The organism is Paraburkholderia sp. UCT31, from assembly GCF_014397655.1.
Taxonomy (GTDB): domain Bacteria; phylum Pseudomonadota; class Gammaproteobacteria; order Burkholderiales; family Burkholderiaceae; genus Paraburkholderia; species Paraburkholderia tuberum.
Map to the genome: position 1 here is coordinate 1 of NZ_VZQP01000035.1, position 86,222 is coordinate 86,222.

Annotated in this window: 77 protein-coding genes and 3 pseudogenes; 48 read left to right on the top strand and 32 right to left on the bottom strand. The window is 64.7% G+C overall.

The window, feature by feature from the left end; all coding sequences use genetic code 11:
• Together F6X40_RS26235 and F6X40_RS26240 are read right to left on the bottom strand one after the other, a co-directional pair.
• Window positions 1–801, bottom strand: an 801-nt coding sequence (locus tag F6X40_RS26235; protein WP_187629777.1) for a delta(1)-pyrroline-2-carboxylate reductase family protein, incomplete at its 3' end; no start/stop codon positions are given.
• 130 nt (window positions 802–931) lie between these two features.
• A pseudogene (locus tag F6X40_RS26240) lies at window positions 932–1,192 on the bottom strand (hypothetical protein); the annotation flags it as partial.
• 150 nt (window positions 1,193–1,342) lie between these two features.
• Between F6X40_RS26240 and F6X40_RS26245 the strand changes: the two are divergent.
• The 3 genes from F6X40_RS26245 to F6X40_RS26255 all read left to right on the top strand — a co-directional run bounded on the left by F6X40_RS26245 (window position 1,343) and on the right by F6X40_RS26255 (window position 4,201).
• A complete protein-coding gene (locus F6X40_RS26245) occupies window positions 1,343–1,597 on the top strand; it encodes a helix-turn-helix domain-containing protein (protein WP_187629778.1) in 255 nt (84 codons plus the stop codon).
• A 1-nt stretch (window position 1,598) separates the two neighbouring features.
• The gene (locus tag F6X40_RS26250) at window positions 1,599–2,939 is read left to right on the top strand and encodes a type II toxin-antitoxin system HipA family toxin (protein ID WP_187629779.1); all 1,341 of its coding nucleotides are present in this window, start codon (window positions 1,599–1,601) and stop codon (window positions 2,937–2,939) included.
• Window positions 2,940–3,346: 407 nt separating this feature from the next.
• The gene (locus F6X40_RS26255; protein ID WP_090806040.1) at window positions 3,347–4,201 is read left to right on the top strand and encodes a helix-turn-helix domain-containing protein; all 855 of its coding nucleotides are present in this window, start codon (window positions 3,347–3,349) and stop codon (window positions 4,199–4,201) included.
• Between the two features lie 51 nt (window positions 4,202–4,252).
• On the opposite strand, the gene F6X40_RS26260 is transcribed toward F6X40_RS26255, so the two are convergent.
• Both F6X40_RS26260 and F6X40_RS26265 read right to left on the bottom strand, forming a co-directional pair.
• Window positions 4,253–6,100, bottom strand: coding sequence for a hybrid sensor histidine kinase/response regulator (locus F6X40_RS26260; protein ID WP_187629780.1), 1,848 nt, complete (start codon window positions 6,098–6,100; stop codon window positions 4,253–4,255).
• Window positions 6,070–6,639 carry a molybdopterin-dependent oxidoreductase gene (locus F6X40_RS26265; protein WP_184069272.1) on the bottom strand — a complete coding sequence of 190 codons (570 nt, stop codon included), beginning with the start codon at window positions 6,637–6,639 and terminating at the stop codon, window positions 6,070–6,072. The genes F6X40_RS26260 and F6X40_RS26265 overlap by 31 nt, the downstream gene beginning before the upstream one ends.
• Before the next feature lie 270 nt (window positions 6,640–6,909).
• Here F6X40_RS26265 and F6X40_RS26270 point away from each other — a divergent pair, with 270 nt between their 5' ends.
• Window positions 6,910–7,857, top strand: coding sequence for a phosphoribosyltransferase (locus tag F6X40_RS26270; protein WP_187629781.1), 948 nt, complete (start codon window positions 6,910–6,912; stop codon window positions 7,855–7,857).
• A gap of 40 nt (window positions 7,858–7,897) precedes the next feature.
• Here F6X40_RS26270 and F6X40_RS26275 read toward each other — a convergent pair whose 3' ends face one another.
• Window positions 7,898–9,565, bottom strand: coding sequence for an ATP-dependent helicase (locus F6X40_RS26275; RefSeq protein WP_187629782.1), 1,668 nt, complete (start codon window positions 9,563–9,565; stop codon window positions 7,898–7,900).
• Window positions 9,566–9,747: 182 nt separating this feature from the next.
• Between F6X40_RS26275 and F6X40_RS26280 the strand changes: the two genes are divergently transcribed.
• On the top strand, window positions 9,748–10,374 hold the full coding sequence (locus tag F6X40_RS26280) for a glutathione S-transferase family protein (protein WP_187629783.1): 627 nt from the start codon (window positions 9,748–9,750) through the stop codon (window positions 10,372–10,374).
• 26 nt (window positions 10,375–10,400) lie between these two features.
• Here F6X40_RS26280 and F6X40_RS26285 read toward each other — a convergent pair whose 3' ends face one another.
• Window positions 10,401–11,093, bottom strand: coding sequence for a potassium channel family protein (locus F6X40_RS26285; RefSeq protein ID WP_187629784.1), 693 nt, complete (start codon window positions 11,091–11,093; stop codon window positions 10,401–10,403).
• On the bottom strand, window positions 11,086–12,327 hold the full coding sequence (locus F6X40_RS26290; RefSeq protein ID WP_262421553.1) for a TrkH family potassium uptake protein: 1,242 nt from the start codon (window positions 12,325–12,327) through the stop codon (window positions 11,086–11,088). The genes F6X40_RS26285 and F6X40_RS26290 overlap by 8 nt, the downstream gene beginning before the upstream one ends.
• A 260-nt stretch (window positions 12,328–12,587) precedes the next feature.
• On the opposite strand from F6X40_RS26290, the gene F6X40_RS26295 reads away from it, so the two are divergent.
• Window positions 12,588–13,187, top strand: coding sequence for a Fur family transcriptional regulator (locus F6X40_RS26295; protein ID WP_187629786.1), 600 nt, complete (start codon window positions 12,588–12,590; stop codon window positions 13,185–13,187).
• A 148-nt stretch (window positions 13,188–13,335) separates the two neighbouring features.
• Here F6X40_RS26295 and F6X40_RS26300 read toward each other — a convergent pair whose 3' ends face one another.
• Window positions 13,336–13,872 carry a response regulator gene (locus tag F6X40_RS26300; protein WP_187629787.1) on the bottom strand — a complete coding sequence of 179 codons (537 nt, stop codon included), beginning with the start codon at window positions 13,870–13,872 and terminating at the stop codon, window positions 13,336–13,338.
• A gap of 516 nt (window positions 13,873–14,388) precedes the next feature.
• Here F6X40_RS26300 and F6X40_RS26305 point away from each other — a divergent pair.
• On the top strand, window positions 14,389–15,120 hold the full coding sequence (locus tag F6X40_RS26305; RefSeq protein WP_187629788.1) for a ribonuclease activity regulator RraA: 732 nt from the start codon (window positions 14,389–14,391) through the stop codon (window positions 15,118–15,120).
• A 48-nt stretch (window positions 15,121–15,168) separates the two neighbouring features.
• Here the strand turns inward: F6X40_RS26305 and F6X40_RS26310 are convergent, their stop codons facing one another.
• A complete protein-coding gene (locus F6X40_RS26310) occupies window positions 15,169–15,981 on the bottom strand; it encodes a TetR/AcrR family transcriptional regulator (protein WP_184034162.1) in 813 nt (270 codons plus the stop codon).
• A 75-nt stretch (window positions 15,982–16,056) separates the two neighbouring features.
• Here F6X40_RS26310 and F6X40_RS26315 point away from each other — a divergent pair, with 75 nt between their 5' ends.
• The 3 genes from F6X40_RS26315 to F6X40_RS26325 all read left to right on the top strand — a co-directional run bounded on the left by F6X40_RS26315 (window position 16,057) and on the right by F6X40_RS26325 (window position 20,503).
• Complete coding sequence (locus tag F6X40_RS26315) at window positions 16,057–17,568, top strand: MDR family MFS transporter (RefSeq protein ID WP_184069253.1); 1,512 nt, start codon at window positions 16,057–16,059, stop codon at window positions 17,566–17,568.
• 432 nt (window positions 17,569–18,000) lie between these two features.
• On the top strand, window positions 18,001–19,173 hold the full coding sequence (locus F6X40_RS26320) for a hypothetical protein (RefSeq protein ID WP_187629789.1): 1,173 nt from the start codon (window positions 18,001–18,003) through the stop codon (window positions 19,171–19,173).
• 256 nt (window positions 19,174–19,429) lie between these two features.
• On the top strand, window positions 19,430–20,503 hold the full coding sequence (locus F6X40_RS26325; protein ID WP_187629790.1) for a TAXI family TRAP transporter solute-binding subunit: 1,074 nt from the start codon (window positions 19,430–19,432) through the stop codon (window positions 20,501–20,503).
• A 45-nt stretch (window positions 20,504–20,548) separates the two neighbouring features.
• Here the strand turns inward: F6X40_RS26325 and F6X40_RS26330 are convergent, their stop codons facing one another.
• On the bottom strand, window positions 20,549–21,988 hold the full coding sequence (locus tag F6X40_RS26330) for a PLP-dependent aminotransferase family protein (RefSeq protein ID WP_187629827.1): 1,440 nt from the start codon (window positions 21,986–21,988) through the stop codon (window positions 20,549–20,551).
• A gap of 111 nt (window positions 21,989–22,099) precedes the next feature.
• On the opposite strand from F6X40_RS26330, the gene F6X40_RS26335 reads away from it, so the two are divergent.
• The 3 genes from F6X40_RS26335 (at window position 22,100) to F6X40_RS26345 (ending at window position 24,678) form a co-directional block, all read left to right on the top strand.
• Complete coding sequence (locus tag F6X40_RS26335; protein ID WP_184069244.1) at window positions 22,100–22,987, top strand: DMT family transporter; 888 nt, start codon at window positions 22,100–22,102, stop codon at window positions 22,985–22,987.
• Between the two features lie 118 nt (window positions 22,988–23,105).
• Window positions 23,106–24,014 carry a sap1 transcriptional regulator SapR gene (sapR, locus tag F6X40_RS26340; protein WP_187629791.1) on the top strand — a complete coding sequence of 303 codons (909 nt, stop codon included), beginning with the start codon at window positions 23,106–23,108 and terminating at the stop codon, window positions 24,012–24,014.
• A 76-nt stretch (window positions 24,015–24,090) separates the two neighbouring features.
• Entirely contained in the window at window positions 24,091–24,678 is a 588-nt protein-coding gene (locus F6X40_RS26345) for a GNAT family N-acetyltransferase (protein ID WP_184069238.1), read from the top strand.
• On the opposite strand, the gene F6X40_RS26350 is transcribed toward F6X40_RS26345, so the two are convergent.
• The 8 genes from F6X40_RS26350 to garD all read right to left on the bottom strand — a co-directional run bounded on the left by F6X40_RS26350 (window position 24,675) and on the right by garD (window position 33,895).
• Window positions 24,675–25,229, bottom strand: coding sequence for a putative glycolipid-binding domain-containing protein (locus tag F6X40_RS26350; RefSeq protein ID WP_187629792.1), 555 nt, complete (start codon window positions 25,227–25,229; stop codon window positions 24,675–24,677). The two genes, F6X40_RS26345 and F6X40_RS26350, sit on opposite strands and share 4 nt — an antisense overlap.
• Window positions 25,230–25,477: 248 nt before the next feature.
• Entirely contained in the window at window positions 25,478–26,689 is a 1,212-nt protein-coding gene (locus F6X40_RS26355; RefSeq protein WP_187629793.1) for a porin, read from the bottom strand.
• A gap of 77 nt (window positions 26,690–26,766) precedes the next feature.
• Window positions 26,767–28,119, bottom strand: a complete 1,353-nt coding sequence (locus F6X40_RS26360) for a TRAP transporter large permease (RefSeq protein ID WP_187629794.1) — start codon at window positions 28,117–28,119, stop codon at window positions 26,767–26,769.
• A gap of 13 nt (window positions 28,120–28,132) precedes the next feature.
• Window positions 28,133–28,642 (bottom strand): TRAP transporter small permease, encoded by a 510-nt coding sequence (locus F6X40_RS26365; RefSeq protein WP_187629795.1) that lies wholly within the window; start codon window positions 28,640–28,642, stop codon window positions 28,133–28,135.
• Window positions 28,643–28,819: 177 nt separating this feature from the next.
• Window positions 28,820–29,812 carry a TRAP transporter substrate-binding protein gene (locus tag F6X40_RS26370; RefSeq protein WP_187629796.1) on the bottom strand — a complete coding sequence of 331 codons (993 nt, stop codon included), beginning with the start codon at window positions 29,810–29,812 and terminating at the stop codon, window positions 28,820–28,822.
• 612 nt (window positions 29,813–30,424) lie between these two features.
• Window positions 30,425–31,354: an SMP-30/gluconolactonase/LRE family protein gene (locus tag F6X40_RS26375; protein WP_187629797.1), complete on the bottom strand. Its 930-nt coding sequence runs from the start codon at window positions 31,352–31,354 to the stop codon at window positions 30,425–30,427.
• Entirely contained in the window at window positions 31,351–32,205 is an 855-nt protein-coding gene (locus F6X40_RS26380) for an NAD-dependent epimerase/dehydratase family protein (protein WP_187629798.1), read from the bottom strand. Before F6X40_RS26380 ends, F6X40_RS26375 begins: the two co-directional genes overlap by 4 nt.
• A 100-nt stretch (window positions 32,206–32,305) precedes the next feature.
• A complete protein-coding gene (gene garD, locus F6X40_RS26385; RefSeq protein ID WP_187629799.1) occupies window positions 32,306–33,895 on the bottom strand; it encodes a galactarate dehydratase in 1,590 nt (529 codons plus the stop codon).
• 255 nt (window positions 33,896–34,150) lie between these two features.
• On the opposite strand from garD, the gene kdgD reads away from it, so the two are divergent.
• The 3 genes from kdgD to F6X40_RS26400 all read left to right on the top strand — a co-directional run bounded on the left by kdgD (window position 34,151) and on the right by F6X40_RS26400 (window position 37,582).
• The gene (gene kdgD, locus F6X40_RS26390; protein ID WP_187629800.1) at window positions 34,151–35,068 is read left to right on the top strand and encodes a 5-dehydro-4-deoxyglucarate dehydratase; all 918 of its coding nucleotides are present in this window, start codon (window positions 34,151–34,153) and stop codon (window positions 35,066–35,068) included.
• Window positions 35,069–35,258: 190 nt separating this feature from the next.
• Complete coding sequence (locus F6X40_RS26395; RefSeq protein ID WP_187629801.1) at window positions 35,259–36,617, top strand: MFS transporter; 1,359 nt, start codon at window positions 35,259–35,261, stop codon at window positions 36,615–36,617.
• Window positions 36,618–36,838: 221 nt separating this feature from the next.
• The gene (locus F6X40_RS26400; RefSeq protein WP_184069206.1) at window positions 36,839–37,582 is read left to right on the top strand and encodes a FadR/GntR family transcriptional regulator; all 744 of its coding nucleotides are present in this window, start codon (window positions 36,839–36,841) and stop codon (window positions 37,580–37,582) included.
• Between the two features lie 141 nt (window positions 37,583–37,723).
• Here F6X40_RS26400 and F6X40_RS26405 read toward each other — a convergent pair whose 3' ends face one another.
• Window positions 37,724–39,307, bottom strand: a complete 1,584-nt coding sequence (locus tag F6X40_RS26405; protein WP_187629802.1) for an aldehyde dehydrogenase (NADP(+)) — start codon at window positions 39,305–39,307, stop codon at window positions 37,724–37,726.
• 232 nt (window positions 39,308–39,539) lie between these two features.
• Between F6X40_RS26405 and garL the strand changes: the two genes are divergently transcribed.
• Together garL and F6X40_RS26415 are read left to right on the top strand one after the other, a co-directional pair.
• On the top strand, window positions 39,540–40,340 hold the full coding sequence (garL, locus tag F6X40_RS26410) for a 2-dehydro-3-deoxyglucarate aldolase (RefSeq protein WP_187629803.1): 801 nt from the start codon (window positions 39,540–39,542) through the stop codon (window positions 40,338–40,340).
• A complete protein-coding gene (locus F6X40_RS26415) occupies window positions 40,337–41,266 on the top strand; it encodes a 2-hydroxy-3-oxopropionate reductase (protein ID WP_260336498.1) in 930 nt (309 codons plus the stop codon). Before garL ends, F6X40_RS26415 begins: the two co-directional genes overlap by 4 nt.
• A gap of 28 nt (window positions 41,267–41,294) precedes the next feature.
• Here F6X40_RS26415 and F6X40_RS42600 read toward each other — a convergent pair.
• Window positions 41,295–41,464, bottom strand: a pseudogene (locus F6X40_RS42600) (IS5/IS1182 family transposase); the annotation flags it as partial.
• A 290-nt stretch (window positions 41,465–41,754) separates the two neighbouring features.
• On the opposite strand from F6X40_RS42600, the gene F6X40_RS26420 reads away from it, so the two are divergent.
• Both F6X40_RS26420 and F6X40_RS26425 read left to right on the top strand, forming a co-directional pair.
• Complete coding sequence (locus F6X40_RS26420; protein ID WP_187629804.1) at window positions 41,755–42,588, top strand: RNase A-like domain-containing protein; 834 nt, start codon at window positions 41,755–41,757, stop codon at window positions 42,586–42,588.
• A complete protein-coding gene (locus F6X40_RS26425) occupies window positions 42,585–42,878 on the top strand; it encodes a contact-dependent growth inhibition system immunity protein (protein WP_184067044.1) in 294 nt (97 codons plus the stop codon). The genes F6X40_RS26420 and F6X40_RS26425 overlap by 4 nt, the downstream gene beginning before the upstream one ends.
• A 138-nt stretch (window positions 42,879–43,016) precedes the next feature.
• Here F6X40_RS26425 and F6X40_RS26430 read toward each other — a convergent pair whose 3' ends face one another.
• The 3 genes from F6X40_RS26430 to F6X40_RS26440 all read right to left on the bottom strand — a co-directional run bounded on the left by F6X40_RS26430 (window position 43,017) and on the right by F6X40_RS26440 (window position 46,332).
• Window positions 43,017–44,315 (bottom strand): MFS transporter, encoded by a 1,299-nt coding sequence (locus F6X40_RS26430; RefSeq protein ID WP_187629805.1) that lies wholly within the window; start codon window positions 44,313–44,315, stop codon window positions 43,017–43,019.
• A 43-nt stretch (window positions 44,316–44,358) separates the two neighbouring features.
• Window positions 44,359–45,153, bottom strand: coding sequence for an NAD-dependent epimerase/dehydratase family protein (locus tag F6X40_RS26435; protein ID WP_187629806.1), 795 nt, complete (start codon window positions 45,151–45,153; stop codon window positions 44,359–44,361).
• Between the two features lie 357 nt (window positions 45,154–45,510).
• Window positions 45,511–46,332 (bottom strand): alpha/beta fold hydrolase, encoded by an 822-nt coding sequence (locus F6X40_RS26440; RefSeq protein WP_018420811.1) that lies wholly within the window; start codon window positions 46,330–46,332, stop codon window positions 45,511–45,513.
• 623 nt (window positions 46,333–46,955) lie between these two features.
• On the opposite strand from F6X40_RS26440, the gene F6X40_RS26445 reads away from it, so the two are divergent.
• From F6X40_RS26445 to F6X40_RS26460, 4 genes are all read left to right on the top strand, one after another.
• A complete protein-coding gene (locus F6X40_RS26445) occupies window positions 46,956–48,380 on the top strand; it encodes a cytochrome ubiquinol oxidase subunit I (protein ID WP_187629807.1) in 1,425 nt (474 codons plus the stop codon).
• Between the two features lie 24 nt (window positions 48,381–48,404).
• Window positions 48,405–49,409, top strand: coding sequence for a cytochrome d ubiquinol oxidase subunit II (gene cydB, locus F6X40_RS26450; RefSeq protein ID WP_187629808.1), 1,005 nt, complete (start codon window positions 48,405–48,407; stop codon window positions 49,407–49,409).
• Entirely contained in the window at window positions 49,384–49,581 is a 198-nt protein-coding gene (locus F6X40_RS26455) for a hypothetical protein (RefSeq protein WP_184067254.1), read from the top strand. The genes cydB and F6X40_RS26455 overlap by 26 nt, the downstream gene beginning before the upstream one ends.
• 256 nt (window positions 49,582–49,837) lie before the next feature.
• Window positions 49,838–50,617 carry a response regulator transcription factor gene (locus F6X40_RS26460; RefSeq protein WP_184069179.1) on the top strand — a complete coding sequence of 260 codons (780 nt, stop codon included), beginning with the start codon at window positions 49,838–49,840 and terminating at the stop codon, window positions 50,615–50,617.
• A gap of 46 nt (window positions 50,618–50,663) precedes the next feature.
• On the opposite strand, the gene F6X40_RS26465 is transcribed toward F6X40_RS26460, so the two are convergent.
• Window positions 50,664–52,556, bottom strand: a complete 1,893-nt coding sequence (locus F6X40_RS26465; protein ID WP_187629809.1) for a hybrid sensor histidine kinase/response regulator — start codon at window positions 52,554–52,556, stop codon at window positions 50,664–50,666.
• Window positions 52,557–52,959: 403 nt separating this feature from the next.
• Between F6X40_RS26465 and F6X40_RS26470 the strand changes: the two genes are divergently transcribed.
• The 5 genes and pseudogenes from F6X40_RS26470 (at window position 52,960) to F6X40_RS26490 (ending at window position 58,556) form a co-directional block, all read left to right on the top strand.
• Entirely contained in the window at window positions 52,960–53,751 is a 792-nt protein-coding gene (locus tag F6X40_RS26470) for a hypothetical protein (RefSeq protein WP_187629810.1), read from the top strand.
• Between the two features lie 252 nt (window positions 53,752–54,003).
• The gene (locus F6X40_RS26475; protein ID WP_187629811.1) at window positions 54,004–57,420 is read left to right on the top strand and encodes an alpha/beta fold hydrolase; all 3,417 of its coding nucleotides are present in this window, start codon (window positions 54,004–54,006) and stop codon (window positions 57,418–57,420) included.
• A gap of 173 nt (window positions 57,421–57,593) precedes the next feature.
• A pseudogene (locus F6X40_RS26480) lies at window positions 57,594–57,788 on the top strand (type VI secretion system tube protein Hcp); the annotation flags it as partial.
• A gap of 2 nt (window positions 57,789–57,790) precedes the next feature.
• On the top strand, window positions 57,791–58,309 hold the full coding sequence (locus tag F6X40_RS26485) for a DUF2778 domain-containing protein (protein ID WP_187629828.1): 519 nt from the start codon (window positions 57,791–57,793) through the stop codon (window positions 58,307–58,309).
• A 73-nt stretch (window positions 58,310–58,382) separates the two neighbouring features.
• Window positions 58,383–58,556: a hypothetical protein gene (locus F6X40_RS26490; protein WP_260336497.1), complete on the top strand. Its 174-nt coding sequence runs from the start codon at window positions 58,383–58,385 to the stop codon at window positions 58,554–58,556.
• An 18-nt stretch (window positions 58,557–58,574) separates the two neighbouring features.
• Here F6X40_RS26490 and F6X40_RS26495 read toward each other — a convergent pair whose 3' ends face one another.
• Together F6X40_RS26495 and F6X40_RS26500 are read right to left on the bottom strand one after the other, a co-directional pair.
• Window positions 58,575–60,041 carry an FAD-binding oxidoreductase gene (locus F6X40_RS26495; protein WP_187629812.1) on the bottom strand — a complete coding sequence of 489 codons (1,467 nt, stop codon included), beginning with the start codon at window positions 60,039–60,041 and terminating at the stop codon, window positions 58,575–58,577.
• Between the two features lie 11 nt (window positions 60,042–60,052).
• A complete protein-coding gene (locus F6X40_RS26500; RefSeq protein ID WP_187629813.1) occupies window positions 60,053–61,027 on the bottom strand; it encodes an isopenicillin N synthase family dioxygenase in 975 nt (324 codons plus the stop codon).
• Between the two features lie 238 nt (window positions 61,028–61,265).
• Between F6X40_RS26500 and F6X40_RS26505 the strand changes: the two genes are divergently transcribed.
• The 5 genes from F6X40_RS26505 (at window position 61,266) to hutC (F6X40_RS26525) (ending at window position 65,233) form a co-directional block, all read left to right on the top strand.
• Window positions 61,266–62,093, top strand: coding sequence for a transporter substrate-binding domain-containing protein (locus F6X40_RS26505; protein ID WP_090806118.1), 828 nt, complete (start codon window positions 61,266–61,268; stop codon window positions 62,091–62,093).
• Between the two features lie 88 nt (window positions 62,094–62,181).
• Window positions 62,182–62,832 (top strand): amino acid ABC transporter permease, encoded by a 651-nt coding sequence (locus F6X40_RS26510; RefSeq protein ID WP_018420800.1) that lies wholly within the window; start codon window positions 62,182–62,184, stop codon window positions 62,830–62,832.
• Window positions 62,833–62,860: 28 nt separating this feature from the next.
• On the top strand, window positions 62,861–63,523 hold the full coding sequence (locus F6X40_RS26515) for an amino acid ABC transporter permease (RefSeq protein WP_187629814.1): 663 nt from the start codon (window positions 62,861–62,863) through the stop codon (window positions 63,521–63,523).
• 13 nt (window positions 63,524–63,536) lie between these two features.
• Window positions 63,537–64,424, top strand: coding sequence for an amino acid ABC transporter ATP-binding protein (locus F6X40_RS26520; RefSeq protein ID WP_311540065.1), 888 nt, complete (start codon window positions 63,537–63,539; stop codon window positions 64,422–64,424).
• Window positions 64,421–65,233, top strand: coding sequence for a histidine utilization repressor (gene hutC / locus F6X40_RS26525; protein WP_187629815.1), 813 nt, complete (start codon window positions 64,421–64,423; stop codon window positions 65,231–65,233). Before F6X40_RS26520 ends, hutC (F6X40_RS26525) begins: the two co-directional genes overlap by 4 nt.
• A gap of 20 nt (window positions 65,234–65,253) precedes the next feature.
• Here hutC (F6X40_RS26525) and hutC (F6X40_RS26530) read toward each other — a convergent pair whose 3' ends face one another.
• The 4 genes from hutC (F6X40_RS26530) to F6X40_RS26545 all read right to left on the bottom strand — a co-directional run bounded on the left by hutC (F6X40_RS26530) (window position 65,254) and on the right by F6X40_RS26545 (window position 68,460).
• The gene (gene hutC / locus F6X40_RS26530; RefSeq protein ID WP_090806124.1) at window positions 65,254–66,039 is read right to left on the bottom strand and encodes a histidine utilization repressor; all 786 of its coding nucleotides are present in this window, start codon (window positions 66,037–66,039) and stop codon (window positions 65,254–65,256) included.
• Window positions 66,040–66,150: 111 nt separating this feature from the next.
• Window positions 66,151–66,831 carry a methyltransferase family protein gene (locus F6X40_RS26535; protein ID WP_187629829.1) on the bottom strand — a complete coding sequence of 227 codons (681 nt, stop codon included), beginning with the start codon at window positions 66,829–66,831 and terminating at the stop codon, window positions 66,151–66,153.
• Window positions 66,832–66,854: 23 nt separating this feature from the next.
• A complete protein-coding gene (locus F6X40_RS26540) occupies window positions 66,855–67,691 on the bottom strand; it encodes an arylamine N-acetyltransferase family protein (RefSeq protein WP_184069145.1) in 837 nt (278 codons plus the stop codon).
• Between the two features lie 91 nt (window positions 67,692–67,782).
• Window positions 67,783–68,460: a hypothetical protein gene (locus F6X40_RS26545; protein ID WP_090806128.1), complete on the bottom strand. Its 678-nt coding sequence runs from the start codon at window positions 68,458–68,460 to the stop codon at window positions 67,783–67,785.
• Between the two features lie 328 nt (window positions 68,461–68,788).
• Between F6X40_RS26545 and F6X40_RS26550 the strand changes: the two genes are divergently transcribed.
• The 6 genes from F6X40_RS26550 (at window position 68,789) to F6X40_RS26575 (ending at window position 76,751) form a co-directional block, all read left to right on the top strand.
• Entirely contained in the window at window positions 68,789–70,312 is a 1,524-nt protein-coding gene (locus tag F6X40_RS26550) for a carbohydrate porin (RefSeq protein ID WP_187629816.1), read from the top strand.
• Window positions 70,313–70,493: 181 nt separating this feature from the next.
• Window positions 70,494–71,588: a hypothetical protein gene (locus F6X40_RS26555; protein ID WP_222946168.1), complete on the top strand. Its 1,095-nt coding sequence runs from the start codon at window positions 70,494–70,496 to the stop codon at window positions 71,586–71,588.
• 35 nt (window positions 71,589–71,623) lie between these two features.
• Window positions 71,624–72,937, top strand: coding sequence for an iron uptake transporter deferrochelatase/peroxidase subunit (gene efeB / locus F6X40_RS26560; protein WP_187629818.1), 1,314 nt, complete (start codon window positions 71,624–71,626; stop codon window positions 72,935–72,937).
• Between the two features lie 71 nt (window positions 72,938–73,008).
• Window positions 73,009–74,040 carry an iron ABC transporter substrate-binding protein gene (locus tag F6X40_RS26565; protein WP_187629819.1) on the top strand — a complete coding sequence of 344 codons (1,032 nt, stop codon included), beginning with the start codon at window positions 73,009–73,011 and terminating at the stop codon, window positions 74,038–74,040.
• Window positions 74,041–75,645, top strand: a complete 1,605-nt coding sequence (locus tag F6X40_RS26570) for an ABC transporter permease (protein ID WP_187629820.1) — start codon at window positions 74,041–74,043, stop codon at window positions 75,643–75,645. It begins immediately after the preceding gene.
• 50 nt (window positions 75,646–75,695) lie between these two features.
• Window positions 75,696–76,751 carry an ABC transporter ATP-binding protein gene (locus F6X40_RS26575; RefSeq protein WP_187629821.1) on the top strand — a complete coding sequence of 352 codons (1,056 nt, stop codon included), beginning with the start codon at window positions 75,696–75,698 and terminating at the stop codon, window positions 76,749–76,751.
• Between the two features lie 23 nt (window positions 76,752–76,774).
• Here the strand turns inward: F6X40_RS26575 and F6X40_RS26580 are convergent, their stop codons facing one another.
• Complete coding sequence (locus F6X40_RS26580; protein ID WP_090806141.1) at window positions 76,775–77,632, bottom strand: LysR family transcriptional regulator; 858 nt, start codon at window positions 77,630–77,632, stop codon at window positions 76,775–76,777.
• Window positions 77,633–77,734: 102 nt separating this feature from the next.
• Between F6X40_RS26580 and F6X40_RS26585 the strand changes: the two genes are divergently transcribed.
• Window positions 77,735–78,667 (top strand): DMT family transporter, encoded by a 933-nt coding sequence (locus F6X40_RS26585; protein ID WP_187629822.1) that lies wholly within the window; start codon window positions 77,735–77,737, stop codon window positions 78,665–78,667.
• Between the two features lie 21 nt (window positions 78,668–78,688).
• Here F6X40_RS26585 and F6X40_RS26590 read toward each other — a convergent pair whose 3' ends face one another.
• Window positions 78,689–79,987, bottom strand: a complete 1,299-nt coding sequence (locus F6X40_RS26590) for an MFS transporter (RefSeq protein WP_187629830.1) — start codon at window positions 79,985–79,987, stop codon at window positions 78,689–78,691.
• A 205-nt stretch (window positions 79,988–80,192) separates the two neighbouring features.
• Here F6X40_RS26590 and F6X40_RS26595 point away from each other — a divergent pair, with 205 nt between their 5' ends.
• The 7 genes from F6X40_RS26595 to F6X40_RS26625 form a co-directional block, all read left to right on the top strand.
• Window positions 80,193–80,963: a GntR family transcriptional regulator gene (locus F6X40_RS26595; protein WP_187629823.1), complete on the top strand. Its 771-nt coding sequence runs from the start codon at window positions 80,193–80,195 to the stop codon at window positions 80,961–80,963.
• Window positions 80,964–80,983: 20 nt separating this feature from the next.
• Window positions 80,984–82,654, top strand: coding sequence for a malonate decarboxylase subunit alpha (gene mdcA, locus F6X40_RS26600; RefSeq protein WP_187629831.1), 1,671 nt, complete (start codon window positions 80,984–80,986; stop codon window positions 82,652–82,654).
• 2 nt (window positions 82,655–82,656) lie between these two features.
• On the top strand, window positions 82,657–83,622 hold the full coding sequence (locus F6X40_RS26605) for a triphosphoribosyl-dephospho-CoA synthase (protein ID WP_187629824.1): 966 nt from the start codon (window positions 82,657–82,659) through the stop codon (window positions 83,620–83,622).
• A 5-nt stretch (window positions 83,623–83,627) separates the two neighbouring features.
• Complete coding sequence (locus tag F6X40_RS26610; protein WP_184038621.1) at window positions 83,628–83,951, top strand: malonate decarboxylase subunit delta; 324 nt, start codon at window positions 83,628–83,630, stop codon at window positions 83,949–83,951.
• Window positions 83,948–84,832, top strand: coding sequence for a biotin-independent malonate decarboxylase subunit beta (locus F6X40_RS26615; protein WP_187629825.1), 885 nt, complete (start codon window positions 83,948–83,950; stop codon window positions 84,830–84,832). Before F6X40_RS26610 ends, F6X40_RS26615 begins: the two co-directional genes overlap by 4 nt.
• The gene (mdcE, locus tag F6X40_RS26620) at window positions 84,829–85,650 is read left to right on the top strand and encodes a biotin-independent malonate decarboxylase subunit gamma (RefSeq protein WP_187629826.1); all 822 of its coding nucleotides are present in this window, start codon (window positions 84,829–84,831) and stop codon (window positions 85,648–85,650) included. The genes F6X40_RS26615 and mdcE overlap by 4 nt, the downstream gene beginning before the upstream one ends.
• Window positions 85,650–86,222, top strand: a 573-nt coding sequence (locus tag F6X40_RS26625) for a malonate decarboxylase holo-ACP synthase (protein WP_187629832.1), incomplete at its 3' end; no start/stop codon positions are given. The genes mdcE and F6X40_RS26625, both read left to right, overlap by 1 nt.

Sequence of the window (86,222 nt, forward strand, 5' to 3'; positions counted from 1 at the left end):
CACCCGCGCCCAATCGACACCGGCCTGGATGAAATCGCCGGCCTCGTGCATTGCGCCAGCCTGATCGTCGACGAACAGCGCGCTGCCCGCGATCGTAGTCGCGCCGATCTCGACCATCTGCGGCGTGAAAGCGCCGACGCCGATCACGAGCCGCTCGGCGCGCGCCGTCTCGTCGTAGACCGGCTGTTTGCTCGTGGTCAACGCGATCACGACGTCGACCGAAGCGGGAATCGTCGCGTCCGCATCCGCGAGCGGCCGCAGCTCACGCACCTTGCCGCGCTGCGCCGCGCAGAACGCTTCGGCGCGCGCGGGCGCGCTGCCCTTGACCCACACGCGCGCGTCGGCAAACAGTTCGCCGATCGCCTCCAGATGATTGAGCGCCTGCGTGCCGGTGCCGATCAGCAGGAATTCACGCGGCGCGCCCGCAGCAAACGTCGCGATGCCGAGCATCGACATCGCCGCGGTCCGGCGCCCCGTCACTGTCGGACCATCGAGGATGAACAGCGTCTCGCCGGTGTCGGCATCGAAGGCCATGACCTGACCGTGGATCGTCGGCAGATGGCGCGCGCCGTTGCTCGCGCACACATTGACGAGCTTGTGGATCGCGAGATCGGGCGCGGTGGCGGGCATCGACAGCATGACGCCGCCGGTGTTCAGCGGCACGACGAGCCGCTCGGGGCTCACGATGCGTCGTTGCGCGTAGTCGATGCTAGCGCGCCTCAACGCGTCGACAAGCGCTGCGTAAGGCATCAGCCGCGCGGTGGCGGCGGCGTCGAAGATCTGCGTGGTCGGGCGGGTCATGGGCGGAACGATCCAATGGGGGATGGAGTGGGCATGACGTCACCGTAACCGAGCGCGAAAAAATTGACCAGTCGTGTGGACGTCTACTGCCCGCCGAATCGCGAACTCCGCTTCATGCCCAGCGCGCCGGCTAGCTCGTGCCGCGGCTGAGCGTCATCCCCCGCCCTGCATGGAAACGCGACATCGTCGCGAACGGCAGGTACACGTCGGACTGATGCGGCGCGACGCCCGACGGGTTGTGAAACCACACGCCGTCGCGATCCCGCCCGTGCAGCAGGATCAGATGACCGCCCCGCCGCTGGTTCGTCCGCTCCGGATAGCGGATCTCCGGACTCACCGACACGATCGCGAGCGTATCGTCGTCGAGCCGCGCCGCGATCTCCTCGAGTGACGTCGGCACCGCGGCCGGTCGCAGCCGGCGCCTGCCGGAATACCCGATTATCCGTCACACGAATATTCGTCGATTATGCGTCACACAAATATTTGACAAATATTCGTCTCACGCATAAATTGCATTTATTCGTCTCGCAGATAATCCGCCATGCTCCATCTGATCGCCACGTCGGACCAGCTCGCGCAGTTGCTGGCGGCCAGCCGCCGCCAGGCCGGCCTCACGCAGACCGAGGCCGCCGCGCGCGTCGGGGTGAGCCAAAGCCGCATTTCCGCGCTCGAAACCGATGCGAGCGGGCTCACGCTCACCCAGCTGCTCGCGCTGTGCGGCGCCTACGGCCTGCAACTGCAGTTGCGCGACAAAAATCAGTCGAGCTCCGAGCCGGCACCGAACGTCGAGTGGTGAGATGGCCCGGCAAACCGCTTCGAAGGCATTGTCGGTGTGGGCCAACGGCGAGCGCGTCGGGCTCTGGCGGCTGCCCGCGCGCGGCCCGATGGAGTTCGCCTACGACGCCGCCTGGATCGCGTCGCCCGCGGGTCGTCCGCTGTCGCTGTCGCTGCCGTTCACGCCCGGCAACATGACGCACAAAGGGCCGCGGGTGCTCAACTACTTCGACAACCTGCTGCCCGACAGCGACGTCATCCGCAAACGCATCGCGCAGCGCTACCGGACCGAAACGCTCGACGCGTTCGACCTGCTGCAGGCCATCGGCCGCGACTGCGTCGGCGCGGTCCAGCTGCTCGCCGAAGACGACGCGCCGGCCGGGGTCCAGCGCATCGAAGGCACGCCGCTTTCGGACGGCGACATCGAGGCGCTGCTCGCGCAGACGGTCGGCAAACCGACGCTCGGCGCGCCCGACGAATTTGACGACTTCCGCATCTCGCTCGCCGGCGCGCAGGAGAAAACCGCGCTGCTGTGGCACGACGGCCAATGGCAACGGCCGCACGGCGCGACGCCGACCACGCATATCTTCAAGCTGCCGCTCGGGCTGGTCGGCAACCGGCTCGCCGATCTCAGCACGTCGGTCGAAAACGAGTGGCTGTGTCTGCGGATTCTGCGCGCGTTCGGCCTGCCGGTCGCGAACGCCGAGGTGCTCAGGTTCGGCAAGCAGCGCGTGCTCGCCGTCGAACGCTTCGACCGGCAGATGCATTCGAGCGGCCGCTGGCTGCTGCGTCTGCCGCAGGAAGATTTCTGCCAGGTGTACGGCGTGCCGTCGCATCGCAAGTACGAAAACGAGGGCGGCCCCGGCGTGCTCGACCTCGCGCGGATTCTGCAGCAATCGGTCGAGGCGCGGCAGGACATCGAGACCCTGCTCGCGAGCCAGATCCTGTTCTGGATGCTGGCCGCGCCGGACGGCCACGCGAAGAACTTCAGCATCCGCCTGCTCGCCGGTGGCCAGTACCGTCTGACGCCGCTTTACGACGTGATGTCGATCTGGCCGGTCGAGGGCAACGGCCCGAACCAGTGGTCGTGGTACAAGGCGCGGCTTGCGATGGGTCTATGGTCGCGCAGCAAGCACGATGCGTTTCGCGACGTGCAGCGGCGACACTTCAACGCGATGGCGTTGAAGTGCTCGTACGGCGCCGACGCCGAGCCGCTGCTCCAGCGTCTGATCGAGCAGACACCTGGCGTGATCGAGCGGGTGTCGGCGGGGTTGCCCGAGCGCTTTCCAGGCAAGGTCGCCGAGCGGATTTTCAAAGGACTTCAAAATTCGGCGGCCCGGCTCGACACGATGCCGGCAAGCTGAACGCGGACCGCGCGTGCCGGCGCAAACCCGATCCCTCCGGACACCCTTTTCATTGCGCCTCTCGCCTGGCTTTTCCGCAAGGGCGGACCTGCCGGGCTTTGCGGCAAGCGGCCGGATCCGTCGCCTTGCCCACTACTCATTCGTGGATTCCCTACGGTTTCGTCATCGTTTCACCGGTAGAATGCCTTTTGATGCTCAATGCATCAAAAGTCACCGGCACGGCCATGGCGTCGCTTGCATCAGCGGACTCGGCGGCCGGTCTGACAAAATCATAAATGGTGAATTTTTTTACGGTACATTTGCTGTCCCCGCGTGACCGATTCATGCGCATAGCATGCGCAGGGTCGGCTTGCGCCTGCCGACCGCGCTCCAGATGTACCTTTTAACCCGGCGGATTTTCACGCAGCATGGCCAACGAAACACACTCACCCGACTCCATCGCGGTTGCCGAGCGCGTGCGCGAGTTGATGAGCAGGCATGGAATCGGCAAGCGACAGCAAACCACGGAGCTATGCCGCATCCTCGATCTGAGTTTTTCTCAGGGGCACCGCAAACTGCGCGGCAATAGTCCGTGGACGCTGTCGCAGATCAAGAAAGTCGCCGAGGTATTCGACGAACCCGCGGCGCAGCTGTTCGGCGCGCAGTCGCTCGATCCGGGCGTCGTCGGCGCGATCGCCCAGGAGGCGGTGTTCTGCATCGGCGCGACCGAAATCGCCTGCACCGCGTGGGTCGGCGCGGCGCTCGAACCGGGTAGCCGCCCGGAATTCGTCGCCTATTCGCGGCTCGGTCAATGGCGCGTCTCGCGTCATGATGGCGCGCTGTATCAGAGCGCGTACGAAGTCCACAAGATCGAGATCTATCCGCGCCGCGCCGAGACCGACAAGCCGGCCATCGCGGTGGTCGACGACGATCGTGCAAGCGCCGATAACCTGCGCGATTATCTGGAGCGCAGCGGCTTCACGGCGGTCGCGATCTATGGGCTCGCGGCCTTCAGCGAGCAGTTGCAGACGCAGGTGTTCGACGGCGTGATCATCGACTGGCTGTTCGGCTCGCAGACCTCGGCGGCCGCGATTCGCGCGGTGCGCGCGTCGGAGAACCCGGACGCGCCGATCTTCGTGCTCACCGGCGAACTGCTGACCGGCAAGGCCAGCGAATCGGAGATCAGCGAGGTGATCCGCGATTACGACGTCGCGTGCTACGAGAAGCCCGCGCGCATGGCGATCCTCGTGGCCGATCTGTCGAAGCGGCTGAACCGCCCCTGAAGCGCGGGCGCCGATGCGCGCCCCGTTCGCGGCAGCGCCGCCTTCACGCGCTCACACCTGATGCCGCGCCGCCAGCGCCCGCTGCAGGGCGTGCTTCAGATCCTCGTAATGGACTGGCTTTAACAGCGCCTCGAACACCGACGGCACGCCAGTCGCGCCACTTTCGCCATTCCGCACGACCTCCGGCGCGTACGCGCTGACCACGATCACCGGCACGCCCGCCGACGGTCCGTCGCGCGTCGCGAAGTCTTCGAGAAACGTGTAGCCATCGCGCTCCGGCATGTGCAGATCGAGCAGCACCACTTCGCAGCGGTGGGTGTCGAGCCACGCGAGCGCGTCGTTGGCATTGCCGAGTGCGAGCGAGTCGTAGCCCATGTGCGCGACCATTTCGCAGAGCGACTCGCGGATCAGCCGGTTATCGTCGATGATCAGCACGCACGGCTGCGCGCCGTCCGGCTCGGCTTGCTCCGCGACCTCGGCCGGCTCGACGGTTGCGACCGGCACGACCGGGATCGTCACCGTGAAGCTGGTGCCCTCGCCGACCGTGCTCGCGACATCCACCGTGCCGCCGAACAGCTTCACGAGCCCTTGCACGATCGTGAGCCCCATCCCCGCGCCTTCGAAGCGGCGCGTGCGCGACGCGTCGAGCTGCGTGAACTCCTCGAAGATCAGCGGGATCTGTTCGGACGGCACGCCCGGCCCCGTATCGCTGACGACGAAAACCAGCAGCGCCGGCTCTTGCCGCAGTTCGACGCGCACCGTGCCGGTCTCGGTGTAGCGGATCGCGTTGGTGACGAGGTTGTTGACGATCTGCCGGATGCGGTGCGGGTCCGACTCGACGAGCCCGCTCGCGCCGCTCGCCTCGCTTTGGAGCTCGAGCCCGCGCGTCCTGGCGGACATCGTGTGTTCATCGACGATCGACGCCAGCAGCTCGCGCGGCTCGAAATGCTGGTGCCGCAGTTCGAGCTTGCCGGCGCCAAGGCGCGCGTAGTCGGTCAGGTCCTTCATCTGCGCCTCGAGATGGCGCGCCGCGGTTTCGAGCCGCTGGATCACCTTGCGGTCGGCCTCGGAGTGATAGTTGAAGCCGAGCAGTTCCACCGACGAGACGATCGCATGCAGCGGCGTGCGCAGCTCATGGCCGATCATGCCGAGAAACGCATCCTTCGCGAGGCTCGCCTCGCGCGCCGCGCGGCTCGCCTGATGCTCGGCTTCCAGTGCCGCGCGCTGCTGGCGCATCAGCCGCGTGCGGCGCCGGCCGTTGAGCACGAGCAGCAGCGTCGCCGCCGCCGACAGCAATAGCAGCACCAGACCGCCCGCGAACAGAATGCGGCGCTTGTCGATGAAATCGCGGTTCATCGCCTCGCGGTCGGCGACATCGGCGAAACGGCGCGACAGCGCGAGATCGTTGACCTCGCTCCAGTGCTGGCGCAGCTGCGCGTCGATCCGCGCGGCACGCGCACGGTCGCGCTGCAGTACCTCGATCTCGGGCTCGATGTCGTCGAGCACAGTCTCGAGCGTCTTGATTTCGTCGAGCTGCCGTTGCAACAGAGCGAGCTGCGCGGAGAGCCGATGCGTCGAGCCGGCCATCACGCGCAGCTTCGATTGCAGCAGCTGGAAGCGCAGCTGCAACTGCTGATAGTCGTCGTCGGCACCGGACTGATACAGCAGCAGTTGGTTCTCGAAGCGCGCGTACGCGATCTGCAGTTGCGCGGCGTCCCAGTAGAAACCGTCGTAGGTACCGGTCAGCTGCTCGGTCGCGCGCGGGTTCAACAGGTTCGCATAGAGCAGATAGCCGATCGCGCCGGCGGGCGCCGCGAGCGCCATCAGCCAGATCAGCACGTTCAACACGCGCCGCCACGGACGGCGCGCTATTTGACGATGAGGGCCTTGATCTGCCATACGAATTTCGAGTCGCCGACCGCGCCAGTCAGTTCATCTGGAAAAGCGTCGCGCGGATAGATCAGAAACAGCGGCCCGAAGTCGCTGAGTTTCAGGCGCTGGCCGTTCATGCTGTACGCGACGATCACGCCGTAGCGTTCGCAGTCCGACACCGGCACGGTGTAGGTGTAGTCGTCGAACGTGTGGAGTTCGATCTGGGTGCCGTGAGCGCCGACGGCCTTCAGGATGTCGGCGAGCCTGGGCCCGGTGAACGTCGAGCGCGGCGTCCAGGTGGTCGAGGTCGTGATCGTATGCACGGGCAGCGCGAGCAGTTGAGCCTCGTTGAAGTGATAGGTGCGATGCGCGGCGTCGTTGGTATTGGCGATCTTGCCCTGCACGTCGAGCGCCAGCGCCGGCGACTGCCGCGCGCCCGGCTGCGCATGCGCGCAACAGACGGAAAGCCCGACGATCAGTCCCGCCAGCCCCGTCAGCCAGCGCATCCGCCAGGGCACACCGGTTCCGCTGGCTGCGTTGCACAGCGTTGCAATCAGATTGGCCATTTGCTTTTTTTATCCGATTTCGTTGATTCGCCGGACCGCGGGCCGCGCCACGGTCAGCCGATCTCATGCCACGCGAAGTGTTGCGCCGTACCGTGCCGTCAAACGCGTGCCACCCCGACACGCGACCTTTGACCCGCATGCATAATATCGCCAAAATGCGCTGACTCAAAAACGGGGACCCGCGATGTCGCGCCAGTGCGTCAGCGCGCGCCGCGCGCCCATCCCCGCGGACCATTGCCTTCCATCGCGCCACGCGGCGCCTCGATAGTCATGAACAAGCCGGTCCTGCCTCTGACGTACGAACAGCTCGATCACTGGATCGAATCGCTGCAACCCGTGTTGCTCGCCGAGCATTTCTCGATGGCGCTGGGGATTCTGCGCGGCGGCGCGCCGCTCGCGCTGATGGTGTCGCACGCGGTCGGCGCGCCGGTCGGGTTCCTGCGCTACGACCGCCAGACGCGCGCGGTCGCATGGGATTCGACGCTGCCGATCCCGCCCGCCGGATCGAAAGTGCTGTTGTGCGAGGACATCGCGGGACGCGGTTTTACGCTCGTCGATTGCATCGCGTTTCTGCAGGCGCACGGGCTCGAAGTCAAAACCCTGACCGCCGCGGTCGATGATCTGAGCCGCGCACAGCCCGACTACGCGATCGATGTGCGCGGCTACTTCGCCCTCTTTCCATGGGAGCGCCAGGCGTACACCGAGCGCTACCGCGACGACTGGGCGCGCGTCGAAGCCGGCGCCGCGCCCGCGATGGCCAACGACCACGAGTACGCGGCCTACGCGATCGACCTCGACGGCATCCTGCTGCCCGACGTACCGCTCGCGCGCTACGACGAGGACCTCGCCGCCGCGCTCGCCGAGCGCGACGCGCTGCTGCCGTTCGAGGTGCTGCCCGGCATCGACCTGCAGCAGGTGCGCACGATCATCACGGGCCGCCCGGAGATGGATCGCGCGCGCACCGAAGCGTGGCTCGCGCGACACGGCTTCGCTCACATGCAGTTGGCGATGCGCACGTCCGGCCTGCACGACGACAGCCCCGCCGGCGCGGCCGCGCACAAGGCGAGCGCGGCGCTGCGCGCGGGTGTCACGCACTTCGTCGAAAGCGATCCGGTGCAGGCGCTGCTGATCGCGCAGCAAGCGCCGCTGCTGCGCGTGATCTGGTGGGATGCGCTGACGCGCACGGGGATTTTGGTGAGCGCAAGGGCGTGGAGTTGAGCGCAACGTTCCTTGTGGGCGCAGCGCCCGAACGCCGCCGCTACCTGTCCTTCACCTCGCGCAACTGCAAATGCCGCGCGGCCCGCTGCGACGCGACGACGATCAGCTTCATCGTCGCGCGCGTCGCGCCGACGAACAGCTTGCGCGCGCTGCGTTCGTCGAACGCGTCGAAGTCGATCTCGGTGAAGATCACGCACGGCGCCGCCTGCCCCTTGAAGCGGTAGATCGACTCGAACAGCACGTCGCCTTCACGATACTCCGGGTTGCCGAACAGATCGTATTTGCCGGTGAAACTGCGCAGCCGATGCGGACCGAGATGATCGAGCGCGCTCATCGCCGAGCCCTCGCGACCGCGAAACGACAGCACCGCGATGTCCTGCTTGCGAAAACCGAGCGATAGCGCCTGCGTGATGGCGCGCTTGGTTGCGTCGATACTGCTTTCGGTGCCCTGCGCTTCGTCGTAGACCGACACCGAAACCTCGGAGCCGTCGAACGGACTGCCCGACGTAAGTGCCGCGGCCAGCGGCACCGACGCGCCCAGCACGTCGCGCAGATAATCGAGGATGTCGCGAGGACTGCGGTAATTGGTGGTTTCTTTCAGCGTGGTCCAGCCGGGCAACGAGACCGGCTCACGCATGTACAGATTCTGCAGTGGGTCTTCGAGCCACCACCACGCGGCGCCCGGCCGCAGCAGCCGCTCGAGCGCGGCAACCCATGGCTGCTGGAAATCCTGCCCTTCGTCGACGATCAGTACGTCGAATTGCCAGCGCGGTTCGATCGGCGTGTCGGCGAATACGGCCTCCAGTTGATCGAACACCTGCGCCGACCGGAAATCGGGCGCACGGCCCGCGTCGCGCGCGATCCAGTCGCAAAGCTGGTGATAGTTCGCGACTTTCGCCTCCGGCGGCGCGACCCGCGCGATGTGATCGGCGAGCGGCCGGTTGAAGCACACGTACAACGGCCGCTCGCCGCGCGCGACCGCGTCCTTCATCACCTGCACCGCGAGTTGCGTCTTGCCGGAGCCCGCCGTGCCAATCACGCGCAAACGGAACGGCGCGAATTCGAGCCGCCGGGCCCATGTCGCAAGTCCGCCCGAAAGGCGCGTGACGAGCATGCCCGCCTGCCCGACGAGCGCGCTCGTGTCGGGCGTCAACGCGAGTTCGTCGGCGAGAAAGTGGTGGATTTTCGCCGCGCAGGGAAGCCGCGGTTCATCGGCCGGCAGCGCTTCGCGGACGATCGCCGCGAGACGCTCGCGCCGCGTAGCGTCGACGATGCGCGCGGGATTCACGCCGGCGATCGCCGCATCCTTGACGATGTGATCGGGACAGTACAGCAGTTCCTCGATGAAATAGGCGCCCGCGCCGAACGCCGCGGTAAAACGCCGGTGCAGACTCTCGATCGTATGCGCGAGCGCGATCGCGACGTTTCGCTCGGTCTGCAGATACACCTTGACGAGCCCCTTCGGCGTTTCGCGCAGAAAGCCGGTCTTCTGCTCGATGATCAGCAGGCGACCGGCGGGACTCACGATCACGAAATCGGCCTCGCCGAACACGGAGAAGTTCTGGTTCAGGCGCGTCCAATGCACGCCGTGGTAGACGGTGTAATCGCCGGGCAGTGCCTTTTCGAGCAGCGCGAGCGTTTCACGTTCGCGCGCCGCCGCGCCGGTCGCTTCGAGGCTCTTCCAGTCGTCGGGAACAATGCGGGCCATGCGATGCCTCAATGAGTTGGGATGCGTGTTTTCAGCGGGCAATCCGGAGTGCGGTCATTGTACGCAACGCAATGTCGGCCGGGCGGCCCGTCGCGCAAAGGCGCGCACATCGTGTATCGTTAGTGGCTGAACGCCGCGCACGCCGCGCGGCTTGCCAACCGTAAGAGAAAAGGATTTACCGGATGATTACGATCTGGGGACGCGCCAATTCGGTCAACGTCCAGAAGGTCTTGTGGTGCTGCGACGAACTCGTGCTGCCGTTCGACCGCATCGACGCGGGCCTGCAATTCGGCCGCAACAACGAACCCGACTATCTCGCGATGAACCCGACCGGCAAGATTCCGACGCTGGTCGACGACGACTTCGTGCTGTGGGAATCCAACTCGATCCTGCGCTATCTGGCGATGCAATACGGCGAATCGAGCCTGCTGTATCCGGGCGAGCCGAAACTGCGCGCGAGCATCGACCGCTGGCTGGACTGGTCGCTGTCGACGCTGCAGCCAGTGGAACGTCCCGTGTTCTGGACCCTCGTGCGCACGCCTGAGGCCGAGCGCGACGCCGCCAAACTCGCCGCCGACGCGAAGGCGGTCACCGTCCTGTGGCGCCTGCTCGACACGCATCTGCAGGGCCGCTTCTTTCTCGAAGGCGACAAGTTCACGCTCGCCGATATCGTGATCGGCGCGTACGCGAAGCGCTGGTTCGGCCTCGACGGTTTGCAGCGGCCGTCGCTGCCGAGTCTGGAGCGCTGGTATTCGCGTCTCACGACGCGTTCCGGGTTCAAGAAGTATGTGGATTTCCCGTTGACCTGAGCACGGCGCGGGTCGGCGGAAACGGTTCAGGTATTCGCGCGACCCGCAAACTCTTCGACCTTGCTCGCGGGGCCCGACACGATCAGCAAATCCCCCGGCATAACAACCGTGTCAGGCCCCGCGTGCTGGAACTCTTCGCCAGCGCGCCTGACGGCCATGACCATCACACCGAACGCCTCCAGAACGCCGCAATCTGCGAGCGGACGGTTGTGTGTCGGCGCCGGGGCATGAATCGCGGCGACGGCAAATCCTTCGCCGAATTCAATGTAGTCCACGATTCGGCCTGTGATCAGGTGAGCGATCCGTTCACCCATTTCCGCTTCCGGATAAACCACGTGATGCGCGCCGATGCGCTGGGCAATCTGGGCGTGTTCCGTGGTCACCGCCTTCAGCCAGATGTCCTTGATCTGAAGTTCCGTTAGGGCCATCAGGGTCATCAGGCTCGCCGAAAGGTCGCTTCCAATGCCCACGATCGCATGAGGGAAATCGGCAACGCCCAATTGACGCAGGGTATTCACGTTGGTCGAATCGGCCTGGACGGCATGCGTCAACCGGTCCGCCCATAACTGCACCTGCTGCTCGTCCCGGTCGATTCCCATCACGTCATGGCCAAGCCGAAGCAGCGACTGGGCCACGGCACAGCCGAACCGCCCCAAACCGATGACGACCACACTGTCGCCTTTCGAAAAAGTGAGCGAAATCTTGAACAGGTCAGCCAACAATTGGATGCTCCTCGGGGTAGCTATATTGCGCACGCCGCTCAATCAGTATTAACGACGTTGCAAAGGTAATGGTTCCAACCCGGCCGACGTACATCAGCGCGATGATCACGAACTGTGCCGGCGCAGGCAGATCACCCGTGATACCCGTGGACAGACCGACCGTACTGAACGCCGAAATAACTTCGAAGATGACCTGATCGGTAGGGAAATCGGTGATGTGCAGAATGATCAGTGTGCCGACCGTGATCATCACGGCGCCCAGCGCCACGACGGTAATCGCTTGCCGCTGCGCCGACGCGCTGACACGGCGCCCAAACGCTTCGATATCGCCAAGCCCGCGGATCTCTGCGATCACCAGCAAGGCCAGAATGGCGATGGTGCCGATCTTGACACCCCCTGCCGTTCCCGCGCTGCCCCCGCCAACGAACATCAGGAAGAAATGCAGGGCCCAGCTGTCATGACGCATTGCGCCGATGTCGAGCGAGTTGAAACCCGCCGTGCGCGCGGATACCGAGGCGAAAGCTGCCGAAAGGAGCTTCTCTCCGAACGGCATCGGACCCAGGGTTTTTGGATTGGTCCATTCGAACAGCAGCAACGCAAGAAATCCACCGAGTAGCAGCACCCCTGTGACCATTAAAGTGAGCCTGGTGTGCAATGAAAGCCGACGGGCACCCCGAAGTTTTTCCCGCAGATCGTACAGAACCGGAAACCCGATTCCGCCGACGACAATCGCGACCATCACCGGTACCAGCATCGACGCGTCGGCGGCATAGCGCATCAGACTGTCCGGGTGAATTGAAAAGCCCGCGTTGCTGAACGCGGAGGCCGCATGGAACCATCCACTCCATGCGGCCTCGCCCCATTGGAAGTTGTACCCGAGATGAAGCCTGACCGTCAGCCAGAGTGCCGTGGTCAGTTCAGTGACGAGCGTCACGACGAGCACGAGGCGCGCCACGCTGCCGATGTCCCCGAGACGGAGCGTGTGCGTCTCGACCTGGGTGATCAGCTTCGCTCGCAGCGGCAAGGACCGGTTGACCATGAGTCCCAGCAAGGTGGCTGCGGTCATCATGCCGAAACCGCCAATCTGAAACAGGCCGAGGATGACCCACTGTCCAAAGCTTGACCAGTAGGTGCCCGTATCGACAACGACGAGTCCAGTCACGCAGACCGCGGAGGTAGCGGTAAAAAAAGCGCTCAGCCACGGCGCTGCCTCACCTTTGGCCTGCGACAAGGGCAACCTCAAAAGGAGCGTCCCTGCGGCAATCGCAAAGAGAAAGGCTAAGGCTACTGCCCGCGATGGGTGAAGCAGTTGTCTCATCGAGATCCCATCAAACACATTCAGAGACTGACTGACAAAGAATAGGCATTTTTTGCCAGTAAAGACCCTATTTTTCGTTTGTTGTCAGTTGTAAGCCAAATCTGGGCACTCCCGATTCTCTCGACGCTTCGACCGGCGCGGCACTTGCATCCCCCTGCCTCTATAATCGACGCATGAAAACCGCCAAGCCCGCCGCGACCGGCCGTCTGGTCGCTCCCACACCTGCCGCCCCCGCCGCCGATGCACACGATCATCGAGCGCATCACGACGTGCACGAGTCGTCGAACGCACATGGCCCGTCGCAGGAAGCGGCTCTCGCACTCGCCGAGGAATATTGCCGCGAACGCGGCGAAAAACTCACCCCGATCCGGCGCAAGGTGCTCGAACTGCTGCTGAACTCGGGACGCGCGACCAAGGCCTATTCGCTGCTCGACGAAATGCGCCAGATCCACGCCGGCTCGGCGCCGCCGACCGTCTATCGCGCGTTGGATTTTTTACTGTCGGTGGGGCTCGTGCATCGGATCGAATCGATCAATGCGTTCACTGTCTGCCATGATCTGACGCAATGCCAGCACGGCATTCTCGTCGTATGCCAGCAATGTGGCAGCGTCACCGAATTGGATCAACCGAAGCTGCGTCAGGCGCTCGTCGCGCAGATCGAGGACGCGGGCTATCGGCTCGCGAGCGACGAAATCGAATTGAAGGGTTTGTGTGCGGCCTGTCAGGCGGCCAAAGCGGCCAGCGCGGCCGCGCCGGTGGCCGCGGCGAAATAGCGGCGCGCCACATTGGGTGCGCAACGCTGTGTGACGCGCTGCAAAGCGTCGATGGCCGTGCGCTGCTTCGAGAAACGACATCTCCCCGCCGCGCGCCGGCCTGCTCTGTCTAAAACCCGCTCCCACGAGAGCCGCTGCGAAGCGTCGATCAACCCGCCGCGCGGGCGTCGATCGCGTCGTGCAGCAGCGTCACGAGCGCTTCGGGTAACGCGGGTTTGGTCATGAAATGCTGGAAGCCTTCGCCGATGCTGCGCAGGCGGTATGCGTCGTCGGTATGGCCGGTGAGGGCCACCGCCACCGAAGGGGAATGACCGCCGCAAATCTCGTGGTCGCGCAGCCGCTGGATCAGATAGAAGCCATCCATGGCCGGCAAGTCGAGGTCGCAGACGACCGCGTCGGGAAGCAACCGCATCGCCGCCACGACGCCCTCTTCCGCATCGGCGACCGCGCAAACCTTCGCGCCTTCCGCCTCGAGTAACAAGGTCAACGATTCCCGGCTGTCCGGGTCGTCCTCCACCAGCACGATCGTGGCCTGATCGAGCCTCATTGCTGCGTTCATCGTATGTTGTTGCTCTGAAAAACCGGTTAGGCCGTCCGAGGGGGCGGAGGTTTCACTTTGTATTTCACTTTGTATTTCACTTTGCTGATTGCCGTTGATTCGCGCGGCCAGGGTGTTGCTGTCCATGATTCCGACTCGATTTCGCACGCCGAGTTGCAGACAGGTCCGCGCTTGTAAAACATTGCGCAACATCTTCCCGAGTACAACGCATACGCACGGTAACGCGCCCAAATTGCACGTCGATGAAAAAACGGCGCTCGACGCACACCGTGATTTAGCCGCTCAGTGTCCGCAGTTTTTCCGCGGCTCGCCGATCGCCGGCACCCGATGTTCCGGCGCGGTTCGTACGAACCCCGTTCGTACGGCCTTCCCCGCCCGGTATCGATTCTGCCCTTCGTATTGTTTGCACAACGCGGCGCTGCCGTTCGTTTTGCGCCGCTCGCATCCGACGACACTGCAAGCACGTCGCGTGCCTCGTTGCAGCGGTTCGCGTCACGTAAAGAAGGGCTCGGTCGGGGTTGCCGATATCGCGGCGATGAACGGCGCTGGTCTGCTAACCGGTGGTGTCGCGGCGCTATCATCGTGGGCGCGCACGCGCGCCTACCGATGCCCGCTCATCTCAACCCGAGGTCAACCGACACCATGTCCGCCACATCGCCCGCGCTTTCCGCCGCGACGCTCGACATCCTTCGTCATGTCAGCACCGCCACGCTGACCACGCAGCTATTCAAGCGCGGTCTGCGCAACACCTTCATGCAGGGCGTCGCGCCGCTCGGTTCGCGGCGCGGCGCGAATCTGGTCGGGCCGGCGTTCACGCTGCGCAACATCCCATCGCGCGAAGACATCGACGTACTGGAGCTATTCGCGGACCCTGAGTACGCGCAACGCAAATGCGTCGAGACCATTCCGCCGGGCCACGTGCTCGTGCAGGATTGCCGCGGCGAGCGCGGCAGCGCGTCGTTCGGTTCGATTCTGTCGCTTCGTTTGCAGGTGCGCGGTGTTGCCGGCATGGTGTCAGACGGCCCGGTGCGCGACAGCGCGACGATCGCCGCGCTCGACATGCCGGTGTTTTGCGCCGGCGCGAGCGCGCCGCCCAATCTGATCCGCCATCACGCGGTCGATATCAACGTGCCGATCGGCTGTGGTGGAGTCGCGGTGTTTCCGGACGACGTGATCGTCGGCGATGTGGATGGAGTCGTGGTAATTCCGCTGAAGATGGCCGACGCCGTCGCGCAAGCCGCCGCCGGACAGGAACAGCTCGAGGCGTTTCTCACCGAAAGGATTCGTGCCGGCGCCGCGCTGCCCGGCACCTATCCGCCGAACGACGAGACGAAGGCGGCGTTCGACGAATGGAAGAAAAATCGCAAAATCTAGGGCCCTTTCAAACGACGCGGCGACCGGTGCGCCACACCGGGCGCCAGTTCAATCGCCCTTGCCGGGCCCAATGCCCTGCAACAGCAACGCCACCGCGTGCCGCGCAATCTCCGCGCCGCCGATACTGCGGCGCAACGGATCGTTGCGCCACAGCTTCGAGGTGGCAAGCGGCAGAATCGTCATGCCGAGCAGCGTGACGAACACGAGCGCGGGTTCGAGCGATGCATTCAGGCGCCCCTCCTTCTGCCAGCGCGCGATCGCCAGCAGCGACGCCTTCTGATGCGCGAAACCAAAGCGCTCATGCATGCGCTGGCGCAGCAGCCCGCCGTCGCTGATCACTTCGCGCACCCACAGCGACGCGAACCACGGGTTGTCGCTCGCGATCTGCACGAGCCGCTCCGTGAGTTGCGTGATTGCCGCGACCGGATCGTCGGGATTCTCCTGAAACGGCAGCCCGAGGCTCGCGCGCAACGGTGCGAAACACTCGTCGATCAGCACGTCGAGCAGTTGATCGCGCGTCTTGAAGTAGTAGTGCACCATCGCGGGCGTGAAGCCGGCCTCGCGGGCGATCTCACCCAGCGATGTCTCGACGATGCCCTGCCTCGCGAACAGCGTCAGCGCGGCGTCGAGCAAGCGCGCACGCTGCGCGGGACCGCGCGCGGCGCCCGACGGCCGGCCGGGGCGGCGCGCGGCCGAACCAGCCGGCGCGCTGCTGCCGATATTCGCAGCATGAATATCCGTTGGCGCTGCCGTGAGTTTGGGCTTCGACGCGTCGCGCTCTTTCGCGGCAATTCGCGCGGGCGGCCCCGTATCTGCCACGGCATTGTGCGCCGCGGCGTCGTCAGGCGAGATCCTTGTCATTGCATTGAATTTGACGTTAGAGGCGATGTCACATATATTAATCGCTCAGTTAATTAATTTCAACGCGTTGCCGCCATGGAACAACCCGCTACGACCCTGTCAGTCAACCCCGCGCCCGCGGCCGACCATCCGCCGATCCGGCTGCTGTTTCCGGCGCTGCTGCTGGTCATGCTGCTCGCCGCCCTGGACCAGACGATCGTCTCGACCGCGCTCCCGACCATCGTCGGCGAACTGGGCGGGCTCAATAACCTGTCGTGGGTCGTGACCGCCTACCTGCTCAGTTCGACCATCGTCGTGCCGTTGTACGGCAAGTTCGGCGACCTGTTCGGCCGCAAGATCGTGTTGCAGACGGCGATCGTCATCTTTCTCGTCGGCTCGGCGCTGTGTGGCATCGCGCAGAACATGAGTCAGCTGATCGTGCTGCGCGCGCTGCAAGGGCTCGGCGGCGGCGGCCTGCTCGTCGTGACGATGGCGGCGATCGCGGACGTGATTCCGCCCGCGGAGCGTGGCCGCTACCAGGGCGTGTTCGGCGGCATCTTCGGTCTTGCCACCGTCATCGGTCCGCTGCTCGGCGGCTTTCTGGTCGAGCATCTGACGTGGCGCTGGATCTTCTACATCAACCTGCCGCTCGGCATCCTGTCGCTCATCGTGATCGGCGCGGTGTTCAAGCCGCACGCGCGCCACGTGAAGCACACGATCGATTACATGGGTGCCGCGTTTCTCGCCGGCGCGCTGACCTGCATCATCCTGTTCACGAGTCAGGGCGGCACGATCCTGCCGTGGTCGTCGCCGCAACTGTGGTTCACGCTCGGCATGGGTCTCGCAGCGATCTGGGGATTCATTCACGAAGAACGCAGCGCGGTCGAACCGATCATGCCGCTCGGACTGTTCAAACAGCGCACGTTTCTGATCAGCAGCCTCGTGAGCTTCATCATCGGCGTATCGCTGTTCGGCTCCGTGACGTTCATTCCGCTCTATCTGCAGGTCGTGAAGGGCTCCACGCCGTCGCACGCCGGCATGCAGATGCTGCCGATGATGGGCGGCCTGTTCATCCTGTCGATGGTGACGGGCCGCGTGATCAGCAAGATCGGCAAGTACCGGCTGTTCCCGATCATGGGCACGTTCCTCGTCTCCGTGGCGATGCTGCTGCTCGCGCGCCTGCAGATCGATACGCCGATTCATGTGATGTATCTGTACATGGGTCTGCTCGGCTGCGGCCTCGGCATGGTGATGCAGGTGCTGGTCCTCGCGGTCCAGAACACCGTAGAGTTCAAGCATATGGGTGTGGCGACGTCGGGCGTCACGCTGTTTCGCTCGATCGGCGGCTCGATCGGCGTGGCCGGTTTCGGCGCGGTGTTCTCGAACGGCCTCGCCGGGCGCCTTGAAAAGCTGATCCCGCCCGACACCGAACTTCCGCAGGCATTGGGTCCCGCAGCGATTCATCAGCTGCCCGAAGCATTGCGCAACGACTATCTGGATGCGTTCGCGGGTGCGTTGCACACCGTGTATCTGTCGGCCGCCTGCGTCGTGGTGCTCGCCTTCGTGCTCGCATGGCTGCTGAAGGATCATCCGTTGCGCAAGCACTGAGCGTACTTCGACGCCTGATCGGCAAGCTGATGCAAACGCGTACCGGCAAGCGCCAGAAAGCAGGTTGATCACGAGGCCGCACGCACGACGCGTCGGCCTCGTTGTTTTTTTGGCGCGCTCGCTTCATGCAGCGCGATGCTTCCGGTTACCTTCCATTTGTCGTGAAACAACAGACACATACACTCGTTTTCGAATGTATGGCCAGGGTTTCTTCATACCTCCCAATGAGCGGTAGCGCACACAATCCAGGGGCCAACCGCGTTGACGTCCCCCGTGAAACGCCACATATTGGAACCCGTGGAAACGCAGCCGCTGCCTCCGTCTCCACGACTTCCGGCGCATGTGGATCGTGATTCCGCGGACAAGGCTCCTGCCTCAACACGATCCGAAGCATGCCTTTACGGCATCGTTTTCCAAAGGTGGGTCCACGGCATGTCCACCCAGACAGCATCCGGCCAAAGTTTCCCCACGCCCTGCAAACGCTGCGGTGGCGCACTGTACCGACAAGTCGACGCCTGCCCCTACTGTGGCGCTGCGCATCCGTTCGACCAGGACGATCCGCACATCCGCACCGGTATTCCAGGCAGCCGTGCGAGCGCCACGCACAAGCCCCTGCCCCGTTTCGACGACGAGCCGGCCATCGCCGCTGCCGCGATGGCGTCCGAACCCCTGTTGCAGACCGAGCCGGTCATGCACACGGCGCTCGTGTCGACCGACACCACTATCCCACCTTACGAAGATCCGATGTATGCGCCGCCCAACACTGCGCAGACGATCTGGCGCGTGCTGTACGTGATCGGCGCGGTTGTCGCAATCGGCCTGGCGTATGTCGCTTACACGCTATTCAGCGACGGCGGCGAATCGGAAGATACAGGCGTGGAGCAGATTACGCCGGATGCCAGAACAACGACCGGCATGATCGCGCCGCTTGTGTCCGCCCCGGTGATTGCTCAAGCACAGACCATGCACGCGCCGGCCGCGGCCAAGCCTGCGCCACCGCCCGTGACCGCACTGGCGGCGAAGCCCGCGCCCGTCGTGCCCGCGGCTCCCGTCATTCCAGCGACACCAGCCGCACCGCCTGCCGCGCCGCCGATGGCCGCGACGCCCATGCGGCCCGCGCCGCAATTCCACGACGCCGGACAAGCATTGCAGGTCGCGAGGACAGCGTTCCGGGCGAACGATCTGTCCGCCGCGCAAGCCGCTCTCGCCGCCGCGCAAACGTTACAACCCGGAAACAGCGACGCGCAGGGTCTGGCCGATCAGATGCGGCCGCTCGTCCAGCGTCGCGATACTGCGCTACAGGCCGCGCAGGCCTGCGTCGCGCAGCAGTCGTGGCCGTGCGCGCGTCAGCACGCGAACGAGGCGCTCGCGATCGACAGCGGCAACGACGCGGCGAAAGTGATCCTCGAGCGCGTCATTCGCGAGACCGGCTGGGCGCCGCTGACTCCGCCGCATGCGGCGACGACGGATGCCGCGCCGGGCGCGCCGCTCGCGCAAGCGCAAGCGCAGGCACCACTGCCCGTCGGCATGCAAGCGCACGGCGAACTGGTCGTGACTGCAACGAAAGTCGGCGTCGTGAGAACCGCGACGCCGCGGAGCAACTAGCGCTCACGCGCGACGCGACGGTCCGAACCGGGTCCCGGAGACGCAAACTGCTGCGCCGTCGCGCAAAAACATTGCTTCGCATACCAGATCAAATGGCCGCCGTCTGTGCCGATTCGCACATTATCGTGCGTCCTCTGAGCGGAAACAGACGGAGCGACCCTGGCAGCAGTTTGAACATGACAGGGCAACCGGATCACTGGTGCTTCCACGCGCCACGCGTGAAGCGGGATCAACCTGACCGATAGGTAGAAAGATCATGCTGAAGAGACTCCTCGCGGGCTGGCTTGGCCTGGTGGTACTGGTCGTATGTTCGCTGGCCGGCGCGGAACCGGCGCACTACAAGATCGTCACCGGGCCGGAGCGCGGCACATATATCCAGATCGGCAATGACCTGTCGAAATGGGTGGCCCAGCCGGTTGGCATCGACCTCGAAGTGGTGGCGTCGAAAGGCTCGGCCGAAAACGTGCAGCGCATGCGTTTCGAGCCCGGCGTGAAGCTCGCGCTCGTGCAGTCCGACGTGTATCAGGCGTTCATCGACATGGCCAACTCGGGCAACCCCGATGCGGGCACGACGATCCGGCCGCTGCGACTGATCATGCCGCTCTACGACGAGGAAATTAACGTCGTCGTACGGGCGGATTCGCCGCTGAAAACGCTCGCCGACATCAAGGACAAGACCATCAGCGTCGGCCTGCTAGGCAGCGGCACCGCGCAGTCGGCGACGACGCTCTACCGCCTGATGTTCGGCCAGCCGATTCCGGAGCAGAACGTCGTGCATCTGAGCAACGAGGACGCGCTCGCCGCGCTGATCGTGAAGAAGATCGACGTCGCGATCATCGTGGTCGGGCAGCCGGCAAAGCTGTTCAACGACATGAAACCCGACCTGCTGTCACAGTTGCGTCTGTTGCCCGTCGATCCCAACGCGCCGGAGACGAACCGCGCGAAGCAGACCTACTTTCCGACTACGATCCACCAAAGCAGCTACCCAGGCTGGTTGAAGGAAGACGTGCCGGGTCTGACCGTCAAAGCGTTTCTGGTCACCTACGATTACGGCTTGCGCGACACAGTCAGCAATCTGAATCATTTCGCCGACTCGTTGTGCGCGAACTTCGACAATCTGCAGGAGCATGGCCATCCGAAATGGAAACAGGTGAAGCTCGAATTGCCGACGCTCGTTCGTGGGTGGAAGTACTACGGTCCGGTCGAGAAGCATCTGCGCGCGTGTCTCGCGAACCGCAGCGCGGCGATGAGCGCGGCGGCCGCGCAACCCGCGCCGAAACCGCACACGCCTTGCTCGGAAGAAGAACGGATGCTTCTGCTGTGCAAATAACGCTGTAGCGGGGGGCCGCGAACGCCTGCTTCGCCTGAGTTCGTCTCAGACCCGCTCGCGCCCCGCGCCGGCCGACTCCGTGCACGCTTGCATCGCCCGTTGCAATGCCTCGTACACCTTCGGGCGATTGCATTGCGACACGTTGAAACGCAGAAAGCCCGCCGCCGCTTGCGACGCGCTGAACACGTTGCCCGGCGCGAACACGACGCCCGCCGTCAGCGCATGACGGGCGATGTCGGCGGCATCGAGCGCCCCGGGCAAGCGCGCCCATACGAACAGGCCCGCGCGCGGCCGTGTCCAGATATCGAGGCCCGCATAGCCGAGACGCCTGATGGTCTCTCCCATCGCATCGGCCAGCTTCGCGCGCATCGCCTCCAGATGACGCCGATAGGTACCGTCGACGAGCATCCGATGCACGACGCTCGCCGCGAGCTGACCATTGCCGAACGATGTCGCGAGCTTCAGATCGATCAACGGCTCGATCCATTCGGCGCGTGCCGCAATATAGCCGCAGCGCACCGCCGCCGACAGCGTTTTCGAAAAGCTGCCGATCGACACGACGCGCGCGAGGCCGTCGAATGCGGCAAGGCGCGGCGCGGCTTCGTCTTCGAAGTCCGCGAAGATGTCGTCCTCGACGATCAGCAGATCGTGCTCGCCGGCGAGCTTCAGCAGCCGGTGCGCGACGGCCGGCGCGAGCGTCGCGCCGGTCGGATTGTGGATCGCCGAGTTCGTCACGTAGAGCCGCGGACGCTGCTCGACCAGAACGCGCTCGAACGCCGCGAGATCCGGTCCCTGCGGCGTGTACGGCACGCTCGCGATCCGCACGCGATGCGCGCGCAACAACGCCTGAAAATTGAAATAGCAAGGATCGTCGATCAGCACCGTGTCGCCGGGTTCGAGCAGGAAGCGGCACACGAGATCGAGCGCATGGGTGCCGCCGTCGGTCAGCAGGATCTGCTCGGCCGGCGCGTCGACCCCGTGCGCGGAAAGCCGCCACGCAAGCTGCTGACGCAGCGCGGGCAAGCCCGCCGGGCTCGCGTAGTCCGCGAGCAGCGATTGCGGATCACGAGCAACCGCGCGCAGCGCGCGCCGCACGCCATCTTCCGGCAACCACGAAGCCGGCATCCAGCCGCAGCCGGGCTTCAGCGCTTTCGAGCCGGTCTCCAGCGACTGCCGCGTGAGCCACAGCGGATCGACCTCGCGATCGAGCCGCGGCCCGAGATCGGCGAGCGCGAGCGGCGGCGCATGGCCCGACACGAAGAAGCCCGAGCCGCGCCGCGCGATGATCACCCCTTCCGCAACGAGACGATCGTAGCCTTCCACCACGGTCGACTTGGACACGCCGAGCGTGTCGGTCATCGCGCGGATCGACGGCACGCGGGCGCCCGGCATCAGCGAGCGGCTCGCGATACGCTCCCGCAGATTGTTCATCACGAGGCCGACACGCGTGCCCGGCGCCGTCTCGTTGTTCTCGCTTTCCGCCATCTGTACTGCTCCCATGTTAGGTACAGTTTGTACGAACTGTACTGATCTGTAGCTTAACGTTGACGGCCGCGGCGCGCATCATGAGACTCTTTCAGCGCAGGGATGTTTGCCATGGACAAAACCACCAACGGCTGGCTCAGCGGTTTCGCGGGCGTGCTGATTTTCAGCGGCTCGCTGCCGGCCACGCGGCTTGCCGTGCAGGGCCTCGAGCCGGTGTTTCTGACCGTGGCGCGCGCGACGATCGCGGGCATCCTTGGTCTGCTGCTGTTGCTGGTGTTCCGCGAGACCCGCCCGGAGCGGCGCGATCTGCTGCCGCTCGTCGTGGTCGCGCTCGGCGTCGTGGTCGGCTTTCCTTTGCTGACCGCGCTCGCGCTGCGTCATGTGAGCGCCGCGCATGCGGTCGTGTTCATCGGCCTGCTGCCGCTCGCCACCGCGATCTTCGGCGTGTTGCGCGGCGGCGAGCGGCCGCAGCCGGCGTTCTGGCTGTTCTCGGCGCTCGGCAGCGCGGCGGTGGCCGCGTTCGCGCTGCGTCACGGCATCGACGCCTCGCCGCTCGGCGACGCGCTGATGCTCGCGGCGATCGTCGTGTGCGGGCTGGGCTACGCGGAAGGCGCGCGGTTGTCGCGTCATCTCGGCGGCTGGCAGGTGATTTCGTGGGCGCTCGTGCTGTCGTTGCCGTTGATGCTGCCGCTCGCATGGTGGACGCGGCCCGTGTCGTTCGACGGTGTCGGCGCCGCCGCGCTGTGGGGACTCGCGTACGTGTCGCTGTTCAGCATGCTGATCGGCTTCGTGTTCTGGTATCGCGGGCTCGCGCTCGGCGGCATCGCGGCGGTCGGCCAACTGCAGTTGCTGCAGCCGTTTTTCGGGCTGCTGCTCGCCGGCGTGCTGCTGCACGAGCAGGTACCGCCATCGATGATCATCGTCACCGTGATCGTGGTCGCCTGCGTGGCTGGCGCACGGCATTTTTCGCGCGCCGCGCCGGTGCGGCGGCCGGTCTGACGCGGCTCGACCGTCGCACGGCGAGCAGACTTTTTCAGGATCGAATTGCGCGAGCCGTGGATCGATCTGTCATCATTTCGCAGATTGGCACAACCAGCGGCCCGCGCCGCGACTGACGATGACGACCGCTTTTGCCCAAACCGTCGAAGCCCGTTTTGCCGAACTCACGCCGACGTCGAAACGCGTCGCCAGCTACATGCTCGCGAATCTCGACCGGCTCGGCCTCGAGACCGCCGATCAGATCGCGCAGCAAGCCGGCACCAGCGGTATTTCGGTCGGCCGCTTTCTGCGCAGCGTCGGCTATCGCAATCTCGACGATCTGAAACGCGAGCTGCGCGGCACGCAGCAGCGGCCCTGGCTGATCACGGACCGGCTCGACGCGTTCCGCCGTGGCCCGAGCGACTGCGCGCAAACCGGTGAGCTTCATGAACCGAGCGTCGCTGACGGCTCCTCGCCGCGCGACGCCGCGCTCGCCCAATCGCTCGAACTCGAGATCGGCGCGATCCGGCACGTGTATGAACTCGCGCGCTCGCCGGCCTTCGCGCGCGTCGCCGAGCGCATTGCGAACGCCGATGCGGTCTACATCCTCGGCATCCAATCGACGCGCGGCATCAGCAACGCGTTCTACAGCTATCTCGAATACATCCGCCCGCGCGTGTTCTATTCGGACGGCATGTCGGGTTCCTACGTCGATTCGCTGAACTCGGAATTCAGCACGCCCTATCTGATCGTCACCGACACGCGCGCCTATTCGACGATCGCGCGACGCTATTGCCAGGCGGCCTCGCGCCGCGGCCTGCCGTTCGCGCTCGTCACCGATATCTACTGTCCGTGGGCGCGCGATTTCGACGGCGATCTGCTGCAGGTGACGACCGACGTCGGTCAGTTCTGGGATTCGCTCGCGCCGCTGACGTGCCTGTTCAATCTGCTGATCTCGGCGGTCGTCGAACGGCGTGGACCGGCTATCGACGAACGCGTGGCGCGTAATCGCGAGTTGCAGAGCGAGTTCGATCAATTCGATCTTTGACCCGCTTCAAATCCGCCCCGGCGACAGGCATAGTAAAGACTTCCGCCAAACTGCGCCCGCCACGACAGGACCCCGCATGAGTTCACCCCGCCCTCCGCTCGACGCCCCGCTGATCCGCGACGCCAGCGAAGCCGACCTCCCCGCGATCCAGGCGATCTACGCGCATCACGTGCTGACCGGTGTCGCGTCGTTCGAAGAAACCCCGCCGTCCGTCGACGATCTGCGCGCGCGGCTCGCAAGCGTGCGCAGCCACGGACTGCCATATATGGTCGCGGAGATCGACGGCGACGTGGCCGGCTATTGCTATGCGACGCCGTATCGCCCGCGCGCCGCCTATCGCAACACGATCGAAGACTCGATCTACGTCAACGACGCGTATCGCGGACGCGGCATCGGACGCGTGCTGCTGCAGGCGCTGATCGAACGTTGCGAGACCGGACCGTGGCGTCAGATGATCGCAGTGATCGCCGATGGCGGCAGCGGCGGCTCACTGTCGTTGCACGCGCAACTCGGCTTCGAGCTGACCGGCACGTTGAAGGCTGTCGGCTACAAGCACGGCCGCTGGCTCGACACGACGCTGATGCAACGCCCGCTCGGCCGCGGCGCATCGACTGGGCCCGACGACGACTCAAACGCAGCGGGCGACGCCGAACGCACAACCTAACGCGCGCGCGGCAAACGCGTGAACAAGGTCGGATAGTCGATCACGAGACCATCGCTATCCACGCGCAAATTGGTGGTGAATTCGCGAAAAATGCCTTCGTAGCGGTACTCGCCATTCAACTCGATGCAGGTGTAGGCCTGCTCGGCGCGCGTGACCTGCAAGTCCGGCGTCGAGATATACGCGACTTCGATCGGCTGACGTTCGCCTTGCGCGAGTTGCAACCGACGGATCGGCAGCGTATTGGTGTACGGCGTCGCCGCGATATCGATGTCGATACAGCCTTCGATCGCGCTGAGCGCGAGGCCGTGCCCGTCGTGCCAGTGGCCGTCGCCATCGCCATGCAGCTCCAGCTCGCCACCGCCGACGATCTTCAGCCGCGCGTAGCGCGTGCGCCAGCGCGCGTCGCAGCGCACCGCGTAATGCAGCCCGTACGCCTTGCCATAGCGCTGCCCGACCACGACGCTTTCAACGGCGAAGCCATCGTCGCGCGCATCGAATACCAGATGTTCGATGCCGTCGCCCTCTTCCGAAGCCCATCGTAATTCACGCATCGGCGTCTCCTCGCGAAACGGCGCAGGGAAGCGCGCCGGGCTCTCATCGTAACGCGAAAGCCCGCGCGCGAGGCAATCCCAACCCAGATCTGGCACAGCTGGGGAGACCAGCGCCTGCGATGCATCAAAATGAAGCATCGAAAAAAAAGCTGCGCACGTAATGTGCGCAGCTTTGCGAGACTGACGACGCGAAAAAAACGCGTCGATGTGGCGGCAAAACAACGCGCCGCCACGTATTCAGTAACTGTTTAGAACTTGTGGATGATACCCACGCCAACCGCGGTCTGGCTGCGCGACGAGGACGGCGAACCGTTCTGGCCGTCACCGATGCTTGCCACTGCGTTGATGATGGACTTGCCGTTGCCCGACAGCGTCTGGCCGCTAGCGCGCTGATACGCTTCGAGTGCGTACAGACCGGTGCGCTTGGACAGCGAGTAGTACTGCGACAGGTTGAACTGGCTGTAGCTAGCCGTGCTCTGAATGCCGTTCGACGACGTTGCACGGGTGTAGCTATAGCCAGCGGCCAGGTCCAGCACCGAGATCGGCTTCCAGTGCAGCACTGCGCCACCGGTATTCCAGATCTGCGTGTCGTGGAACAGCGAAGCCTGGCCCGCAGCGTATTGAACGTTCGAGTATGCGAACGAAACGTCCCACTGCGAGTTGAACGCGTAACCACCCGTCACCGCAATGCGCTGCTGCTTCGCTGCGGTCTGGAAGCCGTTGTTGATTGCCGAGACGGACGGCTGAGCGCCGTTGTTCGACGCCGTGGAATTCCACGCGGGGGTGCCAACGGTCGCCGCGTTGTCAATGCGCTGGATACCTGCCGCGAGACCGATCGGGCCGTTCAGGTACTGTGCCGCAACGCTCCAGGTTTGGCCGGCTGCGAAGCTGCCCGCGTTGCCGCCCAGTGCGTACGAACCGCTAACCGTCAGACCGGCAAAGCTCGGCGACGTATAAACCAGTTGGTTGTTCACCCGGAACGTCGTATCCAGCGAGTCGATATCGCCCGGATGCGCACCGTATGCACCGGTCAGCCACGTGGTCGGGCTATACGGCGAGAGCAGCGTGTAGTACGAGGTGTACCCGCGGCCTGCCGTCACCGTACCGAATTGAGCGTTCGTCAGACCGACCCATGCCTGGCGGTTGAACGCCAGACCCGACACACTTTGCGCGCCAGTTGCGCTGTTAAAGCCTTCTTCCAACTGGAAAATCGTCTTCGTGCCGCCACCCAGATCTTCCGAGCCCTTCAAACCGAAACGGCTGCCTGCCCATATGCCGTTGATCATCTTGACTTGCGAGTTGCCAGGGACGGTCTGCGGTTTCGCCGCCGTGGTCAGCGACGCCGAGCTGTTCTGCCAACCCAGGCCCGTATCGACAATACCGTAAAGCGTCACGCTGCTTTGCGCATGTGCGCTTAGGGCGACCAACCCCAAGGCCGAAGCTAAGAGAGTCTTTTTCATTTTTACTCCTCTGTTAAAAACTTTCTAATGCGGCCTATGCGAGCGCCGCTGAGTGTGGGTAAGACGTTTTATTTGGATCAGAACACCGGGTGACCGTTGATGATGCTCGGCAACCAGGTCGAGAACCACGGGACATAGGTGACAATATTGATGGCCGAGAAGATAGCGAGGTAATACGGCCAAGCCACCTTAGTAGTTTCCCCTATCGACACATTGCCAATTGCGCAACCAATGAACTGCACCGAGCCAATCGGCGGATGCACGAGACCCAACGCGCAGTTCAGCAGAATCATGATGCCGAACTGAACCGGGCCCACCCCGTTGTGCATGGCCATCGGCAGGAACAGCGGGGTCGTGATCAGGATGTGCGCCGCCATGTCGACGAACGTACCGAGGAACACCTGAATCACGTTGATGTACAACAACATCAGCCACGGCAGCGAGGTCGCGCCGTCGAGCATGCGTTCGATCGCCTCCGGGATCTCCAGATAGGCCATCTGGAAGCGCAGCATGTTCGACACACCGATCAGCAGCAGCACCACGCCGGTCGTTTTCGCGGCCTTGCCGAGCGCATGGCCGAGTTTCTTCATCGACAGCGAGCGATACACGACGATGGTCAATATCAGCGAATAACCCACGGCGATCGCGGCCGCCTCCGTCGCGGTGGCGATACCGCGCGCCACGCAGAACAGAATGATCGCGATGACCATCAGACCCGGCACCGCGCCGACGAACGTGCGCAGCACCGCCATCCAGCCCGGGAAACGCTGCAGTTCGGTCGAACCGTCGGGACGGCGCGGATAGCCGAACTTGACGGCCTGCCAGTAAGCGGCGATCAGCACGAGACCCATCACCCACAGCACCGGCAACAGACCCGAGAACAGCAGATCGCCGATCGACACGCCGCTCATCTGCTTGCCGTTCAGCACGCCGCTCACGCCTTGCGCGGCGAACGCGTAGATGATCATGTTGGTCGACGTCGGCATCAGCGCGCCGGCGAGCGACGAGTGCGTGGTCACGTTGACCGCGTATGCGGCGCTATAACCTTCGCGCTTCATCAGCGGGATCACGACGCCGCCCATGGCCGACGTATCCGCGGTCGGCGAACCCGACACGCCGCCGAACAGCGTACAGGCGACCACGTTGGCCATGCCGAGGCCACCACGGAAATGGCCGACCGTGGCCTGCGCGAAACGCAGGATGCGGTCAGCGATGCCGCCGTGGAGCATCAGCTCGCCGGAGAAGATGAAGAACGGGACCGCGAGGAACGAGAAACCGTTCATGCCCGAGATCATCGACTGCATCGCGGTCGCGGTCGGCAAGCCTTCGAACAGGTACGTCAGAACGCAGGACAGGCCCAACGCGAATGAAACCGGAACCCCGAGGAAGAGGAAGATTAGAAAACTGGCGGCAAGAAGGACAAGTTCCATGATGGTTCTACTTTTATTCCGTGGCGGAGAGTTCGAGCGCCGGCTCTTCCCGTTTCCCCGCGAAGAGCTCGAGCAGATGCTCGATCGAGAACAACGCGATGCACACACTCGCGAAGATCGGGATGCAGTAGCGCACGCCTTCCGGCACGCCGATGATCGGAATGCGGTCGCCCATCGTGGTTTCCGCCATCTCGAGGCAACCGACGAAGACCGCCGCCGCGAAAGCGACCAGACACAGGTGCTGAATCCCTTTCGCGATCACCTGGCCTTTCTCGGGCAATTTCTTGACGAGCGAGTCGAGTCCGATGTGACCGCCCTCGCGAACCTTCAGCGCGGCGCCGAACATCGCGATCAGGATCACCAGCAGCAATGCGATGGGCTCGACGAAATCGGGCGCGTCGCTAAACACGTAGCGCATCACCACGCTATAAATCACGAGCAGGCAAAGCACGGCGAGGCTAAGCGACGCCACGACCAGCAGCACGCGAAAAAGAAAATCATTTGGGCGTTTCAGGAAACTCATGACCCTGTCCTTGCTTACGACCGACCTGTGCTTGAGATTCAGCCGTCCCGATGCGACACGATCCGCACGCGCGCGCGAAATCGCGCGGCGGAAGGTCTCGCGAGTTTCCTCGCGGGACCATTCACGCCGCTGTTGCGACAAGCGTTGCTATTGCTGATTGCGTCCGGGACGCGTGACTTACTTGATTGCTTCGATCTCGTCGACGATCTGCTTCATTTGCGGGGTCTTTTCGTACTTCCCCCACACAGGCTGCATCACCTTCACGAAAGCCGCGCGGTCGATCTGCGAAGCCGCGATGACCGTTGCGCCACCCTTCGTGACGGCCTTCTGTGCGTCGGCTTCGCGCGCGGTCCACAGCTTCTGGTAGTACGGCACCGAGTCAGCCGCGGCCTTCTTGATGATCTGCTGCTCTTGCGGCGACAGCGTGTCCCACACCTTCTTCGAGAACACCAGCACTTCCGGCGTCATCGAATGCTGGGTTTCCGAGTAGATCTGAGCGACTTCGAAGTGCTTGGTTTCTTCGTACGACGGCAGGTTGTTTTCGGCGCCGTCGACGAGGCCGGTCTTCAGGCCCGTATAGACTTCCGAGAACGGCATCGGGGTCGGCGTGCCGCCCATTGCCTTGATTTCGTCGACCATCAGGTCGGACGGCTGCACGCGGACCTTCAGCCCCTTCATGTCAGCCGGCGATTTGATCGCCTTCTTCGCGTACATCGAGCGTGCGCCGCTCTCGTAGAACGTCAGTGCGATCATGCCCTTCGCGGTGAAGGCGTCGAGGATCTTCTGGCCTTCCGGACCGTACATGACCTTGCGGAAATGGTCGACGTCGCGGAACAGGAACGGCAGCGACGGGATCATCGATTCCGGCACGATTTCGTTGAACGCAGCACCGTTGGCACGGGCCATGTCGAGCGCGCCGATACGGACCTGGTCGATCGTGTCGTTTTCCGAACCGAGCGCGCTGTTGCCGAACACCTTCACGGAGTCCTTGCCGCCGGTCGCCTTGCTGATCTCCTCGCCCATGTACTTCACGGCCATGTTGGTCGGGAAGGTGTCGCCGTGCACATCGGCGACGCGGAACACGCGCGCTTCAGCCGACATCGTGCTGAACGCCAACGCCGCGGCCGCGACGATCATCGAAACATGGGAAGAGGCAAACTTCTTGTTCATCGTGACATTCCTTGAAAAATAGGCCATCCCGGCAACAGCGGATGTGACATGGTTTTGACGCGTCTCCGGCTTCACGCTCACTGCCTTCGCAGGTGCGGGCGTTGGCCGTACTGGCTGTGCGACTTCCCCGGCACAGTTGACCCAGCACTCCAGTCGACAACTCGACTACTTACTTCAATCACGCCGGCCGGCTTCGGACATGCATGCCGCATCGACCGCGGCGGCACGAATGCCTTGAAAACCCACCGAATTGCACTGTCACACCAACACAGAAAGCCATTTGTTTGGGCTTATATGTTGTACGACAACATACGAAGTCTATAAAAGGGGTTTTATCTTGTACAGACGGTATTTACCCGCATCAAGAAAAGCGCCGGTACGAATGACCGGCTTGGCATGCCACAAGGTCCCGCGCCGTCTGGCATTGGATGAGGACGGAATCGGTACGGTCTGCGGAGCTGTGGTATTTTTGCTGAAGAAATACGAGGCGTCGTGGCCTTCACGCAACATGTTGTACGACAAGTGATGAATAAAGGGCCACACGAATGGTCCTGAAAAATCAAAACGCCGGGAGAAAAACTTCGTCCCGGCGCATGCTTCATGCAAGCAACGTTACAGTTGCCCTGCGAATTCGGGCTCAGGCAGCCCGCTCACGCCGGGCCGCAGCGCGAACACGTGGCCGTCGTGCTCGCTCGCGCCGTTGGCGGGACGAATCGAGGTGACGAACAGCGTATCGAGATCGCGGCCGCCGAACGCGCACATGGCAGGCTTGATGGCCGGCACCGGAACCCGCCGGTCAAGCTTGCCCTGCGGCGTAAAACGCAGCAGCAGACCGGCGTCGTTCGCGCAGATCCAGTAGCAGCCGTCGGCATCGACCGCCGCGCCGTCCGGACGGCCCGAATAGTGATGCAGGTCGGCGAACACGCGGCGGTTGCGCGGCTCACCGGTGTCGACGTCGTAGTCGAACGCCCAGATCAGCCGGCGCAGCGGATGCGAGTCGGACAGATACATCGTCGTGCCGTCCGGCGACCAGCCCAGGCCGTTTTGCGTGATCAGCGAATCGACGACCGGCGCTGACAGCACGCCCTTCTCGTCGAAGCGGTACAGCGCGCCGCCCGGGATCGCCGCGGCCATATCCATCACCATCGTGCCGGCCCAGAAACGCCCTTGCCGGTCGCAGCGGCCGTCGTTGAAACGCATTCCGCCGTGCGGGAATTCAGGCGCCGCGAGCTTGCGCAGCGACGCTGTCAGCGGCTCGCCGCTCGCCGCTTTCGACGCGTCCGCGAGCGAGACCGCGAACAACCCGGTCTCGCAGCCGGCGAGCACGGTGCCGGCGTGATCGAACGCGATGCAGGCAACCTGCTCCGGCAGCAGCCATTCGGTGCGCTTGCCTGTCTCGAGCGAACCGCGCACGATCTTTTTCGCCGGAATGTCGACCCAGTACAGCGCCTGCTCGGCCGCGCGCCAGACCGGGCTTTCACCGGTGGCCGCGGGCAACGGACCGGCCGCTTCGAAGCGCTCCACTTGCGGATTCGCGCTCATTGTTCAGGCTCCCGCTTCGGCTCCATCGGACCGGCTAGCACGAACGGGCCGCCCTGGTACAGCTGGGTCGGGTCGTCGAAGCGCGTGTCGGGAGCGCTCGGTGGGAACAGGTGTTCGAACTGCGCCGAGCTGTCTTGCGGACGGTAGCCGAGAAACGCGGCGTTCGTGTTGTCGACCCACGAGATGCGGTTGTTCGACACGCCGTAGACGATCGCGTGACCGACGCGGTTCGTGAACAGCGAGCAGCGCACGAGCTCGATGAAATCGCGGTAGCTCAGATACGTGACGAGCATGCGTGCGGTCTTCGGCTGCTCGAACGACGAGCCGATCCGCAAACACACGGTCTCGAGACCGAAGCGGTCGAAGTAGTAGCGCGACAGCGATTCGCCGAAACACTTCGTCACGCCGTACATGCCGTCCGGGCGCAGCGGCACTTCGGTATCGAGAACCGACGTCACCGGATGGAAACCCACCGCGTGATTCGAGCTCGCGTAGATGATGCGCTTCGCGCCATGCTTTTGCGCCGACGAGTACACGTTGTAGAGGCCGCGGATGTTCGCTTCGAGCAGGTCTTCGAACGGCGCTTCGACGGAGATGCCGCCGAGATGCACCACCGCGTCCACGCCTTCGAGCAGCGCGTGCACGGCTGCTTCATCGGCGAGATTGACGACGGCCGCTTCCTCGTGCGCGGCGACTTCGCCGAGCGCAGCGATATCGGACACGCGCACGATGTCGGCCCATTGCGCGAGCGCGGGACGCAGTTGCTTGCCGAGGTTGCCCGCGGCGCCGGTGAGCAGCAGACGGCGGAAGGGTTTCTTTGCCGCGGAGCGGTCAACGTTCAAATCGGTCATGTCTCTTTGCTGTTGTGATTGCGATCGGGTCTTCTGAACGGAAAAGCGAGCGCCGGCTGGACCGGCGCTCGCCTGAGTATTGACGGGGCACGGTGCCTGCTCAGGTCACCGGCGCCGGGTTGAACAGCGTCAACGCATTGTGCAGTCCGAGCTTCTCCGCGCAGGTTTCCTTGCGGCCGCTCGCGACTTCGAGCATCAGGCGGAACAGTTCCCAGCCCACCTCCTCGATGCTGGACTGGCCGGTCGCGATCGTGCCGGCGTTGATGTCCATCAGATCGTGCCAGCGACGCGCGAGGTCCGAACGCGTCGCGACCTTGATGACCGGTACTTCGGCGAGGCTGTACGGCGTGCCGCGGCCGGTCGTGAACACGTGCAGCGTGATGCCGGAGGCGACCTGCAGCGTGCCGCAGATGAAGTCGCTGGCCGGCGTCGCCGCGTAGATCAGGCCCTTCTGATTGACCTTCTCACCCGGCGACAGCACGCCGGAGATCGCCGAGTTGCCCGACTTGATGATCGAGCCCATCGCCTTTTCGACGATGTTCGACAGGCCGCCCTTTTTGTTGCCGGGCGTCGTGTTCGCGCTGCGGTCCGCGCCGCCGCGCTTCAGGTAATCGTCGTACCACTGCATCTCGCGGATGATCGCCTGTGCGACGTCCGCATTGGCCGCGCGCGCGGTCAGCTGATCGACGCCGTCGCGCACTTCGGTGACTTCCGAGAACATCACGGTCGCGCCGGCGCGCACCAGCAGGTCCGTTGCGAATCCGACGGCCGGGTTCGCGGTCAGGCCCGAGAACGCGTCGCTACCGCCGCACTGCACGCCGATCACCAGATCCGACGCCGGACAGGTTTCGCGACGGCGGTTGTTCAGGCGCTTCAGATGCCCTTCGGCCATCCTCATGATCGACGTGATCATCGACTGGAAGCCGACGTGCGATTCGTCCTGCAGCACCACGACGTCGCCGTTCTGGTCTAGCGCGACGTCACCGATGTCCGCGACGTCGTCGACGACCGCTGCCGCCGCGATCGGAATCGTTCCCGGCGGCATCAGACGCTCGGGCTGCAGCTTCTCGCAGCCGAGGCTCACCATCATCACTTCGCCGCCGAAGTTCGGGTTCAGCGCGATGTTGCGCACGGTGCGGATCGGCACCATCGCGTCGGGCGCGTCGATCGCGACGCCGCAGCCGTAGGTGTGACCGAGGCTGACGACATCGTCGACATTCGGATATTTCGGCAGCAGCTCGGCCTTGATGCGCGTGACCGAGTGTTGCACGACGTCGGCGACGCACTGCACGGTGGTCGTGATCGCGAGGATGTTGCGCGTACCCACCGAGCCGTCCGAGTTACGGTAGCCCTCGAACGTATAGCCTTCGAGCGGCGGCATGTCCGGCGCTTTGATGGTGGCGATCGGCAGGTCTTCGAGTCCCGGCGGGCTCGGCATGCGGATCACGTGTTCGTTGATCCAGCTGCCCTTCGGCAACGGCTTCAGCGCATAACCGATCACGACGTTATAGCGGATGACCTCGTCGCCCTCGGCGAGATCGGCCACCGCGACCTTGTGGCCCTGCGGCACACGCTCGCGCAGCCTGAGGCCATCGGCGAATACCGCGCCCTCGCCCAGACCGCCGTCGTTGACGACGATCGCGACATTGTCATTGGGATGAACGCGGATGTAGAGCGGAGTTTGTTCCATTGATCGATCCTTGAGGCGTGATAGACCTGCTTCGCCAGAAATCATACGTCATCCTACAACGTGAAGTTTCGCCCGGATGTTCCGTATTTACCCTATAGCGTGAATTATGCCGTGAAAACCCCGTTGAGTTACCGGATTTGTTGTTGTACGATGACGTATAAGAAATCTGATTTCCAAAGATTTTCTACTAGTACGACGTCCGTTGTACTGGTTGGAACCAACAACGACCCAATCCGACGCCTGGATACTTTGATCATGACGACACCGCAGGAACTCAAGCAGATCGTTTCGGAAGGCCTCCTGTCCTTCCCCGTCACCGACTTCGACGCTAAAGGCGACTTCCGCGCCGACACCTACGCAGAGCGTCTCGAATGGCTCGCGCCGTACGGCGCATCGGCGCTGTTCGTCGCCGGCGGCACGGGCGAATTCTTCTCGCTGACGCAAGACGACTACACGCAAGTAGTCAAGACCGCGGTCGAGGTCTGCAAGGGCAAGGTACCGATCCTCGCCGGCGCCGGCGGCCCGACCCGCGTGGCGATCGCCTACGCGAAGGAAGCCGAGCGCCTCGGCGCGCACGGCATCCTGCTGATGCCGCACTACCTGACCGAAGCAAGCCAGGACGGTATCGCCGCGCACGCCGAAGAGGTCTGCAAGGCTGTTCCGGGCATGGGCGTGATCATCTACAACCGCGCGAACTCGAAGCTCAACGCCGACATGCTCGAGCGTCTGGCAGACCGTTGCCCGAACCTGATCGGCTTCAAGGACGGCGTGGGCGAGATCGAAAACATGGTGACGATCCGCCGCCGCCTCGGCGAGCGCTTCTCGTACCTCGGCGGCCTGCCGACCGCGGAAGTCTACGCTGCCGCCTACAAGGCGCTGGGCGTGCCGGTGTACTCGTCGGCGGTGTTCAACTTCATCCCGAAGACCGCGATGGACTTCTACCGCGCGATCGCCGCTGACGACCACGCGACCGTCGGCAAGCTGATCGACGAATTCTTCCTGCCGTACCTGAAGATCCGCAACCGCCGCGCCGGCTACGCGGTCAGCATCGTCAAGGCTGGCGCGAAGCTGGTCGGCCACGACGCAGGTCCGGTGCGCGCACCGCTGACCGATCTGACGCCGGAAGAAATGGAGCAGCTCGACGCGCTGATCAAGAAGCTCGGACCGCAGTAAGGCACCGGCGTCAGGGCTTCTAGCGAAGTAGCTCGCGAGCCTCATCGATGAGGGCCGCCTGGACGGCCGCGTGGCGAACGCCCGGCACAGCAACGTCGCCGGGCGTTCGTGTGTTTGCCCGACAGGCAGGTGGTCTGCGGGCCGCCCGGTGTGCAGACTACACCTCGCCCGACAATACAGGAGATGACCCATGGACTTGAGCCGCTCGGCCAGTTCCACCGACGCCGCTTCTAGCGCGGCACGCACCAAGGTCCGCTACGGGATCCTGCTGCTGATCTTTGTGATCACCACCCTCAACTACGCCGACCGCGCGACGCTGTCCGTCACCGGTTCCGCAATGCGCACCGCGTTCAGCCTCGACGCGATCCGCATGGGCTATATCTTTTCCGCATTCAGCTGGGCTTACGTGCTGTCGCAACTGCCGGCCGGCTGGCTGCTCGACCGTTTCGGCGCACGCCGCGTGTACGCGGCGAGCATCTTCTCGTGGTCGCTGTTCACGCTGCTGCAGAGCTCGGTCGGCCTGCTCGGCAGCGCCGGTGCGGCGATTACCGGCCTGTTCGCGCTGCGCTTCGTGATGGGCGCGGCCGAGTCGCCGGCGTTCCCGGCGAACGCGAAGGTCGTCGCGAGCTGGTTCCCGACCAACGAGCGCGGCACCGCGTCGGCGATCTTCAACGCCGCGCAATACTTCGCCGCGGTCGTGTTCACGCCGCTGATGGCGTGGCTCACGCACGCGTTCGGGTGGGAAATGGTCTACGTCGTAATGGGCGTGGCCGGGCTGCTGCTCGCGCTGACGTGGCTGAAGGTCATGAAGAATCCCGTCGACCATCCGCGCGTGTCGCGCGCCGAGCTCGAGTACATCGAGCAAGGTGGCGGGCTCGTCAGCGGTGCGCGCAAGACGCGCCCGGACGATGTTTCGAAGGCCGGCGGCTGGACGCTCGTGCGTCAGTTGCTCAGCAACCGCATGCTGCTCGGCGTCTATCTCGCGCAGTACTGCATCAACGTGCTGACCTACTTCTTCCTGACATGGTTTCCGATCTACCTCGTGCAGGCGCGCGGCATGACGATCCTGCACGCGGGCCTCGTGGCCTCGCTGCCGGCGATCTGCGGCTTTCTCGGCGGGGTGCTCGGCGGCGTGCTGTCGGACGGAATGATCCGCCGCGGCTGTTCGCTGACCGTCGCGCGCAAGGTGCCGATCGTCGGCGGCATGCTGCTGTCGACCTGCATCATCGGCTGCAACTACGTGTCGACCGACTGGGTCGTCGTCGCGCTGATGTCGCTCGCGTTCTTCGGCAAGGGCATCGGCGCGCTCGGCTGGGCGGTCGTCGCCGATACCTCGCCGAAGGAAGCACTCGGCTTGTCCGGCGCGATCTTCAACATGTTCGGCAACATCGCCGGCATCGTGACACCGATCGTGATCGGCTATCTCGTCGCCCGCACGGGCTCGTTCAATGGCGCGCTGGTGTTCGTCGGCGCGAGCGCGCTGCTGACCGTGATCAGCTATCTGGTGATCGTCAAGGATATCCGGCGGGTCGAGTTGCGCCCGGCGTGAGCCCGTTATAGGCTTGGTTATCGTCGCGGTTATCGTACTTCCGGCCGACCGGCCCGGCGCCTCGCGCGATTTATCCGCGCCGAGGCGCCAAACTTCGGGCCTGCGCCGATATACGTGACGTTTGCGCCGGAAACGATCCGGCCTTATATAATCAGTCGTCAGACGACGATATAATAAAAATGCACGATTCCCAGCGATCTTTCAAACAAGGAGCGTTTTCGATGGCTACACCACTAGCATCCGCGGCACCGCCACGACGCGCTCGCAATCTTGCCGAGTTCGTCGTCAACTACGTCACCGAGCAGATCACGGCCAACTTGCTGAAGCCGGGCGACAAACTCCCCACCGAATCGCAGCTGATGAGCACACTCAGCGTGAGCCGCACGGTGATTCGCGAGGCGATCTCGCGCCTGCAGGCAGGCAAGGTCATCGAGACGCGGCACGGCATCGGCAGCTTCGTGCTCGAGCCGCAACGCGAAAAGCTCGGCATCGACATGGTGCCCGCCACCACGCTGCGCGACGTGCTGTGCATTCTGGAGCTGCGTATCAGCCTCGAAACCGAATGCGCCGGTCTCGCCGCGCAACGCGCGAAGCCGGACGACCTCGCGCGCATGCGCACCGCGCTCGACGCGATCGAGGCCACGCGCCACAACGGGCTCGACAGCGTGCAGGCCGACCTGCAGTTCCACATCTCGGTCGCACGCGCAACCGGCAACCGCTATTTCGTCGACATCCTGTCGCAAATGGGCAGCGCGCTGATTCCGCGCAACCGGCTCGACTCGGCCGGCATCGCGCGCGCCGATCCTGATGCGTATCTGTCGCTCGTGAACCTCGAGCATGAAAGCATCCTCGAGGCGATCAGCCGGCACGACGCCGAAGGCGCACGCGCCGCGATGCGCATGCATCTGTCGAATAGCCGCGAGCGGCTGCGTCGCGCGAATGAAGTGAGCGAAGCGAACAGCTGATTCTCACCAAGCTCGCGGGAGAAAAAAATGGCCGGGAGATCCCGGCCATTTTTTTACCTTGCGATTGCGTCCGCCCTTCCCTTCGATCCGCGCCCGGCCGACCGGCCCGGGCGCGCATCCGTTCAGGACGGCGTCACGCGATTAACCGCGCGTGAGTTCGCCATCGCGACGACGCCACAGTTCCAGCGAATTGCTGTCAGCCAGCGTTTCCGGCAGCAGCTCGGCCGGGAAGTCCTGGTAACAGACCGGGCGCAGGAAGCGGTCGATCGACGTGGTGCCGACCGAGGTCGCCCGGCTATCCGACGTTGCCGGGAACGGGCCGCCGTGGACCATCGCGTGGCACACTTCGACGCCGGTCGGAAAGCCGTTGACCAGAATCCGGCCGGCCTTGCGCTCGAGAATCGGCACCAGCTTCTTCGCAGCGGCCACGTCGGCGCTGTCCATCTGCAGCGTCGCGGTCAGCTGGCCCGCGAAGTGTTCGGCGACCTTCAGCATTTCCTGCTCGTCCTTGCAGCGGATGATCGTCGACACCGGGCCGAACACTTCGTCTTCGAGTGCCGGGTTCGCGAGGAACGTCTGCGCGTCGGTCACGAACAGCGCCGCGCAAGCCTGGGTCGGGCCGGTCGCGGCGACGCCGCGTGCCACGACTTCGACGCCCTTCGTTGCGGCCAGCTTGCCTGCGCCGTCCTCATACGCGGCGTGAATGCCCGAGGTCAGCATGGTCTGCGCCGGCTTCGCCGCGAGCGCTTCCGATGCCGTCGCGACGAAGCCCTTCAGCGCGTCGCTGTCGATCGCGATGGCGAGGCCCGGGTTGGTGCAGAACTGGCCCGCGCCGAGCACGAGCGAGTCGACGAAACCGCGCGCGATGCCGTCGCCGCGTGCCGCAAGAGCGTTGGGCAGCAGGAACAGCGGGTTGATGCTGCTCATTTCCGCGTACACCGGGATCGGCTCCGGACGCGCCGCCGCGACGCGCATCAGCGAAGTGCCGCCCGCGCGCGAACCGGTGAAGCCGACCGCCTTGATGGCCGGGTGCGCAACCAGCGCCTCGCCGACCGAGTTACCCGCGCCGACGATCATCGAGAACACGCCTTCGGGCAGATCCATTTCCTGCGCGACGCGCTGGATCACGCGACCGACCAGCTCCGACGTGCCGAGGTGAGCGCGATGCGCCTTCACGACGACCGGGCAGCCAGCAGCCAGCGCCGCGGCGGTGTCGCCACCCGCTACCGAGAACGCGAGCGGGAAGTTGCTCGCGCCGAACACCGCGACCGGACCGAGCGCGATCTTCTGCATGCGCAGATCCGAGCGCGGCAGCGGCTTGCGCTCCGGCAGCGGCGAATCGAGCGTAGCGTTGAGCCACTGGCCCGCGCGCACGGTCTGCGCGAACAGCTTCAACTGGCCGGTGGTGCGGCCGCGCTCGCCTTCCAGACGCGCCTTCGGCAGTCCCGATTCAGCCTGCGCGCGCTCGATCAGCTCGTCGCCGAGCGCGGTGATGCCGTCGGCGATACGGTCCAGGAACTCGGCGCGCACTGCGAGCGGCAGTTGACGGTAGGCGTCGAACGCCTGTTGCGCGAGCGCGCAGGCGTGCTCGACGTTCTCGACGGTGCCGCTGCCGAACACCGGCTCGGCAATCTCGGAACCCGTGGCAGGATTGAACGCGCGCAGCGGTCTTTCTTCGCCGCGCACGGCTTTGCGACCGATCAGCATTTCGCCGGTAATAGGCATTTTTGACTTTCCTTTAATGAAGGCTAAAGATATAGGTCATCCTACAACATCGCGGGGGCCCTATGCAACCCGAAACGCTTGTCTGACAGGGGCATACGGGTATACTCGCCCATTACAACCGGGCCGTACGGTGCTAGTCTGCAGCTTGTCATACGACGACTTATAACTCGCATTTCGCGGTTTAGCATTGTCGCAGCTTTTCCCGATCCATCGCAGTTCGAGGAGACACCGCATGCCCGCCGTCACGCCTTACGAATCCCTGCCCAACCGCTTCCGGCGCGCGGTGCGCGAGGGAAAAACCCAGATCGGCTGCTGGGCGTCGCTCGCCAGCCCGATCGCCACTGAACTGCTGGGCACGGTCGGCTTCGACTGGATCCTGCTGGACGCCGAACACGCGCCCAACGACGTGCTCACGCTGATCCCGCAGTTGATGGCGCTCAAGGACAGCGGCAGCGCACCGGTCGTCCGACCACCGGCCAACGACAGCGTCGTGATCAAACGTTTTCTCGACAGTGGCTGCTCGAACTTCCTCGTGCCCTTCGTCGACAGCGCCGACGACGCCGCCCGCGCGGTCGCGTCGACACGCTATCCGCCGCAGGGCGTTCGCGGCGTGTCGGTCGGCCATCGCGGCAATCGCTACGGCACCGTGTCCGACTACTTCGCGATCGCCAACGACAACGTCTGCGTAATCCCGCAGATCGAAAGCCGCAAGGCGGTCGAGAATATCGACAGCATCCTCGCGGTGGACGGCATCGACGCGGTCTTCATCGGTCCGTCCGACCTCGCAGCGTCGTATGGCCACCTCGGCAATGCGAGCCATCCGGACGTGCAGCAGACGATCGCGCATGTGTTCGCGCGCGCGCAGGCGGCCGGCAAGTCGAGCGGCATTCTCGCGCCGCTGCAGGCCGACGCGGAACGGTATCTGTCGATGGGCGCGCGCGTCGTCGCGGTCTGCGCGGATCTCGGGTTGCTCAAGGGCGCCGCGCAGGCGGCACAGAAACACTTCATGCAGAAACCGGCGGGCGAGGCTTGAACGCGGCCGCCACGACATCTTCGGAGCATTCCATGCAAAAAGCAGGCTTTATCGGACTCGGCATCATGGGCAAGCCCATGGCCGCCAACCTTCTGAAAAACGGCGTGTCGCTCGCCGCCTTTACGCGTAGCGGCGTGCCCGCCGAGCTCACGCAGGCCGGCGCCCTCGCATGCGACAACCCCGCCGCGGTCGCCGCCAACGCGGACGTGATCTTCATCATGGTGCCTGACACGCCGGACGTCGAACGCGTGCTGTTCGGCGAGAACGGCCTCGCGAGCGCGCTGCGCGCCGGCCAGACGGTCGTCGACATGAGCTCGATCTCGCCGATGGCGACCCGCGATTTCGCGGCGCGCGTGCGCGAATCCGGTGCCGATTATCTCGACGCGCCGGTGTCCGGTGGCGAAGTCGGCGCGAAGGCCGGCTCGCTGACCATCATGGTCGGGGGCGAACAGGCCACGTTCGACAGCGTGAAGCCCCTGTTCGACATGATGGGCAAGAACGTCACGCTGATCGGCGCGGTCGGCGCGGGCCAGGTGTGCAAGGTCGCCAACCAGGTGATCGTCGCGGCGACCATCGAGGCGGTCGGGGAAGCGCTGCTGCTCGCGTCGAAGGCGGGTGTCGATGCGGCGCGCGTGCGTGAGGCGCTGATGGGCGGCTTCGCATCGTCGCGCATTCTCGAAGTGCATGGCGAGCGCATGACCAGGCGCACGTTCGATCCGGGCTTCCGCATCGAACTGCACCAGAAGGACCTGAACCTCGCGCTATCGACCGCGCAGGCGCTCGGCGTGTCGCTGCCGAACACCGCCACCTGCCAGGCGCTGTTCAACGCGTGCGTCGCGCACGGCGGCAAGGCGTGGGACCACTCGGCGATGGTGCGCGCGCTCGAAGTGCTCGCGAATCACGAGATCGGTCAGAAGAGCGCGTAAGCGCGCTGTTGCGCGGCGCCACTTCACAGTCGCGATCGGGTTTTCCGTCTGTCCGCATGTGACCGATGGCCGGCTCGATCGCAATTCGTCGTCTGATCGGGAGCGATGCTCTTCTCGCGGTCGACCATTACGGCTTCCGCCGCGGCATCGCTCTGAATTGCCGCCTGATCCAGCGCTTCTAACCAGCGTATGACCATCAACGCGTGAGCATAGCTCGCGACCTTTCGTCTCCTCATTAACGGCCGATGCTTTCGCAATTTTATTGCGAGCTACGCGCCCCTCTTGCGGCTGTCAAAGCGTACGGCGTGGGTAGTGGCCGGGCTGCCATGGCATTCGCCCCATGCCCTTGCGCCATCCAATCCAACTAACGTCCGATCGAGCGAACCATCGGGACGCACGGGCTGGCACAAGAATCATCCTTCGCCCATTCCCTCGCTCTGCACCCGGCTGTTAGCTTGATAGCCCCAACAACGACAGAGGAGTCCGGAGTGTCATATAACCAGGATTCGGATGGCGTGCGCGTCGTACTCAGTGGGCCACAACTGGCGGCGGTGCTAACGCGCCAATCGATCAGCCAGAGCGAAATGCTTTCCAACCGGCTATGGGGCGGATTGCAACTTGTCGGCGGTCTGCTGGAAATGGTCGGGGCCGGCGCGCTGTGTGTGATGCCGGAGCCGACCATGGCAAGCAAGGCCGGATGCGTTGTGTTCGGCGTACACGGCTCGGACACAGCGGCCGCTGGCTTGCGTCAGATCTGGACGGCGCGAGATACGGCGACGCTGACCCAGCAGGGCACGACGAAACTTGCCGAGGCGATGAAGGCCAGTCCCGATATGGCGAACAATATCGGTCTGTGGCTCGATATGGTCGTGCCGTTTGGCTTCGCTAGTTCGGTCAAGGCTATACGGACTTCGCGGATCGTGATGGGCCGGATCAGACTGATGGAGCACGAAGCAAAGGACGGTAGCCGGATCGGCGGGCATACAATCGAAAAGCATGTCGGGCGGACTGAGGCGCAATTGCGCGAGCGGCTGCGCCTGGAACCAAAAAGAGAAGTAGTATCGTCGTTTCGGGATTTACCGACGGCGGAATGGGCGATCTCCAATGCCATGGAATCCAACACACTGAAAATCAGGAATTGGGCTCAATCAAATCCGAGACATGTTTTAACTCTATTCCATAACGTTGGAAAAACTGTAGGCTATGGAATTATCCGAGAAACCGGGCAAGTAAAGGGTATGAGTACGGTTCAGGCTGTCTTGAAATATGAGAAATACAATGGAATGCCATATTACATTTTGACGTCTTATCTACTGAAATGATGAACGAAGAATCATATCCCCAGTTCTATGTCCTGTTCGGGGGATATCTCAACCAAGATAGCGATCTCTGGGGTGACACTCTGGAGCAGGTTGTATCATGCTTCAAGGGAGACAGTTCTACAGAAGAAATTGCAGAGACGCTACGCGAAATAGATAAATATAAAAAAGAAGCAGGCGAAAATCTTGACCAAAAGTTTTACGAAGATTATGGATTTAATTTCCATCCGAAATTGTGGGGATACACTACCGCATCCTTCTTTGACGAATTAAAACGTCTGCTGGGCGACTAATCTGCTTGCCGGCTGCAACGCTCACGGCGCAACAGCGCCATCCTGCAAACGGCCGCAAAACCGACAAAAAAACGGCGCCCACTCATGGGCGCCGCTTCTTTCACAACATTGGCCCACTAAAGCCGACCGCACTTCGCCTTACTTCGCCGTCGCCGCACCGGCCGACGCCCACTTCGGCTCCGGCATCTTTTCCGAACTCCTGGCCATCAGGCAGACCACGACCGCGGCGATCAGATCGAACACCGCCAGCACGACGAACAGCGGGCTATAGCCGATCTGCGTGACGAGCACACCGAACAGCGCGGTGAACGCCGCGGCGCCCAGATATCCAGCCATGCCGCCCATGCCCGTCGCGGTCGCGACCTCGTGCTTGCCGAACATGTCCGAGGTGATCGCGTACAGTGCGCCCGACAACGTCTGGTGCGCGAAGCCGCCGACGCACAGCAGCGCCACCGCCATGTACGGGCTCTCGACGAGACCGACGCACGCCGGCCCGATCATGAACAGCGCACCGACCACGAACACCATCTTGCGCGACGTGAACAGCGACACCTTCGCGTACTTGTGGAACAGCGGGCTCAGATAACCGCCGAGCACGCAGCCGATGTCGGCGGCGAGGAACGGCATCCACGCGAACATCGCGACTTCCTTCAGGTTCATGTGACGCTCGGTCATCATGTACAACGGAATCCACGCGTTGAACGTTTGCCAGGCCGGCTCGGACAGAATTCGCGGAATACCGATCGCCCAGAAATCGCGGCTCGCCAGCATCGCGCGCCAGTTGCGCTTCGGCGTGTTGATGTCATCGTGATGCTTCGCTTCCTGGCCGCTCAGAATGTAGTCGCGCTCCGCGTTGCCCAGCAGCTTCTGGTTGCGCGGATGCTTGTAGATGATCATCCACAGCACGCTCCATACGATACCCGCCGCGCCGACGATCACGAACGCGAGTTGCCAGCGGCCGTGAAACAGTGCCCACACGACGAGCGGCGGCGCAAGCAGCGCGCCAATCGACGAGCCAATGTTGAACCAGCCGATCGCAACCGACCGCTCTTTCGCCGGGAACCACTCGCTGGTCGCCTTCACGCCAGCCGGAATCCCGGCCGATTCGGCGAGACCCAGGATACCGCGGAACACGGCGAGGCTACGCCATCCCGTCGCCCATGCCGCCGCCGCGCACGCCACCGACCACGCCAGCGCGAACACCGCGAAGCCGACCTTGGTGCCGATCGTGTCGAGCACGAAACCGGCGACCGGCTGCATGAACGCATAGCAGAGCTGCCACGCCACGACCACGTGCGAATACTGCTCGGTCGTGATGTTCAGCTCCTTCATCATCGTCGGAGCCGCAACCGACAACGTGTTACGCGCCAGGTAATTGATGATCAGGCCGGCCGCGACCAGCGCGACCATCCCCCAGCGAATACCCTTGATCTTCATTGCTGCCACTCCTCGATGCAATGCCCGTCAAACCGAACGGGACTTAAGCCTTGCGCGAATAGTCGATGCCGACGAAGCTACCGCCCTGGTAGCGCTGGCACAGCTCATCGAGCGGATTCGGGCGCGACAGGATGTCTTGCGCGTAGTCCTCGGCGTTCTGCTTCGGCTCGTAGCCAAGGCGCGCGGCGCCGCTGTTGTCCCACCAGCTGCGCGTATTGGCCGACACGCCCCAGATGGTCAGGAAGCCGACGTGTTCCGCTTCGATGCAGCGCTCGAGGAAATGCATCAGGTCCTTGTGGCCGAACCAGGTGCTCAGATGGCGCTGCTCGGTCGGACGCTCGAGGCAGCTGCCGATCCGCACGCACACGCTTTCGATGCCGTGCTTGTCCCAGTACATGCGCGCGAGCGCTTCGCCCCACACCTTCGACAGGCCGTAGAAGCCGTCCGGGCGCAGTTCACAGTCGAGGCTCAGATGCTCGGTGACCGGGTACATGCCGATCGCGTGGTTCGAGCTCGCGAACACGATGCGCTCCACGCCGTTGCGGCGCGCGCCTTCGTAGACTTCGACGAGGCCGCGCAGGTTGTTCTCGATGATCTCGGGCAGCGGGCGCTCGACGCTCGTGCCGGCGAAATGGATGAGCACGTCCACGCCGTTCAGCAGACGGTCGACCACCGCCGGATCGCGCAGGTCGCCGTTCATCACGTCTTCGCCGTCGACGAGCGGCGTCAGTACTTTGGAGCCCGCGGCCGAGCGCAACGGCACGCCACGCGCGACGAATTCAGCACGTACCACGGAGCCGAGCTGGCCGCCGGCGCCACTCAGGGCAATCTTCTTCATAGGGGTTCCTTTTACTGCGCCGCGCGCGAGGTCTTCAGAGAACAGACAGAGGATCTGAGCGGCCGGCGAATCGCGCTGCGCGCGTCGCATAACACACTCAAGTTGTACGATAACGTACTATCGACGATGGACAAGCGGATTTCAACTCCGCATTTACCCTTAAAATACTGCGCGGCGGTTTCGTACCTCTTTAAAAAACAAAGGCATAGGAACGTCGCGTTCGTGCGACATCGTATAACTTGAAGTGGATTTTGGTCCAGGAGTGGATTTACCCGACGCCAGCGGGCGCGTGGCGTCCGACGCGAGCGGCGTCCGTATGCCGCCCGCGCCCTCAACAGATCACATCGTTACGTTCGCTCAGGCGCCGATGAATTCGAGCAGATCGGCATTGACCTTGTCGGCCTCCACCGTGCACATGCCGTGCTGGCCGCCCGGATAAACCTTCAGCGTTGCGTTCTTGACGATCTCCGCGGTGCGTCGGCCGGCTGCGTCGATCGGCACGATCTGGTCGTCGTCGCCGTGCAGCACCAGGGTCGGCACGTCGATCTTCTTCAGATCTTCGGTGTAGTCGACTTCGGAGAACTGCTCGATGCAGTCATAGAGCCCCTTGATCGAACCGGCCATGCCCTGGCGCCAGAATGAATCGATCACGCCCTGCGACACCTTCGCGCCCTCCCGGTTGTAGCCGTAGAACGGCACGGCCAGATCCTTGAAGAACTGCGAGCGATCGTCCGCGACGCCCTTGCGGATGCCGTCGAACACGTCGATCGGCAGGCCGAGCGGATTATCGGCGGTCTTCAGCATCAGCGGCGGCACCGCGCCGATCAGCACAGCCTTCGCGACGCGTCCCGTGCCATGCCGGCCGATGTAATGCGCAACTTCGCCACCGCCTGTCGAATGGCCGACCAGCGTCGCGTCCTGCAGATCGAGATGTTCGATCAGCGCGGCGAGATCGTCGGCGTAGGTGTCCATCTCGTTGCCGTCCCACGGCTGCTCCGAGCGGCCGTGACCGCGCCGGTCGTGCGCGATCACGCGAAAGCCCTTGCTGCCGAGAAACAGCATCTGCGCATCCCACGCATCGGCGGTCAGCGGCCAGCCGTGCGAAAACACGACCGGGCGGCCATGGCCCCAGTCCTTGTAGAAAATCGAGGTACCGTCTTTCGTTCTGATCGTGCTCATCTGCTGACTCCTTGTCGATGAAGTCTGCCGTCGCCGGCAGGTGGATGAAGCGGACGCTGCTCACGAAGTATGCGCGCGACGCATGACAGAACGCCGTGCGAATGCGGCAATGAGTCATGACCTATTGAGAAATTCCGCCGCGAAATAACATCAACACCAAACGAATGGCGAACGGATAATGCGCAACGAATACTGAAGAGAAATCGCTGAAACGGCCACGCGGCAGCGTGCATCGTAGAAGTAAAAAAATCGCCTGACCAGCACGCCCACCGACGAAGTCGGTTTGGATGGATCGATTGTCGGCTGGCGACAGACACCGCCCGCGACCTTGCCGCGCAAGGCTGCGCGAAACGCATTGCTGCAGCGCGGTCGATTGACGCAGCTCACGCGACGAGGCACACACGGCCACGTATCAGCCGCCAAAAGAAACTTGATATTCAACAACGGCTTGCCTCATCGATAAGCGTATTTCGCATAAAACAAGGCGGTTTTTTGACGCACATCGCATCGCAGCACATTTTGTTTCGATCCCCTACTCTTGCGCCATCTGCCCAGCGCAGAGCGCACCGACATCGGTCGACGCGCGTAAGTCCGCTCACGCGGCCATCACGCACAACAGGATCATGAACTCCGCACTATCGGCATTCGATCTCGCGCGCATTCAATTCGCGTTCACCGTTTCTTTTCACATCGTTTTCCCCGCGCTCAGCATCGGTCTCGCCAGTTTCATCGCCGTTCTCGAATGGCGTTGGCTGAAAACCGGCAAGGCCTACTACAAAGATCTTTGTCTGTTCTGGTCGAAGATCTTCGCGGTGGCCTTCGGCATGGGCGTCGTCTCCGGCGTCGTGATGAGCTATCAGTTCGGCACCAACTGGTCGGGCTTCTCGAGTTTCGCCGGGCCGATCACCGGTCCGCTGCTGATGTACGAGGTGATGACCGCATTCTTTCTCGAAGCGGGCTTCCTCGGCATCATGCTGTTCGGCTGGCAGCGCGTGAGTCCGCGGGCGCACTTCGGCGCAACGCTGATGGTCGCGATCGGCACGCTGATCTCGACCTTCTGGATTCTCGCGTCCAATAGCTGGATGCAGACCCCGCAGGGCTTCGAGGTCGTCGACGGCCATGTCGTGCCGCTCGACTGGTTCAAGATCATCTTCAATCCGTCGTTCCCCTACCGGCTCGCGCATATGGCGCTCGCGGCGTTCATCGTCGCGGGGCTGGTGGTCGCGGCGGTCGGCGCGTGGCATCTGCTGCGCGGCCGGCGCGATCCCGCCGTCAAGAAGATGTTCTCGATGGCGCTGTGGCTGCTGTTGATCCTTACGCCTATCCAGGCATTCGTCGGCGATCAGCACGGCCTCAATACGCGCAAGTATCAGCCGGCGAAGATCGCGGCGATCGAAGGCTTGTGGGATACCGAAAAAGGCGGCACCGCGCTGAACCTGTTCGGCATCCCCGACATGAAGGCGGAGACCACGCGCTACGCGGTATCGGTGCCGCACCTCGGCAGCCTGATCCTCACGCATAGCTGGGACGGCGAAATCCGCGGTCTGAAGGAATTTCCGCCTCAGGACCGGCCGGATTCGACCGTCGTGTTCTGGAGCTTCCGCATCATGGCCGGCCTCGGCGTGCTGATGATCGCGATGTCGATCGCGGCCTGGGTGCTGCGCCGGCGCGGGCGCCTGTTCGAAGCGAAGTGGTTCCAGCGGCTGTGCGTCGCGATGGGGCCGAGCGGCTTCATCACGCTGCTGGCCGGCTGGGTCACCACCGAAGCGGGCCGTCAACCGTGGGTCGTGTACGGCGTGATGCGCACGTCGCAGGCGGTGTCGCCGCTGACCACGCAGCAGGTTGGTTTGTCGCTGATGACGTTCGTGGCCGTCTACTTCCTCGTGTTCGGCACTGGCATCTACTACATGCTGAAGCTGATGCGCTCCGGTCCTGCGCTGCCTGGCGCCAAGTCGCACGACGTGCCTCACGGCCCGCCGCAGCCGACGCCCGCGCAGACCGCGCGCCGCCCGCTGTCCGCCGCCGATCAGATGATCGACGCCGTCTAACCTACGCTTCGAGAGAAAGAAAAAATGGACGTAACCGTCGTATGGGCCGCGATCATCGCGCTGGGCCTTTTCATGTACGTAGTGCTGGACGGCTTCGACCTCGGCATCGGCATCGTCTTTCCGTTCTTCCCCGACGAAAAGGAACGCGACCTGATGATGAACACGGTCGCGCCAGTGTGGGACGGCAACGAAACCTGGCTCGTGCTCGGCGGCGCCGCGCTGTTCGCGGTGTTTCCGGTCGTCTACTCGACCGTGCTGTCGGCGCTCTATCTGCCGCTCGTGTTCATGCTCGTGTGCCTGATCTTTCGCGGCGTGTCGTTCGAGATCCGCGCGAAGTCGCGGCGCACGAAGCATCTGTGGGACCTCGCATTCATCGGCGGCTCGGCGGGCGCAGCGTTCTTCCAGGGCATCGTGCTCGGCGCGTTCCTGCAAGGCATTCCGGTCGCCGATGGCGCCTATGCCGGCAACGCGTTCGGCTGGCTCACGCCGTTCAGCCTGCTGACGGGCCTCGGACTCGTCGTGACCTACGCGCTGCTCGGCTGCTGCTGGCTCATCGCGAAGACCGAGGGCGATCTGCAGCGACGGCTGCATCGCGTGGTCTGGCCGCTGACGCTGGTGCTGCTCGGCTTCATCGCGCTTGTGAGCCTGTGGACACCGCTGATGGATGCGGGCATCGCGCAACGCTGGTTCCATGACGGGATCTTCTACCGTCTGCTGCCGGTGCCGTTCCTCGTCGCGATCTGCGCGTTTTTCATGCATCGCGCGGTGCGCGCGCGCCATCACAACACGCCGTTCGCGCTCGCGCTGGCGCTCGTGCTGCTCGGCTATCTCGGGCTGCTCGTGAGTCTGTGGCCGTATGCGATTCCGTCGAGCATCACGCTATGGGAAGCCGCCGCGCCACGCTCGAGCCAGACGTTCACGCTGGCCGGCGCGGCGGTGATCCTGCCGATCATCGTCGCCTATACGACGATGGGTTACTGGGTCTTTCGAGGCAAGGTGCGTCATGGCGACCAACATCACTATCACTGAAACGCGGGGTGCCAGTGCGTCGGCTCCCACCGCCACTGCCGCAACGCCCAGCCGCAAACTGCCGGGCTGGCTCTGGTTCATCGCGCTATGGTGCTTCGGCGTGACCGCGGCGATGTCGCTCGGCTTCGCCTTCAAGCTTCTGATGAATGCGACGCTGTTCGCGGTCAGATAGCGGCGCGCGAACCCGTGTCGATCCGGCGGGCATAACCTTCCGGATCGTGCGCGTCAGCGCTTCAAAAACGGGGCGCGCGGCTCGTCTACGTAGCAAGCCGGAACCTATGCGCGGGAGACCTGCCTTAACATCACGAAGCGCATCGAACGATTCCGGCAGCCGGCCACGCGCGTCGCAGCGCAACTGCGCAGCCTGCAACTGCGGCATGCGCAACGGCGGCAGCCCTCAACGGACAGGCTCGACTCGCGGAGACATTATGAAGTTTCTTGTAGCCGACGACCATGAACTGATCCGGCAAGGCGTCAAAGGCATGCTGCGCGGCTTCGATCCCGACGCCCAGTTCGACGAAGCCGACAGTTGGGAAACCCTTGCGACCGCCGCGCGCCCCGACGCGAATCACGATCTGGCGATCGTCGATCTGCATATGCCGGGCATGAGCGGCGCGACGTCGCTCGAAACGCTGCTGAAGGCGAATCCGGCGCTGCCGGTGGTGGTGCTGTCCGCCGAGGAATCGCCCGACGAGATGCGCGCGGTGCTCGCGGCCGGCGCGCTCGGCTTCGTCCCCAAGCGCCAGCCCGCCAGCGTGATGCTGAAGGCGATCGAACTGGTGCTGTCCGGCGGTGCCTATGTGCCGATGGAGGCGCTGAGTCTGCTCGGCTCGCGCGAGACGCGGGCGGCCGGCTGCGCGGGCACCGATGCGGATGGATCGGCACGTGTGCCGGCCCCGGGCGCCGCCGCGCAAGCCGTCCGCGGGCCGGGCCCCGGCACCGTCCCGCAGCTCGAACCGGTCACGCAGGTACCGTCGCTGCAGCCGCATCAGCAGCATCTGCTGGAGAACCTGTCACCACGTCAGCAGGACATCATGCGGCTCGTGCATCGCGGCTGGACCAACAAGATGATCGCGCGCGATCTCGGCGTCGCCGAAGGCACGGTGAAGGTGCATCTGTCGGTGATCTTTCGGGCGCTTGGTGTGCATAACCGGTCGACGGCGATCGCCGTAATCAATGGATGGCTGGAGGCCGGGAAGACGTTGTAGCGCTTTGTGCTGCGCCGCAAGCCCAACCCGTCTTGGTTTCCAGCCTCTAAGGCTGCGTTTCGCTTTGCGCCCCTGAGCCCGCTTCGGCTTGCGGCGAGCCGGCCGCGGCGGGCGACGGCGGTGGGTCGTCCGGCGCTCCGCCCCCCAACACCACTGCACCCGCCGGCCGCCCCTGATCGAGCTCCGCCTGCTGCCACAGCATTTCCAGCGTGCGCCGCAACCGCGCCGGCGTCACCGGCTTGTGCAGCACCGGAATCCCCTGCAACGCGAGCGCCGTCAGCTCCGCCGACGCCATATCGCCGGTGATCAGCAGCGTCACCACATTGCCGTGCCCCTCCCGCGCAAGCACGCCCCGTATCGCGCTGAGCGCCTGCGCGCCGGTGCGGTGATTGGCGAGCTGGTAGTCGCACAGCACCGCGTCGGGCACGAAGCCGTCCGCGAGCGCGGCGAGCGCGCCGGCTTCGTCGCGCGCGCCGCGCACGTCGCAGCCCCAGCGCTCGAGCAGACTCGCGAGGCCTTCGAGTATCGACGGCTCGTCGTCGATGCACAGCACGCGCCGCCCCTGCGCGGCCGGGCCGCCCGCGACCGAATCGTTCAGACTCGCGACGATGCCGCTCGCGTCACCCGCCTGCACCGCAAAGCGGAACACCGAGCCGCGCCCCGGCGCCGAGCGCAGCTGCAACTCGCCGCCGAGCAGGCCGACGAGCCGCCTGACGGTCGGCAGCCCGAGCCCATGCCCCTGACGCGCGTCGCGCTGCGGATTCTCGACCTGGTAAAACTCCTCGAAAATCCGCTCGTGCTCTTGCGGCGCCATGCCGACGCCCGAATCGCGCACCTCGATATAGCCGCCCTTCTGTCGCCCCGCGCGCCGCAAGCCGAGCCAGATCGCGCCTTGCTCCGTATAACGCACCGCGTTCGACAGCAGATTGCTCAACACGCGTTCGAGCAGCACCGGATCGTCGTAGACGACCATCGTCGTAGGCGCGATGCGCAGCGCGAGCCCCTTCGCCGCGGCCTGCGGACGATACTGGCTACCGACCCGTTCGAACAGCTCGGAGAGCCGGAAGTGCAACCGGATCACCTGGGTCACGCCGCTTTCGAGCCGCGCGAGATCGAGCACCTGGTTGAACAGCTGATTGAGCGCCTCGACGTTATAGACGATGTGCCCGGCCGTCTTCGCGTGCTGCGCGGACGTCGCCGCCGGATCGTTCAGAGATGCCGCAAGCAGGCCGATCGCATGCAGCGGCTGACGCAGATCGTGGCTTGCCGCCGCGAAAAAGCGCGTCTTCGCGAGGCTCGCTTCTTCGGCGACGCGCTTTTGCGCGGCCAGCGATTCCGCGAGGTATTGCTGATCGACACGCGCCTGCACGACCTGGCGAAACAGCTTGCGATAGCTCATCGCGTAGACGTTGATCGCGCAGAAGAAGAACGCCAGCACGATCGCGAGAATCGTGCGATCGAACGTATGCGAGCCGAAATGCAGCACGATCGACGGCAGCAGCAGAAATGGAATCGAGGTCGAAAAATTGAGGAGATCGAATCCATTCGACATGAACACGCCGGCCGCGAGCGTCACCAGCATCACGGTATGCAATAACGGCAGATCGGTTTGCGGACTCTGGAACGCGAACCACACCGCGAAGCCCGGCCCGCTATAGAGGAGCACACCGCGCAGCGCGTGCAGATAGATCCAGTCGCGCGGCGAGACGAGCTGCGGATAGCGGCGGTTGCAAATCCACAGCGCCAGGCCCGCGCAATTGGCGAGCGCATAAAAAACGAAGCACGCGATAAACAGCGGCGGGGCCGGCACATGCGGCCAGTAGATCGCCACCAGCACCGCGATCGAAAACCAGTGCGAAAAGAACGCGATCGGATCCTGCGCGTAGAGCACGCGCACGAGGTCTTCGTCGATGGCACGCTGGATCGGGTCGGCCCGCATGGGGCGGTCTCCTCTGTCGATCGGCGTGAGCGCTTTAGCGCTTACGCCGATCCCACGCAGCTTCATCGCGCGGGCATGGCAACTTCGTTGAGACGAAATACTGACGAAGCGGCGGCGCTCCGGCGCTTCGTGGCAACCGCGGGTCGAATCGGGCGACCGAACGCGCCGCCCGCGCGGTCTATTCTACGGCGAATGCCCGCTCTTCAGACGAATCGTCAGGAATCCACCAGAAGGTTTACCCGGCAGTTTACCCATCGGCTAACACTTAATCCATATAGGCGAAGGCCTTGCCGCGAACCATACTGCATTCACGTTTCAGCGCGGCATTTCAGCCACCTTCCCTCGACTCGCGGCCCACGCGCCGCGGCTCGCCGCGCTCCCTGCCAACCGACGGAGGTTTTCCATGGGCGCAGTCCCGAGCTACGAGTTCGCCCGCCAACTCGACGACGCGATCCTCCCCGATCTGTGGCGCAGGCGCACCCGGCTCTCAGCGGACGAAATGGTGTCGATGGTCGAACTGGTCAAGCGCGCGTTGCGGACCTACCACCCGCTCGAATTGCAGGCGCTCGGCGAGGACAAGGAAGAACTGGTCGCTCAGTTCATCTACGCGAAGGTGTTGCGCCTTGCGCCCGGCCACACCGAAACGAACGCGCGCGCCGACAGCGCACCGTCCAACAGCTACGCGGTATGCGCGTATTTCCGCCGCTATCTGATCGACTGCCTGCGCAGCGCGTGCCATCAGCGCAATCTGTCGATGGAGACCGAGGGCGTCGCGCAGGAAATCGATCTGCACGCGCACGCGCTCGAAGACCCGGTGGAAAGCGTGCTGCTGCAATACGGCCTCGACGAACAGCGCGTGCGGCGCGCGGCGCGCGAGTTCATCGAAGGGCTCGACGAACCCGAGCGGATCGTGCTGGCCGGCAGCCTCGGCTGGTGCTCCGAAGGCAAAGGCGGGCTTTCGGCGGTCGCGGCTCGGCATCGGGTGCCCTCTTATCACTATCGCGCCGTCAAACTCGGCGTCACCATGAAAAAGACGGCCGGCGCCGAGGAATTTTCCAACACCAAGATCGGCCGCTGGCTCACCGACGCGCTCGGCATCGAGATCGACGTCGACAATCGCGCGGCGATTCTGGTTGCGCTGAATCTGCTCGCGGCGGAATCGAGCGATAGCGAATTCAATGAAGTGGCCGCGTAATAGTTCGGATAACCAACAGGCCACATAAGAAGCGCGATAAGTGCGCATGCCCGTACGGCCGGGTACACCCGGCAACGGCCGGCCGGGCGTGCCGCACTGAACGTCGCACGCTACGACTTCGGCGCGCCCTCCACGGCGCGCTTTTTTTGCGCCGATATTCCGCCTACGATAAAAAAGCTCCCGCAGCACGCCGTCTTTGTTCCGAAGTCGAGCTTCCGTTCCCCGCATCCGATTCCAGACGAGGTGGTCCTGATGAACCGCTTATCGAGCGCGCCGACGGCGCTGCAACGGCATTACGAGGTGGTCGTGATCGGCTCGGGCTACGGCGGCGCGATCGCCGCGAGCCGTATGGCGCGCGCGGGCCGTCGCGTGTGCGTGCTCGAGCGCGGCCGCGAATTCATGGCCGGCGAGTATCCGCGTACGCCCGTGCAGGGCGCCGAGCAGATCCAGTACAACACGGCCGAGGCGCAGATCGGTTCGCCGCTCGCGCTGCTCGAAGTGCACGTAAATGAAGACGTCAACGCGGTGGTGGGCTGTGGGCTCGGCGGGACGTCTCTGATCAATGCGAACGTCGCGCTCAAGGCCGATCCGCGCCTGTGGGACGACCCGCGCTGGCCGGCCGCGCTGCGCGCCGACCAGGCCGGACGCGACGACGGCTATGCACTCGCCTGGAAAATGCTGTCACCGTCGCCGGTGCCCGACGACTTCCCGCCGCTGCCGAAGCTGCAGGCGCTCGAAAAATCGGCGCAGGCGCTCGGCATGGCCGACCGCTTCAGTCGTCCGCCGATCACGGTCACGTTCAAGGACGGTCCGAACGCGGCGGGCGTCGAGCAGCAGCGCTGCGTCGGTTGCGGCGATTGCAACTCCGGTTGCAACTACGACGCGAAGAATTCGACCCACATGAACTATCTGCCCGACGCGGTCGCCCACGGCGCGCAGATTTTCACCGGCACGGCCGTGCATTCGGTACTGCGCGATCCCGACACGCAGCAATGGAAGGTCAACTTCCAGCTCGTGAAGCTCGGCCGCGAAAGCTACGACGCCCCCGATCTGTTCGTACTGGCCGATGTCGTCATCGTCGCGGCGGGCACGATCGGCTCGACCGCGCTGCTGCTGCGCTCGCGCGACGCGGGCTTGAGCATGTCGGAGATGCTCGGCCAGCATTTCACCGGCAACGGCGACGTGCTCGCCTTCGCGTACAACACCGGGGACACGATCAACGGCGTCGGCTGGGGCGAGCACAGGCCGGGGCAGATTCCGCCGGTCGGGCCGACCATCACCGGCCTGATCGACAATCGCGCCGACGGGAAAAACGTCAGGGATGGCTATGTGATCGAGGAAGGCTCGCTGGCCGGTGCGGTCGGCGAGGCGCTCGTCGGCATGCTCGGCGCGGTCGCGCCGCTCGAAGGCGTGGATGCGGCTGGAGCCCCGTCGCTGCTCGAGCGCATGAGTTATGACGCGCGTGCGCTCGAAAGCCTGATCCGCGGCCCGTACCACGGTGCGATGAATCACACGCAAAGCTACCTCGTGATGGCGCACGACGACGAAAGCGGCCGCATCACGGTCGGCGACAAAGGCCGTGCGCGCATCGAATGGAAAAACGCGGGACGCCAGCCGATCTTCCAGAGCATCGAGAACGTGCTGATCGAGGCGACCAAACCGCTCGGCGGCAAATATCTGCGCAACCCGATTTCGACGAAGATCGCCGGCCGGCACACCGTCACCGTGCATCCGCTCGGCGGCTGCGGCATGGGCGAGGACGCCGCGCATGGCGTGGTCGATCATCTGGGCCGCGTGTTCAGCAGCACGGCCGGCGTCGCGGTGCACGACGGCCTCTACGTGATGGACGGCGCGGTGATGCCGATGTCGCTCGGCGTCAATCCGCTCCTGACCATCTCCGCGCTCGCCGAGCGCAATTGCGCGCTACTGGCCAAAGCGCACGACTGGTCGATCGACTACATGTCGAAGGGCACCGCCGCCGCGCCGCCCGCACAGAAGATCGGCCTGCGCTTCACCGAGACGATGGTCGGCACCTACACGCCCAGCGTGGCGGGCGAAGCCGCGAAGAGCGCGATCGAATTCACGCTGACGGTCGAGTCCGACGATCTCGCCGACATGCTGAGCAACCCGAATCACCTCGCGCGCACCGCCGGCACCCTGACCTGCCCCGCCCTGTCCGCCCAACCGCTGACGATCAGCGACGGCACCTTCAACCTGTTCGTCGTCGACGAATCCGACGTCGACGAACGCAACATGAACTACCGGATGACGCTCGACGCGGTCGAAGGCAACACCTGGTATCTGACCGGCAAGAAGATCATCACGCGCACGTCGCCGATCAACCTGTGGGAGCAGACCAACACGCTGTATGCGGAGATTCGCGCCGCGGCGCAGGACGATGCGCCCGTCGTCGGCACCGCGACGCTGATCATCACGCCCGAAAACTTCCTGAAGCAGCAGCGCACGCTCGAAGTCACACACGCGCCCGACCTGAAGACGCGCCTCGAATGGACGCTGAAGTTCGGCAAGTTCTTCGCGGGCGTGCTGTTCACCGAATACGGCGGCGTGGCCGCGCCGCTGCAGTTCTACGATCCATACATACCGCCGCGCGCGAAACGCACGCTGCGCGCGCCGGCGCCGCAGGTCACGTACTTCGACACACCCGACCGCACGCGGCTCAAGCTCACGCGCTACTGCGATCCGCCCGCGGGCAAAGCCGCGAAGCCGATCCTGCTGATCCACGGCTCGGGCGTATCGAGCCGCATCTTCTCGACCGATCTGATACCGACCAACCTCGTCGAATATCTGTACGCGTCGGGCTACGACGTGTGGCTCGTCGATCTGCGCGTCAGCATCGAACTGCCGAGCGTGCTCGTGCCGACCAACGTCGACAAAGTCGCGCGCGAGGACATTCCCGCCGCCGTCGCGAAGATTCGCGAAGTGACCGGCGCGCCGAACATTCAGGTACTCGGCCACTGCCTGGGCGGCCTCGCGCTCAGCATGTCGCTTCTCCATGGACTCGACGGCGTGCGCTCGGCGGTGATTTCGCAGGTGTCCGCGCATCCGGTGCCGGGCACGTTGCAACGGATCAAGGCCGGCTTGCATATTCCCGACCTGATGCAGCATCTGCGCATACGCGAGCTCACCGCCTATACGCAGGAAGATTCGTGGCCCGCGAACCTGTTCGACGAAGCGCTGCGTCTCTATCCGCTCGATCACGGCGAGGGCTGCGGCAATCCGATCTGTCATCGCGCGACGTTCCTGTATGGCCTGCTCTACGAGCACGACAAGCTGAACGAGGCGCTGCATGCGAACCTGCAGGAACTGTTCGGCATTCACGACATGGCCGTGTTCCAGCATCTGGCCACGATGGTGCGCGCGGGCCAGGTCGTCGATGCGCGCGGCGACGACGTGTATCTGACCGGCGCGGACGGCATGAAAGGACTCGAGGGCATGCGTTTGCCGATCGGCTTCATTCACGGCGAGAAGAACGAAACCTATCTGCCGGTCAGCACCGCGCGCACTTACGACCTGCTGCGCGAGCGCTTTTCCGAGCAGCCGTACGAGCGGCATCTGATCCCGGGGTATGGGCATATCGACTGCATCTTCGGCAAGAACGCGGCGGTCGATGTTTATCCGTTGATCGTCGGCTATCTGAATGCGCATTGACACGGCTGCATTGCCGATGCGCCACGCATTCGGACAATAAAGCCAGGCATAAAACAAGAGATTTTGATAGAAGCCGGCGTGTCGCAATATTGCGTGGATTTGTTCGACCATTATCTCAAAATCACGAGGCGCGATTAATACGTTAGTATCGACCCTCTCGTAAAGGCGAGGCGCAAAGAGTCTATTTTGTCATGTTGCTGGAGGGTGTGAAGGTGGTCGGCATCAATCTTGGAATGGCGAACGCCAAAATCGCTGCAATGTCTCAACTTAACCATGTCGAATCGGTCGGGTTATCGTATGAGCGCATCACTTGGCACTATATCGACGGCAACATCCAGTTCACGAACAGTTGGACGGAGCGATCCTGATCATGCCTCTACAAGGGAAATTTGTAGTCGATAACGCGCCGACCTTGACGCTAGTAGTGCCCGGTGTAGGGGCGTTCCCGGCTTTCTCTGGTGACGGCATTTACCGCAATCGCGGGGGATGTACAGCGGCCGTGAGCAAGGGGCCTCTACCAGCCGGGAAGTATTGGATAGTGGCGCGGCCGACCGGCGGAATCGCATCGCGATTACAGGCGTTGATCAAGGATGCATACAATGCTGCCCGTGGAAATCCGTCTCATCATGACGAATGGTTCGCCCTCTATCGGAACGACGGAACAATCGATGACTGGACCTGGGTGAACGGCGTCAAGCGCGGTAACTTCCGATTGCATCCGGTTGGCGGCGACGGTGTTTCATTCGGATGTATCACGCTGAAAAGCGTCGCGGACTTTAGCAGGCTTCGACATGCGCTCCTGCATACGCCGACTGTTCTGGCCGGTAGTTCAGGGCTACACGCTTACGGATGGATCGAGGTAACGACAATTGGCGACACTTGCCCGTAGACTTTGCCAGCTGTTTCTTTTTTTGGCTTTGTTTTTGTTATCGGTGCGATATGTCCACACGTACCCATCACCCATGACGCTGGAGCAGCAGCAAATATTGATCGAAATCTCCGATAAGCTCGGAGTGGCCGATTATGAACTGCTTTACATCGCCGCAATGACGGCCATAGATCTGATTGTGGCGATCGTTCTTTATGTGCTGATCGTGAAAATATGGCGGACTTGCACGCGAGGGAGAAGTCGTTGATTTGCTTCTCATCGAAACTCAGAACAGCTTGCCCGGATTCAAAATGCCGTGCGGATCGAGCGCACGCTTGATCGCGACCATCGCGGCAAGCTCGGCCGGCGAGCGCGAAATCGGCAGGAACTCGCGCTTCAGCGAACCGATGCCATGCTCCGCCGACACCGACCCGCGCAACGGCCTCAGCATCTCGTAGACGAACGCATAGACCGCGTGATGTTCGACGCCCGGAATCGAATGACCATCCACGGTCAGATGCAGATTCGAATCGCCGATATGCCCGAAAAAATACGATCGGTTGCCGGGCCAGCGCTGATCGAGCGCCGCGCGGCAACGGTCGACGAACGTGCCGATCTCGCCGATCGGCAGACTCACGTCGAAGTTGATCGGATCGAGCTTGATCGGAAACTCCGCGGTGCATTCGCGAATCGCCCATAGCGCGCGCGCATCGGCGACCGATTGCGCGATCACCGCGTCGCACAGCGCGCCCGCTTGCAGCGCATCGGTCAGCGCCTGGGCGAAACGTTCGCCTGCGTCGTCGGCATCGAAGCCCGCGTGTTCGATCAGCGCATAGAGCGGATGCGCGGCGTCGAACGGCGAGCGCGCGCCGGTCAGCTTCACGCCGAAATCGTAGAAGTCCGGCCACATAATCTCGAACGCGCCGATGTCGTTGCCGAAGCGAGTCGCGAGACGGCGCAACAGGCTCACCGCGGCATCGTAATCGTCGAGCGCGACGAGCGCCGTATGGCGCGCCGCACGTCGCGGATGCAGCCGCAGCACCGCGCGCGTGATCACGCCGAGCGTGCCCTCCGAACCGATGAACCAGTGCTTCAGGTCATAGCCGGTGTTGTTCTTGACCATCTTGCCGAGCGAACTGAGCACGTCGCCATTGGCGAGTACCACTTCGAGCCCGAGCACCTGGTCGCGCGCGGTGCCGGACTGGATCACGCGATTGCCGCCCGCGTTGGTCGCGAGATTGCCGCCTATCTGGCATGAGCCGCGCGCGCCGAGATCGAGCGCGAGTTCGAAGCCCGCGGCTTCGGCGGCTTCCTGCGCGGCCTGTAACGTGGTGCCGGCACGTACGGTCAGTGTGGCCGACGCGGTGTCGAGTTCTTCGACGCCGGCCAGACGTTCGAGCGACAACGCGATATCGTCGGCGCGCGCGATCGCGCCGCCCGCGAGTCCGGTCATACCGCCTTGCGGTACCACCGGCTGATGCGCGGCGTGGCAGATCGCGAGCGCACGCGATACTTCGTCGGTCGTGCGCGGCATCAGCAGCGCCGCCGGACGCGTCGGCTCGTGGCGCGTCCAGTCCGTGAGCGCGCGTTCGCCGATCTGCTCGCCGACGCGCACCGCGTCGACGCCGAGCGCGGCGCGCAAGGCCTCGAGTGTCGTCGCGAGCGGTGCGGTTGCGGTTGCGGTTGCGGTTGCGGTTGCGGTCTGGGTTGCGGTCTGGGTCGTCTTGTCGTCGGTGATGCTCGGTTCTGTCATGCAGGTGGTCCTTACTGTGCGGTAGCGGCGAGTTTCTTGCGGTAGCCCATCGAATCGTTGATGCGGCCGAGGATATAGTCGCCCGCGGCGACCGGCTGATATTTGCTTTGCGCGTCGCTCGCGCCGAGCTCACGCGGATCGACGAGCGCGCCGTAGGTCGGATCGTAGAACGTCGCGATCGAATAGCGCTCGCGCCCCGATGCATTGATCACGCGATGCAGCGTCGAGCGGAAGCGGTCGTTGGTCCAGCGCGCGAGCAGATCGCCGACGTTCACGACGAAGCTGCCTTCGACGGGCGGCGCCTCGACCCACGTATCGTTGGCGATTTCGCGCACCTGCAGCCCGCCGACCTGATCCTGCCACAGCAATGTGATGCAGCCGTAGTCGGTGTGCGGCGCGACGCCGAACTGATCTTCGTCCGACTGCTGCGGCTGCGGCGGGTAGTAGACCATTTGCGTGCGCTGCATGCGCTTCGTGTAGCGCGGCGCGAAGAAATTTTCTTCAATGCCGAGACTCACCGCGACCGCGCGCAGCAGATCGGACCCGCACGCGCCGACCGCCTCGTAATAGTCATACAGCACCGGCCGCAACCCGGGCATGAAGTCCGGCCAATTGTTCGGCCCGCGTAGTGCCTGGCCCGCCAGCACGTCGGGATCGTCTTCCGGCAGTTCGAGGCCGATGCTGAAGAACTCCTTGTGATCGGGCCGCTTCGCCTGATACATCGTCGCGTCGCCAAGCGCATTGAAGCCGCGATGCCGATGATTGACCGCCGCGCGTCGTTTCGTGTCGACCGGAAACGTGAAGAAAGTGCGCGCGGCCTGCGCGGCGGCATCGATCTTCGCTTGCGGCACGCCGTGATTGACGATGTAGAAAAAACCGATCGTCGTACAGGCTTCATGAATTTCCTTCGCGACGCGTCGGAGCGCCTGCTGATCGCCCGCGCGCACGCCGGCGATATCGATGATCGGAATGCGGGTCACAACCATCGCGCGGCTCCTTCGAGGATCGGTATTGCAGTGGTATATACCGCCAAAAGCAGCGCCGCAAGTTGCTTCGCACGCCTCGAGATCAGGGCTTTTCTCTACTCAAGCGAGCATTTATTTTTCGCCGGAAACGCGGTATATACTGCCCAGCGAGGCCCGCATCGCGCCGCCGGCGCGGCGGGTCCTAACGAAGACTTCGACACGCCGGCGACCCAACACCAATTCGCCCCCGGAGAACCCCATGCGTATCCTTGCAGGCTGGAAATGTCGTCTGGTCATGCTGGCGCTGTGCGCGGCAAGCGTCGCCGCGCACGCCGAAGACCAACTCGCCAAAGTGAAGAAAGCCGGCGAACTGGTGGTCGGCACCGAAATGCAGTTCGCGCCATTCGACTTTCTCGAGAACGGTCAGCAAGCCGGCTTCAACAAGGAGCTGTTCGCGCAGATCGGCAAGGAAATCGGCGTCAAGGTGCGCTTCATCGATCTGCCGTGGCCGAGCGTGCTGCCCGGTCTCGAAGCGGGCAAGTTCGATATGGTCGGTGGCCCGCTGACGGTCACGAAGGCGCGCATGGAACGCTACACGTACACGCTGCCCGTCGCCGATGCGACCGACGCGCTGCTCAAGCGCGCGAACGATGCGTCGATCAAGCAATCGTCGGATATCGCGGGCAAGACGGTCGGCGCGGGCAAAGGCACCGCGCAGCTGGACCAGCTGAAGAGCTACGCGGCCACGCTGCCGAAGCAGCCTGAAATCCGCGAGTACGTCGACAACAATCAGGCTTACGCGGACCTCGCGGCGGGCCGCATCGCCGCGGCAGCGAACTCGATGACCAACATCGCGTATGTCGCGAAGCAGCGCCCCGAGATGTTCGCGGTCGTGCAGCCGCCGTTCGGCGCGAAGGTGTACTTCGCGTATGCATTGCGTAAGGACGCCGACAGCAAACCGCTCGCCGACGCGTTCAACGCAGCGCTCGTGAAGATGCAGAAGGATGGCCGCCTCGCCGCGTTGCAGAAAAAGTGGTTCGGTGTCGCGATGGAGATGCCGTCCACGATGCCCACGCCGAACTACTGAGCGTCTTCAACGTGGGCGTCCCGCATCGTGCAATAGTTTCGCCGTCGCGCGGCGCGCGTCGCCCTTCCCCTTCCATCGGCCGCGACCCATGTTCAACACGACCGTCTTCGTTCAGGGCCTGCCGCTGCTGCTGCATGCGGCGCTCGCCACCGTCGGCATTTCGCTGACGGGGCTCGTGATCGGATTCTTCGTCGGCATCGGCGTGTGCACCGCGCGGCTGTCGCAGCATCGCGCCGCGCGCCTTGCGGGCGGCGCCTACGTGTTCTTCTTTCGCGGCGTGCCGATGCTCGTGCAGCTGCTGCTCGTGTACTACCTGCTGCCGTTCGCCGGCATCAACGTGTCGCCGATCGTCGCCGCGATCAGCACGGTGTCGTTGTGCTCGGCCTCGTACATCGCGGAGATTCTGCGCGGCGGTTTTCTGAGCATTCCGCCCGGACATCTCGAAGCCGCGCGCATGCTTGGGCTTTCCCCGCTCGATACGCTGCGGCGCATTCTGGTGCCGCAAGCATTCCGTTTGACGCTGCCGTCGCTCGTCAACGAAATGGTGCTGCTGATCAAGGCTTCTTCGCTGATCTCGGTGGTCGGCGTCGCCGAGTTGACGCGCACCGCGCAGAACATCGCCGCGAGCACTTACCGGCCGCTCGAAGCGTATGTCGCGGCCGGGCTCATCTACTTCGTGATCTGCGGTTCGCTCGCGCTGGTCGCGCATGCGGCCGAACACCGTTTGCAGCACGCCTGAATCGACTCACGTTTAAGCGAACCTCGCCATGCAAACGTTCGACCCGACCGTCATCACGCACAACCTGCAGCCGATCGCCGCCGGCCTCGCGACGACGCTCGCCAGCTGGGCCGCGGGCGTCGCAATCGGTCTCGCGATCGGCTTTCTGATCGCGGTGCTGCAACTGTTCTGCGGACGCTGGCTGCGCGCCGTGTTGCGTGTCTACATCGAGTTGCTGCGCGGCACACCGTTTCTCGTGCAGCTGTTTCTGCTGTACTACGCTGGCCCGTCCATCGGCCTCACGCTCGAACCGATGACGGCCGGCATCGTCGGCCTCGGTCTCTATGGCAGCGCGTATTTCGCCGAGGCGTTCCGCTCCGGCTTCCAGTCGGTGCCCAAAGGCCATCTCGAAGCGGCGGCGTGTCTCGGACTCACGCGCTGGCAGGCGATCCTGCGCATCCAGGCGCCGCAGATGCTGGTGCTGATCGTGCCCGCGCTGACCAATCTGATCATCGTGTTGAGCAAGGAAACGGCAGTGCTGTCGATCGTCACAGTGCCCGAACTGACGTTCGTGCTGACCGGCATCGGCTCGGCCACCTTCGCTTTCGTCGAAACCCTGCTGGTACTGTGCGTGTGCTATCTCGCTCTAGTCGAGCTGACCTCGCGCGCGGGCATGTGGGCCGAAGCCCGCCTCGCACGCTTCATGGCATGATTCCGGAACACTTATGAACGCCATCGCCGACATGTCCTCCCCCGCGCAATCTTCCGCGCCGTCCGCCAGCGCAGCGGCGAACGCATCGAATGCCGCGCCGCTGATCGAGGTGCGCGATCTGCGCAAACGCTTCGGCGATGTCGAGGTGCTGCGCGGCGTCGATCTCGAGATTGCGCGCTCGGAAGTGGTCTGCATCATCGGGCCGTCGGGCTCGGGCAAGAGCACGCTGCTGCGCTGCCTCGCCGCGCTCGAAACCTACGATCACGGCGACGTGCGCATCGAAGGCGAGCTGCTCGGCTATGCCGAGCGCAACGGCAAACGCGTGCGCGCCTCGCAGGGCGAGATCAACCGCGTGCGCCGCAACGTCGGCATGGTGTTCCAGCAGTTCAACCTGTGGCCACACATGACCGCGCTCGGCAACGTGATGGAGGCGCTGCTGCGCGTGCGGCGCCTTTCGCACGACGAAGCGCGCCGCCGCGCGAGCGCGATGCTGGAGACGGTCGGCCTCTCGCACAAGGGCGATGCGTATCCGGCGAAACTGTCGGGCGGTCAACAGCAACGCGTCGCGATTGCGCGCGCACTCGCGATGGAGCCGCACATCATGCTGTTCGACGAACCGACCTCGGCGCTCGATCCGGAGCTGGTCGGCGAGGTGCTGCAGGTGATGAAGCAGCTCGCGCGCGACGGCATGACGATGGCCGTGGTCACGCACGAAATGGGTTTTGCCGCGCAGGTCGCCGACAAGGTCGTGTTCATCGATCAAGGCCGCATCGCCGTGCAGGGCAAACCGCGCGACGTGTTTCACGATGCCGCGCAGCCGCGTCTGCGGCAGTTTCTGCAAAACTACTTCGACCGCAATGCGTTCTGGACGCGCGGCCCCGACGACACCCCGCCCCTATGAGCGCCGCCGTTCGCAACAAGCCTCATGGCAAATCGTCCGCCAGCGCGGCCAGCGCCGCGGCCAAAATCGCGCGCGGCAGCGACGAAGCGCCGGCCGCGCGCTACGAGCAGGTCAAACAGCACATTCGCCAGATCATCGGCTCGGGCGAACGCCAGGCGGGCGACCGTCTGCCTTCGGAGCTCGACCTCGTCGCGACGCTCGGCGTCTCGCGCATGACGGTCAACCGCGCGCTGCGCGAACTCGCCGACGCGGGGCTCGTCACGCGCCTATCGGGCGTCGGTACTTTCGTCGCGCCGAACAAGCCGCAGTCCACGCTATTGATGATCGCCCATATCGGCGACGAGATCCGCTCGCGCGGCCACGCTTATCGCTGCGATATGGTGCTGTTGCAGCGCGAGACCGCGTCGGTCACGGTGTCGAACGCCTTGGGGCTGGCGCCGGGCGCTTCGGTGTTTCATGTGATCTGCGTGCATCGCGAGAACGGTCTGCCGGTGCAGCTCGAAGATCGCTATGTGAATCCGGCCGTCGCGCCGGATTTTCTGCAGCACGATTTCTCGGCGCTGAAGCCGTCCGAGTATCTGCTGACGGTCGTGCCGATGCACGATCTCGAACACGTGGTCGACGCGGCGCTGCCGACGCCTGCCGAAGCAGAGCTGCTCGAAATTCACGCCGAAGAACCGTGCCTGACGCTGACGCGCCGCACGTGGACGGGCGGCGTCGCCGTGACGTTCGCGCGTTTCGTGCATCCGGGTTCGCGCTACCGGCTCGGCTGCCGTTTTTCGCCGAACACCTCGCAGCGCCAGGGATAAAGCGCGCTTCAGCAACCGTACTAGACGGTCCCCGCCAGATGAAAACGCGACGCCGGATGCCATAGCCGCACCGACGTCGCGACGTTCTCGCCGACCCACGTGCGCCGCCACAGCAGCAGACACGGCTCGCCGATATCCATCATCAGATGACGCCGCACATGGGCGTCGGGCTTTTGCGCGTAGATGCGAAACTCGGCGCGCTGCACGGGCGCGAGCCGCACCATGTAGTGATTCGGCGTTTCGACCGAGAAGTCCTGCTGCAGATATTCAGGAAACACCTTCGGATTGACGAAGCGGTCCTCGTACTGGATCGGCTCGCCCTCCTCGCTGTGCACGATGCACGAATGAAACGCGGGACCGTTCGCGAGACCGAGCGCTTCGAGCGCGTCGGCGTCGTCGCTCGGTTCGAGCGTCAGCACGCGCGCCGAGTGACGATGACCGCGCGCGGCAATTTCATCGGCGATATTGCGGATCTCCAGCACCGTCGATTCATACCGCTGCGGCGCGACGAAGGTGCCCGAGCCTTGCACGCGCGTGAGCACGCGCTCGGCGGTCAGCTCGCGCAGCGCGCGCGACACCGTCATGCGCGCGACGCCGAACTCCTTGACCAGTTCCGTTTCGGAAGGGATCAGCCCGCCCGGCTTCCATGCGCCTTCGCTGATGCGCTGAAGCACGTAGCGTTTGATCTGCTCGTAGGCGGGCATCGCCTTGACCGGCGTGTCGCGATCGCGATCGCGTTCGGCGGAATGCTGTTTCTGCTCCGCTTGTGCGGCGGGCGCTATACGCGCCTGTGTCGTTGTTTTCACTCCAAACCTCATCGGTGGTTCGCCGGTGGTACATGAGGTACACCGTGGCCGGTTCTCCGACGGCCGGGCCCAATCTTACCCGGTTCGACGCTGGGAGACGGCTGGAACGCGCTACCAGATAAACGGCACAAAACGGTAACGCACACGAGCCATGTATTGGGTGTAGCCGTCGAGCTGCCCGGCGAGCAGCCGCTCCTCGCGCACCGCGCGCCAGCCCATCCCGTACGCCATCACGGGCAGCGCCACGAGCCCCCACCACGAGCCGAGCATCAGCGGCGTGCCGACGAAGAACACCAGCGCGGCCGCGTACATCGGATGACGGACGTACGCGTAGGGCCCGGTGTCGGCGACCTTGTGCCCGCGGCTCGACTGAATCTTGACCACCGGTGCGGCATAGCTGTTCGCGCGAAACACGAACCGGCACATGAAGATGCACAGGAACACGCACAACGCGCCGAGGCCCATGAGCCACGACGGCAGCGGCGCGGACCAGCGAAACCGCATCGCGTCGAAACCCATCAGGACCAGCCAGCCGCACCACGCGGCCCCGATCGCGGCCATGAACACACGATCCCAGCGGCTCTGCTGCGCCTGCACGAACGGCGCGAGCCGCTCCGCGAGCAGCGCGGGATCATGACGCGCGAGCCACAAGCCGAGCCACAGGCTCAATACCGCCAGCTCGAACAGATACCACCACGCGGCCGGCCACGCGAGCGTGCCGGCCGCGCCGAACAGCAGCACGCCCATGAAAACCAGCCACGCCAGCGATTGCAGGATCAGACGTGCGACCATCGCGGCTCCCTCGAGCGGTCGGCTCATGCGGCCTCATCGCGCGTGCGCACGCGCTCGAACACGTCGGCGATATCGATGTCCTCCAGATTCAAGCCGAAACGCTCACGCAGACAATCGGCGAGTTCGGCGGCGCTCGCGAGGCGCCGTTCGTTGACGATCTGCCCTCGTGCGTCGCGCTCGTTGAACTGATCGTTGAATAGCGCCAGGCGCAGTTCGGGCAACACGCGGCACGCCAGCAGGTTATGAACGAACTTCGAATCCGGTGACGTCGAGGTGTACCAGTTCGAGGTTTCGTAGTCGATCCACTCGACTGCGCGCAGATCGACGTGATAAACGCGGGTCCAGCTCTCGTCCGGCGCCAGCACCTCGAGATAGACGGTGTCGCGCCCCGCGTCGGCGAGACGGAACGTGCCGAGCGGAATCGGCTGCGCGAGGCCGGCGGTCAGCCGCAGCGGCGCGGTCAGCGTCACGGCGCCGAAGCCGACGTCGGCGATCCATGCGTCGCCGTCGATATCGACGCGCAGCACCATATGCGTGCGCGGCGAGATCGTGCCGGGCTCGCGGCCCCACACGACGCGCGCAAGCATCGGCGTGACCCTGAAGCCGAGTTGCATCAGCACGTTCGCGAACAGAATGTTCTGCTCGAAGCAGTAGCCACCGCGCTTTTCGGTCACGAGCTTGCGTTCGACGGCTTCGAGCTCGAGCCTGACGGGCCGGCGCGTCAACGGGTTCAGGTTCTCGAACGGGATCGCGGCGGGATGGAGCCGGTGAATCGCCCGCAGCACGTCGAGCGTGGCGGCGCGCGGGCCCTGATAGCCGATCCGGGCGAAGTAGTTTTCCAGATTGATGGTGTGGGACATCGGCGGAATTCCGGTTGGACTGCGGGTTCGACGCGGTCATAGCGGCTTTCGGCGCTGAATCGACCGCGCGCGGGACGAAGCGAAAACGCGCCTACAAGCCCTTCAACGCCGACGTCGCGATCGACGGCACCGTAATGCCGTGGCTCGATGCGAACTGCACGGCCGAGCTCAGCGTCGACATCAGCGACTGCAACTGCCCCGGCGCCGATTGCGCGATATACGAAGCGCTTTGCGCGGTCTGCGGATTGAGGCCCGATTGCAGCAGCGACGACGGACTCATCTGACCGAGGCTGCCGAGCCCCGACTGCAAGCTCGAATACTGGCTCACACCCTTGCCGAGCGACGACAGACCTTGCGTGAACGCTTCCTTGTTGACCGGCGTCGCAGACGCGCCGCCACTTGCATGATTCGCGAACGCATCGGTCAGCTTCTGCGACAGCGACTGCTGGGTGCTGCCGACCTGCGTCAACTGACTGACCGACGGCGTGCCGCCGCTGAGCAGCCCCGCCGCCTGCTGCGCCTGGCCGGCGGCACTCGTCATGCCCATCGCCGACGCGAGGCTCGACTGTCCGCTCAGCACCTGCTGGTTCGCGCCCACGTAACTCTGCAGCAACTGCGACACGCCGCCCGACGACGCCCCGGCACCCGCCGCGCTATCGCCGCCCCCGCCGATGCCGAACTGCTTCAGATTCAACTGCGCGTGCGCTGCGCCGCCCAGCAACAGACCACCACTCACCAGCAACGAAACCAGAAGAATGCGCTTGCCCATTTCTACCTCCTTACTTTGACTTTCGGGTGACTCGTGCGCTTCGACACCTCGCCGTTTCGCACGTTCGGCCTGACTACATCAATACATTTTCATTACGCGCCAATGAATATCTGTTTACGTCCTCATAAAGTTTAGGCGCAGTCCGTAAATCCGGGAATTACATGCCAGTAATATTGTTGCGAATCGTTCTCATTTGTGTTGACTGCCGCAATACGCCTGCGTACGATCACGCCATCAGCCGCTTTGGCAGCCTGGGACAACACGCGATGTCGCGCCAGGCAGTCGCAGATTGATCACATCGATCGAAACAACACTCATAAGGATTTCGATGAAGTTCGCCCAACTCAACGGATCGCGTGCCAATGCGCGTCCGGTTTGCGACGCTTGCGCAGGTCCCGGCGCAACTCATCGTACGCGTTTGCCTTCGATGCGGCGCGTCGCACTGTGCACGGCCTTCGCGTGTGCCTCGTTGACCGGCCACGCGGCGCTGGCCGAAGCCAATCCCGATGCGAACCCGGAAGCGCCCGAGGCCGACCTGAACATTCAGGCGACGCAAACCGACCAGTGGACGGGCCTCTGGAACCGCCAGCAATTGCTCGGCGACATGGGCGGCCTGCGTCCGTGGCTCGGCAAGTACGGCATGACCTTCACGCTGACCGAAACCAGCGAAGTGCTGGCCAATCTGCGCGGCGGTCTCGCGCGCGGCGTCGACTACGACGGCCTGACCACCGCTACCTTGCAGATGGATACGCAAAAGGCGTTCGGCCTGCCGGGCGGCCTCTTCAACGTCAGCGCACTGCAAATTCACGGCGCGAACCTGAGCGCGAACAAGCTCGGCACGTTGAATACCGCGAGCGGCATCGAGGCCGACGACGCGACGCGTCTGTGGGAGCTCTGGTATCAGCAGTCGTTCCTGAACAAACGCGTGGACGTGAAGATCGGTCAGCAGAGTCTCGACCAGGAATTCATCACGAGCACGTATGCGGCCCTGTTCCTCAACACGATGTTCGGCTGGCCCGCGCTGCCCTCGTACGACATGCCGTCGGGCGGTCCCGCCTATCCGCTCGCGGGTCTCGGCGTGCGCGTGCGCGGCCAGATCACCCCTTCGTTGACCGCGCTTGCCGGCGTGTATTCGGGCGACCCGCTCGGCAACGACCCGGACAACATGAGCGGCACGAACTTCAACCTGCATAACGGCGCGTTGTGGATCGGCGAGTTGCAGTACTCGATCAACCAGCCGGCCGAAGGCGAAATGGTCGGCACGGGCGGCGGCGGTCTGCCGGGCACCTACAAGCTCGGCGTCTGGTACAACACCAACAAGTTCGCCGATCAGCGCTACGACAACATGGGGCTGTCGCTCGCGAATCCGGCGTCGACCGGCATTCCGGTGAATCACAGCGGCAATTACAGCTTCTATGCGGTCGCCGATCAGATGGTGTGGCGCCCCGACTCCGACGAACCACGCAGTCTCGGCGTGTTCGCGCGCGTGATGGGCGCGCCGGGCGACCGCAACCTCGTGCAAGTCGCGGCCAACCTCGGCGTCGTGCTGAAGGCGCCGTTCAAGGGCCGTGACAACGACAGCGCCGGTCTCGCGCTGACCTACATCAAGGTCGGCAGTCACGTGAACGGACTCGACAAGGACTTCCTGGCATTCAACGGCAGCCCCTACGGCGTGCGCACCAGCGAAACCACGCTCGAGGCGACCTACCAGTATCAGGTCAATCCGTGGTGGCAGTTGCAGGCCGACGCGCAATACACGTTCAACGCCGGTGCGGGCCAGAACCCGAACGACCCGACGCAGCCGCTGCGCAACACCTTCGTCGTCGGCATGCGGACCAATATCAACTTCTGACGCCGCCCGCCGCGCGCTTTCATCCTCGCAAGCACATGCCACCCCACGCAACCGAACCAGCACTTCCCATGCTTTCTATCGTCGCCGCCACGCCCGCTTTGTGCATCCGTACGGAGGCCCAATCGTGAATCAACTCACGCGCAAGCTTGCGGCGCGCGCCGCGCGAGCCCTGCTCGCCGCGATGGCCGGCGCCGCCGCTCTCACGACGGCCGCCAGCGCGCAGGCCGAGCCGCAAGGCTTCCTTGAAACGATCAAGCATCACACGACGCTGATCAACACCGTGCCGGATAACGGCGACCAGAATCCGTACGCGCTCGTGGTCGCGCCGGTCAGCGCGGGCACCGTGAAGAAAGGCGACGTGCTGGTCGGCAACTTCAACAACTCGACAAACCTGCAGGGCACCGGCAGCACGATCATCAACTATCACCCGGACACCAGACAGATGACGGTGTTCGCGACCGTGCCGCGCGATCTGAAGGAATGCCCGGGCGGCATCGGCCTGTCGACCGCGATGACGATGCTGAAGTCCGGCTGGGTGATCGTCGGCAGCACGCCGAGCAACGACGGCACGACCGGCACCAAGGGCGCTGGCTGCCTGATCGTGATCGACCCGCAAGGCAAGATCGCGTCGACGATCTCGACGCCGAACATCAACGATCCGTGGGGCAACATGGCGGTCGTCGACAACGGCACGAGCGCAACGCTGTTCGTCAGCAACGCGGGCTTCGGCGTCGGCGACGCGCAAGGCAATCCGCCCGTGTTCAAGCAGGCCACCGTGCTGCGCCTCGACCTCGACGTGCCGGCAGGCAAGCCGCCCGTCGTGAAGCAGGAAACCGTGATCGGCAGCGGCTTCGGCGCGCAGGCCGACAAGGGCGTGTTCCTCGTCGGGCCGACCGGCCTCGCGCTGTCGGCCGATCAGAAACTGCTGTACGTGTCCGACGCGATCGGCAACCGCATCACCGAGATCGACGATCCGCTCACGCGCGACAGCAGCGCGGGCGTCGGCCGCCAGTTGACCGCCGACGGCCTGCTGCATCGTCCGCTCGCGATGGTCACCGCGCCCAATGGCCACCTGCTGGTGACCAACGCGTTGAACGGCCAGGTCGTCGAGATCGATCCGGCGACCGGCAAGCAGCTGTACGCACGCTGGATCGATACCGACAAGGCGCAATCGCCCCCCGGCAACGGCGACCTGTTCGGTATCGCGATGACGCCGGAAGGCGACGGCTTCTACTACGTCGAAGACGACGTGAACACACTGGTGCTCGCGAAGTAGGCGGCACCCACGCAGTTTCAAGAAGGTGAATGACCATGACAAACGATCACCCCCCACGGCCGTCACGACGCGGCTTCCTGAAGGCGGGGGGCGCGGCGGTCGCCGCCGGCGCGAGTCTCGGCGCAGGCCTCGCGACCTCGCCGCCCGCGCTCGCGAAGGCGCCCGCGCATAGCGCCCAGAACGCCGATCCGCAGTTCGCGGCCGAGCCGTTCTACGGTCCGCATCAAGGCGGCATCGTCACGCCGCAGCAGAGCCACACCTACGTCGCCGCGCTCGATCTGACCACCGACAAGCGCGACGACGTGATCGCCCTGCTGCGCACGTGGACCGAAGCAGCCGCGCGCCTGACGCAAGGCGGCACGGCCTTCGCGCTGCCCGCCGGCGACGGCGGCGGCGACCAAGCCGCCCCCGATTCCGGCGACGTGCTGGGCCTCGGCCCGAACGGTCTGACCATCACGTTCGGCTTCGGCCCCGGCCTCTTCACGAAGGACGGCAAGGACCGCTACGGGCTCGCGTCGCGCCGCCCCGCCGCGCTCGTCGATTTGCCGCGCTTCAACGGCGATCAGCTGATCAAGGAGAAGACCGGCGGCGACCTGTTCATCCAGGCGTGCGCGAACGACGCGCAGGTTGCGTTTCACGCGGTACGCCAACTGACGCGCCGTGCCTACGGCGTCGCCGCGATGCGCTGGGGCCAGGCCGGTTTTCTGTCCGGTCCGCGCGCTCAGACGCCGCGCAACCTGATGGGCTTCAAGGACGGCACCAACAATCCGGCGACCGCGAAGCCTGAGCTGATGAACCAGTTCGTGTGGGCTCGCGCCACCGACGACGCGCCGTGGATGGAAGGCGGCACCTACACGGTCGTGCGCCGCATCCGCGTCACGCTCGAACACTGGGACAACACCGAGCTTGGTTTCCAGGAACAGGTGTTCGGCCGCCACAAGTACAGCGGCGCGCCGATCGGCAGCAAGCATGAATTCGACGCGGTGAATCTGAAGGCCGAGGACAAGGACGGTAACCCGGTGATCCCCGAGAACTCGCACGTGCGTCTGTCGAATCCGGCGAGCAACAACGGCGCGCAGATTCTGCGCCGCTCGTATTCGTACAACGAAGGCACGAACTTCTATATCGAGCGCTGGCCGCCGTGGCGCCAGGAAACCGAGTACGACGCGGGGCTGATTTTCATCGCGCACCAAAGCGACCCGCGCACCGGCTTCATCCCGATCAACGACCGGCTCGCGAAGTTCGACATGATGAACCAGTTCACGACTCACGTCGGCAGCGCGATTTTCGTCGTGCCGCCGGGCGCGAAGCCGGGTTCGTATGTCGGCGCGGGGCTGTTCGAGACGTGATGCAGCAAATGAAGCACGCCGGGCGTGCAGCGCCTGGCTCACTCAACACAATCAAAACGGACTTCTGCAACATGGCTCATTCCTGGTTTGCCACCCGTCTGCGCGCGCTCGGCAGCATGGCCGCGCTGTCGCTCACCGCGCTCGCGACGATGCCGTCGGCGGCTCACTCGGCGTCGATCACGCTGTACAACGCGCAGCACGAGCAGGTCGTCAATCTGCTCGCGAAGGACTTCGAAAAGCAGTCGGGCATCTCGGTAAAAATCCGCAGCGGCGAAGGCCCGGCGCTCGCCGCGCAGATCGTCGCGGAAGGCGCGGCGTCGCCCGCCGACGTGTACTTCACGGAGAACTCGCCGGAGCTGATGCTGCTCGAGGAAAAGGGTCTGCTCGCGAAGGTCGACGAAGCGACGCTCCGCGCGGTGCCGGCACGTTTCAATTCGCCGAGCGGTGTATGGGTCGCCGTGACCGCGCGCGAGAGCGTGCTCGCATACAACACGACGAAGCTGCAGCCGTCCCAACTGCCGCAATCGGTGTTCGACCTTGCGAAGCCTGAATGGAAAGGCAAGGTCGGCATCGCGCCGAGCGACGCCGACTTCCTGCCACTCGTGAGCGCGGTGCTGGCCCTGAAGGGTGAAGAGCAGACGCTCGCGTGGCTGAAGGGTCTCAAAGCCAACGCGCAGATCTTCGACGATGACGAAGGCGTGGTCGCCGCGGTCAATCGCGGCGGGGTCGCGGCCGGTCTGATCAACAACTACTACTGGTCGCGTCTGCATGCGGAAATCGGCGATGCGAAAACCCGCAGCGCGATCTATCACTTCGGCCACGGCGACGCCGGCGCGCTCGTCAACGTATCGGGCGCGGGCGTGCTGAAGTCCGCGCACAACGCGGACGGCGCGCAGAAGTTTCTCGCCTATCTGGTCAGCGAACGCGCACAGCAGCTGATGGCCAACAGCCACGTGATGTTCGAATATCCGCTGCACGCGGGTGTCGCGCCGGACCCGATCCTCAAGCCGTTTGCCGAACTGACTCCGCCCACGCTGACGATCCAGCAGCTCGGCGACGATAGCCAGGCCGGCAAGCTGCTACGTCAGGCAGGCCTGCTGTAAATGAGCGAAGCACTGTCAGCCGGTCCGCCGGCTGTCCCCCCAGCCCCGGCGCGCGGGCGGACGCGCGCGCCGCGCGGCCTTTTTGCGGCGGCAGCACTCAGCGCTTTGCTGGTGCTGCTGCCGATTGCGTTTACGTTCTGGCGCGCGGCGAGCTTCGGGATCGGCGACGCGCTCGATCTGATCTGGCGGCCCCTCGTCGGCGAGCTGCTCGTCAATACGGCGTTGATCACCGTCACGACGACCCTCGTTTGCGCGGTGATCGGCACGGCCGCCGCGTGGTTCGTCGAGCGCACGCATCTTCCCGGACGGCGCGCGTGGGCCGTGCTGTGCGCCGCGCCGCTCGCGATGCCGGCCTTCATTTCGAGCTATGCGTGGGTGTCCTTGAGCGAGGACTTGCAGGACTTCAACGGCGCGTTGCTGGTCTTGACCTGCGCGTATTTTCCGCTCGTCTATCTGCCGGTCGCCGCTGCGCTGCGCGGCATGGACCCGGCACTCGAAGAAAGCGCGCGCGCACTCGGCTGCAACCGCTGGACGAGTTTCGCGCGCGTCGTGCTGCCGCAACTGCGGCCGGCGCTGCTCGGCGGCATGCTGCTCGTCGCGCTCGGCGTGCTATCGGAATTCGGCGCGTTCACGCTGCTGCGCTTTCATACGTTCACCACGCAGATCTACGCGGAATATCGCACCAGCTTCGACGGCGGCGGTGCATCGCTGCTCGCGTGTCTGCTGATCGTGATCTGCCTCGTCGTGCTTGCGTTCGAGTTTCGCGTGCGCGGTGCAGCGCGCTATGAGCGCGTCGATCGCGGCACGCGCCGCGCGGTGTTGCGCTACGAGCTCGGTGGGTGGCGCTGGCTCGTCGTCGCGGGCTTTGCGCTGCTGACGCTTGCGACGCTCGGCGTACCGCTCGGCATGATCGGCTTCTGGCTCACGCAGCCGGGCGCGGCCGCCGTGACGCCGGCCGACGTATCGCCCGAACTGCTGTGGAACGCGACGTGTTCGTCGCTGGGTTTCGGCCTCGCGGCCGCCGCGCTGACCACGTTGCTTGTGGTGCCGCTCGCGTTTCTGCTGGTGCGTTATCCGACGCGTTTCGCGACGCTGTTCGAGCGCACCGTGTTTCTCGCGCAGGGCGTGCCGGGGCTCGTGATTGCGCTCGCGATCGTCTCGCTCGCCGTGCATGCGCTGCAGCCGCTCTATCAAAGTGCGACGCTGCTGATCGTCGCCTACGCGATCCTGTTCATGCCGGTCGCGCTCGTCAGCGTGCGCGCGGCATTCATGCAGGCGCAGCCGCGCCTCGAGGAAACCGCGCGCGCGCTCGGCCTTGACTGGACGCAGACGCTCGTGCGCGTCGTGCTGCCGCTCGCGGGCCCCGGGCTCGGCGCTGCCGCGGCGATGGTGTTCATCTCGGTCGTCACCGAACTGAACGCGACGCTGCTGCTGTCGCCGCTCGACACGCAAACGCTGGCGACCCAGGTGTGGGCCGACACGTCGACGATGGCGTTCGCCGCTGCCGCGCCCTATGCGGCGCTGCTGACCGGCATCTCGCTGTGCGCGTCGGGGCTGCTGTTCGCGCTGCTCGGCCGCTCGGCGCTGCTCGGCGAGCGCGGCTGACACGCGCCGGCTTTTTCATCGCTGCTTTTGTTCGACTACTTCGGATTTTCATGAGCGAACTTCGTATCCGCGGACTGCAGAAATCGTTCGACGGTCACCCGGTGCTGCACGGCCTCGATCTCTCGGTCGAGCGCGGCACGCTGCTCGCGCTGCTGGGGCCCTCGGGCAGCGGCAAGACCACGCTGCTGCGGCTGTTGTGCGGCTTCGAGCGCGCGGACGGCGGCAGCGTCGAGATCGATGGCCGGCGCGTCGTCGGCGACAACCTGCACGTACCGTCGGAGCAACGCCGCATCGGCTACGTGCCGCAGGAAGGCGCGCTGTTTCCGCATCTGTCGGTCGCGGACAACATCGTGTTCGGTCTGCCACGCACGCAGCGCCGCGCGCGCCATCGCGTCGCTGAGTTGCTGGAGTTGGTCGGCCTGCCCGCGCATTTTGGCGAGCGCGCGCCGCAGCAACTGTCGGGCGGTCAACAGCAACGTGTCGCGCTCGCCCGTGCGCTCGCACCCACGCCGACGCTGATCATGCTCGACGAGCCGTTCTCCTCGCTCGACGCCGCGCTGCGCGTCGAAACGCGCCAGGCGGTCGCAAGTGCGCTGGCCGCGGCCGGCGCGACTGCCGTGCTGGTCACACACGATCAGTCCGAGGCGTTGTCGCTCGGGCATGAGGTCGCGGTGCTGTGGAATGGGAGGCTGATCCAGACCGCGACGCCCGAAGTGCTATACCGCCGGCCGGTGACGCGCGAGCTTGCGTCGTTCATTGGCGAGGCGGTGTTGTTGCCGGGCATCGCGCAACACGATCGCGCGAGTTGCGAGCTCGGCGAACTCGCACTGGTCGCGCCCGTCGGTCACGGTGCGGTCGACGTAATGGTGCGTCCCGAGCAGATCCGCCTGCTGCGCGCCGATGAAACCGCGCGCACAGGCGCCGCACACGACGCGCTCGTCACTGACGTGATCTTCCAGGGGCAGGACGCAAGCGTCGCGCTGCAATTGCAGTCCGCGACGCGGGCGATGGTGCGCGCGCGCGTGCCCGGTTATCTGTGCCCGCGTCCGGGTGAGCGCGTGCGGCTCGCGGTCGAGGGTGAAGTGACCGCCTATTCGCGCACCTGAACGGCTAAGGCTGGCACGCTTGGCTACCGCAGCGACAGATCCTGCACCATCTGCTGCGCCAGATAATCGCAGGTCGGCCGATCCGATTTCGCGCTGCGCGCGACCACGATTTCGAGCGGCGCGATTCTCGGCAGGCCTTGCGCGTCGCCGAGTATCGCGAGCCGCGGCGGCACGCTGCACCGCGTCAGCGCAATCACCGACAAACCGGCATCCACGGTCGCGACGAGCCCCATCAGGCTCGCGCTGCTGAACGCCGCGCGATAACGGATGCGCGCACCATCCAGCGCAGCCAGCGTGTGCTGGCGCGCGACGCAGCCCGGCTCGTACAAACCCACCGGCAACGGCGAGGCCTTCAGCACCGGCGTATCGACCGACGCCCCCACCCACACCATCGGTTCGCTGCGCACGAATTCGCCGCGCATCCTGCGGTCGCGCGTGACGAATGCGAGGTCGATCTTGTTGTCCGCGAGCATCGGCGCGAGCGCCGTGCTCTGCGCGCAGACGATCTCGATCTCGACGCGCGGATACAGCGTCGCGAAACGCCGCAACACCGGCGATAGCAGCGACGACACATAGTCGTCCGGCGCGCCGAGCACCACCCGCCCGGTCACCTCGGGCCGCACGATCGCCGACCACGCCTCCTCCTGCAACGCAAGCGCGCGCCGCGCGTATTCGAGCAGCGTACTGCCGGGCCGCGTCAGCGACAGGTTGCGCGTGTTGCGTGCGAACAGCGTCGTGCCGAGCATCGTTTCGAGCCGCTTGATCTGCATGCTGACCGCCGCCTGCGAGCGATGCACGCTCGCCGCCGCCTTCGTGAAGCTGCCCGCCTCCACGACCGCGACGAAGCTGCGCAACAGATCGACGTCGAATTCAGGGTTCACGATTTATCAACCGGGCTTATGGAATTGCTCAATTTAATTCGTTTGTGAACAGGCCACAAGCGGCGCAATACTCGCAGGCATCATGTTTCGGAGTCGTTGCGCATGTCCCTCACCTCACGTCAACAAGGCGCGATCACGCTGGCGAGCGGCGGCCTGCTGATGGGCACGATCGGCGTTTTCGTCGAGGAGGCGCGGCTCGATGCGCTGACGCTCGTGTTCTTCCGCTGCCTGTTCGGCTTTCTCTCGCTCGCCGCCTATTGCGCGTGGAAGGGCTTTTTCACGCGCGCGCAGTTCACGCGCCGCACGGTCGCGCTCGCGCTGATTTCCGGCGTGCTGATGGTCACGCAATGGGTCGGCTTTTTCGATGCGATTCATCGCACCAGCATCGCGGTCGCGACCGTCGTGTTTCACGTGCAGCCGTTCTGGGTCGTGCTGATCGGCGCGGCGCTCTTTAACGAGCGGCTCGGCGTGGACCGGTTCGGCTGGATCGCGACGGCGTTCGTCGGGCTCGTGCTCGCGTCGGGCGTGATCGCGGCCGGAAACCTGCAAGGCCACAGCAGCTATCTGATCGGCTTGAGCGAAGCGCTGCTCGGCTCGCTGCTGTATGCGAGCGTCACGCTGATCGCGAAGAGCCTCGGCGAAATGCGCCCGCATCTGCTGACGCTCACGCAATGCGCGGTCGGCGTGATCTGTCTGCCGCTGATCGCGCCGCTCATCGCGCCTTTGACGCTCACGCATATCGGTCCGATGCAGTGGTTCTGGCTGATCGGCATGGGCGTGCTGCACACGGGATTGTCGTATGTGCTGATTTACGGCGCGCTGCCCAAGCTCAGCACGCCAGTGATCGCGGTGCTGTTGTTCGTTTATCCGCTGACCGCGATCGTCGTGGATGCGCTCGTGTATGGCCGTGCGCTGTCGCTCTCGCAACTGGCGGGCATGGCGCTGATCGTCGCCGCGAGTCTCGGCGTCAATCTCGGCTGGCCGTTGCTGACGCTGCTCCATCCGGGTGGGCGGGCACGCAGTCACGCGAAGTAAAGCGCGCCGCCCGCCCGGTTCTTACTGCGGCAGCGTCTCGCCCTTCGTCTCCGGCGCGAACGGAATCACGAACAGGCCGAGGACGAACACGAGCGCGGTCAACGCGATCGGCACGCCGAGCGTCTGCCTATGCAGCACCGCCGCGCCGAGCAGAAAGTTGACGCCGGCGCCGACGAAGCGTCCAAACGACGTGCAGAACGCAAACGCCGTCGCGCGTACACGGGTTTCGAACTGCTCGGGCAGCCACAGGCTGAACAACGCGAAGTTGCCGCCGAAAAAGCCCAGCACGAACAGCCACGCGATGAACGGCGCGAGCCCGTTCGGCAGATAGAACGCCCAACCGAAGCTCGCCGCGATCGACACCGCCATCCCCGCGAAGTACACCGCGAGCGTCATCTTGCGGCCGATGCGCTCGGCCAGTGGCGGCAGCGCGAGACAACCGAGGATCGTGCCGATCGACAGCAAGCCGGTCGCGAGCGACGCGGTGCGAATCGAATCGCCCTTGGACATGCCGGCGCGCGCCGCCAGTTGGATCACCGCGGACGGCTCGTAGACGGCGCCCGCCCACAGCCCGATGATCGCGATGGTCAGCAGAATGCACGCGACCCATGTGCGACGCCGGTAAGCCGGCCCCAAGATCTCGCGCAACGGCTTCACGCGCACCGTCTTTGCGTGGGCCTTCTGCCACTTCTGCGGCTCCTTCACGCGCAGCAGAATCAGAATCGCGACGACGACCGGTACCGCGCCGGTCAGGAACATCGCGCGCCAGCCGAAATGCACGCCGACCGTGTAATTGAGCGCAGCCGCAAGAAAGAAGCCCGCGTAGTAGCCGGTCTGCAGATAACCGGCGCCCATTTTGCGACGATCCTCCGGCCAGGCCTCGGCAACGTAGGTGCCCGCGAGCGCCCATTCCCCGCCGATCCCGACGCCCGCGATGAAGCGATAAATACCGAGCTGCCACACATTGGTCGAGGTCGCGGCGAGCCCGGTGAAAATCGCGAACGTGAAGATGGTGGCGGCGAGCACCTTGGTGCGGCCGAAGCGATCGGCGAGCGGTCCCCAGATGAACGACAGTCCCCAACCGACCAGAAACAGCGCGAACAGGATCGATCCTGCGAGGCCGACATTCGACGGCGTCGCCGCGAAGCCCGAACGCGGCAACAGCTCGGTCAGCGCGGGCGTGAGCACCAGCGCGTAAATGAACGAGTCCATGCCGTCGAGCGTCCAGCCGGCCCACGCTCCCCAGAACCCTGCGATCTGCGAACGATTGAGCGGTGTGCGCTGACGCGCGAGCGCTCGTCGGTCGGTTACCGTATTCATCATGCTCCTCCGGCCTACGATAGTTGAACGTAACGAAGAAAGGGACGGGCGCGCTTGGGGATGGCTCGACGACGTTGATTGATCGGCGATGTCCTCGTACAACTCATTCAGAGGACGGCGCGAGCACCTGCCTGGAATGTGGTTCAAGACTTCCGGGTTTGCCCGCGCTGAAATGCGCGTCTTTTTATATATAATATTTGATACCATGACCGACGCAACTGAAGGTTTTCCCCTGGAAGCCGCCATGTCCGGTTCGTTTCTTCCGGCCGCCGCGCCGCGCGAAAGCACCTCGCACATGATTGCCGAGGCGCTGCGCGCGGCGATCGTCGACGGCACGCTCGCGCCTGGCGCCCCGCTGCGCCAGGACGCGATTGCCCGGCATTTCTCGGTCAGTGCGATTCCCGTGCGTGAGGCGCTGCGCCAGCTCGAAAGCGAGGGCTGGGCACGCGCGGCGGTCCATAAAGGCGCGAGCGTCGCGCCGCTGTCCGCCAACGAAGCGCGCGAGATCTACGAGATCCGCTCGGCGCTCGAAAGTCTCGCGCTCGGCCTTGCGATTCCGCATCACACCGCCGCGACGCTGCGCGAAGCCAGGGACTTGTGCCGCGCCGCCGAGCGCGAAGAGGATCCGTCGCTATACGTCACGCGCAATGCCGCGTTCCATATGTGTCTCTACGCGCCCGCCGGCCGGCCGCAGCTCGAGGACATGATCGGCTTGCTGCACCGGCGTGGCGAACGCTATCTGCGCCTGAAGTTCGGCTTGCCGTCGTACAAGGGCGAGTCCGACAGTGAGCACGCCGCGCTGCTCGAAGCCGTCGAGCGCCGCGATATCGCGACCGCGCAGTCGCTGGTGGTCGCGCATCTGCTCGGCACCGGCGAGCTTCTGCATCGTTTCCTGACCGAGCGCACGCGCGAAGAAGCGCTTGCGCATCAACCGAAGCCGCGCGGCCGCCGTCCGCGCGTCACCACCGGGAGCTGATCGAACCGATGACCGAGCCGATGACCCACCCCGCCGAAGCCGCCGCATCGCGGTCCACTGTCCGCTCGTGGACGACCCGGCGCGACGAAAAGAACCGCCGCCTCGCGGCCATCGCGCCGTGGCTCCAAGACGGCGTACTGCCCACGCACCGCATCGTCGATGCGCTCGAAACGTTGATCCAGCCCGGCGAGCGCGTCGCGCTCGAAGGCGACAACCAGAAACAGGCCGACTTCCTGTCGCGCTCGCTCGCCACGGTCGATCCGCACAAGCTGCACGACGTGCATCTGCTGATTTCGAGCATCAGTCGTCCTGAGCACTTGACGCTGTTCGAGCGCGGCATCGCGCACAAGGTCGATTTCTCGTTCGCGGGGCCGCAGAGTCTGCGCGTCGCGCAACTGCTCGAAGACGGCCAGCTCGAAATCGGCGCGGTCTATACGTATGTCGAGCTGTATGCGCGCATGTTCGTCGACCTGACGCCGCACGTTGCCCTGCTGTGCGCGGACAAGGCCGACCGTCACGGCAATCTGTACACCGGCCCGAATACCGAGGACACGCCGACGATCGCCGAGGCCGCCGCGTTCCGTCACGGCATCGTGATCGTGCAGGTCAACGAGATCGTCGACGAATTGCCGCGCGTCGACATTCCGGGCTCGTGGGTCGACGTGGTCGTGCAGGCGGACCGGCCGTTCGCGGTCGAGCCGCTGTTCACGCGCGATCCGCGTCATATCGGCGACTTGCAGGTGCTGACCGCGATGATGGTGATACGCGGCATCTACGAGCCGTATGGCGTCACGTCGCTGAATCACGGCATAGGCTTCGATACCGCGGCGATCGAACTGCTGCTGCCCACCTACGGCGAATCGCTCGGTCTCAAGCGCAAGATCTGCCGCAACTGGACACTCAATCCGCACCCGACGATGATCCCCGCGATCGAATCGGGCTGGGTCGACAGCATCCATTGCTTCGGCAGCGAGGTCGGCATGGAGGCGTATATCGAGGCGCGCCCCGATGTGTTCTTCACCGGCAACGACGGCAGCCTGCGCTCGAACCGCGTGCTGTGCCAGTTGGCCGGGCAATACGGCGTCGACCTGTTCATCGGCTCGACGCTGCAGATCGATGCGGACGCGAATTCGTCGACGGTCACGCGCGGACGGCTCGCCGGTTTCGGCGGCGCGCCGAACATGGGCCACGATCCGCGCGGCCGGCGTCATTCGAGCGAGGCGTGGCTGAAGCTGTTGAAGGGCGACGGCGCGGTGTCGCGTGGCCAGAAGCTCGTCGTGCAACTCGCGGAAACGTACAAGAAAGGCGGCGAGCCGACCTTCGTCGATGAACTCGACGCGGTCGCCGTCGGCGCGAAAAACGGCATGCCGATCGCGCCGGTGATGATCTACGGCGACGACGTGAGCCATGTGGTCACCGAGGAAGGCATCGCGCATCTGCACAAGGCCGAAGGCATCGACGAGCGGCGCGCGGCGGTCGCTGCGGTGGCCGGTGTCACGCCGATCGGTCTGCGCGCGAAGCCCGAGACAACCGCGGAATTGCGCCGGCGCGGCATCGTCGCGTATCCGGAAGATCTCGGCATCCGGCGCGGCGACGCGAAGCGTTCGCTGCTCGCGGCGCGCAGCATCGACGATCTGGTCACGTGGTCGGGCGGACTGTACGCGCCGCCCGCGCGCTTCCGGAGCTGGTGACGATGGCGTCCGCTGCTGTTCTTCCTGAACGGTTGGACGCGCCGCATGCTTCGGTCCTACACGATGCATGTGGCACCTCGCCGGTCGCGCCGTTTTCCGACGCCCAACTCGCGCGCGACGCGATCATCGCGCTGATCGACGAGGCGGAGCTCACGCCGAAGCCCGCGCTCGTCGATCGGCGCGGCAGCGGCGCGCATCGCGACCTCGATCTCGCGATCATGCGGCGCTCCGCGCACGCGCTCGAACCGACCTTCGCGGCGCTGGCGCGCACGGCGCGCAGCAGCGCCGAACCCTCGGCGCTGCTGCGCGCCGAGCTCGCGCAGATCGGCCGCGCGGGCGAACAGGAGATGATGCAGGCGACGGGAGGGAGCAATGCGCATCGCGGCGCGATCTGGATCATCGGCTTGCTTGTCGCGGGCGTGGCGCTCGAAACGGCTTCGAGTTCCTCCATGCGTGCGGACAGACCTGCCGATCCCAACCGTGTCGATACCTCGCGCATCTGCACGCTGGCCGCGCAGATCGCCTGCTTCCCGGACCGCTTCGCCGCTTCGTCCGATAGCCACGGCGAACGCGCGCGTCGACGCTATCAGGTCGGCGGCGCGCGGCGCGAAGCGCAGGACGGCTTTCCGCACGCGCTCGAGGTCGGCCTGCCGGCATTGCACGCGGCCCGCGCACGCGGTCTCGACGAAAACGCCGCGCGCATCGATGCGCTGCTCGCGATCATGAGCACGCTCGACGATACCTGCCTGCTGCATCGCGCGGGACTCGCGGGCTTGCATGCGGGGCAGCGCGGCGCGCGGCGCGTGCTCGACGCGGGCGGCAGTTCGACAGCCGCGGGCCGCGTCGCGCTCGACGCGCTCGAACGCGAACTGCTGTCGCTGAACGCATCGCCGGGCGGCGCGGCCGATCTGCTCGCCGCCACCCTCTTTCTCGACATGCTGGCGCATCGCGACGCCAGCCGGAGCTGAGCCTCATGGAACATCTGACCTTCGACTATCCGGCGCAACGCGCCGTCACGACCCGCGCGCACGTCGGCGTGGTCGGCTCGGGCGATCTGGAAGTGCTGCTGTCGCCTGCCGCCGCCGATCCAGGCGGTTCGGCGCTCGCCGCGCACGTGGTGGTGCGCACCAGCGTCGACGGCTATAGCCACATCTGGAAGAGCGTGCTCGACCGCTTCTTCACGCGCTACGACGGCGCCGCGCACATCGAGATCAATGACTTCGGCGCGACGCCGGGCGTGGTCGCGTTGCGGCTCGCCGAAGCGGTCGAAGCGGCCGAGGAAGGAGACAGCGTATGAGCACGAGCGCCAGCGTACCTAGCGCGCCGCTGCTGCGCGAAAGCTTCATCGAACTGCCCGCGCGCGAGCGCGCCCGCTCGGTGCTCGACGCGGGCAGCTTCCGCGAACTGCTCGGACCGTTCGATCGCATCGGGTCGCCTTGGCTGCCCTTGCAGGGCATCGTCTGCCAGGCCGACGACGGCTGCGTGATCGCGCGCGGCACGATCGACGGCGAACCGGCCGTAGTCGCCGCGATCGAATCGGCGTTCCAGGGCGGCAGCATCGGCGAAGTGTCGGGCAGCAAGATCGCCGCGGCGCTCGAGATGGCGCTACGCGACTGCGAGCGTGGCAAGCGCGTGCGCCCGGTCGTGCTGTTCGAGACCGGCGGCGTGCGGCTGCAGGAAGCGAACCTTGGGCTTGCGGTCATCGCCGAGATTCAGGCGGCGATCGTCGCGCTGCGCCGGCGCGTGCCGGTGGTCGGCGTGATCGCGGGCATGGTCGGCTGCTTTGGCGGCATGTCGCTCGCGGCCGCGCTGTGCTCGTATCTGATCGTGACGAAGCAGGGACGGCTCGGCATGAACGGACCTGAAGTGATCGAGCAGGAAGCCGGTATCGAAGAGCTCGATGCGAGCGACCGCCGCCGCGTATGGCAACTGATCGGCGGCGAGCAGCGCGTCGCGAGCGCGCTCGCCGACACACTCGTCGACGACGATGCCGAGGCCGTGCGCGCCGCCGTACGCGCCGCATTCGTGCAAGGCGTGCCGGCCACGCATCGCAGCGAACAGGTCGACATGTTCTTGCAGCGGCTCGCGCGGATCGATCCGGCGAGCGTTACGCCCGAGACGCTGCGTGATGTGTACAACCCGCAAGGGCGCGATGCGTCGAACAGGGAGCAGGCATGAACGACACGACACTCACGCGCGGCGCGCGCTGGTTTAATGCACTTGCCGGTGAACCGTCGAGCACGGCGCCCGTCTGGAGCGGCGATGCGCCGCTCGGCGGCGACACCGCGCGCTTCATCACGGTCGTGCCCGATCCCGCGAACCGTTTTCCGCGCGCGACCACCAACGTGGTCGGGCTCGAACAAGGCTGGCAACTCGCGCGCGCGGTGCGTGAAGCGATCGAAGCGGATGCGGGTGTGGACGCCGGCACGCGCCGCCCGATCGTCGCGATCGTCGACGTGAAGAGCCAGGCGTACGGCTATCGCGAGGAAATGCTCGGCATCCACCTCGCCTGCGCGGCCGCCGTCGACGCCTATGCGAGCGCGCGCGACGCCGGCCATCCGGTGATCGCGCTGATCGTCGGTCCGGCGATGTCCGGCGCGTTCCTCGCGCACGGCTATCAGGCGAACCGCATCGTCGCGCTCGACGCGCCCGGCACGATGGTCCACGCGATGGGCAAGGAAGCGGCCGCGCGTGTCACGCGCCGCACGGTCGAAGAACTCGACGAACTCGGCGACACGATCGTGCCGATGTCGTATTCGATGACGTCGTTCGCGAAGTTGGGGCTGCTCGATCAGTTGATCGAAGGCGTCGACGCGGACGCGCCCGACGCGGCACAGATCGAGCGCGTGCGCACGGTGCTGGTCGAGCAGATTCGCAGCGCGCGCGAGGGGGATCGTACGCTCGCGCGTCGGCTGGAATCGGCGGCGGCGCGGCAGACTCGCGCGGCGTCGATCGAGGTGCGGCGGCGTCTTGCCGAACAATGGGATGCCGTGTGATGCGCGTGTGCGCGGCTGCGCCCTTCTCCACCGTGCACGCCACGTCGTGCGACGCGCGGTGGCGGCCGCATGATCTGCTGCGCTTGCGGCGGCTGGACTCGCCCGATGACGAACCAGCGTGGGTTCGCGACGCGTTCGAACGCGCGCCGTATGCGGTCGTCCGACGCGCGCTCGCCGCTGATGGTTTCGTCGCGATCGGCGTGCGCGGTGCGAAGCGAGCGCAACGCTACGGCACATCGGTGCATGCGGACGATATCGTCGGTGCCGTGCCGCCGGAATCGCTCGCGCAGACGCAAACCGATGCTGGACGTGCTGCATTGCCCTCGTTCGTTGCACTGCTTTCGTTGCAACGTGATTCGGGCGGTCCGCTTGGTGGATTCGCTTGGGGACCTATTGGCAGCACCGGCTTTGAACTGGCGACGCACGTGCCGACTGTCAACGAAACGAGCGACCTCGATCTGTTGATCCGCGTGCCGCAACCGCTGGCGCTGAATGTCGCGAGTGCTTTGCTGGAGCAACTGCAAACGCTCGCGGCGCATATCGGTATCCGCATCGATGCGCAACTCGAAACG

Coding starts and splice junctions, on each gene's coding strand:
- efeB (WP_187629818.1), top strand. CDS start 71,624: ATGACAAACGATCACCCCCCACGGCCGTCACGACGCGGCTTCCTGAAG.
- F6X40_RS26465 (WP_187629809.1), bottom strand. CDS start 52,556: ATGCGGGCCGACCCGATCCAGCGTGCCATCGACGAAGACCTCGTGCGC.
- F6X40_RS26310 (WP_184034162.1), bottom strand. CDS start 15,981: ATGACAAGGATCTCGCCTGACGACGCCGCGGCGCACAATGCCGTGGCA.
- F6X40_RS26275 (WP_187629782.1), bottom strand. CDS start 9,565: ATGGCCCGCATTGTTCCCGACGACTGGAAGAGCCTCGAAGCGACCGGC.
- F6X40_RS26260 (WP_187629780.1), bottom strand. CDS start 6,100: ATGGCAGATCAAGGCCCTCATCGTCAAATAGCGCGCCGTCCGTGGCGG.
- F6X40_RS26590 (WP_187629830.1), bottom strand. CDS start 79,987: ATGAATACGGTAACCGACCGACGAGCGCTCGCGCGTCAGCGCACACCG.
- F6X40_RS26300 (WP_187629787.1), bottom strand. CDS start 13,872: ATGGACAGCAACACCCTGGCCGCGCGAATCAACGGCAATCAGCAAAGT.
- F6X40_RS26550 (WP_187629816.1), top strand. CDS start 68,789: ATGAAGTTCGCCCAACTCAACGGATCGCGTGCCAATGCGCGTCCGGTT.
- F6X40_RS26255 (WP_090806040.1), top strand. CDS start 3,347: ATGGCCAACGAAACACACTCACCCGACTCCATCGCGGTTGCCGAGCGC.
- F6X40_RS26330 (WP_187629827.1), bottom strand. CDS start 21,988: ATGGCGGAAAGCGAGAACAACGAGACGGCGCCGGGCACGCGTGTCGGC.
- cydB (WP_187629808.1), top strand. CDS start 48,405: ATGGACGTAACCGTCGTATGGGCCGCGATCATCGCGCTGGGCCTTTTC.
- F6X40_RS26280 (WP_187629783.1), top strand. CDS start 9,748: ATGATTACGATCTGGGGACGCGCCAATTCGGTCAACGTCCAGAAGGTC.
- F6X40_RS26500 (WP_187629813.1), bottom strand. CDS start 61,027: ATGGTTGTGACCCGCATTCCGATCATCGATATCGCCGGCGTGCGCGCG.
- F6X40_RS26265 (WP_184069272.1), bottom strand. CDS start 6,639: ATGGCCAATCTGATTGCAACGCTGTGCAACGCAGCCAGCGGAACCGGT.
- mdcA (WP_187629831.1), top strand. CDS start 80,984: ATGACCCACCCCGCCGAAGCCGCCGCATCGCGGTCCACTGTCCGCTCG.
- F6X40_RS26555 (WP_222946168.1), top strand. CDS start 70,494: ATGGCCGGCGCCGCCGCTCTCACGACGGCCGCCAGCGCGCAGGCCGAG.
- F6X40_RS26540 (WP_184069145.1), bottom strand. CDS start 67,691: ATGTCCCACACCATCAATCTGGAAAACTACTTCGCCCGGATCGGCTAT.
- F6X40_RS26305 (WP_187629788.1), top strand. CDS start 14,389: ATGTCCGCCACATCGCCCGCGCTTTCCGCCGCGACGCTCGACATCCTT.
- hutC (WP_187629815.1), top strand. CDS start 64,421: ATGAGCGCCGCCGTTCGCAACAAGCCTCATGGCAAATCGTCCGCCAGC.
- F6X40_RS26335 (WP_184069244.1), top strand. CDS start 22,100: ATGGACAAAACCACCAACGGCTGGCTCAGCGGTTTCGCGGGCGTGCTG.
- F6X40_RS26595 (WP_187629823.1), top strand. CDS start 80,193: ATGACCGACGCAACTGAAGGTTTTCCCCTGGAAGCCGCCATGTCCGGT.
- F6X40_RS26515 (WP_187629814.1), top strand. CDS start 62,861: ATGCAAACGTTCGACCCGACCGTCATCACGCACAACCTGCAGCCGATC.
- F6X40_RS26325 (WP_187629790.1), top strand. CDS start 19,430: ATGCTGAAGAGACTCCTCGCGGGCTGGCTTGGCCTGGTGGTACTGGTC.
- F6X40_RS26350 (WP_187629792.1), bottom strand. CDS start 25,229: ATGCGTGAATTACGATGGGCTTCGGAAGAGGGCGACGGCATCGAACAT.
- F6X40_RS26475 (WP_187629811.1), top strand. CDS start 54,004: ATGAACCGCTTATCGAGCGCGCCGACGGCGCTGCAACGGCATTACGAG.
- F6X40_RS26575 (WP_187629821.1), top strand. CDS start 75,696: ATGAGCGAACTTCGTATCCGCGGACTGCAGAAATCGTTCGACGGTCAC.
- F6X40_RS26430 (WP_187629805.1), bottom strand. CDS start 44,315: ATGAAGATCAAGGGTATTCGCTGGGGGATGGTCGCGCTGGTCGCGGCC.
- F6X40_RS26435 (WP_187629806.1), bottom strand. CDS start 45,153: ATGAAGAAGATTGCCCTGAGTGGCGCCGGCGGCCAGCTCGGCTCCGTG.
- F6X40_RS26610 (WP_184038621.1), top strand. CDS start 83,628: ATGGAACATCTGACCTTCGACTATCCGGCGCAACGCGCCGTCACGACC.
- F6X40_RS26345 (WP_184069238.1), top strand. CDS start 24,091: ATGAGTTCACCCCGCCCTCCGCTCGACGCCCCGCTGATCCGCGACGCC.
- F6X40_RS26245 (WP_187629778.1), top strand. CDS start 1,343: ATGCTCCATCTGATCGCCACGTCGGACCAGCTCGCGCAGTTGCTGGCG.
- F6X40_RS26470 (WP_187629810.1), top strand. CDS start 52,960: ATGGGCGCAGTCCCGAGCTACGAGTTCGCCCGCCAACTCGACGACGCG.
- F6X40_RS26605 (WP_187629824.1), top strand. CDS start 82,657: ATGGCGTCCGCTGCTGTTCTTCCTGAACGGTTGGACGCGCCGCATGCT.
- F6X40_RS26455 (WP_184067254.1), top strand. CDS start 49,384: ATGGCGACCAACATCACTATCACTGAAACGCGGGGTGCCAGTGCGTCG.
- F6X40_RS26445 (WP_187629807.1), top strand. CDS start 46,956: ATGAACTCCGCACTATCGGCATTCGATCTCGCGCGCATTCAATTCGCG.
- F6X40_RS26355 (WP_187629793.1), bottom strand. CDS start 26,689: ATGAAAAAGACTCTCTTAGCTTCGGCCTTGGGGTTGGTCGCCCTAAGC.
- F6X40_RS26365 (WP_187629795.1), bottom strand. CDS start 28,642: ATGAGTTTCCTGAAACGCCCAAATGATTTTCTTTTTCGCGTGCTGCTG.
- F6X40_RS26315 (WP_184069253.1), top strand. CDS start 16,057: ATGGAACAACCCGCTACGACCCTGTCAGTCAACCCCGCGCCCGCGGCC.
- kdgD (WP_187629800.1), top strand. CDS start 34,151: ATGACGACACCGCAGGAACTCAAGCAGATCGTTTCGGAAGGCCTCCTG.
- F6X40_RS26510 (WP_018420800.1), top strand. CDS start 62,182: ATGTTCAACACGACCGTCTTCGTTCAGGGCCTGCCGCTGCTGCTGCAT.
- F6X40_RS26380 (WP_187629798.1), bottom strand. CDS start 32,205: ATGACCGATTTGAACGTTGACCGCTCCGCGGCAAAGAAACCCTTCCGC.
- F6X40_RS26440 (WP_018420811.1), bottom strand. CDS start 46,332: ATGAGCACGATCAGAACGAAAGACGGTACCTCGATTTTCTACAAGGAC.
- F6X40_RS26495 (WP_187629812.1), bottom strand. CDS start 60,041: ATGACAGAACCGAGCATCACCGACGACAAGACGACCCAGACCGCAACC.
- F6X40_RS26615 (WP_187629825.1), top strand. CDS start 83,948: ATGAGCACGAGCGCCAGCGTACCTAGCGCGCCGCTGCTGCGCGAAAGC.
- F6X40_RS26545 (WP_090806128.1), bottom strand. CDS start 68,460: ATGGGCAAGCGCATTCTTCTGGTTTCGTTGCTGGTGAGTGGTGGTCTG.
- F6X40_RS26520 (WP_311540065.1), top strand. CDS start 63,537: ATGAACGCCATCGCCGACATGTCCTCCCCCGCGCAATCTTCCGCGCCG.
- F6X40_RS26490 (WP_260336497.1), top strand. CDS start 58,383: ATGACGCTGGAGCAGCAGCAAATATTGATCGAAATCTCCGATAAGCTC.
- F6X40_RS26405 (WP_187629802.1), bottom strand. CDS start 39,307: ATGCCTATTACCGGCGAAATGCTGATCGGTCGCAAAGCCGTGCGCGGC.
- F6X40_RS26585 (WP_187629822.1), top strand. CDS start 77,735: ATGTCCCTCACCTCACGTCAACAAGGCGCGATCACGCTGGCGAGCGGC.
- F6X40_RS26250 (WP_187629779.1), top strand. CDS start 1,599: ATGGCCCGGCAAACCGCTTCGAAGGCATTGTCGGTGTGGGCCAACGGC.
- mdcE (WP_187629826.1), top strand. CDS start 84,829: ATGAACGACACGACACTCACGCGCGGCGCGCGCTGGTTTAATGCACTT.
- garD (WP_187629799.1), bottom strand. CDS start 33,895: ATGGAACAAACTCCGCTCTACATCCGCGTTCATCCCAATGACAATGTC.
- F6X40_RS26320 (WP_187629789.1), top strand. CDS start 18,001: ATGTCCACCCAGACAGCATCCGGCCAAAGTTTCCCCACGCCCTGCAAA.
- F6X40_RS26360 (WP_187629794.1), bottom strand. CDS start 28,119: ATGGAACTTGTCCTTCTTGCCGCCAGTTTTCTAATCTTCCTCTTCCTC.
- F6X40_RS26270 (WP_187629781.1), top strand. CDS start 6,910: ATGAACAAGCCGGTCCTGCCTCTGACGTACGAACAGCTCGATCACTGG.
- F6X40_RS26295 (WP_187629786.1), top strand. CDS start 12,588: ATGAAAACCGCCAAGCCCGCCGCGACCGGCCGTCTGGTCGCTCCCACA.
- F6X40_RS26570 (WP_187629820.1), top strand. CDS start 74,041: ATGAGCGAAGCACTGTCAGCCGGTCCGCCGGCTGTCCCCCCAGCCCCG.
- F6X40_RS26400 (WP_184069206.1), top strand. CDS start 36,839: ATGGCTACACCACTAGCATCCGCGGCACCGCCACGACGCGCTCGCAAT.
- F6X40_RS26395 (WP_187629801.1), top strand. CDS start 35,259: ATGGACTTGAGCCGCTCGGCCAGTTCCACCGACGCCGCTTCTAGCGCG.
- F6X40_RS26505 (WP_090806118.1), top strand. CDS start 61,266: ATGCGTATCCTTGCAGGCTGGAAATGTCGTCTGGTCATGCTGGCGCTG.
- garL (WP_187629803.1), top strand. CDS start 39,540: ATGCCCGCCGTCACGCCTTACGAATCCCTGCCCAACCGCTTCCGGCGC.
- F6X40_RS26535 (WP_187629829.1), bottom strand. CDS start 66,831: ATGGTCGCACGTCTGATCCTGCAATCGCTGGCGTGGCTGGTTTTCATG.
- F6X40_RS26375 (WP_187629797.1), bottom strand. CDS start 31,354: ATGAGCGCGAATCCGCAAGTGGAGCGCTTCGAAGCGGCCGGTCCGTTG.
- F6X40_RS26485 (WP_187629828.1), top strand. CDS start 57,791: ATGCCTCTACAAGGGAAATTTGTAGTCGATAACGCGCCGACCTTGACG.
- F6X40_RS26565 (WP_187629819.1), top strand. CDS start 73,009: ATGGCTCATTCCTGGTTTGCCACCCGTCTGCGCGCGCTCGGCAGCATG.
- F6X40_RS26370 (WP_187629796.1), bottom strand. CDS start 29,812: ATGAACAAGAAGTTTGCCTCTTCCCATGTTTCGATGATCGTCGCGGCC.
- F6X40_RS26425 (WP_184067044.1), top strand. CDS start 42,585: ATGATGAACGAAGAATCATATCCCCAGTTCTATGTCCTGTTCGGGGGA.
- F6X40_RS26460 (WP_184069179.1), top strand. CDS start 49,838: ATGAAGTTTCTTGTAGCCGACGACCATGAACTGATCCGGCAAGGCGTC.
- sapR (WP_187629791.1), top strand. CDS start 23,106: ATGACGACCGCTTTTGCCCAAACCGTCGAAGCCCGTTTTGCCGAACTC.